General features: G+C 73.4%; 98 protein-coding genes, 4 tRNA genes, 1 other RNA gene and 2 pseudogenes (2 of these 105 only partly in view). 58 read left to right on the top strand and 47 right to left on the bottom strand.

Annotated features, from left to right (window positions below):
* Positions 1 to 159, bottom strand: partial view of a hypothetical protein gene (locus tag BJ999_RS42485; RefSeq protein ID WP_229810136.1) — the 5' portion only. The gene continues 18 nt to the left of window position 1, outside the view; only the first 159 of its 177 coding nucleotides appear in the window; the start codon lies at positions 157 to 159; the stop codon falls past the left edge of the window.
* Between the two features lie 111 nt (positions 160 to 270).
* Between BJ999_RS42485 and BJ999_RS42480 the strand changes: the two genes are divergently transcribed.
* Positions 271 to 450, top strand: a complete 180-nt coding sequence (locus BJ999_RS42480) for a hypothetical protein (protein WP_229810135.1) — start codon at positions 271 to 273, stop codon at positions 448 to 450.
* A 599-nt stretch (positions 451 to 1,049) separates the two neighbouring features.
* Here BJ999_RS42480 and BJ999_RS44115 read toward each other — a convergent pair.
* The 3 genes and pseudogenes from BJ999_RS44115 to BJ999_RS30340 all read right to left on the bottom strand — a co-directional run.
* Positions 1,050 to 1,430, bottom strand: a pseudogene (locus BJ999_RS44115) (DUF1877 family protein); the annotation flags it as partial.
* A 74-nt stretch (positions 1,431 to 1,504) separates the two neighbouring features.
* The gene (locus tag BJ999_RS30345) at positions 1,505 to 2,200 is read right to left on the bottom strand and encodes a DUF899 domain-containing protein (protein ID WP_179836428.1); all 696 of its coding nucleotides are present in this window, start codon (positions 2,198 to 2,200) and stop codon (positions 1,505 to 1,507) included.
* Positions 2,201 to 2,296: 96 nt separating this feature from the next.
* Positions 2,297 to 3,676: an alpha/beta hydrolase family protein gene (locus BJ999_RS30340; RefSeq protein WP_179836427.1), complete on the bottom strand. Its 1,380-nt coding sequence runs from the start codon at positions 3,674 to 3,676 to the stop codon at positions 2,297 to 2,299.
* 76 nt (positions 3,677 to 3,752) lie between these two features.
* On the opposite strand from BJ999_RS30340, the gene BJ999_RS30335 reads away from it, so the two are divergent.
* A complete protein-coding gene (locus BJ999_RS30335) occupies positions 3,753 to 4,709 on the top strand; it encodes an ArsR/SmtB family transcription factor (protein WP_179836426.1) in 957 nt (318 codons plus the stop codon).
* 45 nt (positions 4,710 to 4,754) lie between these two features.
* Here BJ999_RS30335 and BJ999_RS30330 read toward each other — a convergent pair whose 3' ends face one another.
* Positions 4,755 to 5,807, bottom strand: coding sequence for a right-handed parallel beta-helix repeat-containing protein (locus BJ999_RS30330; protein ID WP_179836425.1), 1,053 nt, complete (start codon positions 5,805 to 5,807; stop codon positions 4,755 to 4,757).
* Positions 5,808 to 6,156: 349 nt separating this feature from the next.
* On the opposite strand from BJ999_RS30330, the gene glnII reads away from it, so the two are divergent.
* Positions 6,157 to 7,170 carry a glutamine synthetase GlnII gene (gene glnII / locus BJ999_RS30325; RefSeq protein WP_179836424.1) on the top strand — a complete coding sequence of 338 codons (1,014 nt, stop codon included), beginning with the start codon at positions 6,157 to 6,159 and terminating at the stop codon, positions 7,168 to 7,170.
* A 279-nt stretch (positions 7,171 to 7,449) separates the two neighbouring features.
* Positions 7,450 to 7,965 carry a hypothetical protein gene (locus tag BJ999_RS30320; protein WP_179836423.1) on the top strand — a complete coding sequence of 172 codons (516 nt, stop codon included), beginning with the start codon at positions 7,450 to 7,452 and terminating at the stop codon, positions 7,963 to 7,965.
* Here BJ999_RS30320 and BJ999_RS30315 read toward each other — a convergent pair.
* From BJ999_RS30315 to BJ999_RS30305, 3 genes are all read right to left on the bottom strand, one after another.
* Complete coding sequence (locus BJ999_RS30315) at positions 7,946 to 8,773, bottom strand: hypothetical protein (protein ID WP_179836422.1); 828 nt, start codon at positions 8,771 to 8,773, stop codon at positions 7,946 to 7,948. The two genes, BJ999_RS30320 and BJ999_RS30315, sit on opposite strands and share 20 nt — an antisense overlap.
* 69 nt (positions 8,774 to 8,842) lie before the next feature.
* On the bottom strand, positions 8,843 to 9,286 hold the full coding sequence (locus BJ999_RS30310; RefSeq protein ID WP_179836421.1) for a universal stress protein: 444 nt from the start codon (positions 9,284 to 9,286) through the stop codon (positions 8,843 to 8,845).
* A 32-nt stretch (positions 9,287 to 9,318) separates the two neighbouring features.
* Positions 9,319 to 11,049 (bottom strand): RelA/SpoT family protein, encoded by a 1,731-nt coding sequence (locus BJ999_RS30305; protein WP_179836420.1) that lies wholly within the window; start codon positions 11,047 to 11,049, stop codon positions 9,319 to 9,321.
* Positions 11,050 to 11,325: 276 nt separating this feature from the next.
* Here BJ999_RS30305 and BJ999_RS30300 point away from each other — a divergent pair, with 276 nt between their 5' ends.
* The 4 genes from BJ999_RS30300 (at position 11,326) to BJ999_RS30285 (ending at position 23,815) form a co-directional block, all read left to right on the top strand.
* Positions 11,326 to 17,832, top strand: coding sequence for a type I polyketide synthase (locus BJ999_RS30300; RefSeq protein WP_179836419.1), 6,507 nt, complete (start codon positions 11,326 to 11,328; stop codon positions 17,830 to 17,832).
* Positions 17,829 to 22,088 (top strand): beta-ketoacyl synthase N-terminal-like domain-containing protein, encoded by a 4,260-nt coding sequence (locus tag BJ999_RS43770; RefSeq protein ID WP_179836418.1) that lies wholly within the window; start codon positions 17,829 to 17,831, stop codon positions 22,086 to 22,088. Before BJ999_RS30300 ends, BJ999_RS43770 begins: the two co-directional genes overlap by 4 nt.
* Before the next feature lie 46 nt (positions 22,089 to 22,134).
* On the top strand, positions 22,135 to 23,343 hold the full coding sequence (locus BJ999_RS30290) for a glycosyltransferase (protein ID WP_229810134.1): 1,209 nt from the start codon (positions 22,135 to 22,137) through the stop codon (positions 23,341 to 23,343).
* A 73-nt stretch (positions 23,344 to 23,416) separates the two neighbouring features.
* Positions 23,417 to 23,815 carry a RidA family protein gene (locus tag BJ999_RS30285; RefSeq protein ID WP_179836417.1) on the top strand — a complete coding sequence of 133 codons (399 nt, stop codon included), beginning with the start codon at positions 23,417 to 23,419 and terminating at the stop codon, positions 23,813 to 23,815.
* Here BJ999_RS30285 and BJ999_RS30280 read toward each other — a convergent pair.
* Entirely contained in the window at positions 23,812 to 26,523 is a 2,712-nt protein-coding gene (locus tag BJ999_RS30280; protein WP_218935297.1) for an ATP-binding protein, read from the bottom strand. The genes BJ999_RS30285 and BJ999_RS30280 overlap by 4 nt on opposite strands.
* Before the next feature lie 239 nt (positions 26,524 to 26,762).
* On the opposite strand from BJ999_RS30280, the gene BJ999_RS30275 reads away from it, so the two are divergent.
* Positions 26,763 to 28,928, top strand: a complete 2,166-nt coding sequence (locus BJ999_RS30275; RefSeq protein ID WP_179836415.1) for a hypothetical protein — start codon at positions 26,763 to 26,765, stop codon at positions 28,926 to 28,928.
* On the opposite strand, the gene BJ999_RS42475 is transcribed toward BJ999_RS30275, so the two are convergent.
* From BJ999_RS42475 to BJ999_RS30255, 5 genes and pseudogenes are all read right to left on the bottom strand, one after another.
* On the bottom strand, positions 28,892 to 29,773 hold the full coding sequence (locus tag BJ999_RS42475; protein WP_229810133.1) for a M48 family metalloprotease: 882 nt from the start codon (positions 29,771 to 29,773) through the stop codon (positions 28,892 to 28,894). The genes BJ999_RS30275 and BJ999_RS42475 overlap by 37 nt on opposite strands.
* A 657-nt stretch (positions 29,774 to 30,430) precedes the next feature.
* Positions 30,431 to 30,520, bottom strand: a pseudogene (locus BJ999_RS44110) (DUF2510 domain-containing protein); the annotation flags it as partial.
* A 69-nt stretch (positions 30,521 to 30,589) separates the two neighbouring features.
* On the bottom strand, positions 30,590 to 30,988 hold the full coding sequence (locus BJ999_RS30265) for a hypothetical protein (RefSeq protein ID WP_179836413.1): 399 nt from the start codon (positions 30,986 to 30,988) through the stop codon (positions 30,590 to 30,592).
* 52 nt (positions 30,989 to 31,040) lie between these two features.
* The gene (locus BJ999_RS30260) at positions 31,041 to 31,385 is read right to left on the bottom strand and encodes a DUF6191 domain-containing protein (protein ID WP_179836412.1); all 345 of its coding nucleotides are present in this window, start codon (positions 31,383 to 31,385) and stop codon (positions 31,041 to 31,043) included.
* 45 nt (positions 31,386 to 31,430) lie between these two features.
* Positions 31,431 to 31,982, bottom strand: coding sequence for a pyridoxamine 5'-phosphate oxidase family protein (locus tag BJ999_RS30255; RefSeq protein ID WP_179836411.1), 552 nt, complete (start codon positions 31,980 to 31,982; stop codon positions 31,431 to 31,433).
* A 114-nt stretch (positions 31,983 to 32,096) separates the two neighbouring features.
* Here BJ999_RS30255 and BJ999_RS30250 point away from each other — a divergent pair, with 114 nt between their 5' ends.
* From BJ999_RS30250 to rnpB, 5 genes are all read left to right on the top strand, one after another.
* Positions 32,097 to 32,918: a Nif3-like dinuclear metal center hexameric protein gene (locus BJ999_RS30250; protein WP_179836410.1), complete on the top strand. Its 822-nt coding sequence runs from the start codon at positions 32,097 to 32,099 to the stop codon at positions 32,916 to 32,918.
* Entirely contained in the window at positions 32,915 to 33,658 is a 744-nt protein-coding gene (locus BJ999_RS30245; RefSeq protein WP_179836409.1) for a zinc ribbon domain-containing protein, read from the top strand. Before BJ999_RS30250 ends, BJ999_RS30245 begins: the two co-directional genes overlap by 4 nt.
* Positions 33,655 to 34,755, top strand: coding sequence for a bifunctional RNase H/acid phosphatase (locus BJ999_RS30240; protein WP_179836408.1), 1,101 nt, complete (start codon positions 33,655 to 33,657; stop codon positions 34,753 to 34,755). Before BJ999_RS30245 ends, BJ999_RS30240 begins: the two co-directional genes overlap by 4 nt.
* Positions 34,756 to 34,804: 49 nt before the next feature.
* Entirely contained in the window at positions 34,805 to 36,148 is a 1,344-nt protein-coding gene (locus BJ999_RS30235) for a TrpB-like pyridoxal phosphate-dependent enzyme (RefSeq protein ID WP_229810132.1), read from the top strand.
* A 49-nt stretch (positions 36,149 to 36,197) separates the two neighbouring features.
* Positions 36,198 to 36,594, top strand: an RNA gene (gene rnpB, locus BJ999_RS30230) — RNase P RNA component class A.
* Positions 36,595 to 36,950: 356 nt separating this feature from the next.
* On the opposite strand, the gene BJ999_RS30225 is transcribed toward rnpB, so the two are convergent.
* Complete coding sequence (locus tag BJ999_RS30225) at positions 36,951 to 37,202, bottom strand: hypothetical protein (RefSeq protein ID WP_179836407.1); 252 nt, start codon at positions 37,200 to 37,202, stop codon at positions 36,951 to 36,953.
* Positions 37,203 to 37,472: 270 nt separating this feature from the next.
* Between BJ999_RS30225 and BJ999_RS30220 the strand changes: the two genes are divergently transcribed.
* Positions 37,473 to 37,676 carry a hypothetical protein gene (locus BJ999_RS30220; RefSeq protein WP_179836406.1) on the top strand — a complete coding sequence of 68 codons (204 nt, stop codon included), beginning with the start codon at positions 37,473 to 37,475 and terminating at the stop codon, positions 37,674 to 37,676.
* A 43-nt stretch (positions 37,677 to 37,719) separates the two neighbouring features.
* On the opposite strand, the gene BJ999_RS30215 is transcribed toward BJ999_RS30220, so the two are convergent.
* The 3 genes from BJ999_RS30215 to BJ999_RS30205 all read right to left on the bottom strand — a co-directional run bounded on the left by BJ999_RS30215 (position 37,720) and on the right by BJ999_RS30205 (position 42,804).
* The gene (locus BJ999_RS30215; protein ID WP_179836405.1) at positions 37,720 to 39,972 is read right to left on the bottom strand and encodes a SulP family inorganic anion transporter; all 2,253 of its coding nucleotides are present in this window, start codon (positions 39,970 to 39,972) and stop codon (positions 37,720 to 37,722) included.
* 92 nt (positions 39,973 to 40,064) lie between these two features.
* Positions 40,065 to 41,951 (bottom strand): hypothetical protein, encoded by a 1,887-nt coding sequence (locus BJ999_RS30210; RefSeq protein ID WP_179836404.1) that lies wholly within the window; start codon positions 41,949 to 41,951, stop codon positions 40,065 to 40,067.
* Between the two features lie 268 nt (positions 41,952 to 42,219).
* Positions 42,220 to 42,804 carry a YbhB/YbcL family Raf kinase inhibitor-like protein gene (locus BJ999_RS30205; protein ID WP_179836403.1) on the bottom strand — a complete coding sequence of 195 codons (585 nt, stop codon included), beginning with the start codon at positions 42,802 to 42,804 and terminating at the stop codon, positions 42,220 to 42,222.
* Between the two features lie 393 nt (positions 42,805 to 43,197).
* On the opposite strand from BJ999_RS30205, the gene BJ999_RS30200 reads away from it, so the two are divergent.
* Positions 43,198 to 44,571 (top strand): NAD(P)/FAD-dependent oxidoreductase, encoded by a 1,374-nt coding sequence (locus BJ999_RS30200; protein ID WP_179836402.1) that lies wholly within the window; start codon positions 43,198 to 43,200, stop codon positions 44,569 to 44,571.
* Between the two features lie 68 nt (positions 44,572 to 44,639).
* Here BJ999_RS30200 and BJ999_RS30195 read toward each other — a convergent pair whose 3' ends face one another.
* Together BJ999_RS30195 and BJ999_RS30190 are read right to left on the bottom strand one after the other, a co-directional pair.
* A complete protein-coding gene (locus tag BJ999_RS30195; protein WP_179836401.1) occupies positions 44,640 to 45,449 on the bottom strand; it encodes an ABC transporter permease in 810 nt (269 codons plus the stop codon).
* Positions 45,446 to 46,438, bottom strand: coding sequence for an ATP-binding cassette domain-containing protein (locus tag BJ999_RS30190; protein ID WP_179836400.1), 993 nt, complete (start codon positions 46,436 to 46,438; stop codon positions 45,446 to 45,448). The genes BJ999_RS30195 and BJ999_RS30190 overlap by 4 nt, the downstream gene beginning before the upstream one ends.
* Positions 46,439 to 46,743: 305 nt before the next feature.
* Here BJ999_RS30190 and BJ999_RS30185 point away from each other — a divergent pair, with 305 nt between their 5' ends.
* Complete coding sequence (locus BJ999_RS30185; protein WP_229810131.1) at positions 46,744 to 47,304, top strand: PH domain-containing protein; 561 nt, start codon at positions 46,744 to 46,746, stop codon at positions 47,302 to 47,304.
* The gene (locus BJ999_RS30180) at positions 47,301 to 48,743 is read left to right on the top strand and encodes a PH domain-containing protein (RefSeq protein ID WP_179836399.1); all 1,443 of its coding nucleotides are present in this window, start codon (positions 47,301 to 47,303) and stop codon (positions 48,741 to 48,743) included. The genes BJ999_RS30185 and BJ999_RS30180 overlap by 4 nt, the downstream gene beginning before the upstream one ends.
* On the opposite strand, the gene sepH is transcribed toward BJ999_RS30180, so the two are convergent.
* On the bottom strand, positions 48,715 to 50,484 hold the full coding sequence (gene sepH / locus BJ999_RS30175) for a septation protein SepH (protein ID WP_179836398.1): 1,770 nt from the start codon (positions 50,482 to 50,484) through the stop codon (positions 48,715 to 48,717). The two genes, BJ999_RS30180 and sepH, sit on opposite strands and share 29 nt — an antisense overlap.
* Before the next feature lie 445 nt (positions 50,485 to 50,929).
* On the opposite strand from sepH, the gene BJ999_RS30170 reads away from it, so the two are divergent.
* Positions 50,930 to 51,847: a hypothetical protein gene (locus BJ999_RS30170; protein WP_179836397.1), complete on the top strand. Its 918-nt coding sequence runs from the start codon at positions 50,930 to 50,932 to the stop codon at positions 51,845 to 51,847.
* Positions 51,848 to 51,874: 27 nt separating this feature from the next.
* Here the strand turns inward: BJ999_RS30170 and BJ999_RS30165 are convergent, their stop codons facing one another.
* On the bottom strand, positions 51,875 to 53,185 hold the full coding sequence (locus tag BJ999_RS30165) for a D-arabinono-1,4-lactone oxidase (protein WP_179836396.1): 1,311 nt from the start codon (positions 53,183 to 53,185) through the stop codon (positions 51,875 to 51,877).
* A gap of 172 nt (positions 53,186 to 53,357) precedes the next feature.
* Here BJ999_RS30165 and BJ999_RS43205 point away from each other — a divergent pair, with 172 nt between their 5' ends.
* From BJ999_RS43205 to BJ999_RS30150, 3 genes are read left to right on the top strand one after another with little or no spacing between them, the layout of a single operon-like run.
* Positions 53,358 to 54,584 carry a lytic transglycosylase domain-containing protein gene (locus BJ999_RS43205; protein ID WP_276530291.1) on the top strand — a complete coding sequence of 409 codons (1,227 nt, stop codon included), beginning with the start codon at positions 53,358 to 53,360 and terminating at the stop codon, positions 54,582 to 54,584.
* 47 nt (positions 54,585 to 54,631) lie between these two features.
* Complete coding sequence (locus tag BJ999_RS30155) at positions 54,632 to 55,540, top strand: ferrochelatase (RefSeq protein WP_179836395.1); 909 nt, start codon at positions 54,632 to 54,634, stop codon at positions 55,538 to 55,540.
* Positions 55,537 to 56,346 carry an inositol monophosphatase family protein gene (locus tag BJ999_RS30150; RefSeq protein ID WP_179836394.1) on the top strand — a complete coding sequence of 270 codons (810 nt, stop codon included), beginning with the start codon at positions 55,537 to 55,539 and terminating at the stop codon, positions 56,344 to 56,346. The genes BJ999_RS30155 and BJ999_RS30150 overlap by 4 nt, the downstream gene beginning before the upstream one ends.
* An 82-nt stretch (positions 56,347 to 56,428) precedes the next feature.
* On the opposite strand, the gene BJ999_RS30145 is transcribed toward BJ999_RS30150, so the two are convergent.
* A complete protein-coding gene (locus BJ999_RS30145) occupies positions 56,429 to 56,605 on the bottom strand; it encodes a hypothetical protein (RefSeq protein ID WP_179836393.1) in 177 nt (58 codons plus the stop codon).
* Positions 56,606 to 56,826: 221 nt separating this feature from the next.
* On the opposite strand from BJ999_RS30145, the gene BJ999_RS30140 reads away from it, so the two are divergent.
* Both BJ999_RS30140 and BJ999_RS30135 read left to right on the top strand, forming a co-directional pair.
* Positions 56,827 to 57,480 (top strand): response regulator transcription factor, encoded by a 654-nt coding sequence (locus BJ999_RS30140; RefSeq protein ID WP_179836392.1) that lies wholly within the window; start codon positions 56,827 to 56,829, stop codon positions 57,478 to 57,480.
* Positions 57,477 to 58,841, top strand: coding sequence for a sensor histidine kinase (locus BJ999_RS30135; protein WP_229810130.1), 1,365 nt, complete (start codon positions 57,477 to 57,479; stop codon positions 58,839 to 58,841). The genes BJ999_RS30140 and BJ999_RS30135 overlap by 4 nt, the downstream gene beginning before the upstream one ends.
* 44 nt (positions 58,842 to 58,885) lie before the next feature.
* Here the strand turns inward: BJ999_RS30135 and BJ999_RS30130 are convergent, their stop codons facing one another.
* Positions 58,886 to 61,645, bottom strand: coding sequence for an ABC transporter substrate-binding protein (locus tag BJ999_RS30130; protein ID WP_179836391.1), 2,760 nt, complete (start codon positions 61,643 to 61,645; stop codon positions 58,886 to 58,888).
* Complete coding sequence (locus BJ999_RS30125) at positions 61,642 to 63,309, bottom strand: serine/threonine protein kinase (protein ID WP_179836390.1); 1,668 nt, start codon at positions 63,307 to 63,309, stop codon at positions 61,642 to 61,644. The genes BJ999_RS30130 and BJ999_RS30125 overlap by 4 nt, the downstream gene beginning before the upstream one ends.
* A gap of 505 nt (positions 63,310 to 63,814) precedes the next feature.
* On the opposite strand from BJ999_RS30125, the gene BJ999_RS30120 reads away from it, so the two are divergent.
* Both BJ999_RS30120 and BJ999_RS30115 read left to right on the top strand, forming a co-directional pair.
* The gene (locus tag BJ999_RS30120) at positions 63,815 to 64,111 is read left to right on the top strand and encodes a DUF4193 domain-containing protein (RefSeq protein WP_089313703.1); all 297 of its coding nucleotides are present in this window, start codon (positions 63,815 to 63,817) and stop codon (positions 64,109 to 64,111) included.
* A 52-nt stretch (positions 64,112 to 64,163) separates the two neighbouring features.
* Positions 64,164 to 64,982, top strand: a complete 819-nt coding sequence (locus BJ999_RS30115) for a hypothetical protein (protein WP_229810129.1) — start codon at positions 64,164 to 64,166, stop codon at positions 64,980 to 64,982.
* Between the two features lie 185 nt (positions 64,983 to 65,167).
* Here the strand turns inward: BJ999_RS30115 and BJ999_RS30110 are convergent, their stop codons facing one another.
* Entirely contained in the window at positions 65,168 to 65,455 is a 288-nt protein-coding gene (locus BJ999_RS30110) for a DUF4235 domain-containing protein (RefSeq protein WP_179836389.1), read from the bottom strand.
* 128 nt (positions 65,456 to 65,583) lie between these two features.
* On the opposite strand from BJ999_RS30110, the gene valS reads away from it, so the two are divergent.
* Entirely contained in the window at positions 65,584 to 68,109 is a 2,526-nt protein-coding gene (valS, locus tag BJ999_RS30105) for a valine--tRNA ligase (protein WP_179836388.1), read from the top strand.
* Positions 68,110 to 68,224: 115 nt separating this feature from the next.
* Positions 68,225 to 69,112, top strand: coding sequence for a metal-dependent hydrolase (locus tag BJ999_RS30100; RefSeq protein ID WP_179836387.1), 888 nt, complete (start codon positions 68,225 to 68,227; stop codon positions 69,110 to 69,112).
* A gap of 10 nt (positions 69,113 to 69,122) precedes the next feature.
* Here BJ999_RS30100 and BJ999_RS30095 read toward each other — a convergent pair whose 3' ends face one another.
* From BJ999_RS30095 to BJ999_RS30065, 7 genes are all read right to left on the bottom strand, one after another.
* The gene (locus tag BJ999_RS30095; RefSeq protein ID WP_179836386.1) at positions 69,123 to 70,406 is read right to left on the bottom strand and encodes a cytochrome P450; all 1,284 of its coding nucleotides are present in this window, start codon (positions 70,404 to 70,406) and stop codon (positions 69,123 to 69,125) included.
* Between the two features lie 86 nt (positions 70,407 to 70,492).
* On the bottom strand, positions 70,493 to 71,047 hold the full coding sequence (locus BJ999_RS30090; RefSeq protein ID WP_179836385.1) for a hypothetical protein: 555 nt from the start codon (positions 71,045 to 71,047) through the stop codon (positions 70,493 to 70,495).
* Positions 71,048 to 71,065: 18 nt separating this feature from the next.
* The gene (locus tag BJ999_RS30085; protein ID WP_179836384.1) at positions 71,066 to 71,233 is read right to left on the bottom strand and encodes a hypothetical protein; all 168 of its coding nucleotides are present in this window, start codon (positions 71,231 to 71,233) and stop codon (positions 71,066 to 71,068) included.
* Positions 71,221 to 71,775: a hypothetical protein gene (locus BJ999_RS30080; RefSeq protein ID WP_179836383.1), complete on the bottom strand. Its 555-nt coding sequence runs from the start codon at positions 71,773 to 71,775 to the stop codon at positions 71,221 to 71,223. Before BJ999_RS30080 ends, BJ999_RS30085 begins: the two co-directional genes overlap by 13 nt.
* Positions 71,772 to 72,233: a hypothetical protein gene (locus BJ999_RS30075; protein WP_179836382.1), complete on the bottom strand. Its 462-nt coding sequence runs from the start codon at positions 72,231 to 72,233 to the stop codon at positions 71,772 to 71,774. Before BJ999_RS30075 ends, BJ999_RS30080 begins: the two co-directional genes overlap by 4 nt.
* Positions 72,230 to 72,760: a MauE/DoxX family redox-associated membrane protein gene (locus BJ999_RS30070; protein ID WP_179836381.1), complete on the bottom strand. Its 531-nt coding sequence runs from the start codon at positions 72,758 to 72,760 to the stop codon at positions 72,230 to 72,232. Before BJ999_RS30070 ends, BJ999_RS30075 begins: the two co-directional genes overlap by 4 nt.
* Positions 72,757 to 73,455 carry a hypothetical protein gene (locus BJ999_RS30065; RefSeq protein ID WP_179836380.1) on the bottom strand — a complete coding sequence of 233 codons (699 nt, stop codon included), beginning with the start codon at positions 73,453 to 73,455 and terminating at the stop codon, positions 72,757 to 72,759. The genes BJ999_RS30070 and BJ999_RS30065 overlap by 4 nt, the downstream gene beginning before the upstream one ends.
* Positions 73,456 to 73,686: 231 nt before the next feature.
* Here BJ999_RS30065 and dut point away from each other — a divergent pair, with 231 nt between their 5' ends.
* The 3 genes from dut to BJ999_RS44190 all read left to right on the top strand — a co-directional run bounded on the left by dut (position 73,687) and on the right by BJ999_RS44190 (position 75,211).
* Positions 73,687 to 74,178 (top strand): dUTP diphosphatase, encoded by a 492-nt coding sequence (gene dut / locus BJ999_RS30060; RefSeq protein WP_179836379.1) that lies wholly within the window; start codon positions 73,687 to 73,689, stop codon positions 74,176 to 74,178.
* A 3-nt stretch (positions 74,179 to 74,181) separates the two neighbouring features.
* A complete protein-coding gene (locus tag BJ999_RS30055; protein ID WP_179836378.1) occupies positions 74,182 to 75,009 on the top strand; it encodes a DUF3710 domain-containing protein in 828 nt (275 codons plus the stop codon).
* Between the two features lie 121 nt (positions 75,010 to 75,130).
* Positions 75,131 to 75,211: a 50S ribosomal protein bL37 gene (locus BJ999_RS44190; RefSeq protein WP_476692282.1), complete on the top strand. Its 81-nt coding sequence runs from the start codon at positions 75,131 to 75,133 to the stop codon at positions 75,209 to 75,211.
* On the opposite strand, the gene BJ999_RS30050 is transcribed toward BJ999_RS44190, so the two are convergent.
* Positions 75,208 to 75,867, bottom strand: coding sequence for a PIG-L deacetylase family protein (locus BJ999_RS30050; RefSeq protein ID WP_373292703.1), 660 nt, complete (start codon positions 75,865 to 75,867; stop codon positions 75,208 to 75,210). The two genes, BJ999_RS44190 and BJ999_RS30050, sit on opposite strands and share 4 nt — an antisense overlap.
* A gap of 73 nt (positions 75,868 to 75,940) precedes the next feature.
* Positions 75,941 to 77,221, bottom strand: coding sequence for an ArsB/NhaD family transporter (locus BJ999_RS30045; protein WP_179836376.1), 1,281 nt, complete (start codon positions 77,219 to 77,221; stop codon positions 75,941 to 75,943).
* Positions 77,222 to 77,451: 230 nt separating this feature from the next.
* On the opposite strand from BJ999_RS30045, the gene BJ999_RS30040 reads away from it, so the two are divergent.
* The 3 genes from BJ999_RS30040 to BJ999_RS30030 all read left to right on the top strand — a co-directional run bounded on the left by BJ999_RS30040 (position 77,452) and on the right by BJ999_RS30030 (position 80,501).
* The gene (locus BJ999_RS30040; protein WP_179836375.1) at positions 77,452 to 78,249 is read left to right on the top strand and encodes an ABC transporter ATP-binding protein; all 798 of its coding nucleotides are present in this window, start codon (positions 77,452 to 77,454) and stop codon (positions 78,247 to 78,249) included.
* Between the two features lies 1 nt (position 78,250).
* A complete protein-coding gene (locus tag BJ999_RS30035; protein WP_179836374.1) occupies positions 78,251 to 79,606 on the top strand; it encodes an FtsX-like permease family protein in 1,356 nt (451 codons plus the stop codon).
* A gap of 70 nt (positions 79,607 to 79,676) precedes the next feature.
* Complete coding sequence (locus BJ999_RS30030) at positions 79,677 to 80,501, top strand: hypothetical protein (protein WP_218935296.1); 825 nt, start codon at positions 79,677 to 79,679, stop codon at positions 80,499 to 80,501.
* 146 nt (positions 80,502 to 80,647) lie between these two features.
* Here the strand turns inward: BJ999_RS30030 and BJ999_RS30025 are convergent, their stop codons facing one another.
* Complete coding sequence (locus BJ999_RS30025; RefSeq protein WP_179836373.1) at positions 80,648 to 82,123, bottom strand: MFS transporter; 1,476 nt, start codon at positions 82,121 to 82,123, stop codon at positions 80,648 to 80,650.
* Positions 82,124 to 82,263: 140 nt separating this feature from the next.
* Here BJ999_RS30025 and BJ999_RS30020 point away from each other — a divergent pair, with 140 nt between their 5' ends.
* Positions 82,264 to 82,686 carry an OB-fold nucleic acid binding domain-containing protein gene (locus BJ999_RS30020; protein ID WP_179836372.1) on the top strand — a complete coding sequence of 141 codons (423 nt, stop codon included), beginning with the start codon at positions 82,264 to 82,266 and terminating at the stop codon, positions 82,684 to 82,686.
* Positions 82,687 to 82,714: 28 nt separating this feature from the next.
* Positions 82,715 to 83,410, top strand: a complete 696-nt coding sequence (locus BJ999_RS30015) for a DUF3159 domain-containing protein (RefSeq protein WP_179836371.1) — start codon at positions 82,715 to 82,717, stop codon at positions 83,408 to 83,410.
* Between the two features lie 2 nt (positions 83,411 to 83,412).
* Here BJ999_RS30015 and BJ999_RS30010 read toward each other — a convergent pair whose 3' ends face one another.
* Positions 83,413 to 84,072: a potassium channel family protein gene (locus tag BJ999_RS30010; RefSeq protein WP_179836370.1), complete on the bottom strand. Its 660-nt coding sequence runs from the start codon at positions 84,070 to 84,072 to the stop codon at positions 83,413 to 83,415.
* Positions 84,072 to 84,737: a potassium channel family protein gene (locus BJ999_RS30005; RefSeq protein WP_179836369.1), complete on the bottom strand. Its 666-nt coding sequence runs from the start codon at positions 84,735 to 84,737 to the stop codon at positions 84,072 to 84,074. The genes BJ999_RS30010 and BJ999_RS30005 overlap by 1 nt, the downstream gene beginning before the upstream one ends.
* 259 nt (positions 84,738 to 84,996) lie before the next feature.
* Between BJ999_RS30005 and BJ999_RS30000 the strand changes: the two genes are divergently transcribed.
* The 3 genes from BJ999_RS30000 to BJ999_RS29990 all read left to right on the top strand — a co-directional run bounded on the left by BJ999_RS30000 (position 84,997) and on the right by BJ999_RS29990 (position 89,069).
* Positions 84,997 to 87,030 carry an APC family permease gene (locus tag BJ999_RS30000; protein WP_179836368.1) on the top strand — a complete coding sequence of 678 codons (2,034 nt, stop codon included), beginning with the start codon at positions 84,997 to 84,999 and terminating at the stop codon, positions 87,028 to 87,030.
* Entirely contained in the window at positions 87,023 to 88,360 is a 1,338-nt protein-coding gene (locus BJ999_RS29995) for a class I SAM-dependent RNA methyltransferase (protein ID WP_179836367.1), read from the top strand. Before BJ999_RS30000 ends, BJ999_RS29995 begins: the two co-directional genes overlap by 8 nt.
* A 307-nt stretch (positions 88,361 to 88,667) precedes the next feature.
* Complete coding sequence (locus BJ999_RS29990) at positions 88,668 to 89,069, top strand: PASTA domain-containing protein (RefSeq protein ID WP_179836366.1); 402 nt, start codon at positions 88,668 to 88,670, stop codon at positions 89,067 to 89,069.
* A gap of 45 nt (positions 89,070 to 89,114) precedes the next feature.
* Here BJ999_RS29990 and BJ999_RS29985 read toward each other — a convergent pair whose 3' ends face one another.
* A complete protein-coding gene (locus BJ999_RS29985; protein WP_179836365.1) occupies positions 89,115 to 89,861 on the bottom strand; it encodes a GntR family transcriptional regulator in 747 nt (248 codons plus the stop codon).
* 123 nt (positions 89,862 to 89,984) lie between these two features.
* On the opposite strand from BJ999_RS29985, the gene BJ999_RS29980 reads away from it, so the two are divergent.
* From BJ999_RS29980 to BJ999_RS29965, 4 genes are all read left to right on the top strand, one after another.
* On the top strand, positions 89,985 to 90,371 hold the full coding sequence (locus BJ999_RS29980) for an ATP-binding protein (protein ID WP_179836364.1): 387 nt from the start codon (positions 89,985 to 89,987) through the stop codon (positions 90,369 to 90,371).
* Positions 90,368 to 90,949, top strand: a complete 582-nt coding sequence (locus BJ999_RS29975) for a hypothetical protein (protein WP_179836363.1) — start codon at positions 90,368 to 90,370, stop codon at positions 90,947 to 90,949. Before BJ999_RS29980 ends, BJ999_RS29975 begins: the two co-directional genes overlap by 4 nt.
* A gap of 83 nt (positions 90,950 to 91,032) precedes the next feature.
* On the top strand, positions 91,033 to 91,545 hold the full coding sequence (locus tag BJ999_RS29970) for a GNAT family N-acetyltransferase (protein WP_179836362.1): 513 nt from the start codon (positions 91,033 to 91,035) through the stop codon (positions 91,543 to 91,545).
* Between the two features lie 332 nt (positions 91,546 to 91,877).
* Positions 91,878 to 93,059 (top strand): GNAT family N-acetyltransferase, encoded by a 1,182-nt coding sequence (locus BJ999_RS29965; protein ID WP_179836361.1) that lies wholly within the window; start codon positions 91,878 to 91,880, stop codon positions 93,057 to 93,059.
* A gap of 1 nt (position 93,060) precedes the next feature.
* Here the strand turns inward: BJ999_RS29965 and BJ999_RS29960 are convergent, their stop codons facing one another.
* Complete coding sequence (locus BJ999_RS29960) at positions 93,061 to 94,092, bottom strand: glycoside hydrolase domain-containing protein (RefSeq protein ID WP_179836360.1); 1,032 nt, start codon at positions 94,090 to 94,092, stop codon at positions 93,061 to 93,063.
* A 218-nt stretch (positions 94,093 to 94,310) separates the two neighbouring features.
* Here BJ999_RS29960 and BJ999_RS29955 point away from each other — a divergent pair, with 218 nt between their 5' ends.
* Both BJ999_RS29955 and BJ999_RS29950 read left to right on the top strand, forming a co-directional pair.
* Positions 94,311 to 94,907 carry a DUF11 domain-containing protein gene (locus BJ999_RS29955; protein WP_179836359.1) on the top strand — a complete coding sequence of 199 codons (597 nt, stop codon included), beginning with the start codon at positions 94,311 to 94,313 and terminating at the stop codon, positions 94,905 to 94,907.
* A 58-nt stretch (positions 94,908 to 94,965) separates the two neighbouring features.
* Complete coding sequence (locus BJ999_RS29950; RefSeq protein ID WP_179836358.1) at positions 94,966 to 95,892, top strand: LLM class F420-dependent oxidoreductase; 927 nt, start codon at positions 94,966 to 94,968, stop codon at positions 95,890 to 95,892.
* Between the two features lie 57 nt (positions 95,893 to 95,949).
* On the opposite strand, the gene BJ999_RS29945 is transcribed toward BJ999_RS29950, so the two are convergent.
* Complete coding sequence (locus BJ999_RS29945; protein WP_179836357.1) at positions 95,950 to 97,656, bottom strand: MFS transporter; 1,707 nt, start codon at positions 97,654 to 97,656, stop codon at positions 95,950 to 95,952.
* A 168-nt stretch (positions 97,657 to 97,824) separates the two neighbouring features.
* Between BJ999_RS29945 and BJ999_RS29940 the strand changes: the two genes are divergently transcribed.
* Positions 97,825 to 98,589 carry a TetR/AcrR family transcriptional regulator C-terminal domain-containing protein gene (locus BJ999_RS29940; protein ID WP_229810127.1) on the top strand — a complete coding sequence of 255 codons (765 nt, stop codon included), beginning with the start codon at positions 97,825 to 97,827 and terminating at the stop codon, positions 98,587 to 98,589.
* Here the strand turns inward: BJ999_RS29940 and BJ999_RS29935 are convergent.
* On the bottom strand, positions 98,586 to 99,416 hold the full coding sequence (locus BJ999_RS29935) for a TIGR02452 family protein (RefSeq protein ID WP_179836356.1): 831 nt from the start codon (positions 99,414 to 99,416) through the stop codon (positions 98,586 to 98,588). The two genes, BJ999_RS29940 and BJ999_RS29935, sit on opposite strands and share 4 nt — an antisense overlap.
* Positions 99,417 to 99,523: 107 nt before the next feature.
* Here BJ999_RS29935 and BJ999_RS29930 point away from each other — a divergent pair, with 107 nt between their 5' ends.
* Positions 99,524 to 100,954 carry a 3' terminal RNA ribose 2'-O-methyltransferase Hen1 gene (locus tag BJ999_RS29930; protein WP_179836355.1) on the top strand — a complete coding sequence of 477 codons (1,431 nt, stop codon included), beginning with the start codon at positions 99,524 to 99,526 and terminating at the stop codon, positions 100,952 to 100,954.
* A complete protein-coding gene (locus BJ999_RS29925) occupies positions 100,951 to 103,506 on the top strand; it encodes a polynucleotide kinase-phosphatase (protein ID WP_179836354.1) in 2,556 nt (851 codons plus the stop codon). Before BJ999_RS29930 ends, BJ999_RS29925 begins: the two co-directional genes overlap by 4 nt.
* Before the next feature lie 54 nt (positions 103,507 to 103,560).
* Here BJ999_RS29925 and BJ999_RS29920 read toward each other — a convergent pair whose 3' ends face one another.
* From BJ999_RS29920 to BJ999_RS29905, 4 genes are all read right to left on the bottom strand, one after another.
* Positions 103,561 to 103,827, bottom strand: a complete 267-nt coding sequence (locus BJ999_RS29920; RefSeq protein WP_179836353.1) for a TFIIB-type zinc ribbon-containing protein — start codon at positions 103,825 to 103,827, stop codon at positions 103,561 to 103,563.
* Between the two features lie 67 nt (positions 103,828 to 103,894).
* Positions 103,895 to 104,794, bottom strand: a complete 900-nt coding sequence (locus BJ999_RS29915) for a phosphotransferase family protein (RefSeq protein WP_179836352.1) — start codon at positions 104,792 to 104,794, stop codon at positions 103,895 to 103,897.
* Positions 104,795 to 104,802: 8 nt separating this feature from the next.
* A complete protein-coding gene (locus BJ999_RS29910) occupies positions 104,803 to 106,536 on the bottom strand; it encodes an AMP-binding protein (RefSeq protein WP_179836351.1) in 1,734 nt (577 codons plus the stop codon).
* Between the two features lie 81 nt (positions 106,537 to 106,617).
* The gene (locus BJ999_RS29905; RefSeq protein ID WP_179836350.1) at positions 106,618 to 107,097 is read right to left on the bottom strand and encodes an Lrp/AsnC family transcriptional regulator; all 480 of its coding nucleotides are present in this window, start codon (positions 107,095 to 107,097) and stop codon (positions 106,618 to 106,620) included.
* Positions 107,098 to 107,202: 105 nt separating this feature from the next.
* Between BJ999_RS29905 and BJ999_RS29900 the strand changes: the two genes are divergently transcribed.
* From BJ999_RS29900 to BJ999_RS29885, 4 genes are all read left to right on the top strand, one after another.
* Positions 107,203 to 108,399: an MFS transporter gene (locus BJ999_RS29900; RefSeq protein WP_179836349.1), complete on the top strand. Its 1,197-nt coding sequence runs from the start codon at positions 107,203 to 107,205 to the stop codon at positions 108,397 to 108,399.
* A gap of 388 nt (positions 108,400 to 108,787) precedes the next feature.
* A complete protein-coding gene (gene manA / locus BJ999_RS29895; RefSeq protein ID WP_229810125.1) occupies positions 108,788 to 109,915 on the top strand; it encodes a mannose-6-phosphate isomerase, class I in 1,128 nt (375 codons plus the stop codon).
* Positions 109,912 to 110,829: an ROK family protein gene (locus tag BJ999_RS29890; RefSeq protein WP_179836347.1), complete on the top strand. Its 918-nt coding sequence runs from the start codon at positions 109,912 to 109,914 to the stop codon at positions 110,827 to 110,829. Before manA ends, BJ999_RS29890 begins: the two co-directional genes overlap by 4 nt.
* Positions 110,830 to 110,904: 75 nt before the next feature.
* Positions 110,905 to 111,168 carry a sigma factor-like helix-turn-helix DNA-binding protein gene (locus BJ999_RS29885; RefSeq protein WP_229810124.1) on the top strand — a complete coding sequence of 88 codons (264 nt, stop codon included), beginning with the start codon at positions 110,905 to 110,907 and terminating at the stop codon, positions 111,166 to 111,168.
* Here the strand turns inward: BJ999_RS29885 and BJ999_RS29880 are convergent.
* Entirely contained in the window at positions 111,131 to 112,039 is a 909-nt protein-coding gene (locus BJ999_RS29880; RefSeq protein ID WP_179836346.1) for a LysR family transcriptional regulator, read from the bottom strand. The genes BJ999_RS29885 and BJ999_RS29880 overlap by 38 nt on opposite strands.
* A gap of 82 nt (positions 112,040 to 112,121) precedes the next feature.
* Here BJ999_RS29880 and BJ999_RS29875 point away from each other — a divergent pair, with 82 nt between their 5' ends.
* From BJ999_RS29875 to BJ999_RS29850, 6 genes are all read left to right on the top strand, one after another.
* Positions 112,122 to 112,970, top strand: a complete 849-nt coding sequence (locus BJ999_RS29875) for an oxidoreductase (RefSeq protein WP_179836345.1) — start codon at positions 112,122 to 112,124, stop codon at positions 112,968 to 112,970.
* Between the two features lie 210 nt (positions 112,971 to 113,180).
* Positions 113,181 to 113,265 (top strand) — tRNA-Ser (locus BJ999_RS29870).
* 1 nt (position 113,266) lies between these two features.
* Positions 113,267 to 113,339: transfer RNA gene (locus BJ999_RS29865), tRNA-Met, on the top strand.
* 11 nt (positions 113,340 to 113,350) lie between these two features.
* A tRNA-Arg gene (locus BJ999_RS29860) sits at positions 113,351 to 113,423 on the top strand.
* A 2-nt stretch (positions 113,424 to 113,425) separates the two neighbouring features.
* Positions 113,426 to 113,497, top strand: a tRNA-His gene (locus tag BJ999_RS29855).
* A gap of 93 nt (positions 113,498 to 113,590) precedes the next feature.
* Positions 113,591 to 113,814: the 5' portion of a glycoside hydrolase family 3 protein gene (locus BJ999_RS29850; protein ID WP_179836344.1), read on the top strand. It continues 1,624 nt past the right edge of the window; only the first 224 of its 1,848 coding nucleotides appear in the window; the start codon lies at positions 113,591 to 113,593; its stop codon lies off the right edge, out of view.

Below are 113,814 nucleotides of genomic sequence, written 5' to 3'. Positions count from 1 at the left end.
GCCGGTGAGGTTGCCGGGATGCCGCCGCAGGTCCGGGATGATCGCCTGGGGGAGTGTCACCGTCCGTGACTTGGGCGGCCCGGTGACCAGCTCACCCGTGTCCAACTCCACTTGCGCTTGCCGGACGGTGACCGTCCCGGCGATGACGTCGAGGTCCATACGAGGCAGATCTTGCGCCCCCAGAGGCACGTCGGACGGTCTTCTGTGGTTCCGGTCAGGCCGGAACCACCCGCTCCTGTGCGGGTCACGCGATGAGAAGGTGAGACTGAAATGCGCGGTGAAAGCAGCATCCCCACCCACGTCGGCGGGTCTTCCGTGGTCTTCGACCGTCCTGACGGCGAGTACATCGAAGATGCCGACCTGCCCAGCGCCGGCGACGGTGCTGGTGAAGGCACAGAGACGCTCATAGGACTGCAAGGTGAGGCGCAGCGCCTCATCGACAGCCAGTAGCGACCAACTCCGTGTCCCTCACAAGGGACGCGAGATCGGCTGATCTGCACGGCACCGCCCCAGTCAGCCGATGGTCCACTTGTTGGCCCCCGCAGAGCGCGGGGGTCAACTTCCCATTTCAGAGGGCGACGCCGGCGGACGAACGGCTCCGGGCGGTCGCGTGCCTGATGAGGGACTGTTGTCCGGCATGGAGGATCGCGCTGGCCTACAAGCGAGTGGCCGCAGGTTCGCAACCTGCCGCGCCCACCAGCGAGAGACCCTGTTTCCAAGCCCACGAGCACGTGCGTTGCGGCCGCCCCGTCGTCTTCGTCCGAACGGCGTTGTTGATCTTGTTGTCCATCGCTCGGACGGTCGCACCGGTCACCGCACGGCGTCCGGTGATGGTAGATCGTCAGCATTTGGTGTCGCTCAGACGATCTCCTTGATGACGGCGTTGCCTGCGGCGGCGGCGCGGGTGTAGAAGTCGCGGACGGTGTCGAGGGTCTTTCTGAGGACGCCGTGTTCCACCATGTCCCCGCCTCGCCGCTTTGCAGCCGTCCCCAGCCCTCGAACGAGTAGGGCTGGACCTCCTTCAGGTAAGCGTGGCGCTCGCGGATCAGTGCGTCGGGGTCGAGGGCGCGGAGGAAGGCGTCCACGGCGCGGACCTGGGCGGGACGCAGGAGGCGCGGGACGTGCAGGAGGGATCCTTCCCCGGTCTCGTTCATGACGATGCCGCCCATCACCGCGTCGCAGGCGGGCGGATCTCCGGAGACGCGGTCGTAGTCCTCGTTCGGCAGGCCGGTCAGCAGGACGTGCAGGGCGTCCCAGGCCCGGTGGGTGTCCACCTCCTCCAGTTTGCGCAGGGAGCCGGACGGGTCGTATCCGAGCTCGATGGGCAGGTCGGCCCAGGTCTCCCGCAGCCGCCCGAGGCCCGCGTGCAGGCCGTGGGGGTGATCGAGCAAGGCCGCGACCTCGGCGTCGTCGTACCTGGTCAGCCACATCCAGTAACCCATGGTCCTCCGGCTTCCGCCTGCCGTCGGCCAGTCTCACACGTCAGGACACCGGAGATTCGGGTTCATCCCCTGCCGTCGTCCGGGCCGTAGTGGGCGGCTATGTCCTTGGAGTCGGGCCAGCGGGTGTAGGTGGGGGACTGGGGCCAGCCTTCGGGGACGTCCTGCCACTCTTCCTGGCGGCCGTAGGGGAGCAGGTCGACCAGGGGGAAGGTGTGGGTGAGCTGTTCGGTGCCCCGGCCGGTGGTGTGCCAGGTGCGGTAGACGGTGTCGCCGTCGCGGAGGAAGACGTTGACTGCGAAGCCGCCGCCGAGAGGGGCTCCCACGTCGGCGCCGAAGGGGCTGTTCGCGGTGGAGTACCAGGTCATCTTGTTGCCGACCCGCTTCTTGTAGGCCAGGGCCTCGTCGATCGGGCCCTGGGTGACGATGACGAACCTGGCGTCGTAGGCGTCCAGGAACTCCAGCCGGGTGAACTGGGATGTGAAGCCCGTGCAGCCCGGGCACTGCCACTCTTCGCCGGGGAACCACATGTGGTTGTAGACGATCAGCTGGGACCGGCCGTCGAAGACCTCGGCCAGGCTGACCGGGCCGTCCTCGCCTTCGAGGGTGTAGTCGGGCATCTCGACCATCGGCAGGCGGCGGCGCTGGGCGGCGATCGCGTCGAGTTCGCGGGTCGCGGCCTTCTCGCGTGCGCGCAGCTCGTCGAGGTGGCGTTGCCAGGTGTCGATGTCCACGACGGGCGGTACAGCCTTGGTGTCCATGGCTCCTCCAGAGTTCGTTTTACGTGTGGACTCTGCTCGGCCGCCAAACTCATCGCACAGAGGCCATGGTCCGTGCGCGGACCATGGCCTCTGTGGTCAGGGGCGCAGGTACTGGCCCGGGTGGTAGGGGGTGAAGGACGGGGTCGAGGGCTGCAGGCCGGGCTCGGGGTCTGTGTCGAACACCGTCTGGTAGCCGGGGGTGAGGGTGGCGGCGGAACGGTTGAGTGCCGCCGGTCGCGTGTCCGGCCAGCGGTGGGTGTTCATGCGGGTGAGGAGGGTCTGGAGGGTCGCGATCTCTTCGGATGCGGTGAAGGAGCAGTGGTAGCCGCGGTCGACGTAGAGCTGCCTCAGGTTCGCCGGGTTGCGTACTTGGGCGGTGTACCAGCGCTGGTTCTCCGGCGGGACGTTGCCGTCGCCCGTGGAATGCAGGGTGACGACCGGCCAGGGTGTCCGGCCGGTGGGGGTGCCGTAGCGGTTGAGGTGGCGCACGGCGCCCGGGTCCGCCTGGATGCGCGGTGCCGCGTTCAAGCGCCTGAGGTCGTCGCGGAGGCTCAGACCGGCCTCACGGTAGGCGCGCTTCACCAGGGCCTTCTGGCTGGAGCGGGCGAAAAGGGTCCGATAGTCGACACCGGTGTTCCAGGACGGGTTCCCGCCTGCGAGCTTCTCGATGTCGGTGCGGTTGGCGCCCCAGAAGGCCCCTCGGTCGTAGGCGGCGTAGTACACCTGCTGTTCCACCTGGCCGGCGACCGTGTCCGGTGCGGGGGCCCGTGACGTGTAGCGGCCGGGGACGTCCGCGAGGGCGGCGGCGAGGGCGAGGCGGGCGCGTCCGGCGGGGTCGTCCAGGGCGGCTCCGAGGGCGCGGCGGGCGCTGGTGGTGTTGGCCTGGGGGTCCTTGATGCGCACCAGTTCCAGGTCGGGTGCCAGGAGCGTCTTGACCGCGTAGTTGGTGTCGAGGGCGCTGTTGAAGTGGCCCGTCGTGCCGCCGAGCACTCCGCAGAGGGAGGCCACGCCGGAGAAGCGGCCGGGGGCGCGTTCCGCCAGGAGCACCGAGGTCAGTCCGCCGGCGGACGAGCCGGCCGAGACGGTGCGCTCGGGCTTTCCGACGTTCGCGGTGAACCAGTCGAGCAGGTCCATCTGGTCTTTCAGCCCGGATTCGACCACCCCCCAGCCGCGCGACACGCGGAACTGCGAGGCCGCCAGCGCGTACCCGTGGTCGAGCAGCCACTGCCGGGTGGCCGGGTGGTTCGTCAGCGAGATCTCCGAAGGAGCCGGATACTCCAGGCTGTACGCGCCGTGGCTCCACAGCAGCAGTGTCCCGTTCCAGCGGGCGGGGACCTCGACGCGGTAGGGGACTCCGTCGATGTCGCCCTCGCGGACGCCCGTGCCGTCGTCGGCGCGGACGGGAAGGGCGACCGCGGTCAACGCGGCGAGCACCATCAGCGGAACGGTGCGGCAGAACAGGCGGAGTCGATTCATGACCCGCACCTTCCACGACGTTCCACGCCGGGTGCAATCATTTCAGAAATAGGTTAAATGTCGTATTCTCCGATCCATGCTCCGGCTCTGGCTCGACTATGAGGACCTGACCCGGATTCGCATCACCCCCGGCCTCTCGCCGCTCGCCCAGACCGTTCTCGGCGCCCAGTCCCTGCGCGGCGTGGGGCCGGAGCCGCTTCCCGGCGCCTGGCGGTCGCGGACGCGCGCCGGGCTCACCGGCCCGTCCCGCCTGCTGCTCGATCTGGTGCCGCCCGGGCGCTGGGTCCCCGACTTCCTGACGCCGTACACGCTCGTGCCGGGGTTCGAACCGGAGGTGGACGCCGTCGCGTCGACGCCCGTCCGGCGGATCCGCGACGAACTGGAGCGCTCGTACGGCCCGCGGCCGGTCCCGTGGCTGCGCCGCCTCGCCGGCGGCGATGGGGAGACCATGCGGACGCTGGTCCGCGGGCTTCGCGACTTCCACCGGGTCGCGCTGGCGGACTCCTGGTCCGGCCTCGGCGACCACCTGTGCGCCGAGGCGTCCCGTCATGCCCGGACGATGGCGCGCGACGGGATCGGCGGCCTGCTGGGGAGTCTGCACCCCGCGATCCGGTGGACGTCCCCGGTCCTGGAGATCGAGACGTTGCGCGACGGCGACGTCCATCTCGACGGGCGCGGGCTCCTGCTGATGCCCTCGGTGTTCGTCGCCGGACCGCGCGTCCTGGTCGCGGGCGAGGGCCCGGCGACCGTGGTGGTCCCCTCGTCCCGGCCGATCGGCGGGACGGGCGACACCCTGCCGCAGGTGTTCGGCCGGACCCGTGCCGCAGTGATCCGGCTGGTCGGCGCGGACGGGGAACTCACGACGGGGACGCTGGCGGCCCGGCTCGGGGTCAGTGCGGCGTCCGCCTCCCAGCACGCCACCGCTCTGCGCGGCGCGGGCCTGCTCACGAGCGAGCGCCGGGGCAAGACGGTGCACCACGCGCTGACGCCGCTCGGGGAACGGTTCCTGCGCGGCGGAGAGTCGCCGGAGTGAGCGGACCCCGCTCCCGGATCCGGGAGCGGGGTCTTCGCGGTGTCGTCAGCAGAGACCGCGCGGGTAGGAGGTGCGGCACTTGTTGTCGCGGAAGCGGTTGGTGTTGCTGCCGCTCCTGTCGACCAGGTCGAACGGCGCGTTGTCCTTGGCGAGGTTGAACTTGATCAGGTTGTGGCGGGCGGGCTCACCCTTCGGGCTCGGGAACAGGACGATGCCGCCGGAGTAGGGCAGCGTGCCCCGGTTCCAGAGCACGGCGTTCTTCTCGATCGTGTTGTGGTCGCCGCCGAAGACGAGGATGCCGGTGCCGCCGAGGGCCGGGACCTCCTCGTGCTGCGGGCAGGAGCGGTTGTTCTTCCAGACCTTGTTCTTCCAGAGCTTGGTGTCGCCCTGGCCGCCCCTCTGGTCGTCGTTGACGAGCGCGGCCCCCACGCAGTTGCCGACGAGCTCGTTCTCCCAGGCGTAGACGTGGCGTGCGTGCCGGACCAGCAGGCCGAGCGTGTTGCCCGAAGCGTGGTTGTAGGCGACGACGGTGCCGCGCGCGTTCCTGATGTCGCCGACGTAGAGCCCCGCATCGGCGGAATTGTCGACGGCCCGGTTCTTGACGAAGCGGCCGCGGGTCGAGTTGAACTCCGCGATGCCGTACTCGCCGTTCTGCTTCGCCAGGACGTGTTCGACGGTCAGGCGGTCGGTGTACCTGCCGTACACGCCGGTCTCCTTGAAGCCCCGGACGGTCAGGCTCAGGATCGACACGCCTCTGACCGGGTGCTTCCGGTGGCCGATCACGCAGATGCCCATGCCCGCCGCCCCGGCCTTGGCGCAGTGGTCCTTGCGGCCCGGGTGGAGGACGGTCCTGTCGCCCTCCCCCTTGATGGTCAGGCGCTTGCGGACGAGGACGCCGCCGTCGTAGGCCCCGGCCTTGAGCCGGATGACGTCGCCGGGCCGCGCCCGGTCGACGGCTTTCTGGATCGAGTGACCCGGCCACACGATGTGGATCCGCTTGCCCTTGCCACCGTCGGCCGCGTGCCCGGCCGGCGCGAAGGATGCCAGCCCCGCCAGCGCGACGGCCGTACCGAGCGAGGCCGCGAGAGTCCGCCTCATCCTTTTCCCCCGTTCTGTGTTCCATGGAGGACGCGCCGAAGTGGCGCGTCCCTCGCTCATCTTGAACAGAAGAGAGGGCGCGGCCGGGTGTGGCAGGAGTAAAGAAACATCCGAGGTTTTCGGATGGTGGGGGTAATGCGTCTGATAAATAATGGCACGGGCTTTTATTGGCTGTTAAATATTGATTTGGGGCGGTTGGAGGTGAGTCGGCGCGGTGTGAGCAACGTCTCAGCAGCTCATCTCGCGTGTTACACGGCGTTCACAAACGGGCAACAGATGCGAAATGCCCGGTTGGCACGTTCTGTGAGGCCGAACCCGCAAGGCCCGGCAGCGAACGAAGGGACCGACGTTGAGCTACAAGGCCGAGTACATCTGGATCGACGGCACCGAGCCGACCGCGCGGCTGCGGTCGAAGACGAGGATCCTCGCCGACGGGGCCGACCTGCCGGACTGGGGCTTCGACGGGTCCAGCACGAACCAGGCGCCCGGCGACCACTCGGACTGCGTGCTGAAGCCGGTCTTCTCCTGTCCGGACCCGATCCGGGGCGGCGAGAACAAGCTGGTGCTGTGCGAGGTCTACCTCGTGGACGGTACGCCCCACGAGACCAACACCCGGGCCAAGCTGCGGCCCGTGGCCGAGCAGTACGAGGCGCAGGACTCCTGGTACGGCATCGAGCAGGAGTACACCTTCTACAAGGACGGTCGCCCGCTCGGCTTCCCGGAGCGCGGCTACCCGGCGCCGCAGGGCTTCTACTACTGCGGCGTGGGCTCGGACGAGGTGTTCGGCCGTGACATCGTCGAGCAGCACCTGGACGCCTGCCTGGAGGCGGGGCTGAAGATCTCCGGCATCAACGCCGAGGTCATGCCCGGCCAGTGGGAGTTCCAGATCGGCCCGGCGGGGACGATCGAGGTGGGCGACCACCTGTGGATCGCCCGGTGGCTGCTCTACCGCATCGCCGAGGAGCACGACGTGTCCGCCACCCTCGACCCGAAGCCGGTCGAGGGCGACTGGAACGGCGCCGGCGCGCACACCAACTTCTCGACCAAGGCCATGCGCGAGGGCTACGACGCGATCATCGCGGCGTGCGAGGCGCTGGCCGAGAAGGCGCAGGAGCACGTCACCGGGTACGGCGCCGACATCGAGCGGCGGCTGACCGGCATGCACGAGACCGCCCCGTGGAGCGAGTTCAGCTACGGCGTGTCGAACCGCGGCGCGTCGGTGCGGATCCCGTGGCAGGTCGAGGTGGAGAAGAAGGGCTACATCGAGGACCGCCGCCCGAACGCCAACGTCGACCCGTACGTGGTGACCCGCCTGATCACGGGTACCTGCTGCGCGGCGCTGGAGAAGGCCGGCCTGGTCTGACAAAGCGTGACCGATCCCCGGGGAGCACCGCTCCCCGGGGATTCGTCGTGTTCTGCCATACAGGGGAACACGGCCAAACATCTGCAAAATGGTGAGGTTGGGCGAGTTCCTCCCTTCGGCGCCGGGTAGCACACCTACGTTCGCACCGGGGGAGGGAACATGCCCGACTCATCCTTTGGGCGGAACTCCGGTGGCCTGCCGGGCAGGCACGCCGGCCGCCCGGCGCCGAGGCCGTGGGAACGTTCGTTCCGCTGCCCTTCCACGGCGCGACGGCGGCCGATGGAGGCACCGCCCAGACGCTACGAGGACTTCGTCGCGTTGCACGAGGAGATCTCCAGGGAGGGCTCCGGCGCGCCGCTGCGCCCGCTGTGGTGGACGGGGGTCTCCGCCGCGCTGGTCGGCGGCGGGCTCGCGTTCGCGGTGACGATCGGCCTGCGGTCGGCGTTCGGCGTCGAGGTGCCGGTGTTCGCGGGCGGGCACACCGCAGCGGCGCCCGCCGCGACGAGCTACGCGCTGTGCGCCTCGGCCGCGACGATCCAGGCCACCGCGCTGATGCACCTGCTGCTGTCGTCGGCGGCGCGCCCGGTCCGGGCGTTCGCCTGGATCGGCGGGATCGCGGTCGCGCTGCTGGCGATCCTGCCGCTCACCCTGCACGCCCGGCTCGACGCGGCGCTCGCCACGTCGGCGATCAACCTGGCCGGCGGGTCGGCCGTGGTGGCGCTGCTGTGCGCGGTGGTCGCCGCGACGTCCCGGCAGTCCCCGTGGGACGGCTCGTTCAGACGCGGCCGACCGTGATCGTCAGCGGGCCGGGCGCCGCCGAGGAGACGACCCGGACGTGCCGCAGCCGCCGCCACACCTGAACGTCCACCGGCTCGTCCGGCGCCAGCAGCAGCAGCTCGCGGTGCATCCCGGAGAAGCCGAGGCACAGCGAGACGTCCCAGGTCCCGCGCGGCAGCGGATTGTCGATGAACGCCCGCGTCGCGGGCACCACGGCCCGGTAGCCGAGCCGGTACGGACGCTCCTCCAGCATCGCGATGACCTCGTAGACGTGCCGCGAGCCGCGCTCGGTCATGAGCAGCGTCCCGGAGATCGGCCTGCCGTTACGCCGCAGGTCGAGATGCCCGGTGACGACGACCTCCTCGCGCTCCTCGTTCCAGCTCAGCGTGTCCGCGGCGACGGATCCGGCGACGTGCGGGCGGCCGCCGACGTCGATCACGAGGGCGCCGCCGGCGCCGAAGTAGGTGATCACCGTGCAGGAGTCGGGCAGGAACCGCCGCAGGGGCGAGGCGTCCAGGCCGGGCGCGCGTCCCGGGCCGAGCGGGACGACCGAGATCTCCATCGGCGCGCCGACCGACAGGCTCACGTCCCAGAGCCCGCCGGGCAGCGGCTGCCCGCCGGCGAGGGTCGCGACGTCGACCTCGGCCTCGAACGCGACGCGCCCTCCCCGCTTCGAGGCCGAGGCGGGCACGCGAACCAGGCCGTCGCCGTCGCGCTCGCGCAGGAGCAGTTCGATCTCGCAGACGGCCCCGTCGGGTTCGAGGGTGCCGGCCAGCCGGAGCGCGGACCCCGCCCAGCTGATCTCCGTCAGAAGGGGAACTGGCATCGGCGCCTCCGCCTCGTCCGTCGCCGTCCTCCCACGCCCTTCCCTGCGAGCGGGCGCCGAACCAGGGGGTCAGGGCACGACGGTCACCGGCCACCGCCCCGCTTTCACCAGCCGGACGGCGACGGACCCGATCAGCCGGTGCCCGGCCTGCGCCGAGGCGCCGACGACCACGGCGTCCGCGCGGGACTCGTCGGCGACCCGGGCGAGGACGGTGTAGGCGTCGCCCAGCTCGGTGACGAGGTCGTAGCGGACCTGCTCGCGCCCGGCGGCGGCCTCCAGCTCGCGGCGGATCTGCGCGGAGATCTCCTCGGCGGTCTCGCGCAGCGCGGCGGCGCCGCCCGGGGTGAGGCTGCCCATCGAGGCGACCGGCGCGACGTGCACGACGACGAGGCGGGCGCCCGCGCGGCGCGCGAGCCCCCACGCGTAGGCGCCGGCGCGCAGCGACGTCTCGGAGCCGTCCACCCCCGCCACGATCACCTTCGGCCCGTCGACGCCGTACTCGAACGGTCTCATGCGATCACCACGGGACCAGCGTAATCGGCGGTTCAGGGCCGGACGAACCGGGCCAGAAGGTCGTCGAGGCCGAGGGCGCCGGTGGCGAGCGCCGCGTACATCGCGTCGACGTCGCCGTAGCCGAGGTCGCGGGCGACGGCCAGGGAGTCGCCGCGCGCCTCGGCGGCGAGCAGGTCGACCTCGCGCGCCGCCAGCGCCTGGACGAGGCGGCGCCGGCCGGCCTCGGCGTCCTCCTCGGCGCGGCGCAGCGCGAGCCGCTGCTGGATGTGGACGCGGGCGGGCACCGACACGACGAAGCCGAGCCAGTCCTCGGACGGGGATCCGGCCGGGTCGGTGAGGATCTGCACGACGTTGCCGCTGCGGATCTGCACCGACATGGGCGCGAGCCGGCCGTTGACGACGGCGCCGATGCAGCGGTCGCCGGTGCCGGCGCCGAGCGCGTAGGCGAAGTCGAGCGCGGTCGCGCCCGCGGGCAGCGGGACGATGTCGCCGCGGGTGGTGAACGCGGCGACGTTGCCGGCGGCGAGGTCCGCGCGCAGCCGGTCCAGGAACACGGCGGACGGCGAGTCGGACTGCCAGGCCAGCAGCCGGCTCAGCCACACCAGGTCGCGGCGCTCGGCGACGGTGGGGCCGGTGTCGCGGCCCGCGTCCCTGATGTGCGCGACGATGCCGTACTCGGCGACCGGGTGCATCGCCTCGCTGCGGATGATCACCTCGAACGGATCGCCGTCCGGGCTGATCACCCGGGTGTGCAGCGACCGGTACAGGTTGTCCTTCGGCGTCGCGATGAAGTCGCGGACCCGCCCGGCCACCGGGTGCAGCGCGGCGTGCACGGCCCCGAGCGCGATGTAGCAGTCGCTCTCGGCGCCGTCCACCACCAGCAGGAGCCGCGCCGCCTCGCACGGCCGGAGCCCGGCCAGGCCGCCGCCGAACGACTGGTGCACCGCGTACAGGTGCGACGGCCTGACCTCCACCCGCGCCCTGACCCGGTGCTCGGCGAGCGAGGGGCGCAGCAGCGCCGTCGCGGGCCCGAACGTCCGCCCCGCCCCGCTCAGCGCCGCCCGGACGGCGCGCCGCGTCGCCTCGTGCGCCCGCGGGTCGCTGGCGGCGAAGGCGAGATCGTCCATCTCCCGCTTCAGGACGTGGATGCCGAGCCGCTCGGCGAACGGGACCAGCAGCTCGTGGGACGCCTGGGCGTAGGGGGCGCGCTTGTGCTCGGGCTGGTGGCGCAGCGTCCGCAGGTTGTGCAGCCGGTCCGCCAGCTTGATCACCAGGACGCGCAGGTCGGCCGCCGCGGCCAGCACGATCTTGCGGAACGTCTCGGCCTCGGCGCGGTCGCCCCAGCGGCTGCCGTCCAGCTTGGTGACGCCGTCCACCAGCACCGCGATCTCGTCGCCGAAGTCGGCGCGGACCTCCCCGAGCGTGTACGGGGTGTCCTCGACGGTGTCGTGCAGGAGCGCGGCGACCAGGGTCGTGGTGTCCAGCCCCATGCCGGCGAGGATCAGCGCGACGGCCAGCGGATGGGTGATGTACGGGGCGCCGGACTTGCGGAGCTGCCCGCGGTGCATGCGCTCGGCCACCGCGTACCCGCGCAGCAGTTCGGCCTCGGCGGCCCCCGGGAGGGGGCCGCCCGGGTGGGCGGCGCGATGGGCGGCGAGCAGGGGGGCGAGGGCGGCCCGCACGGGGTCCGGGCCGCCTCCCGCCTCCTCCCGCCGCCGCGCCGGGAGGCGGAACCGTCCCGTCGCCGGATTCAGCGTCGCCATCGCGCCCCCGCCTGGCCCGTCCGCGGCACACCGCCACGGACTGTGATCGCCATTATGCGCGATGTGGCCGCGCCGGGGCGAGACCCGGGCCGGGGCCACCTCCGGACCCCGCCGCGCGTCAAGGGACGTTCCAATCTCCTTAGCCGTGCCGCCATCAACGCGTTCCCGGGTGTGTCGCCTCCGTGATCCCGGCGTCGCCGACCGTAGTGTTGCGCACCGTTGCTGCGAGCCGCGCCGGTCACGCGCCGGGCCGCGCGGGACGTCGGGGGGCTGTGCATGGCGGTCAGGAGCGGGCGGGACGGAGGCCGGTTCGAGCGGCCCCCGATCGAGATCATCGGGGTCGCCCCGTTCGGCCGGCCGGCGCCCCATCTCGCCGTCGCCGTCGCCCGCGCGGGCGGCACCGGCGTGCTCGACCTCGGCGCCGACCGGGCGCCCGCGCTCGCCGCCCTCGCCGACGTCGGCCGCTGGTGGGCGGGCCCGTTCGGCGTCCGCGTGCCCGCCGGATGCCGGATCCGGCCGGACGAGCTCCCCGGTGCCGCCGCGACCGTCCTGGTCGACGCGCCCGTCCTGGGAACCGGCGTCGCCGGGTTCGCCCGCGGGCGCCGCCTGCTGGTGGAGGTCGTGGGCCCGGACGAGGCCGCCGCCGCGATCGCCGCCGCCCGGGAGATCACCGACGACGTGGGGCTCGTCGCACGGGGCCGCGAGGCGGGCGGGCGCGTCGGCGAGCTGACCACGTTCGTGCTGCTGCAGCACCTCCTTGGGGACATGGATCTCCTGGCGGACAGGGCCGTCCCGGTGTACGCGGCGGGCGGGATCGGGCCGCACTCCGCCGCGGCGGCGGTGGCCGGGGGCGCGGCCGGGGTCGTCCTGGACGTCCAGCTCGCGCTGGTCCGGGAGACGGAGACGCCGGCCGACATCGCGGCCAGGCTGGCGGCGATGGACGGCACCGAGACGGCGGTCGTCGACGGGCACCGCGTCCACCAGGGGCCCGGCGCACCGGAGGACGGGCGGCCTCCGCTGCCCGTCGGGCAGGACGCGCCGCTCGCCGCCGCGCTCGCCGGGCGGTACAAGACCGCCGGGGGAGTGGTGCGGGCCGTCCGGGAGCAGATCGACCTGCACCTGCGGGCCGCCGTGCGGTCCGAGCCGCTCGCGCCGCGTTCCGAACCGGCCGTCGTGCAGGGCCCCATGACGCAGGTCAGCGACACCTCCGCGTTCGCCGGCGCGGTCGCGCAGGACGGCGGCCTGCCGTTCCTCGCGCTCGCCCTGACCGACCCCGGCCGGGTGCGGGAGATGCTGCGCGAGACGGCCGACCGGCTCGGCGGGCGCCCCTGGGGCGTCGGCGTCCTCGGGATCGCCCCGCCCGAGCTGCGCGAGGCCCAGCTCGCCGCGATCCGCGAGGCCGCCCCGCCCTACGCGATCGTCGCGGGCGGCGGCCCGGCGCAGGCCGAGCCGCTGGAGGCCGCCGGGATCAGTACGTACCTGCACGTCCGGTCCCCGGAGCTGCTGGACCGGTTCCTGGCCGAGGGCGCCCGCAGGTTCGTGTTCGAGGGCGGGGAGTGCGGCGGACATGTCGGGCCGCGCGCGAGCTTCCCCCTCTGGGACGCGCAGGTCGAGCGGCTGGCGGCGTTCGGCGGCGACCCGCGCGAGCTGTCGGTGATGTTCGCGGGCGGCGTGCACGACGCGCGGTCCGCCGCGATGGTCGCCGCGCTCGCCGGGCCGCTGGCCGAGCGCGGCGCAGACGTCCGCGTGCTGATGGGCACCGCGTACCTGTTCACCGCCGAGGCGGTCGCGGCCGGGGCGATCCTGCCGGGCTTCCAGGACGTCGCGCTCGGCTGCGCCGGGACGGCCCTGCTGGAGACCGCGCCCGGCCTCGCGACCCGCTGCGCCCGCACCCCCTACGTCCGGACGTTCGAGGAGACCCGCCGCGAGCTGGAGCAGGTCGGCACGCCGCGGCGGGAGGTGTGGCGCCGCCTGGAGAAGCTGAACCTCGGGCGCCTGCGCGTCGCGAGCAAGGGCCTGCGCCGCGGCGCCCCGGTGGACGCCGACGTCCAGCGCGCCGACGGCCTCTTCATGATCGGGCAGGTCGCCGCGCTGCGGTCGGCCACGACCCGCATCGCCGACCTGCACGAGCAGGTCACCTCCGGCGCGACCGCCTTCCTGGCCGCCCGCGCGGCCGAGCTGGGCGCGGCCGGATCCGCGGCGGCCGCGGGCGGTGCCCGCCCGGCCGACATCGCGGTCGTCGGCATGGGCTGCGTCTTCCCGGGGGCCCGCGACGCCGGGCGGTACTGGGCGAACATCATCGGCGGCGTCGACGCGGTCACCGAGGTCACCCGCTGGGACGCGGAGATCCACTACTCGCCGTCCGGGGAGGGCGCGACGCCGTCGAAGTGGGGCGGCTTCATCCCCGACGTCCCGTTCGACGCGCTCGCCCACGGCATCCCGCCCGGCGCGCTCGGCGGCGTCGACCCCGTCCAGCTGCTGTCACTGGAGGTCGCGTCCCGTGCGCTGGCGGACGCCGGGTACGCCGACCGCCCGTTCGACCGCTCACGGACGTCGGTGGTCTTCGGCGCGGCCGGTGGCGGCGATCTCGGCGCCGCCTACGCGATGCGCGCGACGCTCCCGTCCTACTACGGCGAGGTGCCCCCGGGGCTGGACGAACGGCTGCCGCGCCCGGCCGGGGGCTCCCTTCCCGGCGTCCTCACCAACGTCATCGCCGGCCGGATCGCGGACCGGCTCGACCTCGGCGGCGCGCACCACACGGTGGACGCCGCGGGCGCCTCGTCGCTGGCCGCGCTCGACGCCGCCTGCAAGGAGCTCGCCGCCGGGACCAGCGACATGGTGCTGTGCGGCGGCGCCGACCTGCGCGCCGGCGTCCAGGACCACCTGCTGCTCGCCTCGGCGGGGGCGCTGTCCCCGTCCGGGCGCTGCGCGGCGTTCGACTCGTCCGCCGACGGCGTCGCGCTCGGCGAGGGCGTCGGATGCGTGGTCCTCAAGCGCCTCGCGGACGCCGAACGCGACGGCGACCGGATCTACGCGGTGGTCAAGTCGGTCGCCGGGGCCGGCGACGGCCGCACCCCCGACCTCGCCTCGCCCCGTTCCGAAGGGCAGCGCCGCGCCCTGGAACGCGCCTACGAGCGCGCGGGCGTGTCACCCGCCTCCGTGGGGCTCGTCGAGGCGCACGGCGCCGGAGCCGAGGCGGACGACAGGACGGAGCTGGCGACCCTCGCGTCGGTGTTCGCCGGGGCCGCGCCGGGGAGCGTCGCGCTCGGGTCGGTGAAGTCGCAGATCGGGCACACCAGGTGCGCCGCGGGCGTCGCCGGCCTCATCAAGACCGCGTACGCGCTGCACACGGGCGTGCTCCCGGGGACGCTGCACCTCGCCCGGCCGAACGCGGAGTGGACGCCGGACGGCCCGTTCGCGTTCGGCGGCGGCGCCCGGCCGTGGGCCGCCGAACCGGGCGAACGGTATGCGGGGCTGAGCGGCTTCGGCGTCGGCGGCGCGAACTTCCACGCCGTCCTGTCCGGCTACGACGGCGCTCCCGAGCCGGTGTCCGGGCTCGACGAATGGCCGGCCGAGCTGTTCCTGGTCCGCGGAGCCGACCGTTCCGCCGCCCGCGCCGGGATCGACCGGCTTTCGGCGCTGCTGCCCGGCGAGCCCCGGTTGCGTGACCTCGCCAGGACCGCCGCCTCGTTCGAAGGCCCGGTGCAGGTGGCACTGGTGGCCTCGGACCTGGACGACCTCAGGGGCAAACTCGCGCAGGCGGCCGCGTTCCGCCCGGCGCCGGGCGTCTTCCCGGCCTCCGGCGAGCCGGGGCAGGTCGCGTTCCTCTTCCCGGGCCAGGGCAGTCAGCGACCGGGCATGCTCGCGGACCTCTTCGTCGCCTTCCCCCGCCTCCAGCGCCTGCTGCGGCACGCCGGCGGACGGTACGCGGGCGCGATGTTCCCGCCCGCGGCGTTCACCCGGTCGGAGTCCCGCCGCCACCGGGCGGAGATCGCCGACACGCGGGCCGCGCAGCCCGCCCTCGGCATCGCCGGGCTGGCCGTCCACCGGCTGCTGACCGCGGTCGGCGTGCACCCGGACCTCGCCGCCGGGCACGGCTGCGGCGAGCTCGTCGCGCTCTGCGCCGCCGGCGTGTTCGACGACGCCGACATGATCGGCCTGAGCGCCGCGCGCGCAGAGGCGATCCTGTCGGCGGCCGGGGCCGACCCGGGCGCGATGGCGGCGGTGGGCGCGACGCCGGACCGGGTGCGCGCCGCGCTGGCCGAGATCGGCGACGTCACCGTGACCCACCACGACGCGCCCCGCCACGTCATGATCGCCGGGACCTCCGCGGGCGTGGACCGCGCGCTGGGCGTCCTGGCGGAGGCGGGCCTGCGCGCCGAGCGGATCCCGGCCGCGTGCGCGTTCCACAGCCCGCTCGTCGCCGCCGCGTCGGCGGGCCTGCGCGCGGAACTGCTCGGCCGCGACCTGCGCTCGCCCGCGTTCCCCGTCTGGTCGAACGCGACGGCGGCGCCCTACGACACCGACCCGTCCGAGCTGGCCGCCACCCTCGCGGGGCAGCTCGCCGCGCCCGTCCGGTTCGTCGAGCAGATCGAGGCGATGTACGCGGCGGGTGCCCGAACCTTCGTCGAGGCGGGCCCGGGACGGGTCCTCGCCGGCCACGTCGCGGCGATCCTCGGAGACCGCCCGCACACCGCCGTGAGTTGCGACGCGCCCGGCGGCAACGCCCTGGCGGGGCTGCTGCGCGCCCTCGCCGAACTGGCCGCCGCGGGCGTCCCGGTCGACCCGCTGCCCCTGTTCGCCGGGCGCGACGCGCGCCTGCTCCCAGGCGAGCCCGCCCCGGCGCCCGGGTGGATCGTCAACGGCCATCGCGTCCGCACCGCCGACGGCGGGTATCCGGCGGGCGCGCTCCGGCCCGCCGAGCGCATCGAGGGCCCCGGCCCGGGCGGCTCGGAGGCCGCCGTCCTGGAGTACCTGCGCGCGAGCCGCGAGGTGATCGCCGCGCAGCGCGAGGTGGTGCTGCGGCACCTCGCGGCCCCGGCCCCGGCGGGACGGGACGCGGCGGCGCGGTCCGTCCCCGCGCCCCGTCCCGTCCTGCCGGGCGAGACTCTGCGGAGCGGCGAGCCGCCGGTGGAGCGGCCGGCCGGCGACGACCCGCGGGACGCGCACGCCGCCCACGCCGTGATCCGCGCCCGCACCGGCGACCGCCGCGAGGACGTCCCCGCGGAGCCGCCGCGCCCCACCGTCCCCGAGCCCGCCGTCCCGGAACCCGCCGTCCCGGAGCCCGCCGTTCCCGAACCCGCCGTGCCGCGGGCCACCGCCCACGTCGGGGCCGCGGAGCTGTCCGGCGGCCGTCCCGCACCGCGGGTGGCACGGCAGGTCCCGAGGATCGTGGAGCTGGACGCGCTGCCCGTGCCGCCGGAGTCCGGGGCGGCGTTCGCGGGCAGGCGGTTCCTGATCGTGGACGACGCGTGCGGCGTCGCGCTCGAACTGGCCGACCTGCTGGAGCGGCACGGCGCGCAGGTGCGCGTCCCGCCGGACGTCGACGGGCCCTGCGACGGGCTCGTCCATCTGGCGGCGCTGCGGCCGGGAGCCGTGCGGGTGCTGCCGGAGGCGTTCGGGGGCGTCCGGCAGGCGCTGGCCGGCGGGTTGCGGTGGCTGGTCTTCGCGAGCGGCGCCGGCGGGACGTTCGGGCGCCGGTTCGACGGGGGCGCCGTCGGGGACCCGGGACCGGGAGCGGGCCTCGGAGGGCTGGCCCGGACCATCGCGCGGGAGTACCCGGAGGCGCTCGTCCGGGCGCTGGACGTCGACACCAAGGACACCCCGCGCGCGATCGCGCAGCGGATCCTGGCCGAGCTGCTGACCGCCGAGGCGCCGGTCGTGGTCGGGCACGAGGGCGGCCGGCGCAACGCCCTGGACCTGATCCCCGCCGGACCGCCCGGCGGGGACGCGGCGAGCGTCCCGGACCTCGGACCCGACGGCGTCGTCCTGCTGACCGGTGGCGCGCGGGGCATCACCGCGCGGGTCGCGTTGGAGTTCGCCCGGACGAGCGGCTGCCACATCGAGCTGGTGGGCCGCACCCCCGAGCCGGTGGGGGAGCCGGAGTTCCCCGACGCCGATGACGAGGCCGGGCTGCGCCGGGCGCTCGTGGCGCACGGCGAGGAGCAGCCCGCCGAGATCGAGGCGACGGTCCGCAGGCTGCTCGCCGAGCGCGAGATCCGCCGGACCCTCGCGGCCCTGGGCGGGCACGCCGCCTCCGTGCGGTACCACGCGGCGGACGTGCGGAAGCCGGGCTCCGTGCGGGCCGTGGTGGACGACGTCTACCGGAGGCACCGGCGGCTGGACGGCGTCGTCCACGGCGCCGGTCTCGCCGAGGACCGCCTCATCCGCGACACCTCGCCCGAGTCGTTCGCGCGGGCGTACCGGACGAAGGTGGACGGCGCCGCCGCGCTCGTCCAGGCGGTCCGCCCCGGCCTCGGGTTCTTCGTCGTCTTCGGCGGCATCGCCGGCCTGCACGGTGACCGCGGGCAGGCCGGCGGCGCGGCGGCCGGCGACGCGTGCGGCACGCTCGCGCACGTGTGGCGGAGGCGGCTGCGCGGGCGGGTGCTCGTCGCGGAGTGGGGCCCCTGGGCGGGCGGCGGCGCGGTGCCGTCCGAGCAGGCGCGCGAGTACGCGCGGCGCGGCGCCCTGCCGATCGACCCGGACGCCGGGGCGGCCGCCCTGCTCAGGGAGATCGCGCACGGGGACGAGACACGGCTCGTGCTGACCGGGGCCGTCCGGTGAGCGGGGCGGCGGAGCCGATCGCGATCGTCGGGGCCGGAGCGGTGTTCCCCGGCGCGGGCTCGGCGGCCGAGCTGTGGCGCAACGTCCTCGACGGGGTCGACGCGATCGGCGACGTGCCGCCCGGCCGCTGGGATCCGGCGCTCTACTACGACCCCGGCGCGTACGGGCGGGAGCCGGAGAGCGACCGGTTCTACTGCCGGCGCGGCGGATTCGTCGACGAGCTGGCCACCATCGACCCGGCCAGGTTCGGGATCGTGCCGGCGGCGGTGCGGGGCATGGAGCCCGACCACCTGCTGGCACTGCGCGCGGCCGGGGACGCGATCGCGGACGGGGGCGGCGCCGAGCGGCTGCCCGACCGGTCCCGGATCGGCGTCGTCATCGGGCGCGGCGGTTACCTCACCTCGGGCGTGGCGCGGTTCGACCAGCGGGTCAGGACCTCCCACCAGGTCGCCGGGATCATCGGCGAGCTGGTGCCCGAGCTCGGGCCGCGGCGCCTGGCGGAGATCCGCCGGGCGTTCTGCGACCGGCTGGGCCCGGACGAGCCGGACGCCTCGGCCGGGCTGCTGCCGAGCTTCGCCGCGGCCCGCATCGCCGACCGGTTCGACCTGCGCGGCCCCGCCTACACGCTGGACGCGGCGTGCGCGTCGTCGCTGCTCGCGGTCGAGCACGCCGTGCGGGCGCTGCGCGGCGGGCAGGCCGACGCGATGCTGGCGGGCGGCGTCCACCACGCGCACCACGCCACCGTGTGGAGCGTCTTCAACCGGCTCCGCGCGCTGAGCCCGACCGAGACGATCCGGCCGTTCGACCGGGAGGCCGACGGGACGCTCCTGTCGGAGGGGACGGGCGTCGTCCTGCTCAAGCGGCTGTCGGATGCCCGGCGGGCCGGGGACCGCGTCCACGCGGTGATCCTGGGCGCCGGATCGTCCAGCGACGGCCGCGCCGCGAGCATCATGAGCCCGCTGGTGGACGGGCAGATCCTCGCGGTCGAGCGGGCATGGCGGGACGCGGGCCTGGACCCGGCCGCGCCCGGCGCGGTGGGGCTGATCGAGGCGCACGGCACCGGTGCTCCGGCGGGCGACGAGGCGGAGCTGGCGACGCTGCGCCGGGTCTTCGGCACGGCCGGCCCGCCGATCGGCCTCGGCACGGTCAAGTCGATGATCGGGCACGCGATGCCGGCCGCCGGGATCGCCGGGCTGCTCAAGGCCGCGTTCGCGCTGCGCGACGGCGTCCTGCCGCCGACGCTGCACGTCGACGACCCGCATCCGGCCCTGGACGGCGGGAGGCTGAGGCTCGTCCGGGAGGCCGCGGAGTGGGCCCGGGAAGGCGGCCCCCGCAGGGCGGCGGTCAACGCGTTCGGGTTCGGCGGCGCCAACGCGCACGTGGTCATGGAGGAGCCGCCCGCCGCCCGCAGGCCCCGGCGGCGCAGGCTCGACGCGCCGCCGTCGGACGAGGGCGTCCTGCGGCTGGCCGCACGCACGACCGAGGAACTGTCCGAGGCCCTGGCCGCCTCCGACGAGGAGCTTCTCGCCAGGGTCCGCGACGACGTCCCCGACCTTCCGTGCCGTCTCGCCATCGTCGGCCCCACGCCGCGCAGGCTCGACCTGGCGCGCGCCCTCGTCCAGCGCGGAACCGCCTGGCGGGGCCGCAGCGACGTGTGGTTCTCGCCCCGCCCCCTCCTCGCGGACGGCGGGCGGCTGGCGTTCCTGTACCCCGGGTTCGAGGCCGCCTTCGACCCGCACGTGGACGACGTCGCCGCGCACTTCGGCATGCCGGCGCCCGAGCTGACCGGCCGCACGGACCTGGTCGGGCACGCCGCCGACGTGCTCCGCGCCGGGCGGCTGCTGACCGCGGCCCTCGGCCGGCTCGGCGTCGAGCCCGACGTCGCGGCGGGACACAGCCTCGGCGAGTGGACGGCGATGACCGCCGCCGGGGTCTGCGACCCGGACGCGGTCGAGGCGCTCCTCGGCGCCCTCGACGGCGAGGCGCTGGACGTCCCCGACGTCGCGTACGCGGCGCTCGGCTGCGGCGCGGCCCGGGCGCGGGAGGCGTTGGGCGCGCGGTCCGGCGTCGTCGTCAGCCACGACAACTGCCCGCACCAGTCGGTGGTCTGCGGTCCGGCCGGGGAGGTCCGCGAGGTCCTGGGCCGGCTCGCCTCCGAAGGGGTGCTCGGCCGGGAACTGCCGTTCCGGTCGGGGTTCCACACCCCGCTCGCCGAGGCGTACGAGAAGCAGGTGCGGCGCTCGTTCGAGGCGCTGGAGATCCGCGAGCCGCGCGTCCCGCTGTGGTCGGCGACGACGGTCGCGCCGTTCCCGCGCGGCCCCGCCGAGGTGCGCGAGCTGGTCGCGCGCCACCTGCTCGAACCCGTCCGGTTCAGCGAGCTGGTCGAGGAGCTGTACGGCGCGGCGCACGTGCGGGCGTTCGTGCAGGTCGGGCCGGGGGGCCTCACCGAGTTCGTCGCCGACCGCCTCGGCGGCCGCGAGCATCTCGCGATGGCCGTCAACGTGCCGAAGCGCGACGGGATGGCCCAGCTCCGCCGTGTCGTCGCCGCGCTGTGGACCGAGGGCTACGGCGCGTCCTCGCCGTCCCCGCCCTCCGCGGCGGGCATGCGCCTGGACCTCGGGACGCCGCTGGTCCGGCTGGACGGGGCCGTGGAGCCCCTCCGGCTCGGCCGGGGACTGCCGCCGCTGCCGACGGACGACCCCGTGCTGGCCGAGCTGGAGGCCCTGCTCGACGACGCGACGAGCGGGGCGCAGTCGGTCCTGGAGGCGCTCGGCGGCGGATCCCCGCTCCCGCCCGTCCCGGGCGAGGACGTCTCGCCGGTGGCCGCCGAGCTGAACGTCTCCCGCGTCTTCTCGGTCGAGTCGATGCCGTGGCTCCGCGACCACTGCCTCGTCCCGCAGCCACCCGACTGGCCGGACATGTCGGACAGATTCCCGATCGTTCCGCTGGCGGGGCTGCTGGAGGTCATGGCCGACACGGCGCGCGAGCTGCTGCCCGACATGGTGGTCGTCGGGTTCGAGAACGTCCGCGCGGTCCGCTGGCTCGTCGCGGCTCCGGCGACCGGCGCCGACATCCGCGCCTACCTCATCGAGTCGGCCGGACGGCCGCGCAAGGTGAAGGTCGTCGTCAACGGCCACGCCGACGGGACGGTCCTGCTCGCCGAGCGCTACCCGGCGCCGCCCCTGCCGGACCGCACGCCGCTGAGCATCGAGGGGCCGCCCATCGTCACCGCAGAACGGCTCTACGAGGAACGCTGGATGCACCACGGCCCGCTCTTCCGCGGCGTCACTGGGATCACTGCGCTCGCGGAGGACGGCGTGCGAGCCGTCCTGACCTCGCTGCCCACGCCGGGCGCGCTCATGGACGGCGCGGGGCAGCTCTGCGCCCACTGGATCCAGGTGTACGGCGACACCAACCAGACCGTCTTCCCCGTAGGGATCGAACGGGTCGCGCTCTACGGGCCCACGCCGTCTCCTGGGGAAGACCTGGACACGACGATCTGGAACCAGTCCCTCACCGACACCACCATGCGCTGCTCAGCGGAGATGGTGACGGAGAACGGAACGGTGTGGGGGCGCGTCGACGGATGGACGACCCACCGCTTCTACACCGACGAGGCGCTCTGGCGGATGAAGTTCACCCCCGAGGTGTCCGGAACGGGGGAGCCGCAACCCGGCGGCTGGTGCCTGGCCCGCAAACGGTGGGACGGAACGGCGTCCCGCGACCTGCTGATGCGCCAGTACCTCTGCGCCGCCGAGCGCGCCGAGTACGAGGCCCTGCCGCCGTTCGCGCAGGGGCCGTGGCTGCTCGGACGGATCGCGGCCAAGGACGCCGTCCGCGACCACCTGTGGCGCGAAGGGCAGGGGCCGCTGTTCCCCGCCGAACTCGCCGTCCGGGACGGGCCGGTCGTGACGGGGCCGTTCGAGGAGCCGCTCACCCTCTCGATCGCCTCGGACGCCGACCTGGGCGTGGCCCTGGTCAGACCCGGCCGCGAACCGGCCGGCATCGGGCTCGCCCCGAACGGGGAGGGCGCGCGGATCCGCGCGGCCAAGCAGGCGGTGTTGCAGGCGGTGCTGCGGGGAAAGGGCACCGGATCCGCCCGCCTCGAACTGGTCGTGACCGTCGCCGACGCCGAACGGCTCCTGATCGCGGCGGACGGCACGGTCACCACGGTGGAGACCCGCGAACTCGAAGGACACGTCGTGGCCTGGACGGCCGCGTCCGGTACGGCGGACATGGAGGAGGCCCGAGCATGAACGACGTCGCTCACACCGGCGCCCTGCGGCCGGCGGGAGCCGCCCGGTGAGCGCCCGCCGCGTCCGGGTCCCGTCCCTGCTGGGCGACCCCGGGGTCGCGCGGGCGTGCACCCCGTCGCGCCGCTTCCTGTTCGCGGTCCCGCCGCTCGCCGGGCACGTCGCCGCGGTCGCCGCGGTCGCCGCCGAGCTCGCCCGCCGCGACCACAAGGTCGCCTGGACGGGCCACCGCGCGTCCCTCGAACCCCTGCTGCGCCCCCGCTCGCGGATCTTCAGCGCCCTGGCCGACGAGGACGCGGCGCGCCTGCGCGACGACCGCCTCCGGACGCGCGGCCCCGCCGACCCCACCTTCTGGGAGGAGTTCCTCGTCCCGCTCGGCCACGCCATGCTGCCCGGCGTCGAGACGGCGGTCGACCGGTTCCGCCCGGACGTGGTGGTCGGCGACCAGTTCGTCCTCGCCGCGCCCGTCGCGGCCCGCCGCCGCGAGATCCCCTGGGCCACGTCCGCGGCGACGCCGGCCGAGTTCACCCGCCCCCTCGCCGACCGGCCGGACGACGAGCGGCGGGTGCGCGAGCGGATCGGCGGGTTCCAGCTCGACCACGGCATCGACGACCTGCTCGACCTGCGCTTCTCCGACCACCTCGTGCTGGTCTTCTCCACCGGGGCGCTGCTCGGCGACGTCTCGTTCTTCCCCGACCACTTCGCCTTCGTGGGGCCCGTCCTCGGCCGTCCGGCGCCGAGCGCGTTCCCGTGGGACCGGCTGGACGGCCGTCCCGCCGTGCTCGTCTCGCTCGGCACCGCCGACCCTTCCCACGAGCGGTTCTTCCGGGTCGCCGCCGAGGCCGTCCGCGAGCTGGACGTCCAGGCGGTCTTCGCGGCCCCGCCCGGGACGGTGGGGGACGTGCCGCCGAACGTCCTCGTCCGCCGGCAGGTCCCTCGCCCGAAGCTCCTCGAACGGATGTCGGCGGTCGTCTGCGACGGCGGCTACGGCGCCGTGTGCGAGTCGCTGGCCCACGGCCTCCCGCTGGTGGCCGCGCCGATCCGGGACGACCAGCCGATCATCGCGAGGCTGGTGGAGAGGGCGGGCGCGGGGACCGCCGTTCCGTTCGACGGCGTCCGGCCGGACGAGCTGCGGACCGCCCTCGCGACCGTCCTGGCCGACGGCCCGCACCGCGCCGCCGCCGGGCGCGTCCGGGACTCCTTCGCCGCGGCGGGAGGCGCCGCCGAGGCCGCCGACCGCCTGGAGAAACTGGCGTGACCCGCGGCGCGGTGGCGTGCGCCGCCCGACCCCGCGAACGGTCGGGAGACCGGGGCGCTCCATACTCTCGACCATGACGGAACGACGCGCGATCCTCAGCGGTTCGACGTTCGAGGAACAGATCGGCTACGCCCGCGCCGTGGTGGACGGCGACCGGGTGCACGTCTCGGGCACGACCGGGTTCGACTACGCCACCATGACGATCTCCGACGACGTGGTGGAGCAGGCCGAGCAGTGCCTGCGCAACATCGAGGCCGCGCTCGCGGAGGCGGACTGCACGTTCGCCGACGTGGTGCGCGTCCGGTACCTGCTGCCCGACCGCGCCGACTTCGAGCCCTGCTGGCCCGTGCTGCGGCGCCGCTTCGGCGAGGTGCGGCCGGCCGCGACGATGCAGGTGTGCGGGCTCGCCGACCCCCGCATGAAGATCGAGATCGAGGTCGACGCGCGGAGGACGCGGAACGGGCGCGGCTAGCCGGCGGTGGTGAAGGAGCCGAGGAGGCCGCCGAGGTCGCCGAGGCCGGACGTCGCCTCGCGGAGGCGGTCGGGCCAGTCGGGATCGGTGCGCAGGGCGCCCACCGCGGTCTCCAGCGCCTGCGAGGACCCCCACACCGCGAAGTCGCGGGCGGCGAGGTCGCGCTGGTCGCGGTCCCACCAGGCGTTGACGGTGCGGAGCTGCTCGGCGAGCGTTTCGCCGGGAACCGCGCGCCCGTAGCGGCTCTCCCACTCCCCGCTCAGTGGATGGCGTCCGCCGCCGGAGGTCGTCCGCTGCGCCTCGCCGAGCTCCTCCAGGACGAGGCACCAGCGGTACGGGGCGGCCAAGAACTCCATCTCGTCGGCGGAGCACGCGTCGCCGCGCAGGATCGTGACCAGATGGGCCGCCAGACCGGCGGGGGCGGCGCGGGACGCGACCGCCGCGTCCACCGCGTGCGAGACGGTGCAGTCGCGGATCCGTTGCGGCAGCCCGTCCAGGACGGAGGGGGCCGGGCGCGGGGAGCCCCAGCCGGTCAGGTGGGCGGCGGCGGCGAGCTCCGCCCACACCACCAGGTCGGGACGGTCGGACAGGGCGCGCTGGGCGGTGCGCATGTCCCGCAGCGTGCAGGGGGAGTCGTGGCAGTCCGCGCCGCACGTCCCGCTGCGGGGGGTCACCAGCACGCGGGCCGAGGCCGTCGGCGGCGCGGCCTCCTCCAGGTGCGAGCCGTCCGGCATCCGGACCAGGTGCGGGTAGTCCATGCCGTCGGTGAACACCGCGCCCTCGCCCGGCGTGAGCGTGACGAGGAACTGCGACTGGGCCTCGGTGATGTTCATCGTGGCGCCGACCGCGTCCCGGTCGTCCTTCGCTGGCAGCCGGTGGACGATCTTGACGGCGGTGTTCTTGATGACGTCCGGGACGAGCTTGGACGGGATCTGCTCCGCCACGATCAGCCCCTCGCCGTACGCGCGGATCTCCGCCAGCAGGCTCGCGAACGTCTCCACGGCGTGGGAGGCGGGCCCGGCCTGCTCGCTGCGGCGCAGCAGCCGGTGCGCCTCCTCGAACACGCTGAGGTGGCGCAGCCCGGACGGGGCGCCCCGCCGCTGCCGCAGCCGCAGGTGCTCGACCAGCCGGACCAGGACGGTGCCCATCAGGAACGCCTTGTCGCGGTCGTCCCCCACGTCCTCGATCTCCAGGACGACGTTGCGGGCGAGCAGCGCGTCGAAGTCGATGGGGTGGCCGCCCTCGAAGAACCGCCCGGTGGTGCCGAGCCGCAGGCTGGACAGCCGGACCCGGATGAAGCCGCGCACGTTGTCGGTGATCTCCTGGCCGTAGCCGATCTCCTCGACGACCTGCTCGGCGGTGGCCTGCAGGTCGGCCAGCGTCGGGTAGCGCGGCGCGGTGCCCGGCGCGGTCGGCTCCCCGAGCGCGAGGTCCCAGCCGAGCCGCTCGTAGCAGCGGGTCAGCGCCGCCGCGAGCACCTGCGGGAACGGCTCGTCGGCCTCGAACGCCGCGAGGAACAGGGCGCGGACGAGGTCGGCGTGCGTCTGCAGCGGGAACGGCCGCCCGTCCGGTCCGGTCGCCGGTTCGAGCGGGTTGATCCCGGCCGCGATCGCCTCCGCGTCCCCCGGGCGGATCGTGACGACCTCCGCGTCGGGGAGCCGCGCCGCCATCAGCCGGTACTCCGCCTTCGCGGGCTCGACCACCAGCCACGGCAGCCCCGCCGCGGACGCGGCCGCCAGCAGCGACCGGACGGTCTGCGACTTGCCGGAACCGGTCGCGCCGCACACGAACGTGTGCCGGTTCAGGCTGGACAGCGGCAGCGAGATCGGGCCCACGTCGCGGCGGTTGCGGTCCAGGACCCGTCCCAGCCCGACCCCGGTGTCCGGCGACTCGGGCGTGACGTCGAACTCCGGCCGCATCACGAACCGGACCCCGGCGATCTCCCGGACGGGCGGCCGGGCCAGCGCCGCGACGAGCTGCGTGCTCGCCTCGAACGGCCCCGCCGCGCCCGGGACCAGCGCGTACGGCAGGCGGCCGAGGTCCGCCGACGCGCACACGAGCGCCGCGACCCGCGCGGCGGCCCGGGGCGTCGCCGCCCCGGCCGCCAGGTGCACCCGCCAGAGGCCGGACGTGGCCGCCTGGCGCAGCTCGCGGTGCCGCCTGTCCATCCGGACGGCCGTGACGGAGTCCTCCGGCGACAGCTCCGCCATCGACCGGGCGCGCTGCTGCCGGTCGGCCAGGTCGTCGGCGAGACGCCGCGCCTCGTCCGGGGCGACGGGCTCGGCGACCAGCATCCAGGCGAACGGCTGCATCCACACCGAGAGCAGGCCGTCCTCCAGGGACGGCCGCGCGGGCTCCTCCGGCGGGGGATCCTCCACGAGCAGGCCGTCGGCGATGCCGCCGATGCTTACCCAGTGGGCCATCGAGTCCTCGCCGACGCCCTGGGGCAGCAGGGTGCCGCGCCCGCCCGCGGGGAGGCTGAGGGTCGCGGCGGGCCCGTCGCGGTCGGCGACGAGCCCGTCCCCGCCGACGAACACCTCCGTCGGGCCGAACGCCTCCGCGCGCCGCCAGCCGACGAGCACCGGGTCCCTGCCCGCGTGGTACGCCGACACCAGCGCCGCGAGCCGCTGGTCGCGCCACTCGTCCCGTCCGTCCGTCTCGTCCGGGCGGGGGACCTCCGTCAGCCGGCACACCGGAAGACCGCGCACGACGTCCCACATGGTCAGCCGCGCCGGCGGGCCGGGCCGGAAATTTTCGCGATCTCGCCTCGGTCCAAGGTCATGAGCAGTCAGGCTATTGAGCAAGGACCCCTTTGGGAAGGCCGATTCCTTACGGAGGGCCTGACAAGTCACATGTCAATCTGCTTGGGTTATTTGCGGCATACCGAGCGGGACGGGACGGGCGTGGCGATAACGCCGGCACCCGGACGGGGACGGGGGTTCAGATCGTGAGGGCCGGTCCGGTCGACCATGGGGGGCTGCTGTCACGCCGGGAACGGCTCTTCACCCCCGATCCCCGTCTCGGCTGGGTGTTCCGCGACCGCTGGTGGTTCCTGCACCCCTTCCCGGACGCGCCGCCCCGGCAGCAGGCGCTGCCCGACTACCTGGCGCGCCGGGTCGTGCAGACCGAGCAGCTCGCGCAGCGCAGGCTGAGCCGGACGCTCCCGGTCAGCGCGGCGATCGCGACGATCCTCGTGCTCTTCGCCGCCTGCTCGGCCGGCGGCTCCCAGGACGTCTCGATCGGCTCGCTCCTGCTGGCCGCCGTCGCCCTGGCCCCCGGCGCGGCGCTGACATGGTGGGCCGTGCGGCAGCGGCAGAGCGCCCGGCAGGCCCACGAGCTGGCCCAGCAACAGATCATCGGCGGCTACCAGGACCAGGCGCGGCAGTGGCACGCGCGCAAGCAGGCTCACGACGCCGCGGAGCGCGCGCGGCTGGACGGCCTGCCCGAGTGGGGCGCCGCCCAGCGCCCCGGCCGCCGCCTGGACGTGTTCGGCGGGACGCTGTGGGCGTGGGAGGCGCTGCTCACCACCTACGGGACGTCCACCCTCGCCGTCCAGCCGCTGCTCGTGCTCGATCTGTCCCGCGAGGTCGTCAGCCGCGAACTGGTCGAGCTGGCGCAGGCGGCGTGGATGGGCGTGGACGCGCAACTGCTGCCCAGCCGCCAGGCCTCGTCCAGCCTGCTGGCCGACATGTCGCCCCGCGACCTCGTGGACGCGATCGTCGAGTCCATGCACGGCGGCACGCCCGACGCCGCGCGCGCCGACCGCAGCATGGACGACCGGATCCTGAGCAAGGTCTGCGACGCGCTCGGCGGCGACGTCACGCTCGGCCGGATCGCCGCGGCCCTGCGCGCCCTGATGGGCGAGCCCGACGACGGCGACGCGCTGACCCGCGAGGAGCGGAGGCGCATCGCCGGCGAGCTGTTCACCGTGGAGTACCGGCGGCAGGCCCACGCGAACCTGTCGCGGATCGAGTCCTACGTCCATCCGCTGGAGGACCTCGGGACGGCGCCCGCCGAGAAGGAGGGCGCCGGCTACCTGACCTGCGTCGCGCTCGACAGCCAGGCCCGCAACGTCCGCTCCGAGCTGCTGACCGACCTCATCGTCCAGTGGGTGACGCACCGCATCACCGCGTCGCGGGCCTCCACGCCCGCCCTCGTCGTCGCCGGCGCGGACGAGCTGGCCCGCCGCCACCTGGAGCGGCTCTCGGACGCCTGCGAGCGGCGCGGCGTCCCGCTGACCCTGCTGTTCCGGCGGCTGCGGGAGACGTCCGCGGAGATGATCGGCGGCGGCGCCGTCGCGTTCATGCGGCTCGGCAACCACGAGGACGCGGCCCGCGCGGCCGACTTCATCGGTCGCGACCACCGGTTCGTCCTGTCGCAGATCACCAAGAACGTCGGCGGGAACGAGTCCCACACCACCACCGACACCGAGGGCACGGGCGACTCGGAGACCTACAGCACCAGCCGCACGACCGGGACGTCCAGCAGCTGGGGGACGAACCGCTCGTCCGGCACCAGCTACTCGGGCGGCGAGATGTTCGGCCTGTTCCCCGACCGCTCGACGTCCTACCAGCGCGGCAGCAACCGGGGCGGCTCCACCAGCCTCAGCGACACCGAGGGCACCTCCACCTCCACGTCCCGGAACTGGTCGGCCGCCTACTCCTTCGCCGAGGGGACCAACTGGAGCGACGCCGACACCACGCAGCGCGTGTACGAGTACGTCGTCGAACCCGTCACCCTCCAGCACCTGCCCGACCACGCCCTGCTGCTGGTCGAGTCGGCGCCCGGCGGCGGCCGCACGATCACGCCCGTCGAATGCGACCCGGCCATCATCACACTGGACCGCGTCACCACCGGCCCCCTCCCGGACCCGCCGCCCCCGCAGCCGGCGCTCCCCGCCCCTGGCGCGGCGCTGACCTCGCCCGGACCGGCGCCGCAGCCCCAGCAGTGGGGCGCGCCGTCCGCCCCGCAATGGGCCGGCCCGACCACGCCGCCCCCGCCGCGGGCGCCCCTGTCGACCCGGCCGGGCCCGCCGCCCGGCCAGCAGACCGGCCCGCGGCCACCCGACGATCCCGGTCAGGGGCCGCCGCCGCTGTTCGGCGGGAGGACCTGAGGGGCTCGGCCGAGCCGTCGGCGGAGCGCCTGCGCCCGCCGCACGAGGGGCAGCGGAAGCCCGTCGGGCTGGTGCTCGATGCGGTGCTCCACGGCCGCGACCAGGTCCGCGCCGAACCCCATGCGCACCGCCGCCGCGTCCGCCCGCGCCTCGCCGCCGGCGCTCAGCAGCCGCGCGCCCAGCGACGCGGCGTAGGCGAGCGCGGCGGGCACCGCCACCAGCACCGTCACCACCGCGGCGACGACGGCCAGCAGCAACACCCCCAGGAAGCCGATCGGCCGGTGCCACTCGACGGCCCGCTTCCACATCGGGCCGATCGGGGACCACGCCGTGCGCAGCGCCCACTGCAGGGTCCGGTTCGGCAGCGTCACCTGCGCGTGGACGAACGCCGGCACCGCCCGCCACCCCTGGAGATGCCCCAGCTCATGGGCGAGGACGGCGGCGAGGTGTTCGGGCGTCAACGAGCGGGCCGAACGCGACGTGACCGCCACCGTGCGCGCCGACGGCCTGCACGCGTTCAGCCCCTCCGACTCGACGATCACGAGCCGGTAGCCGCTGACACCGGCGTGCTGCTGCACGTAGCGCCACACGTGCTCCAGCCGCGCGCGCTCGTCGGCCTCCGGTTCCCGGTACCCGTACGAGCGCGGGGCGCTGAGGGGCGCCAGCAGCAGGAGCGTCCACACGGCGAGCACCGGGACAGCGCCCCAGAAGGGCCAGACGGACCCCGCCCCGAACGCGACGGCGGCGACCACACCCCCTTCGGCCGCCACGACCAGCCCGATCGCGAAACCGGCCCGCCCGGCCGGCGTGCCCTGCGGCCGCCCCGGCGGAAGATGACGCGGCACCGGAACGTCCGCCTGGCGCGGCACCTCCGCCGCCCGTCGCTCCGGCACCGGCGGCCGACGCACCGGCCGGGCGGGCCGCGGCGCCGGAGGCCGCGGAGCATGGGGCTTCCGTAGACCCGGCGTAGGGGGCGCCGACGTCTCCATCCGGGCCTCCTGCAAGGACGGCGGCCGGCCGGCCAGCGGCGGCGCCCCAGGCCGCGGCGGCGATGCGGGCGGCCGCGGTGCCCGAGACCCGCCGAGCCCCCGCGGCGGCGGAGGCGCGGGCGATTCGAGCCGAGCCTCCTCCCGAGGCGGCGTCTGCGCGGGCCGTGGTGGCGGAGGCGCAGCAGGTCGCGCCGGTTCCGGACGCGGCGGTTCCGGGTGTTGGGACGGTGCGGGTGGGTGCGGCGGGCGCGGGGCGCCGAGGCTCGGCGGGGGAGGCGTGGGTGGTTCGGGGCGAGCCTCTTGCAAGGGCGGCTGCGACGCGGGCGGCGTCTCCACCACAGAGGGCGGGGCGGGCTGGGGCGCGGGGTGAGGCGGCTCGGGCTCTGGCGGCGATGGTGAGGCCGGTGTCGGTGGTGCTTGTGGTGAGGGCCCGGGCCGTTGTGGACGTGGGGCGGGGGCCGGCGGGGGGTCGGCGCTCAGGGAGGCGCGGCGGCGGGCGCGGGAGTCGTAGCGGCGCGACTGGTCGGTCCAGGTCTGGCCGTCCCAGTAGCGCTCGCGTCCCATCCGCTCTGGATCTGGGTACCACCCAGGTGGTGCGCTCACCGGAACCCCGCCTCCCGTAAAGAACAGATCAAGGCTTGCGCACGCCGCGACACAGCGTCAACACGGTGGTCACAGCTTGGGGGTGAAGGGGCGGCGATGGGCGGGATCGTCCGGCTCGGCGAGGCCGCGCAGGGCCGTCTCGACGAGTTCGATCCCCTGGAGGAGGGAGACGAGGCGGGCGCCCTCGCGGCGGTAGGCGTCCAGGACCGACTCGACGCCGTGCGGGGGGACGACGTCCCCGAGATCGACGCGAGCGGTCCGGAAGCCCTCCCGGGCCGCCTCCACGGACGCGTGGACGTGGTGGCGGGCCATGCGGGCGAGGGCGATGGGGTAGCGGCGCAGGACGCCGTAGCGCCGGTACTCGGGCGGGACGAGTTCCAGCAGCCAGGCGAGCGCCGTCTCCACGAAGCGTTCGGTGCCCGGTGGATGCACCTGCGAGGGCCAGCCGGGCGGAACGTAGGTGCTCACGAGGGCAGGATAACCCGGACTCGAACTTATGTTCGAGAGTGCGCCGGCGCGGTCATTCGGACGGCGGGGTGCGGCGGATCCGGATCTTGCCGGATTCCAGGTCGTCGCGGGCGTTGCCGGATCCGGTCTGCTCGTGGTCGTCCTGGCGCAGCACCTTCTGCCGCTCCTGCTCCTCCTGCTTGACCTTCTTGGAGCCCTCGAAGGCGGAGGCGAGGTCCTCGAACATGCCGCCGCCGAAGCCGGCGCCGGTCTCGCCATCGCCCCGGATGGCCCCCATCAGGGACGACTTGCCCGTCCCCTCGCGGGGCCACTCGATGGTCTCCGGCTCGGCCGCCTCCGGGCGGTTGCCCATCGGGCGGCCCTTGACGCGCTTGCGGCGGCGAAAGGGTGGCTTCACACACTCTCCAACGCGATGAGTCTCCAGAATGATCCCAGCGGACCTTCAGGTTACGAACGACCACCGGGTGGGAGAACCGGTGAAATCTCCCTGGCGGAGCCCGAACACCGACTGTGGCCGCACCGCGACGGTGGCGTTCACCTCCGGATCCAGGAAATCGACACGATAGCGCGTGGCGTACTTGGAGTTGACCAGGTCGATGAACCGCTGTAGTTCCCGCTGTTCGGTGACGATCTCGGCTCGCCCCTCGATGACCACCGGGTTCTCGGCCTCCTCGGTGGTGACCACGACCTGCGGGTTCCCCCGCAGGTTCACCATCTTGCGGGACGGCACCGCGCTGCTGAACAGCAGTGCCTCCCCTGACCAGGCGCCCCAGACCGGCATGGCGTGCGGTCGTCCGTCCGGCCGCACCGTGCACACCCAGAAGTTCCGGGCGGCCCGGAGCCGCTCCACGGCCCAGGACCACGGGAGCAGGCCGCTCCCCTCGTGCGGTCCCTGGATGCCGTAACCCGGCATGTACGGACGTTCCGCCTTAGGTTCGACGGGCTGGACGGGCTGGATGGGCTCCGGTTCCGCAGCGGCGCCGGCGGCCGACATGGCGTTCCTCCCTCGGTCGTGCACTGTCCCGTCCCATATCGTTACAGACCTTGGCGTCTCGGGGTGACGCTCGGTGGCTCGTTGGGAGCGCCCAGGCGCGGTAGCCTGCGGGACGTGCGCCTATCCCATGTCATCTCCGCTTTGGAGGAGCTCTATCCACCCGCGTGGGCGGAGTCCTGGGACGCCGTCGGCCTCGTCTGCGGCGACCCGGGCCAGGACGTGGGACGGGTGCTGTTCGCGGTCGACCCCGTCGCCGCCGTGGTCGACGAGGCGCTGGAGTGGGAGGCCGACCTCGTGGTCACCCACCATCCGCTGCTGTTGCGCGGGGTGCATTCGGTCGCCGCCACCACGCCCAAGGGCCGCCTCGTCCACCGCATGATCACGAACGGGATCGCGCTGCACACCGCGCACACCAACGCCGACCGGGCCGTCCCGGGCGTGTCGGACGCGCTGGCGCGGGCCGTCGGCCTCACCGGCGGGCTGCGCCCGATGGTCCCCGCCGACGACGACCCACGCCGCGGCCTAGGCCGGATCGGCGAACTGGACGAGCCGGTCGCGCTGCGGGAGTTCACCCGGCGCGCCGCCGCCGGGCTGCCGTCCACCGCGTGGGGCGTGCGGGCGGCCGGCGACCCGGACCGTCCCGTCCGCACCGTCGCCGTCTGCGGCGGCGCCGGCGACTCCCTGCTCGGCACCGCCCAGGCGGCCGGTGTCGACGTCTACCTCACCGCCGACCTGCGGCACCACCCCGCGTCGGAGTTCGCCGAACAGGGCGGCCCGGCCCTGGTGGACGCGGCGCACTGGGCGACCGAATGGCCCTGGCTCGCCGACGCCGAGCGGCGCCTGGCCGGGTCGTCCCCGGAAGCGGGCAAGTTGGAGACCCGGGTGTCCACGCTCGTCACCGACGCGTGGACACTCCACGACGAAGGAGCACAGTGAAAGCCGCACCGCAAGCCCAGCTTCGCCTGATCGACCTGCAGGACCTCGACAGCTCCCTCGACCGGTTGGCGCACCGCCGCCGCACGCTGCCCGAGCTGGCGGAGATCGAGCGGCTGGAGGGCCGGCTGACCGAGCTGCGCGACGCGATCGTGGCGGCCGAGACGGAGGTCGGCGACCTGCGGCGGGAGCAGAAGAAGGCCGAGCAGGACGTCGACCAGGTCCGCACCCGCGCCGACCGCGACCAGAAGCGGCTCGACTCGGGGCAGGTGACCTCGGCCAAGGACCTCAGCAGCCTGCAGACCGAGATCGAGTCGCTGCACCGCCGCCAGTCCGACCTGGAGGAGGTCGTACTGGAGATCATGGAGCGGACCGAGGAGGCCGAGGGCCGGGTCGCCGCGCTGAACGCGGAGCGGTCCGGCGCGCAGGACGAGCTGGCCGGGCTCACCGAGCGCCGCGACGCCGCCCAGCGCGAGATCGACGACGAGGCCGGGACGTCGAGCGCCGCGCGCACCGCCGTCGCCAAGGACGTCCCGGACGACCTGCTCGCCCTCTACGAGAAGCTGCGCGGCCAGTTCGGCGGCGTCGGCGCGGCCAAGCTGTACCGCGGCGCCTGCCAGGGCTGCCACCTCGCGCTGAACACGGTCGACCTGAACCGCATCCGGGCCGCCGCCGAGGACGAGGTCATCCGCTGCGAGGAGTGCCGCCGCGTCCTCGTCCGGACGCCCGAGTCGGGTCTGTGAGCGCCGGCAGGAAGCTGGTCGTCGAGGCGGACGGCGGTTCGCGCGGGAACCCCGGTCCCGCCGGGTACGGCGCGCTCGTCCGCGACGCGCTGACCGGCGAGGTGCTCGCGGAGGTCGCCGAGTCGATCGGGCACGCCACCAACAACGTCGCCGAGTACCGGGGACTGATCGCCGGGCTCGCGGCGGCCGCCGGGGTCGACCCGTCCGCCCGCGTCGAGGTCCGGATGGACTCCAAGCTCGTCGTGGAGCAGATGTCGGGCCGCTGGAAGATCAAGCATCCGGACATGGTGCCGCTGGCGCTGGAGGCCCGCGAGCTGGCGACCGCGCTGGGCTCGGTGTCCTACAGCTGGATCCCGCGCAACCGCAACGCGCACGCCGACCGGCTCGCCAACGAGGCCATGGACGCCGCCGCCCGCGGGGAGCACTGGACGCGCAAGGTCGAGGAGGCGACGGAGGAGCCCGAGCCGCCCCGGCCCGCCTCGTCCACCCCGACGACCACGCTCCTGCTACGGCACGGCGAGACGCCCCTGTCGATCGAGAAGCGCTTCGCCGGGATCGGCGACGCCCCCCTGACGCCGCACGGCCTCGCCCAGGCCCGCGCCGCCGCCCTCGCCCTCAAGGACCGGGGGATCGACGCGATCGTCACCTCCCCCCTGTCCCGCTGCCGCGACACCGCCGCCGAGGTCGCCGCCGTCACCGGCCTGGAGGTCCGGGTCGAGGACGGCTTCCGGGAGACCGACTTCGGCGACTGGGAAGGGCTCACGTTCGCCGAGGCGGGCAAGGGCTGGCCCGCCGAGCTGAAGGCGTGGCTGGCCGACCCGGACGCCGCCCCGCCCGGCGGGGAGAGCTTCGCCCAGGTGTCCCGCCGCGTCCGCACGGCGCTGGACAAGCTGAAGGTCCGCTACCGCGAGCAGACGGTCCTGGTCGTCTCGCACGTCACCCCGATCAAGCTCCTCGTCAAGGACGCCCTGGGCGCCCCCATGCCGTCCCTGTACCGGATGCACCTCGACGTGGCGGCGCTGACGTCCATCGACTGGTACGCCGACGGCCCGGCGACCCTGCGTGCCTTCAACGACACCCACCACCTACCCGCCTGACCCTGGTCTCCTCGATCCCGGCCACCTACCCTGCGACCAGGGAGGGACCGTGGCCACGAAGATCATGCTGGACGAGTCGAGGCTTCCGCGCCGCTGGTACAACGTCGTTCCCGACCTGCCCGCGCCGCCGCCCCCGCCGCTGCACCCGGGGACGCGCGAGCCGGTCGGGCCGGACGACCTGGCGCCGCTGTTCCCCTCGGACCTCATCGCCCAGGAGGTCACCGGGGAGCGGTTCGTCGACATACCCGAGGACGTCCGCGACGTCTACCGGCTCTGGCGGCCGACACCGCTCATCCGGGCGCACCGCCTCGAACGCGCTCTCGGCACCCCGGCCCGCATCTACGTCAAGTACGAGGGCGTCTCGCCCGTGGGCTCGCACAAGCCGAACGCGGCCGTCCCGCAGGCGTACTACAACGCGCGCCAGGGCGTCCGCCGGCTGACGAGCGAGACCGGCGCGGGCCAGTGGGGGAGCGCCCTCGCCTTCGCCTGCGCCCAGTTCTCCCTGGACTGCGAGATCTGGATGGTGCGCGCCTCCTATGACCAGAAGCCCTACCGCCGCTCGATGATGGAGCTGTACGGCGCCCGCGTGCACGCCAGCCCGTCGCCGCTCACCTCTACCGGCGCGAAGACCCTCGCGGACGACCCGGAATCGCCCGGCTCCCTCGGCATCGCGATCAGCGAGGCCGTCGAGTCCGCCGCGCCCGAGGACACCCGCTACGCCCTCGGCAGCGTCCTCAACCACGTCCTCATGCACCAGACCGTCATCGGCGAGGAGGCGCTCGAACAGCTGGCCCTCGCCGGCGACACCCCCGACCTGATCGTCGGCTGCACCGGCGGCGGCTCCAACTTCGCCGGCCTGTTCCTCCCCTTCCTCCGCGAGAAGCTCCAGGGCCGCATGGACCCCGCCATCCGAGCGGTGGAGCCCGCCGCGTGCCCGTCCTTCACCCGCGGCCGCTACGCCTACGACTTCGGCGACACCGCCGGCCTCACGCCCCTCCTCAAGATGCACACCCTCGGGCACGACTTCGTCCCCGACCCCATCCACGCGGGCGGCCTCCGCTACCACGGCATGGCGCCGCTGCTCTCCCACATGTACGACCTGGGCGTCTTCGAGGCCACCGCCAAACCCCAGCGGGAATGCTTCGAGGCCGGCGTCCTGTTCGCCCGCACGGAGGGCATCGTCCCGGCCCCCGAACCCACCCACGCCCTGGCCGCCGCCGTCGAGGAGGCCCGCCGCTGCGCCGAGACCGGCGAACCCAAGGTCATCCTGACCGCCCTGTGCGGTCACGGCCACCTCGACATGGCCGCCTACGACCGCTATCTCTCCGGCCGGATGCAGGACCACGCCCTCCCCGAAACCCGCCTCGACGAAGCCCTGAACGCCCTCCCTTAGCCTCGTGCGCAAGCCGCCTTCGCACCCGCTAACCTTGTTGGACGGCGGACGAGCCGGCCGGACGGCCGCGTCGGGGAGCGATCCCCGTCGAGGAAAGTCCGGGCTCCGCAGGGCAGGGTGGTCGGTAACGCCGACCCGGGGTGACCCGCGGGACAGTGCCACAGAAAGCAGACCGCCACCGGTCCGCCGGTGGTAAGGGTGAAACGGTGAGGTAAGAGCTCACCAGCGCCCACGGTGACGTGGGCGGCTAGGTAAACCCCACCCGGAGCAAGGTCAAGAAGGGGCCCCGCAAGAGGCCCCGCGCAGGTGCCTGAGGGCGGCCCGCCCGAGCCTGCGGGTAGACCGCTGGAGGCCGCCGGCAACGGCGGCCCGAGATGGATGGCCGTCACCCGCCGCCCCGCAAGGGACGGCGGACACAGAACCCGGCTTACAGGCCGACTCGTCCGCCCCCAACGCCAGAGAGATGTCTCTCGGTCAGTTGGTCTGCTGCGGTGGTCAGGGTCACCGGATGGCCGCTGATACGAATCCGTCGGCGTGACGTCGGCCGACGACCCGAACTCTGCGCGGGCTTTCCGAAGGCGATCGGGCACCGTCGTACGCGCCGCCGGATCTGCGTCCGGCTCTCCCATTCTGCTGGAGCCTCGGGCAAGAAGGCCGAGAGACTCCGCGCGGGAACGTGCCATGCCGGCGGTCGGAGGTGGGGCCCGGTGATGGCCGGGCCCCTGATGGTGCTGGAGTGGGACGCTGTTTCGGACTCGCCTTTCGACGTGACCCGCGCGGTGTCCCCTGGTCGATTCGCTCCCTACGGCCGGATGGTCTTCGATCCGTCGAGGTGCGTGATCGTCTTGCCGTCGGTGCTGACGTGGACCCGCTCGCCGTCGGGGCTGTTGCTGTAGCTGACGGCGTTCGGCTTCACGGGGGCGGGCGACGCGCCGTCCTGCGGCCGGACGTGCTTCGTTCCGTCCTGGTACGTGGTCGTCTTGCCGTCCTCGCTGAGGGTGACCTCCTCGCCGCCGGCGGTGCGCCGGAAGCTGATCGCCTTCCTCGCGGTCATGACAGGACCTCCTTCGTTGTGATCGGGCCACGGACCTTGACCGCGGCCGTTTCTTGATCGCAACCGTCCGGGGTCGCCGGTCTTCGGCAACCGCCGGACGGTGCCGGCCGCCAGGCGGCGGGAGGGTTTGGGGATAGAGACTCTCTCGAAACAGGTCATGGGACACAGAGGGCTTCATACGGGACGTTTACCGTCCTTGTATGAGCTGATCGCCCTGATCGGTGACGGCGGCGGGACCGGGGTGCTGGAGTCCCGTGGAGAGGAGCGACGATGATCGTCATCGTGTTCGTGGCCCTTGTGCTCGCCGGGGTGCTGGGGAGCCTCGTGTACCTGTGGGACTTCTCGCGGGCCAGCCGGCGCGACGCGCTGTTCCTGCCGGCGACGGATCGGCGCTCGCGCCGGGCGCGCAAGGTCACGGGGATGTACGTACGCGGCTCCACGCGCGGCGAGGACGAGCTCGTCGGGCGCTGGTAGACCGGGAGCGCGGGCCGTCCCGCCGGGGGACGACCCGCGCCTTTCAGGTGAGGGCCTGCGGCGCCGCGTCCGGGACGGGGACGAAAACGCCGCCGGACTGGTCGAAGACCTCGACGGTGGCGGTCCCGAGGTCCAGGTAGAGGCCCACGAGTTCGATGTCGCCGGACTCGACCCGCTCCCGGAGCCACGGGTAGGTCAGCAGGTTGTCGAGCTGCTGCATCACGTTGATCTTGCAGAGGCGGGCGAGGGGCGGCTCGTCGCCGGACGGGTCCTCGCCGAGGAAGCGGGCGAGGCTGTGGTTGCCGTGCTTCAGCCAGCGCGACAGGCCCTCCAGGTGCTCGACCTCGGTGCCGCCGGCGAGCAGCGCGGCCATCGCGCCGCAGTTGGAGTGGCCGCAGACAGTGATCGTCTTGATGTCCAGGACGTTGACGGCGTACTCGACGGTGGCCGCCACGGAGTCGTCGGGCGTCCGGGAGCCGTGCCGGGGGACGAGGGCGCCGACGTTGCGGTTGATGAACAGGTCGCCGGGGCCGCTCGCGGTGATGATGTTGGGCACGATGCGCGAGTCGACACAGGTGATGAACAGGTGCTGGGGTTTCTGCTCCATCGCCAGTTCGGCCATGATCGGGCGGACGAGCGGGGCCGTGCGCCCGTGGTACTCGCGGACGCCGTTCAACAGGACGTCCGCGGGGGACATCTCGGGTGCGTCCAGCTCGGCCTCGGACCGCCGCCGCCGGTTGGACCAGGGGGCCCACCAGCGAGCCGGGGGCGGAGTCTTGGCCGGTTGGGACATATCGCCTGTCACAGCTCTTTCATACCAAGCCTCATGAACCTCGTCGATGTCGACCCTCCCCCCTTGGCGTTCGTGGGCGAGTCGCCACCGGTGGACGGCGTCGAACGCGGCGTGGTCCATGAAGTCGACGTTGAGGTCAAGGTCGACGCTGCCGTCCGCCGGGATCCGCTGCAGAGCGCGCGACACGCGGGGGACGCCGAGGAAGGTGAACGTGCCCTCGACGACCACGTGCCAGCGGTCCGGGGCGGGGGCGTCATCGGGGGCCGGCACGAGTCGCTCCGTCCGGACCGTGAGCCGGGTGAGCCGCCGTAGGGCCAGCACCGCCATGAGCCCGATGCCGAGCAGGACGCCCTCGCCGAGCCCGAACAGCACGACGCCGCCGAGGGTGACGAAGTAGGCGGACGCCTCCCGGTGGTGGCGCAGGGCGCGGACCCGGGACAGGTCGGCCAGCCGGACGCCGAGCACGACCAGCAGCGCGGCGAGCGCCGCCAGCGGGACCTGTTCGATGAGCGGTCCGCAGGCCAGGGCGAGGATGAGGACCCAGATGCCGTGCAGGACGGGGGACAGCCGCGTGCGGCCGCCCGCCTCGATGTTGGCGGTGCTGCGGACGATCACGCCGGTGATCGGCAGCCCGCCCAGCACGCCGGAGACGGCGTTCGCGGCGCCCTGCCCGAGCAGGTCCCGGTCGAGGTCGGCGGACGGGACGCCGGCCGGGCGGGAGCGGTCGACCGCGACGCTGCACAGCAGGGACTCGACCGCGGCCACGAGCGCCACGGAGATGACCGCTCCGGTGATACCGAACAGTGTCCCCTGCGGCATGACGGGGAGGCTCCAGCCGTCCAGCAGCGAGGACGGCAGGTCGACGCGCGGCACCCGCCAGTCGAGGGCCCAGGCGAGGGCGGTGGCCAGGGCGACGGCGGGCAGCGGGCCCGGAACGAGGCGGAGCGCCCCGCTCTTGGGCAGCCGGGACCAGCCCAGCACGACGAGTACGGTCAGCCCCGCCACCAGCGCGGAATGCGTGTGCGGCTGCGCGAGCTGGCCCGGCAGTTCCCGCAGGTTCGCGACGGCCGACTGCTGGGGGCTGCCGCCCAGGACCACGTGGACCTGGGCGAGGACGATGACGACGCCGACCCCCGCGAGCATGCCGTGCACGACGGCGGGGGAGACGGCGAGGGCGGCGCGCGCGACCCGGCTCGCGCCCAGCACGATCTGCACGAGTCCGGCGAGCAGGGTGATCGTGCAGGTGGCGCGCCAGCCGTAGGTCTGCACGAGGCCGGCGACGAGGACGGTGAGCCCGGCGGCGGGCCCGCTGACCTGGAGCGGCGAGCCGCCGATCAGGCCCGCGACGACGCCGCCGACGACGGCGGCGATCAGCCCGGCCGCGATGGGTGCGCCGGAGGCGACGGCGATGCCCAGCGAGAGCGGGATCGCGACGAGGAACACGACGAACGAGGCGAGCAGGTCGCGCCGGAGCGTGGATACGTTCGGTGGCTTAAAAGTCACGCAACGTATTCAATCACGTACGTGGTGCCTCCCTTCGGACACGACGAGGGCCGCCGGACGAATCCGGCGGCCCTCGGCCGAGTGCGCGCTGGTCAGCGGCGGTAGTTCTCCCAGTCGTCGGTGGGCTGGTTGGAGCCGTACGGGGGGTTGTTGTCGTTCTGCTGGCCGCCCTGCGGATAGCCGCCCTGCTGCTGTTGCTGCGGCGCGCCGCCGTAGTAGCCGGACCCGTAAGCCTGCGTGGCGTTCGGGTCGGCGTAGCCGCCGGTGCCCTGGTCGTGCGGCGCGGCCAGGGGGTCGCCGCCGCCGTTGTAGCTGCTGCCGCTGAAGTCGCCGTAGCCCCCGGGGCCTCCGGGGCCGCCCTCGGCTCCGCCGCCGCCGAATCCGCCGAGCGGGTCGTCGTAGCGCTGGGAGTCGCCGTAGGCGGGGGCGGACGGGTAGCCGTCGTTCTGCTGGCCCTGCCCGTACCCGGGCGGCCCGCCGATCCCGGAGTCGTAGCCCTGGCCCGAGCCGGCGCCCGTGTCGTAGCCGCCGCCCTGCTGTCCGCCGGACGGCCACGGGCCGGTGTTGCCGGTGTTCGGCGCGCCGGACGAGGTCGTCCCGTACGAGCCGGTGCCGAGAGGGTCGTTCAGCGGGTCGTTCAGGGAGCCGCCGTAGGACCCGCCCGTGTCGGACGGCGAGGGCGGGCCCGACGACCGCTGCCGGTCGGACTGGATGCGCTGGAGCAGCTCGTCCACGGTCGGGAGCTTGTGGCCGTCGGTGTCGGAGCCGCCGCCGTGCGCCGCCGGGGCAGCGGGCGCGGCGGGAGCGGGCGGCGCGGGCGGCTCCTCGGGGCGGCCGAGGGGCAGCCCGAGCGGGTCGCTGCCGAGGACTCCGCCGGGGCCGGACGAGCCGAGCGGCATGTCGTAGTCCTGGCGGCCTCCGGGAGGCGGTCCGGCGGCCGGACGGCTGCCGAGCGGGTCGGAGGTGTAGTCGCCGTAGGACGGCTCCTGGGAGCCGTACTGGGGTTGATCGGGGATGCCGTACTGGGGCTGTTCGGGGATGCCGTACTGCGGCTGGTCGCTGCCGTACTGGTCTTGACCCCCGCCGTACTGGTCCTGGCCTCCCCCGTACGGGTCATGGCCTCCGCCGTACTGGTCCTGGCCCCCGTAGGACGGGTCGCCGGAGCCGTAGTCGGCGGCGCCGTACGCGGGCTGCGGCTCCTGGCCGCCGTACACCGGCTGGTCGGGCGCGCCGGGGCCGCCGTAGGGGCTCTGCGAGCCGGGGCCGCCGGGGGCGCCCGGTCCGGCGAGGTCGGCCGGGATGGGGTCGAGCGACGTCGCGCCCGGGTCGTTGCCCGCGAACGGGGAGCCGCCCTGGAACCCGCCGGGGCCCTGGGGGGGCTGCTGCGGACCGGTCCCGGCGCCGAGGCCGTTGAGGACGGTGCCGTCGGCGCCGAGGGAGACGGGCTGGGTCAGGCCGGGCGGCTCGATGGACGGCTGCTCGGGCGGGGGCGGCTGCGCGTTGAGCGGATCGGCGGCCGGGTCGGAGTCGGGCCGCGCGCCGCCCTCGTGCTGCCAGGGGAACTTGGGCTTGTCGAAGGTGATCGTCGCCCAGTAGTCGTCGTCCTCCATCTCGTCCGACGCCTGGCCCGGAGGCGGGGGCGGCGGGGCGGACGGGCCCGGGGCGGAGGTGGGAGCGGCGAGCGGGCCACCGCCACCGCCGGTGCCGGCGACGCGGCGGTCGGGAGCGGGATCGGGGGCGCGGTCGTAGCCGCCGTCGTAGCCCTCGTCGTAGCCGGGGCCGTAGTCCTCCGGGCCGCTCATCTGCTCCTGCGGTGGAGGGATTCCCCGGCGGCCGCGCGGCTGCTTCTGCGGCTCGTCGTCCATCCAGTCGTCGTCGTCATCGCCTCCCGCCCTGCTGGCCCGCAGGCCGAGGGCCACGAGGACGACCACGAGGACGACGACCACAATGAGGCCGAAGACCACGATGTAAGAAGTCATGCCACCACCCAATGCCTTGGCCCGGCGAGAGTCGCCAGCGCGGACCGCGGGTCCGTCCCGATTGTCGCCAGCGTCCGGATAGTCACGGGTTTCCGCCGCCTTGGCTTAACCCGATTCTCTCCGACCGCTATGACCGTTGTCACACCCTTCGCGCACATTTACCCTCACACGGCGCGTGCCGATCGGCCAACTCCGCCGATCCGCACACCCCTGACAGCTCCGGCCCCCACGGGGGTCCGCCCTGACCGTGTGCTCTCAGGCTCCACGGTCAACGCGCCTGCTCGCCGCCGAAGTTCCCGGTGATCCGGCCGCGTCCCACCGTGTGCTCGGCGATCGCGGGGAGCGAGTCCTTCAAGGCCGCGCCGTTCTGGAACGGTGCCGGATCGTCCAGTGCGTAGATGGTGAACCGGTACCGATGCTTGTCTCCCTTGGGCGGGCACGGGGGCGCGTAACCCGCCTTCTTGCCTGTGGTCAACCCTTCGACGGTCCGGTCCAGCCGGGCGCCTTCGACCAGCTCGTTCACGGTTCCGTCGATGCCCGCGATCACCCAGTGGACCTTGGCGCCGCCGGAGGCGTCCGGGTCGTCCATCACGATCGCGAACGACCGGGTGCCGGCCGGCGTGCCCGACCACCGGAGCGGCGGGGTCTTGCCCTGACCGCCAGGGTACGTCGTGCAGCCGTATCTCGGGGGCAACTCGCGCCCATCGCGGAAGACCGGGCTGGTCACGGTGAACCACTCCGACAGTTCCGCGCTCTTGTTCTGGGGCTGGCCGATCAGCCCGCAGCCGCTCAGCGCCCCGGCGAGCGCGAGCGCGCCCGCCGCGGCCATGACCGGACGCCGCTCTCTGCTCATCATCGATACGCTCCCGGGCGAGATCGTACGCCGTGCGCCGCCGGATCGCCGTCATCTCGGGATCCGCTTCTCGGCCGCGTGCGTCCCGCCGTCGGCGCCCCCTTCCTCGTCCGCCCCAACCTTAGGGGTTTTCCGAGGGTGGGACGGGCGGTTCGCGTCCCCTGCGGGGGGCGCCGCCCGGCGTGGCGTCCTGTGATGTTGGTCATGCGTGCATTGCCGCGATCCATCCCGCTTTGAGGAAGGAGTGGCGGGTTTCACACCCTTATCCGGGCCATCCTTTGCCGTAACGGGAAGTTCGTCGGTTCTTTCCTGGTTCCTGATTGGTGAACGGCACGTTCCATCCGCTAGTTTGTGAATGTCTTCACAAGCCGACCGTGACATTGGAGGGCCGCAATGGCCAGGACCGCCCAGGGGACCCCCGGCGCTCCCCACATCCTCATCGTGGGTGGCGGCTATGTGGGCATGTACACCGCTCTTCGCCTGCAGAAGAAGCTGAAGCGGGAGCTGAGGAGGGGCGAGGTCAGGGTCACCGTCGTCGACCCCAACTCGTACATGACGTACCAGCCGTTCCTGCCCGAGGCCGCCGCCGGGAACATCTCCCCGCGGCACGTCGTCGTCCCGCTGCGCCGGGTGCTGCCGAAGTGCACCGTCCGCAAGGCGCGCGTGACCGAGCTGAACCACGACGAGCGATGGGCGATCGTCCAGCCGCTGGCCGGGCCGCCGGAGCGGATCACCTACGACTACCTGGTCATGGCGGCCGGCGCGGTGCCGCGGCTGCTGCCCATCCCCGGGCTGGCCGAGAACGGCATCAGCCTCAAGACCGTCGGCGAGGCCATCCACCTGCGCAACCACGTCCTGGAGCAGCTGGAGATCGCCGAGTCGACCGACGACGTGGAGCTGCGCCGCAAGGCGCTGACCTTCGTGTTCGTCGGCGGCGGGTTCGCCGGCGTCGAGGCGGTCGCCGAGCTTGAGGACATGACCCGCGACGCCACCAAGTACATGCGCAAGGTCACGCCGCAGGACCTGCGCTTCGTCCTGGTCGAGGCGACCGACCGCATCCTGCCGGAGGTCGGCCCCGACATGGGCAAGTGGACCGCCGAGCAGCTGCGCGGCCGCGGCATCGCGGTGAAGATGAGCACCTTCCTGCAGTCGGCGGTGGACGGCCAGATCGAGCTGTCGGACGGCAGCAGCTTCCCGGCCGGCACCCTCGTGTGGAACGCGGGCGTCAAGCCGTCGCCGGTCGTGCGCAACGGCGATCTGCCGGTGGACGAGCGCGGCCGCGTGAAGGGCACCGAGTACCTCACCATCGAGGGCCTCGTCCGCGCGTTCACCGCGGGCGACAACGCCGCGATCCCGGACCTCACCGAGGACGGCATGTTCTGCCCGCCCAACGCCCAGCACGCCGTCCGCCAGGCCAAGCTGCTCGGCGACAACATCGTCAGGTCGATGCGCGGCAAGACGCTCAAGCCCTACGTGCACGGCAACCTCGGCGCCGTCGCGGGCCTCGGCCTGCACAAGGGCGTGGCCAACCCCCTCGGCATCAAGCTCAAGGGCTGGCCCGCGTGGTTCTTCCACCGCAGCTACCACGGCGCGATGGTCCCGACCTTCAACCGCAAGATCCGCGTCATCGCGGACTGGACGCTCGCGCTGTTCCTCAAGCGCGAGACCGTCTCGCTCGCGACCATCGAGCAGCCGCGCGCCGACTTCGAGCTCGCGGCCCTCGACGACGGCAAGGCGAAGGCCAAGGCCGACCAGAACGCGGCCTGACCCGTTCCGCGCGAAACGCCCCGGCGGTCACCCGACCGCCGGGGCGTTCCCCTTCCCGGGCGCGGTTCTCAGGCGCGCTGCTTGAAGGCGCGGAGCGACAGGGGCGCGAAGACCAGCGAGATGCCGACGCCCCACGCGAGCGCGATCCAGGCGTGCTCCAGGACGGGACCGCCGACCAGCAGGCCGCGCATCGCCTCCACCAGCTGCGTGACCGGGCTGTTGTCCATGCAGAACGCCAGCCAGCCGGGGATGCCCTTCGTGGACGGGATGAACGCGGTGCTGAGGAAGCTCAGCGGGAAGATCACCACGAAGCCGAAGATCTGCACCTTCTCCGGCTCGTTGACCTTCATCGCGATGAAGACCGACGTCCAGGAGAACAGGACCGCGAAGGCCAGCAGCAGCAGGAACGCGCCGATCACGGCCAGCACGTTCGTCTCCACCCGGAAGCCGATCGCGAACCCGACCAGCAGCAGGATCGCCATCGACCACGCCTGCTTGACGGTGTCGGCGATGATCCGCCCGGCGAGCGGGGCGCTGCGCGCGATCGGCAGGCTCCGGAACCGGTCGAACACGCCCTTGGTGATGTCGGTGTTCAGCCCGAACCCGGTGCTCATCCCGGCGAACAGGGCGTTCTGGGCGATGATGCCGGGGATCACGATCGGCAGGTACGCCTCGACGCTGCCCGCCATCGGCGGGCCGAACACGTAGGCGAACAGCAGTACGAACATGATGGGCTGGATCGACAGGTCGAGCAGTTCCATCGGGTTGTGCTTGATCTGGACCAGGTTGCGCCAGGCCAGCGTGACCGTGTTGCGCAGGGCCGTGCCCGGCGCGACCCGCTTCGACAGGTCCTGCGGCGCGAGCGTCGCGGTGGTCATGCGGAGGCACCTTCCTTGTCGGCCTGCTTCTGCAGCTCGCCGGCCTCGGCGTCGATGTCGTCGGTGTGGTGGCCGGTGAGGGCGAAGAACACCTCGTCCAGGCTGGACTTGCGCAGTGACAGCTCGCCGACGGCGACGCCCGCCTCGTCGAGGCGGCGGACCACGGCCGGCATCAGCTGCGGGTCGGTGATCGGCGCGCTGACCATGTCGTCGCGGACCTCCGGGACGGCCTCGGCCAGCTCGCCGACGATGCGCTCCACCGCCGCCACGTCGGCCGCGTCGACCGGCCTGACCTCCAGCACCTGCCCGCCGACCTGGGCCTTCAGCATGTCGGACGTGCCGTGCGCGATGGCCTGGCCGCGGTCGATGACGATGATGTCGTCGGCCAGCTGGTCGGCCTCCTCCAGGTACTGCGTGGTGAGCAGCACGGTGACGCCGTCGTCGGTGAGGCCGCGGACGATGTCCCAGAGGCCGTTCCGGCTGCGCGGGTCGAGGCCCGTGGTCGGCTCGTCCAGGAACAGGATCTGCGGGCGCCCCACGAGGCTCGCGGCCAGGTCGAGGCGGCGGCGCATCCCGCCCGAGTAGGTCTTGGCGGCGCGCTCGGCGGCGTCGGTCAGCTGGAAGCGCTCCAGCAGTTCGGCGGCGCGCGCCCTGGACTCACGGCGCGGCAGCCCGAGCAGCCGCCCGATCAGGACGAGGTTCTCGGTGCCGGTCAGCATCTCGTCGACCCCGGCGTACTGGCCGGTGAGCCCGATCAGCTGCCGCACCTTGTGCGCGTCCTTCACCACGTCGAACCCGCCGACCCGGGCGGTGCCGCCGGTCGGCTCGATCAGCGTGGCGAGGATCCGGGTCATGGTCGTCTTGCCGGCGCCGTTCGGCCCCAGCACGCCGAGCACCGTTCCGGCCTCGGCGGTGAGGGAGACGCCGTCCAGCGCCCGGGTCTCACCGAACCGCTTCTCCAGGCCGTCCGCCTGGATCGCGTGGGTCATGGGATCTCCTAGGACTCGGTTGCCGGACGCCGGGGCCCCGACCAGGGGGGACCAGCCAAAATAGGCGGAGTCCGGGTCAAGTGCATCCAAATTTTCTGCCGCCGCCCCAGGCAGGGCGCCGTCGGTGGCGTGAACCACGCCACAACCTCGCACGCGCCACCGACAATCTCGCATGCGCCAACGGCAAATCTCGCACGCACCACTGACAGAAACGAGGAAGCGCCCGCGATCGTGCCGCCGGTTCCCAGGCCGTTCCCGCCGCGCGGGGCGGCGGGAGGGCGCCTCCGGCGCTCTAGACTCGCGGTGTGACGTCGGTGCGGCGCGGTCGCCGGAGGGACGGCGGGCGGCCGCACCCGCCGCGTCTGCGGCCGCCCGAACACCGGGTCTCGCCCCGCGCGATCGCGCAGTGGGCCATCGAGTACCTGCTGCTGTGGGGCCTGGCGTTCGGCCTCGCCCTCGGCGTGGCCGCCTGGGTCGGAGACGCCGGCCTGGACGCGCTGCCCGCCTGGCTGACCGGCCGGATCGGCTGGCTCCCCTACATCGTCGGCGCCGCGGGGCTGCTCATGGTCACGGTCGCGCCCGTGTGGCGGTACCGCGTCCACCGCTGGGAGGTCAGCTCCGACGTCGTCTACACGCGGACGGGCTGGTTCAGCCGCGAATGGCTGCTGGTGCCCGTCGGGCGGATCCAGACGGTCGACAGCAAGCAGGGCCTGATCGAACGGATGCTCGGCCTCGCCACCATCGAGGTGAACACCGCCTCCCACACCGGTTCCTCGGAGCTCTCGGGCCTGCCCGTCTCCGCGGCGACGCGCCTCGCCGAAGACCTCGCGCACCGCGCGCACGACCTCCGCGACGACGCCACGTGACCGCACGCCTGCATCCGCTCACCTTCGTGGTCGGCGCCGTCCGCGAGCTCCTAGCGCTCCTCGCCGCCGGCGCGACGGGCCTGCTCGTGGGCGGGCTTTCCACCGCGTTCTACTTCACGCTCGTGGGGTTGGCCTTCGGGCTGCTCTTCCACGCCGCGAACTGGGTGACGTTCACCTACGTCCTGCACGAGGACCGCATCGAGTTCCGGCGCGCGCTCATCGGGCGGTCGGTCAAGAGCATCCCGCGCGACCGGATCCGGGGCGTGGACATCAGCGCGTCCCTCCCGCACCGCCTGCTCGGGCTGGCGATCGTGCACATCGACGCCGGAGCGGACGGCGGCGAGGGGGAGCTGAACGCGGTCTCCCGCACCGAGGCCGAACGGCTGCGCGGCGTCCTGCTCGCCCGGGACGCCCCGGCTCCGCCCCGGCGCGCCCTCGGCCGCATGCGGCGCCGCTGGTACCTGTACGCCCCGCTCAGCGGCGCCTACCTGCTGACGCCGTTCGCGCTGGCGGGCAGCCTCCTCGGCACCGTCTACAACCTCGGCGACGACCTCGGGCTCATCACGCGGGAGCGCGTGGAGAGCCTCGGCCACGACGTGGTGGGCCTGCCCACCGTCGTGGTCCTGGCGCTGGCCATCCTCACCCTGATCGCCATGCCCGTCATGTCAGTGATCGCCTTCACCCTCTTCAACTGGGACTTCACCGTGCACGAGCGGGACGGGTCCGTCGTCGCCGAGCGCGGGCTGCTCACCCGCCGCAGCGTCTCCCTCGAACGCCGCCGGCTGCGGGGCGTCGAGCTCGCCGACAACCCGTTCGAGCGCGCGGCGGGCGTGACGCGCCTCGGCGCCCTCATCACCGGGCTGGGGGACGCCGCCCAGCGGGGACGGCTGCTGCCCGCCGCGCCCCGGGCGGCGGCCGAGGCCCTCGCCGCGCGCGTCGTCGGGAACGTCCCCGGGCCGCTGACCGCGCACCCGCCGGCCGCGCGGAGCCGCCGCGTCGTCCGCGCGGTGGCGCCCCCGGCGGGCGTCGCCGTCCTGGCGGTCCTCGCGGGGCAGCCCTGGGTGGCGGTGGCGTGCGCCGTGATCGCCGTCCTCGCGGTGCCGCTGGGGCTGGACCGCTACCGCCAGCTGGGCCACGCCAGCGACGGGGAGCGCCTCACCGTCCGGTCGGGCTCCCTGCGCCGCCGCCAGGTCGTCGTCGAGCACTCGGCCGTCATCGGCTGGCGGGTCCGCCAGACGCTCTTCCAGCGCAGGCTGGGCCTCGCCAGCCTCTTCGCGGCGGTGGGCGCGGGCGACGGGGGCTGCTCGGCGACGGACATGTCCGAGGAGGACGCCGTGGCCCTCGCCGCCGCCATCACCCCCGCGTGGCTGGCCCCGTTCCTGGACGGGCCGCCCGGTGCGGGCGCCGAGCCTATTCAGGCCGGCGGGCACCGAACATGATCTCGTCCCAGGACGGGACGGAGGCGCGCTTGCCCTTGGCCTTGCGGCGCCGGGCCGGACGCTGCGCGCCCGCGGGCTCTCCGGCCGCCGCGGCGGCGGCGGGAGAGCCGGTGGCCGGCTTGTCCTGAGCGGCGGCGGGCATGGTGGGCCGGGCCGCCGGCTTCTTCTTGGCGGGCGGCCGCGCGGGCTGCCGCGGCGGAGCCACGGGCTTGCCCTCCGCTGCGGCCTCACGGGACGCGGCGGGCGCGCGGGACGGGGCGGGCGCGCGGACGGGTGCGGTGTCCTGCTCGGCCTCCGGGACGCGGGGCGCGTCGGCCTCGACCCGCGGCCGGGCGGCGGCCGGGGCCTGCGGCGTCTCGGCGGGCTCGGCCGGCTCCTCCGGCTCCGCCGCGGGGGCGGCCTGGACAGGTTCGGGCGCCTTCGCGACCTCCGGTGCCTCGCCGACCGCTTCGCGCGCTTCGTCGACCTCGTGCGCTTCGTCCGCCTCGTGGTCGGCGCCCGCCTGCTCTGGGAGAGCCGGCTCGGCCGGTTCGGCGGCCGCGTGCTCCTCCTCCCGGAGCGCTTCCGGGTCGTCGGCGTCGAGCGCTTCGATCTCCTCGGGAGCCGGAGCCTCGTCCTCCGGCTCCTCGGCGGCCTCGGCAGGCCGCGCTTCGTCCGTGACAGCGGCCGTGTCGTCGTTCCCGGCGGCCGTCTCGCTCGCCAGGTCGCCCACGTCCTCGCCGGAGGAGTCGGCGGGTTCCGCCGGCTCGGGCCCGGCCGCAGCGCCGTGCGGCTCCTCGCTCTGGACGGGCAGGGCGGCCTCGTCGGCGCGCGGCTCGGCGAAGGGCGCCTCCGGAGCCGCCTCCTCGACCGGCGGGCCGGGACGGGGCGGCTCGGGGGCGTGCGCGGCCGGACGGGGCGGGGCGGCCTCGCGCAGGGAAGGCGGCTCGGACGCCTCCCGGAAGGCGGGCCGCGGGTCGACCATGCGGCCGCGTTCGACGATGTAGGCGCGGGGCTCCGCGGCGCGCAGCGGCTCGGGGGCGCCCTGCTCGGGCTCGGCGGGCAGGCCGCGCGCGGGCAGCCCGCGGCCGCCGGGAAGGGCGTCGCGGTCGCTGGAGACGACCTTCATGGCGGGACGGCGCGGGACGAGCGGCGTGACGGTGTCGGAGAGCGCGTCGTCGTCGTCCCACTCGACGGAGGTGAGCCGGGCGGCGACCTCGTCCAGCGGGGAGACGTGCCGGCGGCGCGGGTCGAACGTCCACTCGGCCGCGTGCGGGCGGCCGCCCTCGAAGAAGGACAGCCGGACGCGCCAGGTGTTGTCCTCGCACTTCCAGGAGTCCCACTCGACCTCTTCCAGGTCGACGCCGCCGCGGCCGAGGCGCTCCTCGACGGTCTCGCCGAGCGGCGGGCCGGGCGTGGACTCGCCTGGGCGGCGGACGGTGACGCGCTGCGCCTGCTGGGCCATGTATTCGCGTTCCTGCAGGACCGGACCCTCGAACCAGCGGACCCGTTCGACCGGGATGCCCGCCGACTCGGCGATCTCCTCCGCGGTCTCCCCGGACCGGATGCGGGTCTGGATCTCCTTGGGGCGCAAGGGACTCTCCACTTCGATCTCGAACTGGCCGAGGCGGGAGAAGTGCCCACGGACCGCGGCGCGGAGCCGGTCGTCGACGGGCAGGGTGAACCGGGTGCCTCGGCCCGCGGTGGCCAGGACGAGGTACGTACCGTCCTCGCTGACCGCGACGAGGCGCAGCTCCTGCATGCGTGTCCTTCCTGCCCTGTCCAGACGGCACGGAGGACGCCGGACCGCGCGACCGTGCTCTTCACCGGTCGGCCGTCCGATGCCCACCGAGGGCGCATGCGTGCCCTTCCCCCGGGTTCCCGAGTCTCTCTTTCGGACACACCTGCTGCCAGCACCGTACCCGGCATGTCCGAACATCGCCGCTCTCGAAGCCCTCTTCACGAGGTCGAAGAGGGCACCTGACCAAGCTTGCCGGTGCCGCGACCGGCGGGGGGCCGCTCTGCTCGATTCTTGTCCATCCTTTTCCACACCGTTCCTGACGAGGCCGCGAACGTCCCGCCGCTTCGACGTTGCGAGTGTCACGTCTTGGGCAGGAACACCCGCGTCCTCCCGATCAGTTCACTTTCGGGGGTGTTCGTGGCGACAGACAGGGGTGAATCAGGCGATGCCGCGCAAGCTGCCGGACGTGAGCACGACGCAGCTGATCGCGAGTGCGGTGGCGACGGCGGTCGCCGCCCTGGGCGCGTCCTTCCTGGGCGTGTACGGGACGATCATCGGCGCGGCGCTGATGAGCGTGATCTCGACGGCGGGGTCGGCGGTCGGCAAGCACTACCTCGACCAGGGCCGTGAGCAGATCAAGGAGCTGACGCACCTGCAGTCGGCGGTCCGGCGGCGGGACATGGCCGAGGGCGCGGCCGACGAGGCGACGAGCGCCGACCCGACCCGGACCGTCGTGTGGTCCGGCGACCCCGGCGCCACGCGCCTGGACCCCGTCTTCGGCGGGGGCGACCCGAACGCCACGCGGCTCGACCCCGGCGGGGATCCCGGCGCCACGCGCCTGGACCCGGCGCAGGCGGTCGCCGCCGCGTTCGCCGAGGAGGCCGGCGAGGACGCGGTGCGCCAGGTCGTCCGCCGCTCGGCGTGGCGGAGCACGGTCGAGTGGGCCAAGGCGCACTGGGTGACGCTGGTGGTCTCCTCGGCGGCGGTGTTCGCGGTCGTCATCGGCGGGATCACCATCTACGAGGCGAGCACCGGCAAGCCGGTCGGCGGCGGGGGCGGCAAGGGTCTGACGGTCACCAAGGTCCTCGACGGCGGGGGCGGCGGGCGGCCGGCCGACACGCCTTCGCAGAACCCCTCCGGAGGCACCGGCGAGGAGCCCGGCTCCTCGCCGAGCGGCACGCCGACGGGCGAGGCGCCCACCGGTGGAACGGGCTCGCCGGCACCGCAGCCGTCGTCGGAGCCGGCCGAGCGGCCGACGCAGGAGCCCACGACCGCGCCGCCGACGACGGCGCCGACGACGCCGGAGCCGCCGGCGACCACCGGGGGCCCGCAGGACGGCGGCCAGGACGTCCCCGACCCGCGGGGGGCCACCCCCGGCGGCTGAGCACGGCCGCCGACGAGTCGGGCACGGCTAGTCGCCGAAGACCTGCCTCGTGTAGGGGTTGGCGAAGCGGCGGTCGGGGTCCAGTTCGTCCCGCAGGGCGCGGAAGTCGCCGAACCGGGGGTACACCTTCTCCAGGTAGGCGGCGTCGCGGGTGTGGAGCTTGCCCCAGTGCGGGCGGCCGTCGAGCCCGGTCAGAAGGTCCTCGACGCCGCGGAAGTAGTCCTCGTGCGGATCGCGGTGGTAGACGTGCACGGCGATGAACGCGCTCTGCCGCCCGTGCGCCATCGACAGCCAGGCGTCCTCGGAGGGAAGCAGCCGGACCTCGATGGGGAAGCTGATCCGCCAGTCCCGCCTGGCGAACAGGGCACGGAGTTCGCGCAGCGCGGGGACGAGCGCCTCGCGCGGGATCGCGTACTCCTGCTCCTTGAAGCGGACCGTGCGCGGGCTGGTGAAGATCTTGTACGAGGTGTCGCTGTAGGTGCGGGCCCCGAGCGCCTTGGCGGAGACGCCGTTCACGAAGGGCGACGCGGCGGGCGCCCGGTGGGTGACCCTGTTGACGGCCCCGAAGACCGTGTTCGACAGGAACCGGTCGTCCAGCCAGTGCCTGAACTTCGACAGCGGCTGCGCGGGGCCCTCGACGCGGTTGTTGCGCTTGGTCAGGCAGCCCTCGGTGTGCGGGAACCAGTAGAACTCGAAGTGCTCGTTGGCGGCGTCGAACTCGTCCACGCGCGCGAGGACCTCGTCCCACTTCATGGGCGCCTCCTGCGCGCGCAGCAGGAACGCCGGGACGGTCCGCCAGGTGATGGCGGTGACGACGCCGAGCGCGCCGAGCCCGGCGAGGGCCGCGGCGAACAGGTCGGGACGCTCCTCGCGTGAGCAGCTCGCCACGGTGCCGTCGGCGAGGACGAGCTCCAGGGCGGCGACCTGGGAGGCGAGCCCGGCGGCGTCGCGGCCCGTTCCGTGCGTGGCGGTCTGCAACGCGCCCGCGACGGTCTGCTCCTGGATGTCGCCCATGTTGGCCAGCGCGAGGCCGTGGTCTTCCAGAAGGCGGTTGAGCGCGTGCAGCGGCAGGCCCGCCTCGACGGTGACGAGCCCCGTCGCGGTGTCGACGGAGCGGACCGCGGTGAGCGCGGTGGGGCGGAGCAGGACGCCCTCGGCGACGGCGGCGCCGGTGAAGGAGTGCCCTGTGCCGGTCATGCGGATCGTGAGGCCGTCGCCGGCGGCCGACCGGACCGCGGCGGCCACCTCGTCTGCGGTGCGCGGCGTGGCGACGCGGTGCGGCGTGGCCTGCTGGTTTCCCGCCCAGTTCTGCCACGTCCGGTTGGTCACTGGGGACATGCGGTGACTCTACTCAGGATTCGATCGTGAGGAAAGTTCACATTTTTGGACGGCCCGAACGGGGGCACAGAGTCGGCGATACCGTACGATCCGGTAACCACGGCAGGCTAACCGTCCGTAGCGAGACTCGTGGGGAAATGTTGTGGCTCCTCCTTCAACTCCGCGCACCGGCGTGATCGGCGGTGATGAGTCGCCCGCCACCCGTCCGCACCGGTCGCGACCCGAGAAGAAGCAGCGGAATCCGCGGGGGAGGAACGCGGGACCGCGGCGGGGCGGCCGGGCGCTGCCGTTCCTCATCGGCGGTATCGCCGTCCTGGCCGTCGCCAGCACCTCCGGTGGCGTCTACGCGGCGCTGACCACGGAGAAGGCGGATCCGGCCGGGGCCGACTCGCCGCAGGAGGCGGCCCCTCCGAGCGTGCGGCCCGGCGACCCCGTCAACGTGGCCACCGGCGGCCAGGTCGCGCCGCTGCGCCGCGTCGTGCCGCCGGACGTGCTCGCCGTCGGCACCGCCTCGATCCCCGCCGCCAAGATCGACCGGATCGCGAAACTCGGCAGGGTCGGGGACGTGGCGGCCGTCGCGGGCGGCGCGGTCCAGCTCCAGGGCCGCCAGGTGAACGCGCTCGCCGTGGACCCGTCGGCGTTCCGCTCCTGGACACCGCCCGCGACGGCGAAGAAGACCGACCTGTGGGCCGCCCTGGCCGGGAACCAGTTCGTGGTGTCGCCCGCCGCCGCCCAGCAGCTCCAGCTCAACCGCGGCTACCAGTACCCCGTGGTGGCGCGGACGATGCCGAAGCTGACCATGGGCGGCTCCGGGCCGCTCGGCCTGCCCGGGATCGACATGCTCGTCAGCAGGAAGTCCGGGGAGGAGATGGGGCTCGTCCCCAACGTGGCCGTCCTCGTCAACGCCCCCGGGGTGGACCCCGACAAGGTCGTCAAGGCCGTCGGCAAGGTCCTCGGCCCCGGCACGAGCGTGCTGAACCTGCACGAGGGCAAGTACCAGACGCCGGCGGACGGCGGCCGCCCGGGCAGCTACCTGGACCTCTACAATCAGGCGGCCAGGAGCTGCCGCGGCCTGTCCTGGACGGTCCTCGCCGCGATCGGCCAGGTCGAGAGCGACCACGGGCGCAACGCCGGCCGCTCCAGCGCGGGCGCCCTCGGCCCGATGCAGTTCCTGCCCTCGACGTGGAAGGCGTACGGGGTGGACGGCGACGGCGACGGCGAGGCCGACATCATGAACCCCTACGACGCCATCCCGGGAGCGGCCAAGTACCTGTGCGCGAACGGAGCCGGCCGGGGCGGGCAGCAGCTCTACCGGGCCGTCTGGCAGTACAACCACGCCGACTGGTACGTGCAGAAAGTCCTTAACCTGGCGAAGGCCTACTCGGCGCGCTACGAGTGAGCGCACCCCTGGCCGGGAGTCGGGCCCCGGGCTGATTGGATGGACGCATGACGTCGTATGACGCGTTGCTTCTGCTGTCCTTCGGAGGGCCGGAAGGGCCCGAAGAGGTGATCCCGTTCCTGGAGAACGTCACCAGGGGCCGCAACATCCCCAAGGAGCGCCTGGAGGAGGTGGGGGAGCACTACTTCCTGTTCGGCGGGGTCAGCCCGATCAACCAGCAGTGCCGGGACCTCAAGGCCGCGATCGAGGCGGACTTCGCCGCCAACGGCGTGGACCTGCCCGTGTACTGGGGCAACCGGAACTGGGACCCCTATCTCGCCGACACCCTCCGGCAGATGGAGGAGGACGGGATCCGGCGCGCGGCCGCGTTCGTCACGTCCGCCTACAGCGGCTACTCGACGAACGACCAGTACCTCGAGGACATCGCGCGCGCCCGCGAGGAGGTGCCGGGCGCCCCCGAGATCGACAAGCTCCCGGTCTACGCGGACCGCCCCGGTTTCGTCGAGCCGTTCGTGGACGCGACCAAGGACGCGCTGAGCCGCCTCCCCGAGGGCGCGCGGCTGGTCTTCACCGCCCACAGCGTGCCGCTGTCCCAGCCCAACCAGGAGCTGTACGCCGCGGAGCTGCACACCGCCGCGCAGACGGTCGCGCGGCGGGCCGCCCCGGGGGCGCCCTGGGACCTGGTGTACCAGAGCCGGAGCGGGCCGCCGAGCCAGCCGTGGCTGGATCCGCAGATCACCGATCACCTGGAGGAGCTGCACGGCCGGGGCGTCCGCGCCGTGGCGGTCGTGCCGATCGGGTTCGTCTCCGACCACATGGAGGTCAGGTACGACCTCGACGTCGAGGCCGCGGACCTGGCCGCCGAGCTCGGACTCGCCTTCGAGCGCGCCGCCACGCCCGCGACCGACCCGCGCTTCGCCGCCCTGCCCCGCCACCTCCTGGAAGGGGCCTCATGAGCCTGGCCGAGGAGCTGCTGGAGCTGGCCGTGGCGACCGCCCGCGAGGCCGGCCGGATGCTGGTCGACCAGCGCCCCGCGGGCGGCCCGGACGTCGTCCAGACCAAGTCGTCCCCGACCGACGTCGTCACCCAGATGGACCGCGCCGCCGAAAAGCTGATCATCGAGCGGATCAGGGCGGTGCGCCCCGGCGACGGGTTCCTCGGCGAGGAGGGCGGCACCCAGGCCGGCGCCAGCGGCGTGCGCTGGGTGGTCGACCCCATCGACGGGACCGTCAACTACCTCTACGACCTGCCCGACTGGGCGGTCAGCATCGCCGCCGAGGTGGACGGCGAGGCCGTCGTCGGGGTGGTGGAGATCCCGCGCCGCGGCGAGACCTGCACTGCGGTGCTCGGCGGCGGCGCCGTCCAGCACACGGCGGCGGGCACCCGCGAGCTCCGCGTGAACGCGCACGTACCGCTCGGCCGCGCGCTGGTGTCCACCGGGTTCGGCTACGAGGCGGGACGGCGGGCGAGGCAGGCGGAGGTCCTCACCGGGGTGCTGCCGAACATCCGCGACATCCGCCGGGGCGGGTCGTGCTGCGTCGACCTGTGCTCCCTCGCGGCCGGGCGCGCGGACGCCTACTACGAGCGCGGCGTCCAGGCGTGGGACATCGCCGCCGGCGGGCTGATCGTCCGGGAGGCGGGCGGGCGCGTCGAGGGGCTGCACGGCGCGGCCCCCGGCCCGGAGCTGACCATCGCCGCCGGCCCGGGCACGTTCGAGGCCCTGCACGACCTGCTGGCCCCGCTCGACCCGGCCAGGGACTGACGCGAGCGGGGGAAACCGGAACGGGGAGCCCGGGACCAGGTCCCGGGCTCCCCGTCACGGACAGCGCCTTGCGACGGCGGGGTCAGTCGCAGCGGGGCGGTTCGACGCCGATGTCGTTGTTCGCTGCGATCCGGCGCAGGTCGTCGATCTCCTCCTGGCGGATGTCCGCCAGGTAGGTGTCCCCATCCTGGTGGGCGCTCCGCAGCGACGCGTACGCGTCGTCGAGCCGCTGCTGGATCATGCGTGTCAACTCGCCCATGGGCCTCCTCCCGGATCGTGCCCATGCCTACCCAGGCCTAGGCTGAAGGTAAACCTGACTTGCGATGCAATTTTCGCAGATCCTTGCGTCCGCGAGATCGCGATCTGGCGTACCGGGAGAGGAACAGCTGCTTACGGGCGTCTTACGGCCTCCATGGCATATGTGAAGCGGGCAATGTTCCGGGTGCGGGGCCGGCCGCGCCCGACGAGAAGGGGGACCCTTTGCGTGTTCTAGTCGTCGAGGACGAGCGCGTGCTCGCCGACGCGATCGCCACCGGTCTGCGCAGGGAGACGCTGGCCGTGGACGTGGCCTACGACGGCGCGGGCGCGCTGGAGCGGGCGAGCGTCAACGAGTACGACGTGATCGTGCTGGACCGGGACCTGCCCAAGGTGCACGGCGACGACGTCTGCAAGCAGCTCGTGGCGCAGCGCTACCCGGCGCGGATCATCATGCTGACGGCGGCGGGGGAGCTGGACGACCGGGTCGAGGGCCTGTCCATCGGGGCCGACGACTACCTGGCCAAGCCGTTCGCGTTCGCCGAGCTGATCGCCCGGGTGCGCGCCCTCGGCCGGCGCGCCGCCGCGCCGCTGCCGCCCGTCCTGGAGCGCGCCGGGATCACCCTCGATCCGGCCCGCCGCGAGGTCGCGCGCGACGGCCGCCCGGTGGAGCTGACCCGCAAGGAGTTCGCGGTGCTGGAGGTGCTGCTCAGCGCCGACGGCGCCGTCGTCAGCTCCGAGCACCTGCTGGAGAAGGCGTGGGACGAGCACATCGACCCCTTCACCAACGTGGTCCGGGTCACGATGATGACGCTGCGCAAGAAGCTCGGCGACCCCCCGGTGATCGAGACCGTGCCCGGCGTGGGATACCGCCTGTGACCGAGGAGACCGCACCCCAGGACCGCCCGGACGGGCCGGACGGCGAGGCCGCCCGCTCGAACCCGCCCCAGGAGGGCGGCCCGCAGGCCACGCAACCGACCGCGCTTCCCGGCGACCCCGGCGACGCCGGGGGCCGGCGCGGCGGGCGGTGGCGCCGCCCCGGCCCGCAGCAGGTCCCCCAGCCGCACCCGGCCGCGAAGGGCATGTGGCGCGGCGAGGGCGGCGGGCCGTTCGCCCAGATGACCGTGATGCCGGGCCGGATGAGCGTGCGGCTGCGCCTCACCCTGCTGTACGGGCTGCTGTTCTTCATGGCGGGCGCGCTGCTGCTGTTCGTGATGTCGGTCCTGATGGCCAACATCCTCGGCAACGTCAAGGTGATCGGCTTCGGCATCTCCGACGCGGAGGCGGCCGAGCTGCAGCGCCAGTTCGTCGAGCAGACGATGCGCCAGCTCGTCGGCCGGTCGCTGCTCGCGCTCGGCGGAGTGGGCGTCATCACGCTGGTGCTCGGCTGGTTCGTCGCCGACCGGGCGCTCAGCCCCCTGCAGCGGGTCACCACCACCGCGCGCCGGCTGTCGGAGAGCACGCTGCACGAGCGGATCGCGCTGGAGGGCCCGGACGACGAGATCAAGGAGCTGGCCGACACGTTCGACGCGATGCTGGAGCGGCTCGGGCAGGCGTTCGACACCCAGCGCCGGTTCGTCGCGAACGCCTCGCACGAGCTGCGCACCCCGCTCGCGATCAACCGGACGCTGCTGGAGGTCGCGCTCGGCGACCCGGAGGTCTCCGACGACCTGCGCGCCGTCGGCCGGACGCTGCTGGCGACCAACGCCCGGCACGAGCGGCTCATCGAGGGGCTGCTGCTGCTCGCCCGCAGCGAGCGGGAGCTGACCGCCCGCACGCCGGTCGACCTGGCGGAGGTGGCGGCGACGGTGCTGGAGCAGTCGGCCCGCCGCGACCACGACCACGACGTCGCCGTCCACCCGGAGCTGACCTCCGGGACGGCGCTCGGCGACCCGGTCCTGCTGGAGCACCTGGTGTCCAACCTCGTCGAGAACGCGATCAAGCACAACGTCGAGGACGGCGGCGAGCTGTGGATCCGCACCGGCATGCTGGAGGGCTACGCCACCGTCCAGGTCGAGAACACCGGGCCCGTCGTGCCCGCCTACGAGGTGGAGCGGCTGTTCGAGCCGTTCCGGCGGCTGAACGCCGACCGCGTCGAGTCCGCCAAGGGCGCGGGGCTCGGCCTGTCGATCGTCCGCTCGGTGGTGCTGGCGCACCGCGGCGCCGTCTACGCGGCGCCGCGGCCGGGCGGCGGGCTGATCGTCACCGTCCGCCTCCCCCCGGGCCTGCCGGCCGCGTGAGCCCGGCGGCCGCCGCGGCTACTTGAGCGCGGCGGTCGCCACCGCTACTTGAGCGCGGCGGTCGCCACGGTGGGGTCGCCGTCGTAGTCGGGCTCCAGCCCGACGTACCTGCCGGGCCGGACCATGGCGACGCGAGTGTCGTTGAGCAGCGGGATGAGGGCCATGTCGTCCAGCGCCACCTTCTCCGCCTGCCTGAACAGGCCGGTCCGGTCGTCCGGCGCCGTCGTCCTGAGCGCCCTGGAGACCGTTTGGTCGAAGGTGTCGTTCCTCCACTTGCCCAGGTTGTAGAAGCCCGTGTCGCTCGCCTCGCCGCCGCCCAGCAGGGGCCACAGCATCGTGTAGGCGCCCGGGTAGTCCGGACCGTAGGGGAGGAAGGCCAGCCCGGACGAGTCCTTGGACATGACGTCGTCGCGGTACTTCGTGAACTCGGAGACGGGGTAGGACTTCATCTCGACCTCCAGGCCCAGCGCCGACTTCAGCTGCGAACTGACGACCGTGGCGAGGCTCTGGTCGACGGGCGACTGGCGGTAGTACAGCCGGACGGGCGTGTCCGTCCCCAACCCGGCCTGCGTGGCCAGCATCTTGGCCTTCTCGGGGTCCGTCGCGTCGCAGGACGGGCAGACACCGCGCCCGCCGAACCCGGGAACCGGAACCGGGACGATGCCGTGTGCGGGCTCGTGGAACCCGCCGAGAGCCAGGCTGAGCTTGCTCCGGTCGAGGGCGTAGGAGACGGCCTGCCGGGCCTCCTTCGACTTCATCGGGCCCCGGGCGGTGATCGGGACGAGCATCCGGGTGAACGGCGCGGGATGGGAGACCAGGCCCGTCCTCGGAGTCGAGGCCAGATTCTCGGTGCCCACCGCGTACCAGTCGGTCTGCCCGGCCGTGTAGGCGGCGCGCCCCTTGGCGGAATCGTCGGTCAGCGTCACGGTGACGCCGTCCAGCCTGGTCTTGCCGAACGCCCAGCGGTCGTTGCGGACGAGCGAGACCGACGCACCCTTGCGGTAGTCCTGCAGCTTGAACGGGCCGTTGCCGATGGGACGGGTGTTGAACGCCGCGTTGTCGACCTTGCCCGCCTCCTCCGGGACGGGCATGAACGCCGGTTCGGACAGCCGGGCCGCGAAGTCGCAGTTGGGGGAGGTGAGCTCGACTTCGAGCGCGGTGCCCGAGACCACCGTGACCCCGGACAGCAGCCCGGTCCCGCTTCCCGACACCGAGGAGTACCCCTCGATGTCGGTCATCAGGTAGGACGCGGGGCCGGTCTTGTCCGCCGCGCTGCGCGCCCAGCCGCGGGCGAACGCGTGCGCGTCGACGGCCTCGCCGTTGGTGAAGGTCGTCCCGTACTTGAGCGAGATGGTCCACGTGCGGCATTCGGCGTCCGGCGTGATCGCCGTCGCGAGCCGGGGGCGGGCGGTGCCGTCGGCGCCGACCTCGGTGAGGCCGGTGAACAGCTGCTTGCTGAGGAACCGCTCGGTGCCGCCGAGGGCGCGGGAGGGGTCGAAGCCGCCGTCGGTGGCGGTCGGCGTCGACATCGCGATGGGCAGCGTCCCGCCGACCCGTCCGCGCGTGGCCGTCGAGCCATGGTCGCCGTCCCCGCGGAGCTGGACCCAGGCCACGCCGGAGGCGAGAACCAGCACGGCCAGCGCGGCGCCCCCCACGCTGGCGAGAACGCCGATGCGGGGCCCCTTTCCGCCTCCGGACGGCTTGGTGAAGTCGACCCCCGGAGCGGAGACGGACGGCCACGTCGCGGGTGTGTCGCCGTTGGGCGGCGGGGCCGGTGAGGGCCACCCCGCGCCGGGCATGGGCGGCGGCGCGTGCGGAGGCGTGTGCGGTGAGGTGTGCGGGGGCGTGTACGGCGGCGTCTGCGGCACCGGAGGGCCGGCCTGGAAGGGCTGCGGTGTCTGCGTCCGCAGCCGTGCGGACTCGGTGGCCGCCGTCTGGGCGCCCTGGGTGAGCATCAGGGCGTCGTTCTGCTGGGCGCCCGGCTGGGGGAGGCTGCCCGCCAGCGCCAGCAGGTGCGCCAGGACCATCTGGGAGGCGGGACGCAGCGCCGGGTCCTTGCTGAGGCAGTTCGCCACGATGCCGCGCAGCGGCTCGGGAAGGTCGCCGAGCTCGGGCGGCAGGTTCAGGATGCGGTGCATCACCGCGGGGATGGAGTCCTGCCCGAACGCCGGCCGCCCGCTCGCCGCGTACGCCATCGTGGCGCCCCACGCGAACACGTCGGCGGGCGGCCCGACCCGCGCCCCGGAGATCTGCTCGGGCGCCATGTAGGCGGGGGTGCCGACCGCCGTGCTCGACATGGTCCCGGTGGCGTCCAGCGCCCGCGCGATACCGAAGTCGATCACCCGCGGGCCGTCCGGCGCGAGCAGGACGTTGGCGGGCTTGAAGTCGCGGTGCACGACCCCCGCCTGGTGGATCGCGGCGAGCGCCGTCATCGTCCCGATCGCCAGCCGGTCCAGGTCGGCGCCGCGCCGCGGACCGTCCTGCGCCAGGACCCGCGACAGCGCCGGCCCGTCGATGTACTCGCTGACGATGTAGGGGCGGTCGCCCTCGACGTCGGAGTCCAGGACGCGGGCCGTGCAGAACGCCGACACCCGCTTGGCGACCGCGACCTCGGCCGCGAACCGCGAGCGGGCCTTCGGGTCGCCGCTGAAGCGCGCGTGCAGCAGCTTCACGGCGACCCGGTGGCCCGGTTCGTCCTCCCCGAGGTAGACGGCGCCCTGCCCGCCCTCGCCGAGGAGGCCGGTCAGCCGGTACGCGCCGAGCCGGGAGGGGTCGCCCTTGCGGAGGGGGGCGACCTCGGTCATGCCTTGGACACGGTCCCGTAGGCGGTCGCGCTCGTCTCGGACTGGCTCTGGCGCCACTCCCACCGCATCGAGGTGCCGCCGGAGGACGGGATGAACGTGACGTACCCGGACGCGCACTCCTTCGGGTCCATCCCCGCCATCGGCGTCTCCCGGTACTCGACCTTCGAGCTGTTCTCGTCGCCGGACAGCAGCGACAGCCGGGTGTAGCAGTTGTCCTGGGCACCGGACGGATAGGTGTACGTCGCGACGCCGCTGGAGTACAGCAGGGAGAACTTGACGCTGAAGGAGGTGTGGCCGGATCCGGCGCCCGGCTGGTACCCGTTGCCGGTGAAGTTGCCGAGCAGCCCGCCCGTGGTGCTGCTGGTCGGCGTCTCGCTCGGCGTGTAGGTGTTCGGCGGCGAGTAGACCGGCGGCGTCGGCGGGTCGTCGTCGCTGTTGGCGCCGATGATGGCGAGCACCACGACCACCAGGATCACGATCAGCGCGAGCGCGCCGCACCCGATCGCGATGATCGGCCCGGCGGAGCTCGACTGCTTCGGCGGCGGCCCGTACTGCGGACCGGGCGGTCCGGGGGGCATCGGCATCCGCGGCTGCGTCTGCGGCGGCATCCCCCCGCCCTGGTACATCGGCATGGGCGGCGGCGTGATCGGCTGCGGCGGCGGCGTGGCCGGGCCGGGCATCCCGCCCTGGTGCAGCGGCATCGGCGGCGGGGTGATCGGCTGGTGCTGCGGCCGGGGCCGCGGCGCCGGCGGCACCGGGGGCGGCGGCGGAAGCTGCGAGGCGATCCGGGTGCCCTGGTTGAGCAGGTCCTCCTGCCCGGCGCCCTGGTTCGCGGGCGCGGCGCCGACGTGGCCGAGCAGGTTCAGCAGCAGTTGCGCCGCCGGGGGCCGCAGACCCGCGTCCTTGGACAGGCAGCGTCCGATCAGGTCGCGCAGCGGACCCGCGGGCAGCGCCGACAGGTCGGGCTCCTCGTTGAGGATCCGGTTGATGATGACCGGCAGCGTGTCGGCCTCGAACGGCGACTGCCCGGTGGCGGCGAACACCATGGTCGCCGCCCAGGCGAAGATGTCCACCGCCGGGGTGAGCGGCGCGCCGGTCAGCTGCTCGGGCGCCAGGTAGCCGGGCGTGCCCACCACCATGCCGGTCGCGGTGACGGCGCTCTCCTGCGAGTTCACCGTCCGCGCGATGCCGAAGTCGACGACGCGCGGGCCGTCGGAGGCCAGCATGACGTTGTTCGGCTTGAAGTCGCGGTGCACGATCCCGGCCTCGTGGATGGCCGCGAGCGCGGTCACCGTGCCGATCGCGAGCCGCTCCAGCTCCGCCGCGCTCCGCGGGCCGTCGTGCGCGACCACGTCGTGCAGGGACGGACCGTCGATGAACTCGCTGACGACGTAGGGCTGGTCGCCCTGGACGTCGGCCTCCAGCACCCGGGCCGTGCAGAAGGGCTCGACCTTCTGCGCCGCCGCGACCTCGCGGGTGAACCGGGCGCGTGCGGCCGGATCGTTGGCCATCTGCGCGTGCAGCAGTTTGACGGCGACGTACCCGCCGCCCGGCGCCCTGCCCAAAAAGACGGCGCCCTGGCCCCCGGCGCCCAACCGTCCGATGACCTCGTACCGTCCGAGTGCCCTAGGATCGCCCGGCTCCAGCGGAGCGGCATCCGGCATCTGACCCTCCAGTGACCCGCAGTGATGTCCGCGACATTGTGCGCCGGACCCGCTCGCGGGGCCCCGTGCCGGCGATCGCCGGGCTGACCCCCGCAGGGGATCCGCCCCCAACCTCAGGCGGGCACGATATCGCGTTAGTTCTGACGTTTCACCGATGTATCCGGTTCGGTGTTCCAGCTGCCGGATCGGGCCATCCCGCCGCGCCGGGGCGATCGGTGCGCACAACGCCTCCGGGACCGATATGATCCCCGCCGCCGCGGGAACCCCGGCAGGCGCCACGGTCCCCGGAACGGGGCGGTGTCGTTCGCCGGGTATGTGATGGATGGCACAGTGCGAGGAAAGAGTCGGGTGATGGGTGTCACTCGTGGGAACGGTCGCGCCTCGTGTGTCGCAGGTCACCAACCGTGACAGAATTTCCCGCCCGGATCGGGCACAAGAACGGTCCCCCGAGCGTTAGATCCGCGCGACGGGGCGCATAAAGCACTGAGGGGGATGGAGATAGAAGATGGCGACCGACTACGACAGCCCACGCAAGACAGACGACGACCTGAGCGAGGACAGCCTCCAGGAGCTCCAGGCCCGGCGCGCCGACAAGGCGGCCAGCATCATCGACGAGGACCTGGACGCCGGCGAGGTCGCCGAGCTGCCGGGCGCCGACCTGTCGAACGAGGAGCTCACCTTCCGGGTGGTGCCTCGGCAGGCCGACGAGTTCACCTGCACGCGCTGCTTCCTGGTGCACCATCGCAGCCAGCTGGCCACCGAGAAGAACGGCCGGCCGGTCTGCCGCGAGTGCGCCGCCTGACCGGCGGCGGACACCGGGTGACGGGAAGAGGGCGCGTGACGGGAGAGGCGGGGTGACGGAAGAGATCGAACCGCGTCATGGCGAGGTGGGGCCGGCGCGCGGCGACGGCTCCGCGGAGCTGGGCGAGCTGATCGGCCGGCTCGCCTCCGACGAGGACATGGACCGCGAGACCCGCGGCCGCCTGCTCGGGCGACTGGCCAGACTGCTCGGCCAGAGCGCCCGCAAGGTGGGGGCCGCGGGCTTCGCGCGCGGCAGGTGGCTCGCCGACCTGCTCCTCGCGACCGCGCCGCACATCCCGATCCGCGATCTGGAGACCCTGCAGGCCCACCACCACGGGCTGATGGGCGAGGAGCTCGCCGACCGGATCGTCAAGGCGGCGGGCAACGCCACGACCGCCGTCGGCGCCGCGGGAGGCGCGCTGGCCGCGGTGGAGTTCGCCGCCCCGCCGCTGCTGCTGACGGCGCCCGCCCAGCTCGCCGCCGAGACGCTCGTCGTCGCGGCCATCGAGGTGAAGATGATCGCCGAGCTGCACGAGGTGTACGGCGTCAGCGTCCAGGGCACCGGCACCGCGCGCGGTGCCGCGTTCGTCACGTCCTGGGCCCGGCAGCGCGGCATCAACCCCCTGGAGGGCGGCACCCTCACCAGCGCTCTCGGCACGGCCGCCAAGAGCGCGCTGCGCAGGCGCATGCTCCGCGTCTTCGGCCGGAGCATGTCCACGATGGGCCCCCTGCTCACCGGCGCCGCGGCCGGCGCCGCCCTCAACCGCTCCGCGACCAAGGGGCTGGCCCTGAAGGTCCGGGCCGACCTGCGGGAGATCGCCGGCTCCCTGCCCCCGCTCCCCGGCGACCAGCCCCGTCGCCTGGACCCGTAGCGGGCCGCCCACCCCCTGGCGGCACACGCGGGTGTCGAGGAGGCGGCGCGTCCCACGAGGCGAAGCCGTTTCCGGGCCCCCGGCTCGACGAGAACGCGTCGCGGCCGGTCCCTCCGATCATCGGAGGGACCGGCCGCGACGCGCATGGGCGCAGACCGGGGGTCAGGCCCCCGGCGCGGGACGTCTCAGACGTCGGCCTTGAGGTTCTGCGGGAGCTGGCCGGTGCCCTTGGCCCACTGGTGGGCGGCGGCGCGGGTGGCGAGCAGCCGCGCGACCTCCATGCCGACGCCCATCACCACGGCCCATCCGATCGCCTCGGCCAGCGCCACGTCGGGGGACTCGGGGTTGGTCGGGGGCTCCTTGCCGGTGCTCTTCTTCCAGGCCAGCGTGATGACTTTCTTCGCGACGAAGCCGCCCGCGAATGCGGCCGCGCCGGCCATCACCCGCCAGCCGATGTCGCCCTTGTCCGCCATGTTGGTCCTCTCTCGTCCTGTCGTCTCCGACGCTACCGGAACGGCCCGCCCCCGGCGGGGAAGGTGATCGCCGCGTCGGCGCCGGCAATCGGCATGCGACCCGGGCCGGTATCAATACGATTGGCCTCATGACAGAGCAGCCGCGTACTTCGAACGTCCCTCCGAAGCCCTCCCTGGACGGCCTGGAGGACAGATGGGTACGCGTCTGGGAGGACGAGGGCGTCCACCGCTTCGACCGCACCCGGCCGCGCGGCGAGGTCTACTCGATCGACACCCCGCCGCCCACCGTGAGCGGCTCCCTCCACGTCGGCCACGTCTTCTCCTACACCCACACCGACACCGTCGCCCGGTATCACCGCATGCGCGGTCGGGCGGTCTTCTACCCGATGGGGTGGGACGATAACGGCCTGCCGACCGAGCGCCGCGTGCAGAACCACTTCGGCGTCCGGTGCGACCCGTCCCTTCCCTACGATCCGGACTTCGAGCCCCCGGCCAAGCCCGACCCGAAACGCCAGCAGCCGGTGTCGCGGCGCAATTTCATCGAGCTGTGCGAGCGGCTCACCGAGGTCGACGAGAAGGCCTTCGAGGAGATGTGGCGGCGCGTCGGCCTGTCGGTCGACTGGAGCCACCTCTACACCACCATCGGCGACACCGCCCGGACGGCGTCCCAGCGCGCGTTCCTGCGCAACCTGGCCCGCGGTGAGGCCTACGTTTCCGAGGCGCCGACGCTGTGGGACGTCACGTTCCGCACCGCCGTCGCGCAGGCCGAGCTGGAGGACCGCGAGCACCCCGGCGCGTTCTACCGGATCCGGTTCCACGGCGACCAGCGCCCCGTCTACATCGAGACGACGCGGCCGGAGCTGCTGCCCGCCTGCGTCGCGCTGGTCGCGCACCCCGACGACGAGCGGTACCAGGAGCTGTTCGGCACGACCGTGCGCACGCCGCTGTTCGGCGTGGACGTCCCGGTCGTCGCGCACCGGCTGGCCGAGCCCGACAAGGGCTCCGGCATCGCGATGATCTGCACGTTCGGCGACGTCACGGACGTCACCTGGTGGCGCGAGCTGGACCTGCCCACCCGCGCGGTCATCGACTGGGACGGGCGTCTCGCCGCCGACCCGCCGCCGGGCGTCCCCGCGCGACCGTACGGTGAGCTGGCGGGCAAGACGGTGTTCTCGGCCAAGGAGCGCGTCGTCGAGCTGCTGCGCGAGTCCGGCGACCTGGACGGCGAGCCCCGGAAGATCAGCCGGCCGGTGAAGTTCTACGAGAAGGGCAGCAAGCCCCTGGAGATCGTCACGACCCGGCAGTGGTACATCCGCAACGGCGGCCGCGACGAGGGCGTCCGCGCGGAGCTGCTCGCCCGCGGGCGGGAGCTGGAATGGCATCCCGGCTACATGCGGGCCCGCTACGAGAACTGGGTCGAGGGCCTGAACGGCGACTGGCTGATCTCGCGGCAGCGGTTCTTCGGGGTGCCGATCCCCGTGTGGTACCGGCTGGACGACTCCGGCGAGCCCGTGTACGCCGACCCGATCGTGCCGGCCGAGGACGCCCTGCCGGTCGACCCGTCGTCCGACGTCCCGCCGGGCTTCACCGAGGACCAGCGCGGCCGGCCGGGCGGTTTCGCGGGCGACCCCGACGTGATGGACACCTGGGCGACCTCGTCGCTGACCCCGCAGATCGCGGGCGGCTGGGAGCGCGACGCCGACCTGTTCGCCCGGGTCTTCCCCTTCGACCTCCGGCCGCAGGCGCACGACATCATCCGCACGTGGCTGTTCTCCACGGTCGTGCGCTCGCATCTGGAGCACGGCTCGCTGCCGTGGAAGGGCACCGCCCTGTCCGGGTGGATCCTCGACCCGGACCGCAAGAAGATGTCGAAGTCCAAGGGGAACGTCGTCACGCCGATCGACCTGCTGCGCGAGTACGGCTCCGACGCCGTCCGGTACTGGGCGGCCGGCGGGCGCCCCGGCACCGACACCGCGTTCGACACCGGCCAGATCAAGGTCGGCCGCCGCCTGGCCATCAAGATCCTCAACGCGTCGAAGTTCGTGCTCGGGCTCGGTGCGGCGGCCCCGGACGCTCCGGTCACCGAGCCGCTGGACAAGGCGATGCTGGCGGCGTTGGCCGGGGTCGTCGAGGAGGCGACGGAGGCGTTCGAGGGCTACGACTACGCGCGCGCTCTGGAGCGCACCGAGCGGTTCTTCTGGGAGTTCTGCGACGACTACCTGGAGCTGGTCAAGGCCCGCGCCTACGGGGACGGGCCGCAGGCGCTGTCCGCGCGTGCGGCGCTGCGCGCCGCGCTGTCGGTGCTGCTGCGCCTGTTCGCGCCCGTCCTGCCGTTCGTGACCGAGGAGGTCTGGTCGTGGTGGCGGCACGGGTCGGTGCACACGGCCTCGTGGCCGTCGGCCGCCGAACTGCCGCCGGGCGGCGACCCTGCCGTTCTCGCGGCGACGGGCGAGGCGCTCCGGCAGGTCCGCAAGGCCAAGTCGGAGGCCAGGGCGTCGATGCGCGCCGACGTGACCAGCGCGGTCGTGCGCGGCTCGCAGGTGACGCGGATCGCGCGCCCGGACCTGGCCGCGGCCGGGCGGATCGCCGACCTGACCCTGGAGGACGCCCCCGCCGCGCTCACCGTCGACGTCGTCCTGGCCCCCGCGACGTAGATCACCCCGGCCGGGCCTTGACGGGGGTCCGGCGCACTCCACATATTAGATTTCCAGTCTAATTAGCTGTCGCCGCGGGACGCGTCCGGTCCGGCGCGGCGCGGGAGGAGACGGGTTGAGCGACATCGACGAGCGGCACCCCGTGATCGCCCCCCGCCGGGTGCGGTTCGACTGGGCGGACACGCCGCTGCACTGGATCCCGGACGAGCCGGTCGCCACGCACTTCATCAACGTCCTGCACCTGCTGCTGCCCGCGGGCGAACGGTGGTTCGTGCACGTCTACAAGGAGGCGCTCCCGCTCGTGCGGGACGACGAGCGCCTCTACCACGAGGTCAAGGGCTTCATGGGTCAGGAGGCCGTGCACGCCTACTCCCACCAGGGCGTCCTGGACCGGCAGATGCGGGAGCAGGGCCTCGACCCGGGCCCCCTCACCGACCGGATCGAGTGGGTGTTCCGGCGGATCCTCGGCGACCGGTGCCCGGTGCCGCTCCTGCCGCGCAAGCGCTGGCTGTTCGTCCGGATCGGCGTCATCGCGGGCATCGAGCACTACACGGCGGTGCTCGGGCAGTGGATCCTGGACGCCCGTGAGCTGGACGAGGCCGGCGCCGATCCGACGATGATGGACCTGCTGCGCTGGCACGGCGCCGAGGAGGTCGAGCACCGGTCCGTCGCGTTCGACGTCTACCAGCACGTGGCCGGGCGGTACTGGATGCGGTTCATCGCGTTCTTCATCGGCGTCCTCGCGCTGCCGCTGATGGTGTACGCCGGGGCCGTGTTCCTGTGCCGGGCCGACCCGACGCTGAGGGGCGTCCGCCCGCGGATCCGCGACTACCGGCGGGCCGTGCGGCGCGGGCTGTTCCCCGGCAACCGGTTCATGATCTCCGCCGGCCGCGCGTACCTGCGGCGCGACTACCACCCGTCCCGCGCATGCTCGACGCAGCGGGCGCTCGACTACCTCGCGGTGTCGCCCGCGGCGCGGGACGCCGGCCGCCGGGCGTCCTGAACCGCGCCGCTCACAGCGTGCAGGGCAGGTGCTTGATGCCGTTGATGAAGTTGGAGTAGAGCATCTTCGGCTCGCCGCTCGCCCGGATGTCCGGGACGCGGGTGAACAGCTCCCGGAACATCACCGTGATCTCCTGCCGGGCCAGGTTCGCGCCCAGGCAGAAGTGCGGGCCGGGGCCGCCGAAGCCGACGTGCGGGTTGGGGGAGCGGGTGATGTCGAAGACGTCCGGGTCCGTGAACACCTCCGCGTCGCGGTTCGCGGAGTTGTAGAACAGCAGGACCTTGTCACCGGCCTTGTACCGCTGACCGTGCATCTCGTGGTCGCGGGTCACGGTCCGGCGGAACTGGATGACCGGTGTCGCCATCCGGACGATCTCCTCGACCGCCCCCGGGACGCGCGCGTCGAAGTCCTCCATCAGCAGCGCCCGCTGCTCGGGGTTGTCGGTGAACAGCTTCAGCCCGTGCGTCATGGCGTTGCGGGTCGTCTCGTTGCCGGCCACGACGAGCAGGATGAAGAACGAGCCGATCTCCTGGTCGGTCAGGGACTCGCCGTCGACGTTGGCCGAGACCAGCCGCGACACGAGGTCGTCGCCGGGGTGCCGGCGGCGCCTGCGGGCGAGCTTCATCGCCAGGTGGTTGAGCTCGTACCCCGCGGACATCGCCATGAGCAGCCCGTACAGGACGCCGATCCGGGTGATGCCCTCGCGGGTCACGTCCTTGCCGCCGGTGTACTCGGGGTCGCCGAGCCCCAGGATGGTGTTCGTCCGGTCGTACACCATCGGGCGCACCCGCTCGGGGATGCCCATCATGTCGCAGATGACCTGCACGGGCAGCCGCGCCGCGACGTCGGTGACGAAGTCGGCCGACCCCTTGCGCTCCAGGTCGTCGACGATCCGCGTCGCGGTCGCCTGCAGGTCGGTCTCCAGCTTGGCGAGGACGCGCGGGGTGAACGCCCGCGAGACGATCCGGCGGATCTTGGCGTGCCGCGGGTCGTCCATGTTGATCATCGAGCCGAAGTAGCGGGCCATGTACCGGGGCAGGTCGGCGATGCTGTTCGAGCACGGCTCGCTGCTGAACACCTCCGGCGTCCGGCTGGCCTCCACCACGTCCGCGTGCCGGGTGAGCGCGTAGTAGCCGGGCCCGGTCCGGATGAACGGCAGCTTGAGCTCCGGGAAGAACGCCGGATGCTCGCGCTCGCGCAGCCGCGCGAACGCCGCCAGCCGCCGGTCCGGGGGCAGCGACCAGAAGGCCAGATCGGACAGGTCGTCCTGGGTCGCCCGTGCCGTCGTCGTCACCGCACACCGTCCTCAGAAGTCAGAACGCCGTTCGGTTCCATCGAACCGAGCCTTCCGGACATCCGTCAAGCCCGAGCGCCCTCCGGTCACAGCAGCAGGAGGGCGAGGGCGGCGAGGGACGCGAGGGCGGTGGCGTTCTTCACGGGCGGCATGCGGGCGGCCATCGCGGCGTCCCGTCGATCGTCGCGGGCCAGGTAGGTGAGGAGGGCGCTCAGCGCGCGCCCGGCGCCGAAGGCCGTGCCCGTCAGGACGGTGGTGAGCGGGTCCTCGTGGACGAGGAGCAGGCCCAGCGCCAGGACATAGGGGGCCGTGGCGGAGACGTAGGTGCGGACGCCGGTTCCGAGTTCGAAGCCGAACTGGAGGGCGCCCTTGCGGAGGCGGGTTTGCAGGACGTCCTGGGGGATCTGGCGGGCGTTCTGGGGGAGCGGGACGCGGACCAGCCCGGCCTCCCTCGCGGCTCCCAGCCCGGCGACGGCGAGGACCGCGGCGGTCCGGACGGACGCCGGGAGCGGCGCGGAGAGGCCGGACGACAGCCAGATCACCGTCGCGGTGAGCGTGCCTCCGAGCAGGAGCCCGAGGGTGAAGACGGCCAGGACCTCGCCCTGCCGTACGGGGGCCCGCCAACCTGGCGAGAACAGCACGGATTCGCTGTTGCGCGTTCAGACACTGCCCGACAGGGAGAACCCGGCGAGCGCGCCGATCGACGCCCAGCACAGGACGGCGGCGTCCAGGGCGGCGGCCGACACCGCCAGGAGCGCGAGGGCGGCGACGGGCAGGAGCGGGTCGGTCGTGCCCCGCCGCAGCCGCCCGGCGGTCAGTTCTTGCACGCCATCGCCTTGCGGCAGATGGTCTTGTACCAGTTGCCCTTCTTGGATTTCTTCCAGCCGTCATGACAGCGCCAGGTGACGCCCTTCTTGCAGCTGCCGCAGCTCTTGGCGTAGGCCCAGAGCCACCCGTCGTAGCCGCCGCCGTAGCACTGGCTGGGGCGCAGCTTGTAGCGGCCCGGGTCCGACACGCCGGACTTGTGGAAGCCCTTGTACTTCCCGCTCGTGCGGCAGCACACGCTGCACACCAGGCTGGGCCCGCAGCCGGGGGAGCAGTTGTGGTTGGCCGCGTACGAGGGGCAGCGCGGATAGATGTCGTAGTAGCCGACCAGCTGGAAGCCCGATGCGAGCGCCTCCCGCGCGGGAGGGAAGACGCCGAGGGCCTTCAGGCCGGCGGTGGCGCCCGCGGCGGCGAGCCCGGTGAGGACGCTGCGCCGCACCGGGCGGAACCGCCGCTCGTCCGCGGGCACCGGGCGCCGCCGGACGCGCTGCGCCCCGGCCGGGCGGGGGCCGCGCAGCGGCGGGACGTCTTCCAGTTCGATCATCGTGCCGCCTCCAGGGTGAGGGCGCGGAGGGCTTCGGGAGAGCCGACGGGCTCGGCGGCCCGCACGCGCCCGTCGGCGCCGACCAGCACGGCGAACGGGGTCGCGGGGACGCGGTAGTCGGCGAACAGGCCGTCCTGCTCGCCGGCCAGCACGGTCACACCGGGACGCGGCGCCTCGTCGGGCGGCGGCCCCGCGAAGATCGCGTGCAGCGGCCGTCCGATCGGGACGGCGGCGAGGACGTCCGCGCACACGCCGCACTCGCGGTCCAGGAAGAGCAGCAGGCCGGGCCCGAGGCGGTCGAAGGCGGGCGCGGGCGCGCCCGCGGCGGGGCCGAGCCCGGCGGGCCGTGAGGCCCCCCGGCCGAGCGCGTGGACCTGCCGGACGAGTCCGGCGACCACCAGGGCGAGCAGCAGGATCGCCGCCCATGACAGCAGGAGCGCGCTGTTCTGGAAGCTCATCCGGCCGTCCTCCTCTCCTCGGTCATGGCGTGCGGGAGCGTCCAGAGGAGCACGGCGAACCCCAGCCCCGCCGCGACCTCCACGGACGACTCGTACAAGGTGGAGCCGGCCGGAAGCCCGTGCAGGGCGCCGGTGAGGGCGAGCGCGCAGAGCGCGGCGGCCCGTCCCGCGACCCAGCCGTTCATCGGCGTGCCGCCGCCGCCGCATCCGCAGGGGACACCGTGCCGGGTACGGGCCACGTGCGCCGCGTAGGCCGCGTACAGGGCCAGCAGGACGGCCGCCGCCCCGCCGGCCGCGCGCACCGGACCGTCCAGCCGGAGCAGCAGCGCCGCCGCTCCGGTGACGCCGATCAGCGCCTCCGCGGCGATCACGGCCGCCGCGGTCGCGCCGGCGAGGGCGGCCGGGAGCACCCGGTGCGCCCGCAGCGCGGCGGCCAGCGCCGCCGGGCGCCTGACCTGCCCGGCCAGCGACGCCAGCAGGACGAGCGGGACCGTGACGGCGGCGATCCCGGCGAGCAGCCCGGTCACCGGACCGCCTCGACCGCCAGCCCCGCGAGCCGCCGCGGGACGTCGCGGACCCGGTCCTCCTCGGGCAGCACGGTCACCAGCAGCGACGTCAGCGCCAGCAGGAAGTAGGGGCCCTGGCCCTCCACGGTGTCCCGGAACAGCTCGCCGCCCGCGACCGAGGCGCCGCGCCACGGCGGGAGCCGCCGGCGCGTGACCGTGGTCAGCGCGGTGATCTCCAGCAGGCCGATCCCCGGCACCTCCTTGACCATCTCCGCCGGCTCGGGGCGCCTGGCCCGGCCGCGCGGGACGGCGGTGACCCCGTCCTCGTGCTCGGTCAGGCGCACGGTGTCGAAGAAGGCCACCGCGTCCGCGGGGCGCCCGTGGTAGAGGTGCGTGAACACCGCGTGACGGCGTCCCTCCCACACGGCCGCCAGGACGGGGTCGCTGAGGCCCGTCTCGGCGTCGCGGGTCGCCGTCCCGCCGACCCGCAGCCGCCCGCCCTGGGTGCGGAATTCCTGCTCGAAGCGATCGACCCCGATGTCGGCGGCCCAGGCCAGCGCGTCCTCGCGGGTGCCGCTGGAGATCTCGTGGAGCCGCCCGCCCTCGGCGATCCGCGCCACCGACGTGCACGGCCGCCGCAGGTCGTGGTCGCCGGCGAGCCGGACCCGCACGCCGTCCAGCGACCGGTGGGTGACGTGGTGCCCGCGCGTGCCCATGCCGTCCCCTTCCTGTGGGAACGAATCCCACAGAAGTGCCGCGGGTAACAATTGCGACGCTACGCGTGATACTTCATTTCTGGGTCAAACCTTCCGGAAGTGGTCACGCCTGGGACCGGGTAGGGTCAACTGCCGGACTCGCGCGGCGGCGGCGTTTCAGCGGCGGCCGTCCCCGGCGCCCTGGGTAGGGTCGTGTGGTTCTCCGGCAGGTAGGCGCGTGAGGTGGAGCCCGTGAGCAAGGTCGATGTGCTGATCCAGCGGCTGGATCCGGAGCTGCCCCTGCCGCAGTACGCCCACGCGGGCGACGCGGGCGCCGATCTGGTCGCCGCCGCCGACGTGGAACTGCCGCCGGGGGAGCGCGCCGTCGTTCCCACCGGGATGGCGATCGCGCTGCCGGACGGCTACGCCGCTTTCATTCACCCGCGGTCCGGATTGAGCGCTAAGTTGGGGGTGACCATCGTTAATGCACCCGGTACGGTCGACGCCGGCTATCGGGGTGAGATCAAGGTGACCCTGCTGAACACCGACCCCCGCGCCACGGTGAGACTGCGGCGCGGAGACCGCATCGCGCAGATGGTCGTCCAGCGGGTCGAGCACGCGGTGTTCCACGAGGTCACCGAGCTTCCCGGATCGGCGCGCGGAGACGGCGGGTTCGGCTCCACCGGCGGATTCGGCCCGGCCCCGCGATCCGGGGACAATGAGCACAGTCGAGAAGGAGCGTGAGTCGTGGCTTTTGGACGTCGCCGGCAGGCCGAGGAGCCCGCGGAGGGTCCCGAGGTGACCGAGGAGCCGGCGGAGACCGCCGAGGAGGCTCCCGCCGAGGCGGGGGCGGCCAAGGCAGAATCGGCGGCGGGCGGCCCGTGGGATTCCGAGGAGTCCTTCCCCGAGTTGCAGCGGCTGGATTTCGGTGCCCTCCAGGTTCCGGTCGCGCCGGGGCTGGGCTTCCAGGTGAACTTCGAGGCGACCCAGGTCGACGAGGAGGGCAACCCGCTCGACGGGCGCCCCGTCGCCGTGCTGGTGCAGTACGAGGAGAGCGCCATGCAGCTCCAGGTGTTCGCCGCGCCGAAGCGCAGCGGCATCTGGGACGACGTGCGCCGTGAGACCGCCAAGGACATCCAGGAGGAGGCGCAGGGCCAGACCCAGGAGGGCGAGGGCCCGTTCGGCTCCGAGCTGCTGGCGATGGTCCCGGCTGCGCTGACCGAGGAGGTCCTCGCCGAGATGCCGCCGGAGGTCCGCGAGCAGATCCCGGCGGAGTTCGTCGAGCAGGGCTGGGCGCCGCAGATCATTCGTTTCCTCGGTGTGGACGGCCCCCGCTGGTTCCTGCAGGCCGTGGTCCAGGGCGCCGCGATCGAGGACGAGGAGCAGTGGCAGGTCCTGGAGGACGTGCTGCGCGGCGTGGTCGTGCACCGCGGCGACGCCCCGATGCCGCCCCGCGAGCTGCTGGAACTGCAGATCCCGCAGGAGTTCAGCGAGGCCGGCGAGGACGGGCAGGAGGAGGGCGTGGAGACCTTCGACCCGTTCGAGCGCGGCCCGGAGATCACCGAGGTCCGCTGACCGCACGAGCACCGGACCCGTCCGGCCGCACGCTTTTCGGGCGTGCGCCCGGGCGGGTTCGTGCCGTCTGCGCCCGGCCGATCGCTTGCCTTGGACCGGTCCGCGGGCGGTCAATCGGGGCATGTCCAAGAAGACGCGCAAACGCCGGGCCCGCAAGCGGAGCAAGCACAACAAGGGCAAGCGGCCCAACGCCCGCCACTAGCCCTCGATCATCTCGAACGTCATCGCGTGCTCGACGCCCGCCTGCCTCCCGCCCGTCTCGGCCATGCCGGTGAGGAACGCCTCGGCGTCGAACCCGGCGCCCAGTTCGGCGAAGTAGACGCGGTGCGCGAGCAGCGAGTCGATGCCGGCCCGCAGATGGCCGGTGACGTCCACGTAGTGGGTGGGCTGCGGCGATCCGCCGAACAGCGCGAACCGGACGCCCTGCCACGGCTCCAGGCCGAGGTCGCGGAACACCCACCGGTTCGCCGCGTCCCGGACCGCGTCCGCGACCGCGAGGCCGAGCACCCGGTGGTCGGCCATGTTGAAGCCGCCGCCGGGGAAGGTCTCGCGGAAGTTCACCGACAGCACCACCTCGGGCCGGTGCCGCCGGATCGCCGCGGCGAGCATCCGGCGCAGCGGCAGGCCGTACTCCAGCGTGCCGTCCGGCAGGTCGAGGAACTCGACGGCGCGGGCGCCGACGATCCGCGCCGCCTCGACCTGCTCGGCGCTGCGGATCCGCCGGACCTCACCGGGGTCCATCGAGTCGATCCCGGCCTCCCCGCGGGTGGCCAGCACCTCCGTCACGGTCTTCCCCTGGCCCGTCCACTTGGCCACCGCCGCCGACGTCCCGTACTCCAGGTCGTCGGGGTGCGCCACGATCGCGAGCGCGCGTTCCCAGTCCTCAGGCACCTCGTCCATCCCCCCATCCTCCCGGATGCGGGGAAGATCGTCACAGGTAGCGGAGCCAGAGGTACGGGGTCGCCAGGGCGACCGTCACGAGCGTGACGACGATGCCGTAGCGGGTGAAGCGCCAGAAGCTGATGGGCGTGCCGTTGCGGGCGGCGATGCCGAGCACGACCACGTTGGCGCTGGCCCCGATGGCGGTGGCGTTGCCGCCGAGGTCGGCGCCGAGGGCGAGGGCCCACCACAGCACGTGCCCGTCGGTGCCGGGGTGCTGCCGGACGAGGTCGGAGACGATCGGGCTCATCGTCGCCACGTAGGGGATGTTGTCCACGATCGCCGACAGCCCGGCGGACGCCCACAGCAGCAGCATCGCGGCGGCGCCGAGGCGGCCCTCGGTGGCGTCCGCCGCGGCCCTGGAGACGTCGCCGATGACGCCGGTCTCGACGAGGCCGCCGACCATCACGAACAGGCCGGCGAAGAACACCAGCGTGGGCCACTCGACCTCGCTGAGAGCCTCCTCGATGGTCACCCTGGTCGCGGCGACGAGCAGCCCGGCGCCGAGCAGCGCCACCACGGACGGCTCGTAGTGCAGGACGGGGTGCAGCACGAACGCCGCGATCACGACGGCGAGGACGGCGAGCCCCTGCGCGAGCAGGCGGCGGTCGGTGACGGCCTCCCGCTCCTCCAGTTCCATGACCTCGGCGGCGAGGTCCGGGTCGTAGCGGAACGCGGAGCGGAACAGCCACCGGCACAGCAGGCAGAACACGATCATCAGCACCACGACCAGGGGGGCCAGGTGGGCCAGGAAGTCGTTGAACGTCAGGCCGCCCCGGCTGGCGATGATGATGTTGGGCGGGTCGCCGACCAGGGTCGCGGTGCCGCCGATGTTGGACGCCATGACCTCGGCGATGAGGTACGGCTCGGGCGCGAGGGCGAGCCGCTCGCAGACGAGGAACGTGACGGGCACGACCAGCAGGACGGTGGTGACGTTGTCCAGCAGCGCGGACGCTCCCGCCGTGAGCACGACCAGCATCACCATGAGCCGGTAGGGGCGCCCCCGCGCGCGTTTGGCGGCCCAGATCGCCACGTACTCGAACACGCCCGTCCGGCGCAGCACCGAGACGATGACCATCATGCCGAGCAGCAGGAAGATGACGTTCCAGTCGATCCCGGACTCGGAGGAGAAGAACGCGCCCCGGGCGTCGGTGATGTGCAGCAGGAGCATCAGCCCCGCGCCGCCGAGCGCCACCGCCGTCCGGTGCACCTTCTCCGACGCGATCAGCACGTACGCGCCGACGAAGATGACGATCGCGGCGGTGGCCTGCACAGGACCTCCCGGACGGCATGCGGATGCTGGGACCTGCCGACCAGACTTCCCGGCGCACCTCGGGCGACTCTAACCGGCCCGGCACGCCGCGGGGGAGACCGGGCCCGGGCGATGGTGGGGTTTTGCCTACCCCGATCGGCGTGCTGGACCCATCCTCGGCGGCCCCGCGCGTCCGTAGCTTCGTGTTCCGGAGGCGCCCCGCGAGGGGGCGCCGGGCGGAGGTGAGGACGATGTTCGGACGCAGGGGACCGGAGCCCGAGCGCCAGGCGCCGGGTGAGGCGCTCCGGCTGGAGAACGTGCGCCGGGTGTTCGGCCCTGAGGGCAACCAGGTCGTCGCGCTCGACGGGGTGTCGCTGTCGCTGCCGACCGGGTCGTTCACGGCGGTCATGGGCCCGTCCGGGTCCGGCAAGAGCACGCTGCTCCAGTGCGCCGCGGGCCTGGACCGTCCCACCGGGGGCCGCGTCTTCGTCGACGGCGCGGAGCTGACGGGCGACGGGGAGGCGGAGCTGACGAAGTTCCGGCGGGAGCGGATCGGTTTCGTCTTCCAGCAGTTCAACCTGCTGCCGACGCTGTCGGTCATGCAGAACGTGGTGCTCCCCCTCAGGCTCGCCGGCCGCAGGGCGGACAAGGGCCGGGCGAGGGCCGTCCTGGAGCGGGTGGGCCTCGGCGAGCGGCTCGGCCACCTGCCTTCGGAGCTGTCAGGCGGGCAGCAGCAGCGGGTGGCGATCGCGCGGGCGCTGCTCACCCGGCCGCGGGTGCTGTTCGCGGACGAGCCGACCGGTGCGCTCGACACCCGCAGTGCCCGGGACGTGCTCGGCCTGCTGCGCGAGTCGGTGGGGGCGTTCGGGCAGACCGTGGTGATGGTGACCCACGACCCGGTCGCCGCGTCCTTCGCCGACGCCGTGCTGTACCTGGCGGACGGGCGGATCGTCGGCCACCAGTCCGCGCCGACCGCCGAGGCGGTCGCGGAGCGGATGACGCACCTGGCCGACGAGGTCGAGCGCCAGCGCACGACGGCGGGGGCGTGAGATGTTCGCACTGGCGATCCGCTCCCTGCGCCGGCGCGCGGGCGCGTTCACGGCGAGCTTCCTCGCACTGTTCCTCGGCTCCACGATCATCATGGCGTTCGCCTCGATGCTGGACACCGCCGCGGCGAGCGGCGCGACCGGGGAGGCCCGGGACACGCTGGTCATCATGGCCAACGTCGTCGGCGGATGGGGCCTGCTGCTCGTGGTGTTCGCGGTCACCTCGACGCTCACCCTGTCGGTGCGCCAGCGCGCGTCGGAGATCGCGCTGCTCAAGAGCGTCGGCGCGACCCCGGCGCAGCTCGCCCGGATGATCGTCGGCGAGGCGGCCGGGCTGGCCGTGGCCGCGGCGCTGCTCGCCGTCGTCCCCGGGATGCTGGCGGGCCGGGGTGTGCTCGGCCTGCTGCACGGCACGGGCCAGGTGCCCGCGGAGATCGGCCATCACTTCGGCCCGGTCGCGCTGTCGATGGGGATCGGCATCACGACCGTCTCCGCGACCGTCGCCGCGCTGATCACCGCCCGGCGCGCCACCCGCGCCGGGGTCGCCGACTCGATGCGGTCCGCGGCGGTGGACACCGGGAGGCCGAGCAGGAGGCGCATCGTCTTCGCGGTGCTGTTCCTGCTGCTGGCGCTGGACGAGGCGGTCATCACCGTCACGCTGATGGACGGCAAGGGCAGCGACGTGATGGCGACGTCCGGGCAGGCCGACATCCTCGCCGCGATCGGGCTGGCGCTGCTGGCTCCGACGATCATGCGGCGGGCGACCTCCCTGCTGTCCCGGCCGCTGCGCGCGTTCGGCGCGGCCGGCGAACTGGCGGCCGCCACCATGCGCCGCCGGACGGGCGCGCTGGCGTCCGCGGTCTCCCCGGTCATCCTGTTCGTCGGCACCGCCGTCGGGACGCTGTACCTCCAGGCCACCGAGAACGCGGCGACGGAGGCCGCCGGGCTGGCCAAGACGGCCGAGCAGAAGAGCATCGAGACGCTCAACTTCGTCGTCATCGGCATGGTGGTGCTGTTCACGGCGATCATGCTGGTCAACACGCTGGTCGCGGCGACCGCGCACCGGCGCCGCGAGTTCGGGCAGACCCGGCTCGCCGGCGCGACCCCGCGCCAGGTGCTCGCCGGGGTCGCGCTGGAGTCGGCGGTGCTGACGGTCACCGGCGTGGCCTGCGGAACGGTCGCCTCGGTCTTCACGATCGTCCCCTTCGGGCTGGCCCGCCGCGACTCCGCCGTCCCGGCCGGGGACGCGTGGACCTACCTCGCGGTCGTCGCCCTCGCCGCCGCCCTGACCGGCGCCACGACCTGGGCCGCCACCCGCCGCGCGATCCGCGTCCCCGCCGTGGAGGCCGCCCTCCGCTGACCGCCCGGCTTGTCTTCGCGTGGGTGCTCATCCATACTGGGTGAGCACTCACTCATTTCAGGGAGCGGACATGGCGGGATCGATGCGGGCCTCGCGCGGAGGGTTTCCGGTGGCGGCCGCCGTCCAGGGCCTCGGGGCGTCCTGGACGAGCGGTCGCCGGGTCGAGCGCGCCTCCTACGCCGTCGGCGCGGCGCTCATGGCCTCGGGGCTGCTGCACCTGGTCGTGTTCGCGGTGGACGGCGGCCCGTGGACGGGACCGGTGTCGTGGCGCAAGCCGGTCACCTTCGGGATCTCGTTCGGCCTGACCCTCCTCACGATCGCGTGGGTCAGCGCGTTCGTCCGGCTCGGCGACCGCGCGCGGACCGCGGTCCTCGGCGTGTTCGCGGCCGACTGCGTCGCGGAGGTCTCCCTCATCACCCTGCAGGCGTGGCGCAGGGCGCCGTCCCACTTCAACGAGGAGACGGCGTTCGACACGGTCGTCACCCGGATGCTCGCGGCGGGCGGCGGCGTCCTGGTCGTCACGCTGGTCGCGCTCGCGGTCGCCTCCTTCCGCCGTAACGAGGAGGTCGCGCCGAGCATGCGGCTGGCCGTCCGGTCCGGCTTCGCCGCGCTGATGCTCGCGCTGGCCTCCGGCGCGGCGATGATCGCCCGCGGCGTCGCGACGGTGGAGTCCGGCGACCAGCAGGCCGCCTACCACGTCGTCGCCGCGCTGAAGCCGGCGCACTTCGTGACCATGCACGCGATCCTCGTCCTGCCGCTGCTGGCCTGGCTGCTCACCTTCACCGGCCTGCCCGAGACCCGCCGCGTCCGGGCCGTCGCCCTCGCCTCCGGCGCCTACTGGGCGGTGGCGGCGGTGGTCATCGCGGTCTCCGCCGTCCGCTTCGCGACCGCCTGAACCGGTCCGCCCGCGGCCTTCGCCCCGACCTCGTCGGCCGTCACCTCGATCAGCGGTTCCGGCCGGAGGGCGGAGCCCACCGGTCCCGCATACGCCGGCGCGCCGTCCGTGACGGACGGCGCGCCGGGTTCGGCACCGGACGGGGGTCAGTGCGCGCGGGCGCGGCGGGGGAGGAGGAAGGCGACGAGGAACGCGGCGGCGGTGAGGGCGGCGGTCAGGGCGGTGACCTGCTTCGCGGCCTCCAGCGCGGCCGGCGCGGCGAACCGTCCGGCCACCGGGGCGCCGATCGCCCCGAAGAAGACCGTGCCGAGGACCGCGACGCCGAGCGACGCGCCGAGCTGCTGGACCGACTCCAGCGCGGCCGAGCCGGAGCCCACCTCGTGGTCGGCGATGCCCGCGACGATGACGTCGAACAGCGGGACGAAGATCATGCCCATGCCGGCGCCGAACAGCAGCAGCGGCGCGGCCAGGTGCCAGCCGCCGACGCCCGTCCCGGCCGCCTCGAACACCGCGTACAGGGCGGCCAGCCCGGCGATCATGAGAACCAGGCCGAGGTGCAGGATCCTGCGGCCCAGCCGGGTCATCGTCATGCCGCTGAACGCCGACCCGGCGAACGCCCCGATCGCCCAGGACGACATCGCCAGGCTCGCGGCCAGCGGCGTGTAGCCGAGACCGAGCTGGAGGAACAGGCCGGTGGCCAGGGAGAACCCGGCGATCGCTCCGAAGAAGACGACGACGAACAGGACACCGGAGCCGTAGGCGCGGTTGGCGAACACGCTCAGCCTGACCAGCGGCGTCCGGCCCCGGCGGGTGCGGCGCAGCTGGTGCAGGGCGAACAGGGCGAGGACGGGGACCGAGCCCGCGAGCAGCGCGAGCGACCAGGCGGGCCAGCCGAGCTCGCGGCCCTGGACGAGGGGGTAGACCAGCATGCTCATGCCGAGGCCGCCGAGCAGCATCCCGGCGACGTCCAGGCCGCCCGAGCGGTCGGCGGCCGTCGGCGCGGGCAGCGCCCGGGCGCCCACGACCAGCGCGTAGACGCCGACCGGCACGTTCACCAGGAAGATCGCGCGCCAGCCGGTGCCGAGCGGGTCGGCGTCGATCAGCAGGCCCGCGACCACCGGGCCGAGGATCGTGGCCAGCCCGATCACCGGCCCGAACAGCGCGAACGCCTTGCCGGTGTGCCGGCCGAACAGGTCGCGGATCAGTCCGAAGCCCTGCGGGATCATCACGGCGGCGCACAGGCCCTGCGCGACCCGGGCGGCGATCAGGCTCTCCGGCGACCAGGCGAACGCGCACGCCACCGACATCGCCGTGAACGCGGCCGCGCCCGCCAGCAGGACGGGCCGCCGTCCGAACATGTCGCCGAGCCGCCCGCCGGTCAGCAGCGCCACCGCGAGGGCGAGCGTGTAGCCGGCGGCCGTCCACTGCAGCGCGGAGTACGAGCCGCCGAGGTCCGCGCGGATCGCGGGCGCGGCCACGTTCACCACGGTGGAGTCGAGCAGGTTCAGCAGCGTGGCGGCCAGGATCGCCGACAGGCCGAGCCAGCGGCGCGGGGCGGGCGCGGCGCCGTCGGCCGGGCGCGTCCCGGTCGCGGGGACCGGGGTTTCGAGGGTGGCGGTCATGATCCGTCCTTCCAGGGTGGAGCGGAATGCTCTGTTCCGATAATAGCAGAACGGAATGCTTCATTCCACACATGTCCCGGCTTCGTTCCGGCGGTGGGCAAGGGGTCCGCTTCGTCCCGGGATGCCATACGCTTCGAGGTATGGACGAGGTTTCGGCCAGCACCGCGCCGGGGGCGGAGCCCCGCGGGCGCGAGCGCGGCAAGGGCGGGCTGCGGCGCTTCCTGCGGCGCATGGCGTCCACCAAGGCCGAGCTGGAGGCCGAGGAGCTCCAGAAGACCACCGGCGACGAGGGCGCGACACCGATCACCGACTGCGGCGCGCGCAAGCGGCACTGCGTGGCGGGTACGCTACGTACCGTGACGCTCCGTCCCCGGGGCGGCGCCCCCGCCCTGGAGGCCGAGCTCTACGACGGCACCGACGTGATCAACCTGGTCTGGCTCGGCCGCCGCAGGATCGCCGGGATCGACCCCGGGCGCCGGCTGCGCGCCGAGGGACTCGTGAGCGAGCAGGACGGGCGCAAGGTCATGTTCAATCCGCGATACGAGTTGCGCGGCGGCGTGTGAGGCCGCGGCGATCCGCCGGGAGAGCGACGTGAGCGAAACGGAAACGGGCACCGCGCGGGAGACCGCCGCGCACGACACCGTGGAGGCGGCCGTCCGCGCCCAGCTCACCAAGGCGCTCGGCGGCGTGCGCGGCATGGTCGAGGCGGCGGTGCCGACGATCGCCTTCACCGCCACCTACGTCGCCGCGAAGGACGTCAAGCTCGCCGTCGGCGCCGGTGTCGGCGCCGCGGTGGTGCTGCTCCTGGTCCGGATCGCGCAGCGCTCCAGCCCGCAGTTCGTCCTCAACAGCCTGTTCGGCATCGCCATCGCCGCGTTCTTCGCGCTGCGCTCGGGCAAGGCCGAGAACGCCTTCCTGCCCGGCATCATGCTGAACGCCGGCTACGCCGCCGCGATGATCTTCTCGATCGCGGTGCGCTGGCCGGTCGTCGGCTTCATCATCGGATCGGTCACCGGCGACCCGACCGCCTGGCGGGCCGACCCCGGGATCGTCCGGCTGTGCTCCCGCCTCACCTGGCTGCTCGTGCTGCCCTGCATCCTGCGCGTCGGCGTCCAGTACCCGATCTACCTCGCGGACGGCGACCAGAGCGGCCTGCTCGGCCCCGCCAAGATCGTGATGGGCTGGCCCCTGCAGGTCGCCGCGCTGGCCGCCATGGTCTGGCTCCTCGCCCGCGGCCGCACCCCCATCCAGCGCGGAGATCCGGCCGAGAGCGAGAAACCCGCCTAGCGCTACCGGCCGCCGAGGAGTTCGGCGAGTTCGTCCTCCACGTCCTGGCTGGCCACGAACATCAGCTCGTCGCCCGGCTCCAGGGTGTCGTCGGACGTCGGGACCAGCACCCGGCCCTCGCGCAGGATCGCCACCAGGGCGGTGTCGCGCGGCCAGGCCACCGAGCCGACGCGCTCGCCGCCGAGGGGGGCGTCGTCGGGCAGCGTCAGCTCCACCAGGTTGGCCTCGCCCTGCCGGAACGTCATCAGCCGGACGAGGTCGCCGACGCTGACGGCCTCCTCGACCAGCGCCGACAGCAGCCGCGGCGTGGAGACCGCCACGTCCACGCCCCACGACTCGTTGAACAGCCACTCGTTGTTCGGGTGGTTGATCCGCGCCACCACGCGCGGGACCCCGTACTCGGTCTTGGCCAGCAGCGAGACCACCAGGTTGACCTTGTCGTCGCCGGAGGAGGCGACCACCACCTGGCAGCGCTCCAGCGCCGCGTCGTCCAGGGCGGCGATCTCGCACGCGTCGGCCAGCAGCCACTCCGCGCGCGGCACCAGCTCCACCTTGATGGCCTTCGGGCTCTTGTCGATCAGGAGCACCTCGTGGCCGTTCTCCAGCAGTTCCTGGGCGATGGACCGGCCCACCGCGCCGGCCCCCGCGATCGCGACCCGCATCAAGCGTCCTCTCCGTTCCGCGCCGCGACCGCGGCGTTGACGCGCTCCAGGTCGTCGGCCCCCGCCATGATGTGCACGATGTCGCCGTCCTGGATCACGGTGTCCCGCTCGGGGACGAGCGCCTCGCCCATCCGGGACAGGAACGCCACCCGGGTCCCCGCGTGCTCCTCCAGCTCGCCGACCTTCTCGCCCACCCACAGGTGGCCGGAGTCCAGCTCGGCGAGGACGACCGCGCCGGTCGGGTCGCGCCACAGCGGCTCGGCGCCCTCGGGGAGCAGCCGGCGCAGGATCTGGTCGGCCGTCCACCGGACGGTCGCGACCGTGGGAATGCCGAGGCGCTGGTAGACCTCCGCCCGGCGCGGGTCGTAGATCCGGGCCACCACGTTGTCGACCCCGAACGTCTCGCGCGCCACCCGCGCGGAGATGATGTTGGAGTTGTCGCCGCTGCTGACGGCCACGAACGCCGACGCGCGCTCGATGCCCGCCTCGGCGATGACCTCGCGGTCGAACCCGAACCCGGTGATGCGGCGGCCCCGGAACCCGCTGCGCAGCCGGCGGAACGCCTCCGGGCTCTGGTCAATGATGGCCACCGAGTGACCCTTGTCCTCCAGGATGTGGGCGAGCGTCGAGCCGACCCGCCCGCATCCCATGATCACGATATGCACGGCCGTTCCCTCTTCCGTCCAGGGGGATGCTCCCCCTGTACCCCCCGCGCCGGGCACGGCATTCGCCGCCGACACCGCGCCGCACCCGAGGACCGTTTCCTGTGAATGATCCCTGCCGGGCTGCAAACCTACACATCCGCCCAGGCGAGTACTACTCAACCAGCAATCCGTCGGGGCGGCGAGGCGGTCGCGCGGCGCCCGCGGGACAGGGGCGGCCGGGCGCCAGGGCGGCGGTCCGCAGGGGCTAGAGTCTCGTTGCGTGTCAAAGGTTCCGGACCTCGCGAAGCGGCTCCTCCTCGGCCGCGCGCTGAGCAGCGCCCAGCAGCACGAGCAGCTGCTGAAGAAGCGCATCGCGCTGCCCGTCTTCGCGAGCGACGCGCTGTCGTCGGTCGCCTACGCCCCCCAGGAGATCCTCCTCGCGCTCGGCGCGGGCGGCCTCGTGATGTACCACTACACCCCGTGGATCGCCGCGGCCGTCGTGATCATCCTGCTGACCGTGGTCGCCTCCTACCGGCAGAACGTCCGGGCCTACCAGAGCGGCGGCGGCGACTTCGAGGTCGCCACCACCAACCTCGGCGACAACTGGGGCGTCGTGGTGGCCAGCGCGCTGCTGGTCGACTACGTCCTCACCGTGGCGGTGTCGGTGTCGTCGGGGGTGGAGAACCTCGGCGCCCTGCTGAAGTTCATGCAGCCGCACGAGGTCGCCGTCGCGATCGTCATCGTCGTGCTGCTCACCCTCGGCAACCTGCGGGGCCTCAAGGAGGCCGGGGCCGCCTTCGCGATCCCCACCTACCTGTTCATGTTTGCGGTCTTCAGCATGCTGGCGTGGGGCCTGGTCCGGATGGTCTCGGGCACCGAACTGCAGGCCGAGACGGCGCACTACGAGGTCCGCGGCGACGAGACGGGCATCGCCGGGTTCGCGCTGGTGTTCCTGCTGCTGCGGGCCTTCTCCTCCGGCTGCGCCGCGCTGACCGGGGTCGAGGCGATCAGCAACGGCGTGCCCGCGTTCCGCAAGCCCAAGGGCGAGAACGCCGCCACCACCCTGCTGATGCTCGGGCTCGTCGCGATGACGATGTTCGGCGGCGTGAGCGCGTTCGCCTACATCACCGACGCCAAGTTCGCCGAGCCCGACCAGGGCAGCCAGCTGATCGACCCGTCCACCGGCAAGCCCGTGACCGACGCCGACCCGGTGATCGCGCAGGTGGCGCACACGGTGTTCAGCAACTTCACCCCCGGGTTCGCGCTGGTCACCGCGATGACCGCGCTGATCCTCTTCCTCGCCGCCAACACCGCGTTCAACGGGTTCCCGGTGCTCGGCTCCGTTCTCGCGCAGAACCGCTACCTGCCGCGCCAGCTGCACACCCGCGGAGACCGGCTCGCCTACAGCAACGGCATCATCATCCTGGCCACCATGGCCGGGCTGCTGATCTACGCCTACGACGCGTCCGTCAGCCGGCTGATCCCGCTCTACACCGTCGGCGTCTTCGTGTCGTTCACCGTCAGCCAGGTCGGCATGGTCCGGCACTGGAACCGGCTCCTGTCCACCGAGTCGGACCCGGCGCAGCGCCGCCGGATGCGCACCTCCCGCGGCATCAACGCCTTCGGCGCCACCCTCACCGGCATCGTCCTGGTCGTCGTGCTGATCACCAAGTTCGCGCTCGGCGCCTACATCGTCTGCATCGCGATGCCGCTGCTGTTCCTGCTGATGAAGGGGATCAGGCGGCACTACGACCGGGTCGCCGCGGAGCTGGTGCCCTCCGGCGAGGACGTCGTGCTGCCCGCCCGCAACCACGGCATCGTGCTCGTCTCCAAGATCCACAAGCCGACGCTGCGGGCCCTGGCCTACGCCCGCGCCACCCGCCCGTCCACGCTGGAGGCGGTGACCGTGGCGGTGGACGCCGAGGAGTCGCAGCGGCTCCAGCAGGAGTGGGACGCCCTCGACATCCCCGTCCCGCTGAAGATCCTCGACTCGCCGTACCGGGAGATCACGCGCCCGGTCCTGTCCTACGTCAAGAGCGTCCGCCGCAAGAGCCCCCGCGATGTCGTCACCGTGTTCATCCCCGAGTACGTCGTCGGCCACTGGTGGGAGCAGCTCCTGCACAACCAGAGCGCGCTGCGGCTGAAGGGCCGGCTGCTGTTCCAGCCGGGCGTGATGGTGACGAGCGTCGCGTGGCAGCTGCAGTCCTCCGACCGGCTCAAGGGGCGGACCGAGCCGCCCGGGCCCGGCTCGTCCCGGCGCCCGCCGCGGACCGGGGCACACCCCGGTGCCGGTAGTGTTTCGGACCGTGACTGAACTCGAACCCGACGTCCTCGAACTGGAGGTCGGCAACGTCGCCAACGGCGGTTTCTGCGTCGCCCGGCACGAGGGGCGCGTGGTCTTCGTCCGGCACGCCCTGCCCGGCGAACGGGTGAGGGCCCGCGTCACCGACCGAACCAAGAACTTCCTCCGCGCCGACGCCGTGGAGATCATCGAGGCGTCCCCCGACCGGGTGCAGCCGCCGTGCCCGTTCGCCGGTCCCGGGCGGTGCGGCGGCTGCGACTGGCAGCACGCCTCCCTGCCCGCCCAGCGGGCGCTCAAGGCCGCGGTCGTGCAGGAGCAGCTGGAGCGGCTCGCCGGGATCACCCGCACGGTCGTCGTGGAGGAGGTCCCGTACCCGGTCGACGGCGAGGTGACGCCGCCGCCGGGGCTCGGCTGGCGCACCCGCGTCCAGTTCTCGGTCTCCTCCGGCGCCGTCGGCCTGCGCAAGCACCGGTCGCACGACATCGAGCCCGTGGACGAGTGCCTGATCGCCCACCCCGGCGTGGAGCTGATGGGCATCGAGCGCAAGCGCTGGCCGGGCGCGACCGGCGTCGAGGGCGTGGTGTCGGCGAGCACCGGCGACCGCCTGGTGGTGCTGCGCGGCCGCGACCGCCGCAAGATCCGGGTCCCGCGGCTGGACGTGCCGGTCCGGCTCGTGCGCGGCAAGCCCGAACCGGGCGCCGGGCTCCCGTACGTGCGCGAGGAGGTCTCCGGGCGGCTCTACCAGGTCAGCGGCAGCGGCTTCTGGCAGGTGCACCCGGGGGCCGCGCAGCTGCTCGCCGACGCCGTCCTGGACGCCCTCGAACCGAAGCCCGGCGACATCGCCCTCGACCTGTACTGCGGCGTCGGCCTGTTCGCCGGCGTCCTCGCCGACCGCGTCGGCGACGAGGGCCTCGTCGTCGGCATCGAGTCGGACGGCCAGGCCGTCCGCGACGCCCGCTTCAACCTGCGCGACCTGCCGAACGTCTCGATCGAGCGCGGCTCCGTCGAGGAGGTCATCACCGACCTGGAGTTCGGCCGCGCGTCCTCGGGGTCCCGGACGCAGAACAAGCGCGGCACCGGCCACCACGGCGGCTCCCGGGTCCGGAAGGCCGACCTCGTCGTCCTCGACCCGCCCCGCACCGGCGCGGGCCGCGAGGTCGTCGACCACATCACCCGCATCGCCGGCCGCAAGATCGCCTACGTCTCCTGCGACCCGGCGACCCTGGCCCGCGACCTCGCCTACTTCAGCGAACGCGGCTGGACCCTGGAGTCCCTCCGCGCCTTCGACGCCTTCCCCATGACCCACCACGTAGAGTGCCTCGCCACCCTCGTCAGAGGTTGATCAGCGCCCTGAGCAGCCAGATTGTCGGTCTGTGAGGGATTGGACGGGACGCCGAGGGACGTAGATTCCCACCCCTCATGACGCACCAACGACGCATGCGCGAGGTGCGTGAACGTCGCGCACGATCATGACCGCATGCGTCAGCGCCGCGCCAATTTCGCGGCCCCAATCCCAGCGAAACGGGCTGCGCCGACAGGAAGAGCGCGGCCGGATAGTGACAGAGGGCTACCCTGCGTGAACCGTTCACGGAAGGTGAAGCGTCCAACACGCGTCCCTCCGCCGTCGGCAGATCACGACAGGACCGTCCATGCGCAGACTCACCATCCATGCCGCACTTCTCGCGGCCGCCCTGGCCCTCACCGCGTGCGGAGGCACCGCGGAGAATGCCGCCCCCGCCAAGACCGTGACCGTCGCACCGCCCAGCGCCACCGCGCCCGTGAGTACGCCGACCGTCTCCCCGAGCAGCACGAAAGTCCCGGCCGCGAAGAAGGTCCGCGTCCCGAACGTGGTCGGGAAGAACCACCAGACCGCTCAAAACATCATGCAGGCAGCCGGACTCTGGATGCTGCAGGAGGAGGACGCGACCGGACAGGGGCGAATGCTCATCCTGGACCGCAACTGGCAGGTGGTCCGCCAGAAGCCGAAGGCTGGGACGAGCGTGGCGCCGGAGGCGACGATCACCCTGTACTCGAAGAAGATCGGGGAGTAGCCCGGCACATCACCGCCCGTCGGCCAGCCGGTCGACGGGCGGTCGTCATTCCACCGGGAGGACGTACTCCGCCTCGTACCGGTCCGTGGGGACGATGATGTCGGCCGTCTCCACCGGACGCTCCGCCGTGCGATAGGTACGCCGGATCACCAGCACGACCGACCCGAGTGCCTCGCCGAGCAGCTCCGCCTCCGACTGCAGCACGGGCCGCGCCGTCACGACCTCCTGCACCGACTCGATGTGCTGCCCGATCGCCCGCATCCGCGCGACCACTCCGGCGCCGGCGTGCGGGCCTTCCTCCGGAAACATGATGGGTGTGCCGCCGGTGAGGGCGAGCGGCTCCCAGCTCGTGGACAGCATCACGGGTCGCTCGTCGGCCAGGAAGGTGTATCGGCTCGTCATGACCGGGTCACCCGCCGCGATGTCGAGCCGCTCGGCGATCTGTGGGGTGGCGGAGCCGGTCTCGGACGAGACGCGCCACGTGCCTTCGCGGCCCTGCCTGGCCATCTCTGACCGGAACGGCGAGCCGTCCCGGTCCGACGTGCCGTACCAGTAGCGGGCAAGGCGCTTCAGCTCCGGCTTGCGTCGCACGTACGTACCCGAGCCGGAGCGCGCTTCGAGGAAGCCCTCGGAGGTCAGCAGACGGACGGCGCCGATGGCGACCTGATCGGACACTTCGTACTGCTCACGGATCTGGGTTCGCGACAGAACCCGCTCACCCGGCGCGAGTCGACCGTCGATGATCTGCTGCCGTAGATCGTCGGCTATGCGCTGGTATGCGGGCTGGGTCACGGCGTCTCCGATTGCCGGGTGCGAGTGCTCGGACACAGCTTGACAACCTGTGCGCACTGCTTGCAAGCTGTGCGCACAGGTTGTTCCTGTGACGACACGATCACAGACCGTAGGAGGTTTTCCGTGGAGTGGAGCCAGACCTACCCCGGCTGCACGTCCATGGTGCCGGCCGCCCGGGCCTTCGTACGTGGGATGCTCGGCGACTCCCCGCGCCGGCACGACGCCGAACTCGTCACCGCCGAGCTCGTCGCCAACTCGCTGCGCCACACGCCGAGCGGCGACGGCGGCGAGGTCACCGTCACCGTGGCGGTGGCGCCCGGCCACGCCCGCATCGCCGTCCGCGACTCCGGCGACGGGACGCGCTGGCAGCCTCTCTCCGGCCTCCCGGTGGACGAGGACGACCACGGCCGCGGCCTGTTCATCGTCTTCGCCCACGCCGACAAGGTCGGCCACGACGCCGATGCCGACGGGCAAACCATGTGGGCCGAGCTGACCTGGAGCGAGCAATGAGCAACGTTCACGATCTCATGGCCGCGACGGCGGACGACATCGTCGACCAGCTTGCCGAGATGAGCAAGGAGTTCCCGAACTGGACGATCAAGCTGGTCGATTCCTTCGCCCCGTATCAGGCGGTCCGGGACGATACGGAGCCGATGATGCTGGGTGCGCGCTCCTGCGCGGGCTTGCGCGCCCTGCTGGAGAAGACCGACGTGGCCGGCCTCGCCGCATTGCGCGAGCACATGGCGGTCCGTGGGTTCGAGGCGGGGTTCGACGGCTCCAGCCTCACCGTGAAGGCGGCGCTCGACGGCGCCGGCGTGCCTCGCGCCGTGAAGATCACGTGCAAGGCGCGGGGAGACGACGGCGGACGGCTCTGGTTCTGGACGCACTGGGGAGACGCGCTGGCCGAGGCGGGCGACATCACCGGCGCGGAGGTCGCCCTCGTCGGCTGCTGGCAGCCCGACCATGAGCCGGGCCCACCCGCGCCACGGCCGGTCGAGCGGAAGTCGGCACAGTCCGGCCCGGCACATGCCCGCCAAGGCGAATCGGGCGGGCTGTTCGCACGGAGATCACCGGCATTTCTGGTATGACGAAACGCCCCCGCTTTCGGGAGGCCGGAAGGCGGGGGCGTTCGCACGGTCTTGCGGGTCGACGTCCGGAAAGGGCTTGGCAGATGGTCAGTATCCGAGAGTGCAGGGAGGAAGACCTTGAGCTGCTGGAGTCCCGGATCCCCTCGCCCGGCCGGACCAGGAGGCACGCGGCACGGTTCGAGCAGCAGCAGCGCGGTCTCACCACGTTCCTGATCGCCTGGGCCGAGACCGTTCCCGTCGGAACGGCGCAGATCCTGTGGCACGGCTGCGCCGCTCCCGAAGTGAGGCAGCGGCATCCGGATTGCCCCGAGCTCAACGGTCTGGGCGTCTGGCCGCCCGAACTGAGGTCCCAGGGCATCGGGCGCGCCATCATCGACGCGGCAGAAGCCCTCGTCCGCCAATGCGGCCACGACCGGATCGGGCTGGGTGTGGACGACGACAACCAGCGCGCAGCCGCTCTCTACCTGCGACTCGGCTACCAGGAAACCGGCTGCCGCTACTTCGACCGTTACCACTACATCGACGACCATGGGACCCGTCATGAAGTGGTCGATCCCGCGCGATTCCTGGTCAAGCGACTTGGCGGAGTCACGTGACATCCCACATCCGTGAAGTGCCGCGACGCTCGTACGCTGTCGGGCGGCCTCTCAGGCTGGTCGTAGGCAGAAGCGGTGTCCGGCTGGGCCTGCGTAGATCTGGCTGCTGTTGTGGGTCTCCGGCTGGACGTCGTCTGGGGGGCGCAGCCTGGTGCATCGGCTTCGGTCGCCATGCGGTCGGCGGTCGCGAGGTCGTCGACGGTGAAGTCGAGGTGCATCTGCTGGGAGGTGCCGTCCGGCCAGTTCGGGCCGGGGTCGGGTGTCCTGTCCGACTCCCGCGGTGCGCGGCTGACCTCGGATAATCGGTTGCGCCCACGGGTTAGCGTGGTTGTGTGATCGAGATCAGGGACGTGCCGGAGGCCGATGCCGGGCTGATGGTCGACTTCGCCGGGATGGTGTTCCACGTTCCCGTGGAGGAGATCGACCGCGAGCGGGACGGGTGGCCGGCCGTGCGTGCCGAGCGGATCGGCGCCTTCGACGGGGAGACCAAGGTCGGGCAGTTGGCGGCCCTGCCGATGCGGCTCGCGGTGCCGGGTGCGCTGCTCGACTGCTCGGCGGTCACGTTCGTCGGGGTGCTGCCCACGCACCGCCGCCGGGGGATCCTGACGTCCATGATGGACCGGATGGTCGCCGACGCGATCGCCGCGGGGCGTCCGGTGGCCGCGCTCTGGGCCTCCCAAGGCGCGATCTACGGCCGGTACGGGTTCGGTCTTGCCACGCGGGCGATCGGGCTGGAGGTCGACACGTCGCGGCCGCTGGAACTGCGCACGGCTCCGGATGACCGGCCGTTGCGGCTCGTCGAGGCCGGCTCCGCGTTCGAGGTGGTCGATCCGATCCACCGGCGGGCCCTGTCGGTGCGGCCGGGCGGGCTCGTCCGCGACCCCGAGTGGTGGGCCAAGGGGATCCTGCGGCCGGTCGACCGGGACGCCCCCGGGTACACCGCGCCGCGCATCGTCGTGCATCCTGCCGGATACGCGGTCTACCGTGTTCGGCCGGGGACCGTGAGGGTCGTCGACCTCGTCGCCGACACCCCGTCGGTCGAGGCGGCGCTCTGGGGGTTCCTGGCTTCGATCGACCTGACGTCCCGCGTCGAGGCGCCGGGCCGTCCGGTGGACGATCTTCTGCCGCACATGGTCGCCGACCCCGACAGGGTCACGATCAAGAGCGACTACGGCGCGCTCTGGCTCCGTCTGATCGACCTGCCGGCCGCTCTCCGGGCCCGGTCCTGGGCAGCGGAGGACGCCTTCGTCCTGGAGGTCGACGACCCTCGCATCCCGGCGAACGCGGGCCGCTGGCTGCTCAAGACCGGCGGGGCGCCTGTCTGCGACCCGGCCTCCGGGCCGCCGGACCTGAGTCTGAGCGCGGCCGACCTCGCGGCCGTCTACCTGGGCGGCCAGAGTCCGGTCACGCTGGTCCGGATCGGCGCCGTCGCCGAGCACACGCCCGGCGCGGCGGCCCGTCTGGAGGCCGCCTTGTCCGTCCCTCTGTCGCCCTACATCAACGACGACTTCTGAGTCAGCGCCAGAAGAAGACCTTGGCGCTGGCCTTGGCGATGGTCGCGGCGGCGGCGCCCTGGTGGAGCAGCTGGAAGCGCACGCGCTTGCCCGCCTCGACGGTGTCGGCGGCGAGGCCGTAGACGAGGTTGGTGGTGTCGCCGACGGAGATGAAGTCCTGGACGGGGCCGACCTGGTAGTCGGAGGCGTTGCCGTCCGTCACCTCGATCACCCGGGCCTGGATGAGCGTGCCCGCGGGGACGCCGCTCAGCGCCGCGCTCACCGACAGGCTGTAGCGGGCCGATCCGGTCAGCAGGCTGGGGCCGCCCGGGTCGTTGTGCTGGTGCTCCTTGTCGGAGTACTCCTTGCTCCAGGTGACCTCGGTCCACTTGCCGGGAGGAAGCTCCTGGTGGTCGCCACCGGTGCCGACGGACACGTAGTCGGGCATGTCGTCCTCTCCCTGGGGCGAGACGCCGACGCGCCACTGCCCGTAGTCGCTCTTGACGCCGCGGTCGTAGTCGACGCCGACGCCGTTGATCGTGTGGTCGTTGGAGTACTGCTGGAGCTGGGCGCGGGCGTCCCACCTGCCGCCCGACCAGGCGTACGTCTGCCAGCCGAAGGTGATCTTCTTGGCGTCGAAGGCGCGCTTGACCGGGCCGTACCCGCCGTAGAGGCCGACCCGGCCGCGGCCGAGGACGCTCGCCGCGCCGTCCAGGTAGGCGTTGATCTCGTCCTGCTGCCCGGAGGTGGCGTCCCAGTCGGCGGCGAAGTAGACGGGCCGGTCGTCCGGCATGCCGCACGCCTCGGCCTGGGCGGCGGCGTCGCGGGCGTCGGCCGCGCCGGCGGACCGCCCGTCGAGAGGGCGCTTGGCGGTCGACTCCCACACGACGACCAGCCAGATGCCCGCGGCCGACAGCTCGTCGGCCTCCTTGCGGGTCAGGTTCTTGCCGGTCGTGTCGTGCGACAGGTAGCGGCACGCGAACTCGGCCCCGGCGCGTTCCAGCGCGGGCGCACCGGGGCGGCCCCACGCGTAGTCGACGCCGAAGACAGCCATGTCAGCTCCATGTGTCGGGGATTGTCACGGTCTTGGCGATTTAACAGGCTTTGTGCTTTGGGGCGCAGGAGATTGCGGAGGTTGACCGTCCTGAAGGGGTGGGCGGTCAAGAGTCGCCGTGTGTGACGACACGCCGACGCCGCGTTGGCGAGCGCGCCTCCTGATCACTAGAACGGACGGTGACCGGTAAGAAAACCGCAGGCCACGGGGGGTTCGTAGTGATCCGGACGTTGAGGGTGCAGGGCATGGTGCTGGCGCTCGCCGCACCGCTGCTGGGGGGCGTGCTCGCGCCGGCCGCGGCGCGGGCCGACGGTCCCGGCCCGAGGGCGAGACCCAAGCCGCACGGCGTGCACGCCGCGGGCGTGGCGCTTCGCACGAGCAGCCCCGCGAGCGCCGTGGTCCCGGGGCGCACCTACGAGTGGACGTTCAAGCTGACCGCCAGGGGGCCGCGGAAGTCCGGCAAGGCGGTGTTCAGGGCGAGGCTGCCGAGATCGCTGGCGTTCGTCTCGGGGAACAGGGACTGCGCGGCCGCGGGGTGGACGGTCGAATGCGACCTCGGCGCCGTGCGGAAGGGGCAGACGGTGACCGGCGCCCTCAAGGCCAAGGTGTCCAGGGGCGCCAGGCCCGGCCAGAAGATCCACCTGCGCGGGACGGTGAGGTGGGGGAGGGCGCACGCGTCCCGCACGTTCCCGGCCGTCCGCGTCGCCGGGGCCGCCCACCTCGGCCACTCCAAGGCGGCACCCAAGAAGCCGGCCGCGAAGAAGCCGGCCGCGAAGAAGCCGGCGGCGGTGCGGAGGATCTCTTCTGCGCGATGACACCGGCGGGCGTCGACCCGCCGCGCGACGGCCGCCGGGTTCGTACGAGGATGGGGACATGCGACTTCGAATCTTCACCGAGCCCCAGCAGGGGGCGACGTATGAGACACAGCTCGCCGTGGCCAGGGCGGCCGAGGACCTCGGCTTCGACGCGTTCTTCCGGTCCGACCACTTTCTCAAGATGGGGGACATGACGGGCGAGCCGGGCCCGACCGATTCCTGGATCACCCTGGGCGCGCTGGCCCGGGAGACGAGCCGGATCAGGCTCGGCACGCTGGTGACCGCCGGGACGTTCCGCTACCCGGGGCCGCTGGCGATCTCCGTCGCGCAGGTCGACCAGATGAGCGGCGGGCGCGTCGACCTGGGGCTCGGGACGGGGTGGTATGAGGAGGAGCACGCCGCCTACGGCATCCCGTTCCCGAGCCTGGGCGAGCGGTTCGAGCGGCTTGAGGAGCAGTTGCAGATCCTCACCGGGCTGTGGGGGACGCCGTCCGGCGAGACCTTCTCCTTCAGCGGGGAGCACTACACCCTGAGCGGGTCGCCCGCGCTGCCCAAGCCCGTGCGGCCGGGCGGTCCGCCGATCATCATCGGCGGGGCCGGGGCGAAGCGGACGCCGCGGCTCGCCGCGCGCTACGCCGACGAGTACAACGTGCCGTTCCACCAGCTCAAGGACACCGGCGGCGCGTTCGACCGGGTCCGCGCGGCGTGCGCGGAGGCGGGCCGGACCAGGCCGCTGGTGTACTCGGCCGCGCAGGTCGTCTGCTGCGGGCGGGACGAGGCGGAGGTGAAGCGGCGCGCCGACGCCATCGGGCGGAAGGTGCCCGAGCTGCGCGAGAACGGTCTGGCCGGGACTCCGCAGGAGCTGGTCGACAAGCTCGGCCGGTTCGGTGAGCTGGGCGCGGAGTGCCTCTACCTCCAGGTCCTCGACATGAGCGACCTGGATCACCTGGAGCTGCTGGCCTCCGAGGTGATGGGCAAGGTCTGACGACGAGACAGGGCCCGCGCCCGGGGAGCTCCCCTGGCGCGGGCCCTTTGCGTTACGTCAGGCGGCTTCCTCTTCCGGGCGCGCGTGCATCGGCAGCAGGAACGTCGCGAGGAAAGTCAGGCCGAGGAGCCCAACCTCGACCCACAGCGTGATCTTCATGGCGTCGCCGAACCCGACCTTGGCCGCGTGCTCCCCGGCCTCGGCGACCGCCTTCTGGACGGCCGGCGCCGACTGCGGCGCCGCGGTGACGGCGGCGACGGTGGCCTCTTCAAGCCGGTGGCAGGACGCGGGCACGGCGGCGGCGTCCTTTGCGGTGGCGCGGTCGCGGCCGCAGCCGCGCAGACCGTCCACGACGCGGTCGCGCTGCGGGGCCGGGACGGACGCGGCGGCGAGGTCGCGGCGCAGGGCGGCGGCGCCGTCGTCGGCGGCGGTCGCGACGTGCCCGCCGAGCAGCCCGAAGAAGACCGTGCCGAGGACGGCGGCGCCGAGCGCGCTGCCGAGCTGCTGGACGGCGGTGAGCGTGCCGCCCGCCGAGCCGGTCTCCTCGGGCTCGACGCCCGCGAGCACGGTGTCGAAGAAGGGCCCCATCAGCAGGCCCATGCCGATCCCGGTGACGGTCAGCGCGGGGACGAGCTGCCAGGGGGTGACGTCGATCCCGGCGTACCGGAGGGTGAAGTACAGCCCGGCGATCCCGGCGGCCATGATGACGGCGCCCGCGTGGATCACCTTGCGGCCGAGGCTCTGCACGGCCTGCATGACGCCGAACCCGATGACGATGCCGACCGACCACGGGATCTGCGCGAGGCCCGCCTTGAGCGGGGAGTAGCCCAGCCCGAGCTGGAAGAACAGCGCCAGCACCAGGCCGAGGCCGGCGACGCCGGAGAAGAACACCAGGCCGACGACGAGGCCGCCGGTGAAGCCCCGCTTGCGGAACAGGCTCGGCACGATCAGCGGGTCACCGCCGCGGCGCTGCTTGCGGGTCTCGTACCAGGCGAACGCGCCCCACACGACGAGGGAGGCGGCCATCATGGCGAACGTCCAGGCGGGCCAGTCGTGCTCGCGGCCCTGGACGAGGGGGTAGACCAGCAGCCCGGCGCCGAGGGAGGCCAGGGCGGCGCCGGTGAGGTCGAGGCGGGAGGCGTGCTCGGCGCGCCCTTCGGGCAGGAACTTCAGCCCGGCCAGCACGGCGGCGGCGCCCAGCGGCAGGTTGATCAGGAAGATCATCCGCCAGCCGGTGCCGAACAGGTCGGCGTCGATCAGCCAGCCGGCCAGCACCGGGCCGCCGACCGACGACAGCCCCATGACGGGCCCGAACATGGCGAACGCCGCGCCCATCTCCTTCGCCGAGAACATCTGCTTGATCATTCCGATGCCCTGCGGCAGCATCAGCGCGCCGAACAGGCCCTGCATGCCGCGGGCGCCGACCAGCATCCCGGGGGAGCCGGCGATGCCGCACAGCAGCGAGCCGACCGTGAAGCCGGCCGCGCCGATGAGGAACATCCGCTTGCGTCCGTAGAGGTCGCCGAGGCGGCCGCCGGTGATGAGCCCGACGGCCATGGCGAGGGTGTAGGCGGCGGCGAGCCACTGGATGGTGGCCGCCGACCCACCGAGCTCGGCGCGGATCGTGGGGGCCGCGATGGCCGTGATCAGGGCGTCCAGCATGTCCATGACCTCGCCGGCGAGGATCACGAACAGGGCGACCCAGCGCCAGCGGTAGCCGCCGTCAGCGGTGCCCCGGGCAGGGGAGGTCAGTGTGTCGGTCATGGTCACTCCGGGGGGAACAGTGTTCGTTGGTTACGAACAACGTTCTAAGGGCGAACGCTGTTCGTGTCAAGTACGATGTTCGTGTTTCGAAGAATTCTCTCCGCAGTAGAGAAGATATATCGCGATTCGCGATAGTCAAGATGTATCGCGAGATTGGGAGGTCCCGACGTGGCCGAAGCCGACCGAGGCGCACGCCCGGACATGCCGACGCCGCCCGGCCGCAGGCCGCGCAAGGCCGCGCCCGCCCGGCAGCCGCTCACGCAGGAGCTGGTCGTCGACACGGCGATCCGCGTCCTGGACGCCGAGGGGCTGGAGGCCGTCACCATGCGCCGCGTCGCCCAGGAGCTCGGCACGGGCCCGGCGTCCCTCTACGCCCACGTCTCGGGCAAGGAGGAACTGCGCGAGCTGATGCTCGACCGGGTGGCCGCCGAGATCCGGCTCCCCGTCCCGGACCCGGCGCGCTGGCAGGAGCAGCTGAAGGAGCTGGCGCGCGAGATCCGCCGCGTCTACACCTCGCACCGCGACATCGCGGTGGTGTCGATGGCGCTCATCCCCACCGGACCCCATCTGCTGGACGTCGCAGAGGCGCAGCTCGCCCTCATGCACGCCGGCGGCGTCCCGAAGCGGATCGCCGGGCTCGCCGTCAGCACCCTCGGCATGTTCCTCGACGCCGACGCCATCGAGGACACGCTTCACCACGCCAAGACGCCCGCTGGGGCGGGGGACCCGTGGACGTACTTCCAGGAGTACCTCAACCAGATCCGCGAGTACTTCGCCGCCCTGCCCAAGGACCGCTACCCGACGGTCTCCGGCATGGTGGACGAGCTCACCGCGGAGGACGGCGACGGGCGCTTCGAGTTCGGCCTCGACATGCTCGTCCGGGGGATCGCCTCGTACGCCGCGGAGGCGTCCCGCCCCGCGGGGGACGGCTAGGCGAAGGCGCGCTCGAAGGCCGCGTGCCTGGGAGCGCCTGCGGCGGTGTCCCAGACGGCGAAGACCACGTGCTCGAACCGGTCCGCGAACCCTCCGCCCGGACGCAGCGCTTCGGCGAACACTTCGGCGACCTCGGCCGGGTCGTTGCGGAACACTCCGCAGCCCCAGGCGCCGAGCACGAGCCGGGTGTGGCCGTTGGCCAGCGCCACGGCGAGGACCTTGCGCGCACGCAGCCGCAGCACCTCGGGAACCTGCCCGGCCTTGCCCGCGTCCCGGATCGCGCCGCGGTTCGGGGCGGGCGACGTCAGGAACGTGACGCCGTACGGTTCCTCCAGGAGCCGTCCGGAGTCCTCCCGGAACACCGGCACGTCCGGTGAGTAGATCATGTGGTCGCTGTAGAGGAGATCTCCCTGCGCGCGGTGGAAGTCGTAGTACTCCCTGGCCGAGAGCAGCGACTTGTACAGGCCCGACGAGCGCGCCAGCCCTTCCTCCTGGGCGTGGGCGCCGTTCAGGAAACCGCCGCCCGGGTTCTTCGCGGAGGCGAAGTTGAGCGCGAACGGGGTCGTCCCGGGGGCGCACAGCCGTCGCGCGGCGGCGAGCGTGGTCTCGCCGGTCACCTCGATCCGCGTCCGCGTGTCAGGGTCGGCCGGTGGGAGCCGCTTCAGCATCGTGTCCAGCTCGCCCGGCCGGTAGAGGACGGTGCGCCGGACGGCCTCGGCCAGGCCGTCCGCGATCGAGACGGCGCGGCCGGACGGCGCCGTGTAGTCGCCGCGTTCGAGGATGGCCACGGTCTCCTGCGCGGTCATGCGGCGGGGGTGTCTGCTCATGTCCCCCCGGATTCTGCTGGCCTGCCGACCCTGGGCGCAAACCGTTTAAGACCGGCGTTCCGGAAAAATGGATGGGGGCGTTCGGCGCGTTCGGCCACACTTGGGGCGTGCTTCTGACGATCACCACGACGATGAGCCAGGCGACCGACCTGGGGTTCCTCCTGCACAAGCATCCCGACCGGGTGCAGCGCTTCGAGCAGTCCTACGGCACGGCGCACGTCTTCTACCCGGACGCGGAGGAGCAGCGCTGCACGGCGGCCCTGCTGCTGGACGTCGACCCGGTCCAGCTCGTGCGCACGCGCGGCAGAGGCACGCCCGACTTCTCTCTCGGCCAGTACGTGAACGACCGTCCGTACGCGGCGTCGTCGCTCCTGGCGTCGGCCATGGCGAACGTGTTCCGCACCGCCATGCGCGGACGCTGCGACCTGCGTCCCGAGCTGGTGGAGACGCCCGTCCCGCTGGAAATCGTCCTTCCCGCGCTCCCGTGCCGGGGCGGGCCCGGCCAGGCCGAGCGCTTCTTCGCGCCGCTCGGCTGGGACGTGTCGGCCGCGCCCGTGCCGCTCGACCCGGACTTCCCCGAGTGGGGCGACTCCCGGTACGTGACGCTCACGCTGACCGGGACGCTGCGGCTCGCGGACGCCCTCAACCAGCTGTACGTGCTGCTGCCCGTCCTGGACGACGCCAAGCACTACTGGATGGCGCCCGACGAGGTCGACAAGCTGATCCGGGCGGGGGAGGGCTGGCTCGCCGCACACCCCGACCGCGGCGCCATCACGCGCCGGTACCTGGCCAACCGGCGCAGCCTCGTGCAGTCCGCGCTGGGCCGCCTCGCCGACGCCGAGGACGCGCCCGACGAGGAGCTCGACCCGGTGGAGGTCGAGGAGGAGGGGCCCGCCGCCGAGGAAGGCCAGGAGGCGGCGCCCGAAGAGGCGTCCGTCTCGCTCGCGGAACTGCGTCTCCGGTCGGTGGTGCAGGCGCTGCACGACGAGGACGCCCGCCGGGTCATCGACCTCGGCTGCGGCTCGGGGAAGCTGCTGGCGCGGCTGGCCAAGGACGAGTTCTTCAGCGAGATCTCCGGGTCGGACGTGTCGTACCGGGCCCTCGGCCACGCTTCGCGGCGCCTGCGCCTGGACAAGCAGCCGCGCCGCGAGAACGACCGCGTCCAGGACGTCTTCCAGGGCGCGCTGACCTATGCCGACGAACGGTTCCGCGGGTACGAGGCGGCCGTGCTGATGGAGGTCATCGAGCACGTCGACCCGCCGCGCCTCGGCGCCGTCGAGCGGGTCGTGTTCGGCCACGCCTCGCCCCGCGTGGTGGTCGTCACGACCCCGAACGCCGAGCACAACGTCCGCTACGAGGGGCTGGCCCCCGGGGCGATGCGCCACCCCGACCACCGTTTCGAATGGACGCGGCCGGAGTTCCGCGCCTGGGCGGACCGGGTCGCCGCCGAGCACGGCTACCGCGTCCGCCACGTGCCCGTGGGCGACGACGACCCCGAGGTCGGCGCGCCGACGCAGATGGGAGTGTTCACCCGATGACCGAGATCAGGGTTCCCGAGATGGGCCTTGTCGTGCTCGTCGGCGTGTCCGGATCGGGCAAGTCGCATTTCGCGCGCAAGCATTTCAAGGCGACGCAGGTGGTGTCGTCGGACTTCTGCCGCGGGGTCGTGTCGGACGACGAGAACGACCAGGCGGCCACCGGCGACGCGTTCGACCTGCTGCACTACATCGTGGGCAAGCGCCTGCGGCGCGGCCTGCTGACCGTGGTGGACGCGACCAACGTGCAGAGCAAGGCGCGGGAGTCGCTGCGCCGGCTGGCCAAGGAGCACGACGTCCTGTCGGTCGCGATCGTGCTGGACGTCACCGAGGGCCTCGCCGCCGAGCGCAACGCCGGTCGTCCGGACCGGGACCTCGCCCCGCACGTCATCCCGCGCCAGCGTCGCGAGCTGAGGCGCAGCATGAAGTCGCTGGGCCGCGAGTTCCGGCGCGTCCACGTCCTGACCGGTCCCGACGAGATCGACGCCGCGACGATCCGGTACGAGAAGGCGTGGAACGACAGGCGCGAGCTGACCGGCCCGTTCGACGTCATCGGCGACGTGCACGGCTGCCGCGCGGAGCTGGAGGACCTCCTCGCCGACCTCGGCTACGAGATCCTCCGGGACGCGCGGGGACGCGCAGTCGGCGCGAACCACCCCGGCGGGCGGTCCGCCGTCTTCGTCGGCGACCTGGTCGACCGCGGGCCCGACTCGCCGGGCGTGCTGCGCCTGGTGATGGGCATGGTGGCCGCCGGCGACGCCCTGTGCGTCTCGGGCAACCACGAGGCCAAGCTCGTCCGCGCCCTGCGCGGGCGCAAGGTGCGCCTGGCGCACGGGCTCGCCGAGTCGATGGAGCAGCTCGCCGCCGAGGACGAGGGCTTCCGCGACGGCGCGCTGCGGTTCATGGACGGCCTCATCAGCCACTACGTCCTGGACGGCGGACGCCTGGTCGTGGCCCACGCCGGACTCAAGGAGGACTACCACGGCCGCGCGTCCGGACGGGTCCGCTCGTTCGCGCTCTACGGCGACACGACCGGGGAGACCGACGAGTACGGCCTGCCGGTGCGTTACCCGTGGGCGCGCGACTACCGGGGCAAGGCGATGGTCGTGTACGGCCACACGCCCGTCCCGGAGGCGGAATGGGTGAACAACACCATCTGCCTGGACACCGGCGCGGTGTTCGGCGGGAAGCTGACCGCGCTGCGGTATCCGGAGCGCGAGCTGGTGTCGGTTCCGGCGCGGCAGGTCTGGTACGAGCCGACGCGTCCGCTGGAGGCGCCGGCCGGGGGGAGCGCGGGCGGCCACCGGGAGAACGACGTCCTCAACATCGGGGACGTCCTCGGGAACCAGGGCGTCGAGACCCGCCTGATGGGCCGCGTCTCGGTCCGGGAGGAGAACGCGCTGGCCGCGCTGGAGGTGATGAGCCGGTTCGCCGTGGACCCGCGCTGGCTCGTCTACCTGCCGCCCACCATGGCCCCCGCCGAGACGTCGTCCCTGCCGGGGTACCTGGAGCATCCGGCCGAGGCCCTCGCCGCGTACCGGGGCAAGGGCGTCCTGCGCGCGGTGTGCGAGGAGAAGCACATGGGCTCGCGCGCCGTGGCGGTCGTGTGCCGCGACGCCTCGGTGGCCGTGGAGCGCTTCGGCGTGGACGACGGGACGACCGGCGCCGTCTACACGCGCACCGGGCGCTCCTTCTTCCGCGACCCGTCCCGCACGGCCGAGGTCCTGGACCGGCTGCGCGCCGCCATCGGCGCGGCGGGACTCTGGGACGAACTGGACACCGGCTGGCTCGTCCTCGACGGCGAGCTGCTGCCGTGGTCGGCGAAGGCGATGGACCTCATCCGCACCCAGTACGCGGCGACCGGCGCGGCGGCCCGCGCGGCCCTGCCCGTGGCGGCCGACGTGCTCGCGCGGGCGGACGGGCGGGGGCTCGACCTCGGCGGCCTGCGCGAGCGCATCGACCGGCGGGCCGCGAACGCGTTCCGCTTCCGCGACGCGTACGCGCGCTACTGCTGGACGGTGGACGGGCTGGCCGGCGTGCGCTTCGCGCCGTTCCAGGTCCTCGCCGGGGAAGGCCGCTCCTGGGCGGTCCTGCGCGACCACGAGTGGCACATGTCCGTGGCCGAGCGGCTCGCGGAGGGCGACGCGAGCGGGCTCGTCCAGCGGACGGGGTCGATGACCGTCGACCTGGGGTCGCCGGAGTCGGAGGCCGCGGCCACCGAGTGGTGGGAGAAGCTCACCGCGGCGGGCGGCGAAGGCATGGTCGTCAAGCCGCTGGGGTCGCTTCCGGAGGACGCCAAGGTCCAGCCCGGGATCAAGTGCCGCGGACCGGAATACCTGCGCATCATCTACGGGCCCGACTACCGCGAGCCGGAGCACCTCGACCGGCTGCGCCGCAGGTCGCTCGGGCGCAAGCGGTCCCTGGCGATGCGGGAGCACGCGCTCGGCGCCGAGGCCCTCGACCGGCTCGCGGGCCGGGAGCCGCTGTGGCGCGTCCACCAGGCGGTCTTCGCCGTCCTGGCGCTGGAGTCCGAGCCGGTGGACCCGCGCCTCTGACCGGCCGCGCGCGCCACGGCCCGCCTCTCTCGGGGGCGGGCCGTGACCGCTCGGTCAGGTTGAGAAGAGCATGTGGAACACGCCGCCGCCGTGGTGCGGGCGGTGGTGACCGTGGTGATGGTGGTGGACCGACGCCCCCGGTGCTCCCCAGCCGGGCGCCGCGGCGGGCGGGGGCGCCGCCCGGTACTGCGACTCCATCTGGCCCAGGGCCTCAAGCTCGCCGTAGTCGAGGAAGATGCCCCGGCAGCTGTCACATTGCTCGATGTGGACGCCGCTGCGGGTGTAGGTCCGCATCACGCCACGACACTTAGGGCAGTGCATCGCCTTGTCGTCCTTCCGGTATGGATCCCCAGATAGAGGCTAAATGTAGGACAGGTTCGGCGCCACGTCATGCCGCGTCCCCCGCCGCGGATATTCTCACGCAGGCGTCGACCATCGCCTGCTCCGCACCGTCGAGTGGCCGATCCTTCCTCCCGGCGGATATGACGCACGTGGCCGCGATCTGGATCGCAAGACTTCGGGCGGGAACGTCCAGGGCCGTCCAAGGGTCGTCCTGCGCGGGCACGGCCGGGCCGCCGGCCTCCCTGTACGCGCCCAGGAAACGCTCCCAGTCCCGCGGTGGGAGGACCCCGGCGGAGTAGAGCGCCGCAGGCCGCGCGAGGTCCCATGCGGGGTCGCCCCTGCCGAGGTCCTCGATGTCGATGAGCCGCCATCGCCCGCCCGGCGCGCGGACCATCTGCCCCAGATGCCAGTCGCCGTGGATGAGGCGGCGGCTTCGTCCCGCGGGTTCCTCCTCCTCGCCGCGAATCCAGGCCGGGAGAGTGGTGAACGCGCGCCGCACCGCGTCCTCGGCGGGGCCGTCCTCCAAGCGGGAGACCAGGCGCGCCACCCGTGCCGGACGTCCCCACGACGGTGCGTCGGCCGGGACGGGTGCCGAGTGCAGGGCGGCCAGAAGCCGGGCGCCTTCCTCCCAGGGGAGTTCCTGGGCCGGATCCACGGGCTCACCGAACGTCGCGAGCGTGACCGTGCGGCCGTCCACGGTGAGCGGGGGCCCCAGGGCGCCGATGACCAGATCGGGCAGCGCGCCCGCCAGCCGTATCCGTTCGAGGAAGGGGGCTCCGTGCTCCCGGTCGGCCTGGTGTGCCTTCACGACCACGTCGCCGACGCGGACGACGAGCACGCCGTGCCGGTCGTACAGGGTCTCAGGCGGTCCGTCCTGCGTGGCCCTCTGACGCCCGATCTGCGCGAGCCGCGTGAAGAGCCCTGGCTGGACGGTCTCGGTGTGCACCCGACCAGTCAACCACTCCGTGCCGGGCCCATCCGCTCCGCGGCCGAGGCGGCGAACTCGTCACGCAGCCGCTGCCGGACGACTTTGCCCAGCATGTTCCGGGGCAGCTCCGTCCGGGGCAGGAACTCGGAGGGCACCTTGTAGTGCGACAGATAGCGTTCGCAGTGCCGGCGCAGCTCTTCCGCCGAGAACGGGTAGGCGGGATGTTCCACCACGTGGGCGATGATGCGCTCGCCGCGCCGGGCGTCGGGCACGCCGACCACGGCGCAGTCGTGCACGGCGGAATGGCGGCGCAGCACCTTCTCCACCTCGGACGGGGACACGGTGAAGCCGCTCACTTTGATCATGTCTCGCTGGCGGTCCACGATGGTGATGAAACCCTTCTCGTCCATCACCCCTATGTCCCCGGTGCGAAGCCATCCCTTCGACAGGGTCTGCGCGGTGGCGAGCGGCGCGTTCCAGTAGCCCGCGAACACCTGTGGCCCGCGCACGACGACCTCCCCCGTCCCGCCCGGCGGCAGGACCTTCGTCGGCTCGTCCTGGTCGACGATGACGGCGTCGGTCATGGGCAGCGGCAGCCCGACCGTCAGGTTCCGCGCCCCGCCGCCCAGCGGGTTCGCGGTGACGGCCGGGGACGCCTCGGTCAGCCCGTAGCAGTTGATCAGCCCCCTGGCCCCGACCTTGGCGAGCCGGTCGATCGTGCTCTGCGACAACCCCATCGCCCCGGAGATGAAGATGCGCAGCGAGCGCAGGTCGTCCGGCCGGAAGCGCGGGCTGTCGAGCACCTGTTCGTACAGCGTCGACACCCCGGGGAAGATGGTCGGCCGGTACTTGCGGATCGCGCGGACCACGCGGTCGCCGTCGTAGCGGGGGAGCAGGACCACCGCCCCGGCCGTCAGCACGGGCGCGACCAGGCAGCTCATCAGGCCGAACGAGTGGAACAGCGGCAGGACCGCCAGCGTCACCTCTTCGCCGGGGCGCCCGTCGAGGTCCCACGCCTGCTGCTGGTAGGCGTTCGCGACGAGATTGCGGTGCGTCAGCATCGCGCCCTTGGGACGTCCCTCCGTCCCGCCGGTGTACACGATGGCCGCCAGATGCCTCGACGGGTCCAGGGGCAGTTGGCTCACGCGCTGCCTGGGCGCCTTCTGCAACTCCTTGAACGGGACGACGCCGGGGTCGTGCGGCACGTCCGCGGTGATGGCGGCGCGCCGCCGCTGCATCTGCACGAGCGGGAGCCGCAGGGCGATCCGCCTGGTGGCCGGGAGGAAGTCGGCCAGGGACGTCACGATGACGTGCTCCAGCCCCAGCCGGGCCCGCAGGGCCTTCACCGTCTTGTAGGAACGATCCAGCACGACGGCCACGCGCGCGCCGCAGTCCGCGAGCTGCCGGTGCATCTCCTCCTCGGTGTAGAGGGGGTTGTGCTGGACCGCGATCGCGCCCCTGCGCAGCACGCCGAAGAACGCGATGACCTGCTGCGGGCAGTTCGGGAGGATCAGCGCCACCCGGTCGCCGGGCTGCACTCCCAGCCGGTGCAGGCCGTCGGCGAACCGGTCCACGGCCTCGCGCAGGTCGCGGTAGCAGATCCGCCGGCCGAAGAAGATCAGCGCATGGTTGCGCGGGTACCGGTCCGCGGCGTCGTCGAGCAGGCGCGTGACGGGGACGTCCGGGATGTCGAGCTCCCGGGGAACGCCCGGCTGATACCACTGCCGCCCGGACGAGGAGCGCAGTGACGAGTGCCACATAACGCCCGATTGAATCATCTCCGGCACCTTCGCGCGGCGCGAAGAAACGCGAATCCGCACGGGCGCCCGGGTCCGGGCGGCTCAGCGCGTCCAGCCCTCCGAGCGGGTGACCGTGCGGGTCCCGGGGGCGGGCGGCTCCACCGCGCGGCCCTCGTAGGCGGTCGACAGGACGATGTGCGAGTTCATCTCGCCGTGTTCCCCGAGGCGTTCCAGGAGCCCTTCCAGATGCGGCATCGAGGCGACCCGCACCTTCAGCATCGAGCACCAGTTGCCGCTCAGCTTGTGGACCTCGGTGACCTCGGGCAGGTCCTCGGCGGTGGACGTCTTGAGCAGGCAGCGGCCTAGGGCGCACCGCATCTGCACGAAGGCCGTCAGCGGCTGGCCGACCCTGGCCGGATCGACGCGCGCCTGGTAGCCGGTGATCACCCCGGACTCCTCAAGGCGCCGCACCCGCTCGGCGACCGCCGGGGGCGACAGGTTCACCAGGGCCGCGAGCCGGTTGAACGACAGGCGGCCGTCCCGCTGGAGCTCGGTGAGGATGCTCCAGTCCGTCTGATCCATCTGGAAAGTCCTTTCGCGATCCCGCTTTGCAAACTATAAGCGGAAAGGGGGAGATGCCAGGGATCATCCATTCCGATCGAGAATCGACGTTTCTAGCGTTAAGGCATGGAGAAACGATCCCGGCCGATGGCGGCCCTCTGCTCGGGCGTCGCCCTGATGAACGCGTCCATGGCGGTGGCGAGCGCGACCGCGACCCTCGTCGCCGCGGACCGGCTCGGCGCCGCGTGGGGAGGCGTGCCGAACACCGCCGGCATCGTCGGGACGGGCGCCGGCGCCCTGGCGCTGACCCGGTTCGTGCGGACGAGCCGGCGCCGCGCCTTCGCCCTCGGCTACACCGCCGCGGCGGCCGGCGCCTGTCTGGCCGCCGCGGCGGTCGCGAACGGCGACGTCGCCGGGCTGTGCCTCGGGATGCTGCTGCTCGGCCTCGGCAACGCGGGGGCCCAGCTCTCGCGGTACGCGGCGGCCGACCTGCACCCGGCGGGACGGCGCGGCTTCGCCATCGGCCTCGTGGTGTGGTGCGCGGCGGCCGGTGCGGTCGGCGGGCCGCTGCTGCTCGACCCGTCCGGCGCGGCGGCCGCGGACGCCGGCCTCCCCGTGTTCACCGGCCCGTTCCTGCTGGCCGTCCTGACCTGCGCGGTCGCCGCCGGCGCCGCGACCGGCGGGCCGGGCGGCCGGGCGGGGACGCAGGGCTCGCCGCCGCCGCTGCGCCGGCTGGCCCGGACCCAGGCCGCCCGCTCCGCGCTGGCGGTGATGGTCACGGCCCAGGTCGTGATGGTCGCCGTCATGACGGCGGCGCCGCTGGACATGCACCTGCACGGCCACGGCCTCGGGATGGTCGGCATGACGCTGTCCGCGCACACGCTCGGCATGTTCGCCCTCTCGCCGCTGACGGGCCGGATGACCGACCGGTACGGCGCGCACCCGGTGATCCTCGCGGGCCTGGCCACCCTCGCCCTGTCCACGGCGCTCGCGGCGGTCGCGACCGGGTCGCCCGGGCGCGTCGCGGCGCTCTTCCTGCTCGGCTACGGCTGGAACCTGTGCTTCGTCGGCGGCAGCGCCCGCCTCGCCCGCGACCTGCCCGAGGCGGAACGCCCGCACGTCGAGGGGGCCGTCGACGCGGCCGTCTGGACGGTCGCCGCGGCCGCGAGCCTGCTGTCCACGGCCGTCCTGTCGGCGGGCGGGTACGCCGTCCTGGCCTGGGCGTCGTGCGCCGGGGCCCTCGCCGTCGCGGCCGGCCAGGCCCGCCGCCGCGCGCCCGGAGCGCGTCTGGAGCCCGCCGAGCGGGGGAGCGGACGGCCGTGACCGGGCTCAGATGCGGCCGGTGCCTCGGCAGACGTTGCATCGCTCGTGGGTGGCGGTGCTGGTTCCGGTGCCGTTGCAACCGGGGCACGACCGCGTCGCCGGTTTGTTGTGCTTGCCCAAGTCCGCCACCCCCGGGGGTTCATCCTAAGGGCTCGGCGGTCGCATGCCGTGCCCGCTTATCAGTTCGCCGACAGGGCGCTCCGGGTTCACCGGCCCGCGTCACCGCCCGCGCGCCCGGGACGCGGGTCCGACCCGCCCGCCGGCCGGAGAACGCCGCGGCGCGGTCGGCCCGAGTCGCGTTCGCCTTCGGCTCCGGCGCTTGTACGCTGTCCCTCACGCGCGCCGTCGTCCGGTCACGGTGCCCCGAGCAAGGAGATCGCGCAGGTTGGTGCCATTGCCGCTGACCACCGCGATCCGTCCCTACGACTGGGGATCGCGGACCGCCCTGGCCGAGCTGCTCGGCGTCGAGCCGACCGGGCGCCCGCAGGCCGAGCTGTGGGCGGGCGCACACCCCGGCGCCCCCTCCCGCGTCCACGGGACGCCCCTCGGCGTCCTCATCGACCGCGACCCGATCGGGATGCTCGGCGCCCCGTGCGTGGACCGGTTCGGGCCGACGCTGCCCTACCTGCTCAAGGTGCTGGCCGTCGAGAAGCCGCTGTCGCTCCAGGTGCATCCGACCATGGCGCAGGCCGAGGCCGGGTTCGCCCGCGAGGAGGCGCAGGGCATCCCCGTCGACGACCCCGCCCGCACGTACAAGGACCCCTTCCACAAGCCCGAGATGGTCTGCGCCCTCACCGAGTTCCACGGCCTGTGCGGCTTCCGCGACCCCGCCGAGACCGCCGGCCTGCTCGAAAGCCTGAAGGTCCCCGAACTGGACCCGTGGATCGGGACGCTCCGCGCCGAGCCGCCCGCCGAGGCACTGCGGACCGTCCTCACCCAGATGCTGGACGAGGGCTCCCGGCCCCTCCAGGCCGCGGTCGAACCGGCCCTGACCGGCGTCTACGCCGACATCGCCCGCGCCCACCCCGGCGACCCCGGGGTCCTCGCCGCGCTCCTGCTCGACCACGTCGAGCTCAAGCCCGGCCAGGCTCTCTTCCTGGACGCCGGAGTGCCCCACTCCTACCTGGGCGGCCTCGCGATCGAGGTCATGGCGAACTCCGACAACGTCGTGCGCTGCGGGCTCACCGCCAAGCACATCGACGTCCCCGAGCTGATGCGCGTCGTCGAGTTCGCCCCGTCCAGGCCCCACCGCGTGGAGCCCACGGCGGACTGCCGGTACCGCACGGCCGCCGAGGAGTTCACCCTCGTCCGCCACGACCTCGCGGAGGTCCCCGAGGACCTGCCCGCCGGCCTTCCGCAGACGCTCCTCTGCCTGGAGGGCGAGGCCCGCCTCACCGCGGAGCCGCCCCTGACGCTCGCCCGAGGCGAAGCCGCCTTCGTCCCCGCCGGCGCCCCGGCCACCCGCCTCACCGGACACGGCACGCTCTACCGCGTGCTCCCGGGGATCGGGTCATGACCGTCCTCGCCCTCGACATCGGCGGCACCAAGTTCGCCGTCGCCCGCGTCGGCGCCGCCGGTGAGCTGCTCGACCGCGCCGAGCACCCCGTCGGCCAGGCGCCCACCGCCACCCTGCGCGGCCTCGTCGCCGACTTCGCCGGACCCGGCCTGACCGGCGTCGGCATCGGCTCGGCCGGCCCGATCGACGCGGCCGCCGGCACCGTCAGCCCGATCAACATCCCCCGCTGGCGCGGCTACCGCCTCGTCGCCGCCGTCCAGCGCCTCGTCCCCGGGCTTCCCGTCACCCTCGCGGGCGACGCCCAGTGCATGGCGCTCGGCGAGTGGTGGCGCGGCGGCCACGGCTGCGGGTCCCTGCTCGGCGTCGTGGTGTCGACCGGCGTCGGAGGCGGCCTCGTCATCGACGGCCGCCCCTGGACGGGACGCACCGGCAACGCGGGCCACATCGGCCACGTCATCGTCGACCTCGACGGCGAGGCCTGCGTCTGCGGCGCCCGCGGCTGCCTGGAGACGATCGCCGGCGGCCCCAGCATGGTCCGCTGGGCGCTCGCCCAGGGCTGGACGCTCGCCCCCGCGACGGGCCGCCCCGACGCCCGTGCCCTGGCCGCCGCCGCCCGCGCCGGCGCCCCCATCCCGCTGGCGGCCTTCCAGCGCGCCGCCGGCGCCCTCGCCACCGCGATCGTCAACACCGCCTCCGTCCTCGACGTCCGCGACGTCGTCATCGGCGGCGGTGTGGCGGCCGCGGGCGATCTGCTCCTCGACCCCCTGCGCGCCGCGATCGCCGCCCGCGCCGGCATGCCGCACCTGCGCGACCTGCGCGTGTCCTCCACGACCCTGGAACGCGACGCCGGCCTCTACGGTGCCGCCGCCCTCGCCCTCCTCGCCTCCGGCGCACCTCTGCGCCCCGCCCCCTGAATCAGAGCCTCAACGCTTCCTTAAAGACGCCATAAGGAGGGCGGCGGGGCGGGAGAAGGGTGCCAAATTCGTCGTGTGGCACTGCGAATGGGCAAAGACACCGGTTCGTTCGCCCCCGGTTCGCCGGGGGAGCGGATGCGCCCCGCGGTGGTCGCCCGGGCCTTCCAGGGGCTGCCGCCCGCGCACCGCGAGATCCTCACCGAGACGGTCTTCCGGGACCGATCGGTCAACGAGGCCGCCGCCTCGCTGGGGGTGCCGGTCGACGTGGTCAAGGTCCGCGTCTACCAGGCGCTCCGGGCGCTCAGCGCGGCCGTGGAGGCGCCGCGGACGTACGCCTGACGCCCGCGAGCGCGCGGACGACCGCGGCGAACGCCTCGACGAGCGGGCCTCCGTCCGCCCAGGCGAGCGCGACGCGCAGCGGCTCCACGTCCGTGAGCGGCACCCAGGACAGTCCGGGGCGCGCGTAGTACAGCGCCATGCTGGACGGCGCGAAGCAGATGGCCGTGCCCTCGGCGACCTGTTCGAGCATCTCCTCGACGTTGTCGTTGGTGGGGCCCCAGCGCGGGGCGGACCCGTCCGGCCTGGGGTTGACCGCCCACCAGTCCACCCACTCGCGGGGTGCGCGCTCGGTCCACATGAGGGGCTCGTCCTTGACGTCCATGATGGACACGCCCTCGGCGGAGGCGAGCGGATGGCCCGCCGGGAGGCCCACGACGCGCGGCTCGGTGTGGACGATCTCCGAGTGGAGGCCGCCGAGGTCGGCGGGCAGCCACACGAACGCCACGTCCACCTGCCCGGCGCGGAGCGCGGCGGTCTCGCCGCCCCAGTCGAAGCGCTTGGGCTCGACGCGGACGCCGGGGTGGGCGCCGGCGAACTCGGCGCGGGCCCGGGTCGTCAGCTCGCCCGCGCCGCTGGCCTCGAACCCGACGCGCAGGACGCCGGTCTGCCCGCGCCGGTGCCGCTCGGCCGCGGCGACGACGCGGTCGGCCTGCCGGACGGTGCGGCGCGCCTCGGCGATCACGTCGCGGCCGGCCGGGGTGGGGGTCACGCCGCCCGGGTGCCGGTCGAACAGCCGGACGCCGAGCTCGGCTTCGAGCCTGCGCAGCGCGTAGGAGAGCGCGGGCTGGCTGACGTAGAGGGCCTCGGCGGCCCGGCCGAGATTGCCCGCGTCCGCGATCGCGGCGAGGTAGCGCAACTGGCGCAGCTCCATACGGGGATCATAAACGCTCTTTATCGACCGGAAGGATCTCTGTCTTGGACGGCGCGGCCGGTGGTCTGCGATAACTACGGGCATGACGAACACCACTGAGCACGGACGGGTCTGGCTGATCACCGGGGCGAACTCGGGTTTCGGGAGGGCGATCGCGGAGGCGGCGCTGGCCGCCGGGGACACGGTCGTCGCGGCGGCGCGGCGCCCGGAGGCGCTGGACGATCTGGTGGCGCGCCACCCGGGCCGGGTCAGCGCGGTCGAGCTGGACGTCACCGACCAGTCGAGGGTCGCGGACGTGGTCGCGGACGCGGTGCTGTGGCACGGACGGATCGACGTGCTGGTCAACAACGCCGGGCGCGGTGTCGTCGGCGCCGTGGAGGAGACCACCGACCGCGAGTTGCGCGAGTTGATGGATCTGCACTTCTTCGGCCCGGCGGCGCTGACCCGGGCGGTGCTGCCGCACATGCGCCGCCAGCGGAGCGGCGCCGTCGTGCAGATGTCGAGCATGGGCGGCCGGTTCTCCTTCCCCGGCGTGGGCGCCTACTCGGCGACCAAGTTCGCCCTGGAGGGCCTGTCGGAGGCGCTGGCGCAGGAGGTCGCACCGTTCGGGATCAAGGTCCTGGTGGTCGAGCCGGGCGCGTTCCGGACGTCGTTCGCCGGCGGCGGACTGCACCAGACGGCCGCGATGCCGGAGTACGCCGGCAGCGTCGGGCCGGTCCGGGCGAACCTGCCGGGCAGCGACGGCAAGCAGCCGGGCGATCCGGCCAGGGCCGCCGCGGCGATCCTGAAGGCACTGGACGCCGACGACACGCCGCTCCGGCTGCCGCTGGGCAACGACGCCGCGGACGCCGTCGACGCCGCCCTCGCCGGAGCGCGGAAGGAGTTCGCGGCCTGGGAGCCGACCTCCCGGAGCACTGATTTCGACGAATGAGGCGATAAATGGGTTGCCCGGGGCGGAACCGCCCCGGCACCATGGACGTCGTAGGTGAGAACGCCGGAAAGACGGGATCGGAAAGGGGAGCGGCGATGCGACGTCATCGAATGCGCAGCAGCCATTCCGGTCTCGGGAGCCGCCGACGGACGTGACCCGCACGTCCTGAAGCCGACCGCCCGAAGACCACGGGCGGTCTTTTTCGTTTCCGGAGGGTTGGCCGAGCGGAAAGGCAGCGGCTTGCTAAGCCGTCGTCAGGGTCACCCCTGCGCGAGTTCGAGTCTCGCACCCTCCGCGCTGAGCAGGGACGCTGGTGCGTCCGGCGGTCTCATAAACCGCAGCAGGCAGGTTCGATTCCTGCGCTCAGCACGCAAGAACACGTCTCCGTGGCGCAGTGGAGAGCGCGCCGGGTTGCGGACCCGGAGGTCGCAGGTTCGATTCCTGCCGGAGATACGGCTTTCGTGGTGTAGTGGTCTGCACACCAGGTTGTGGTCCTGGTGGTGTCGGTTCGATCCCGACCGAGAGCCCTGTGAACTTTGTCCGGCCGTGACCGGCAGATATTGCTCAGGTGCTGGTATCCGGTTGCGTTGCGTTTGATCGAACCTGGAAAAACCTTCCGCATGTGCTGTTCCTCCCCGCGGGCGTTGCGGTTCCGCGCTGTCGGCCTGAGCCTGCTCGCCGCATTGGTGCTGACCGTCCACGGCGGTCTCGCCCGGGCCGCCTCGGGCCCCGCGCCCTACCTCGACCCGCAGCTGTCGGTGGAGGACCGCGTCGACGACCTGCTCGACCGGATGAGCCTCGCCGACAAGCTCGGCCAGATGACGCAGCCGGAGCGGCGGTACGT

Source organism: Actinomadura citrea (genome assembly GCF_013409045.1).
GTDB lineage: Bacteria > Actinomycetota > Actinomycetes > Streptosporangiales > Streptosporangiaceae > Spirillospora > Spirillospora citrea.
Note: the sequence above shows the minus strand (reverse complement) of the source record. Positions and strands in the feature narration are given on the sequence as shown.

Excerpts from the sequence above, each read along its gene's own strand:
- BJ999_RS42480 (WP_229810135.1), top strand. The coding sequence starts at position 271 with ATGCGCGGTGAAAGCAGCATCCCCACCCACGTCGGCGGGTCTTCCGTG.
- BJ999_RS30345 (WP_179836428.1), bottom strand. The coding sequence starts at position 2,200 with ATGGACACCAAGGCTGTACCGCCCGTCGTGGACATCGACACCTGGCAA.
- BJ999_RS30340 (WP_179836427.1), bottom strand. The coding sequence starts at position 3,676 with ATGAATCGACTCCGCCTGTTCTGCCGCACCGTTCCGCTGATGGTGCTC.
- BJ999_RS30335 (WP_179836426.1), top strand. The coding sequence starts at position 3,753 with ATGCTCCGGCTCTGGCTCGACTATGAGGACCTGACCCGGATTCGCATC.
- BJ999_RS30330 (WP_179836425.1), bottom strand. The coding sequence starts at position 5,807 with ATGAGGCGGACTCTCGCGGCCTCGCTCGGTACGGCCGTCGCGCTGGCG.
- BJ999_RS30320 (WP_179836423.1), top strand. The coding sequence starts at position 7,450 with ATGGAGGCACCGCCCAGACGCTACGAGGACTTCGTCGCGTTGCACGAG.
- BJ999_RS30315 (WP_179836422.1), bottom strand. The coding sequence starts at position 8,773 with ATGCCAGTTCCCCTTCTGACGGAGATCAGCTGGGCGGGGTCCGCGCTC.
- BJ999_RS30310 (WP_179836421.1), bottom strand. The coding sequence starts at position 9,286 with ATGAGACCGTTCGAGTACGGCGTCGACGGGCCGAAGGTGATCGTGGCG.
- BJ999_RS30305 (WP_179836420.1), bottom strand. The coding sequence starts at position 11,049 with ATGGCGACGCTGAATCCGGCGACGGGACGGTTCCGCCTCCCGGCGCGG.
- BJ999_RS30300 (WP_179836419.1), top strand. The coding sequence starts at position 11,326 with ATGGCGGTCAGGAGCGGGCGGGACGGAGGCCGGTTCGAGCGGCCCCCG.
- BJ999_RS30285 (WP_179836417.1), top strand. The coding sequence starts at position 23,417 with ATGACGGAACGACGCGCGATCCTCAGCGGTTCGACGTTCGAGGAACAG.
- BJ999_RS30255 (WP_179836411.1), bottom strand. The coding sequence starts at position 31,982 with ATGTCGGCCGCCGGCGCCGCTGCGGAACCGGAGCCCATCCAGCCCGTC.
- BJ999_RS30225 (WP_179836407.1), bottom strand. The coding sequence starts at position 37,202 with ATGACCGCGAGGAAGGCGATCAGCTTCCGGCGCACCGCCGGCGGCGAG.
- BJ999_RS30220 (WP_179836406.1), top strand. The coding sequence starts at position 37,473 with ATGATCGTCATCGTGTTCGTGGCCCTTGTGCTCGCCGGGGTGCTGGGG.
- BJ999_RS30210 (WP_179836404.1), bottom strand. The coding sequence starts at position 41,951 with ATGACTTCTTACATCGTGGTCTTCGGCCTCATTGTGGTCGTCGTCCTC.
- BJ999_RS30205 (WP_179836403.1), bottom strand. The coding sequence starts at position 42,804 with ATGAGCAGAGAGCGGCGTCCGGTCATGGCCGCGGCGGGCGCGCTCGCG.
- BJ999_RS30200 (WP_179836402.1), top strand. The coding sequence starts at position 43,198 with ATGGCCAGGACCGCCCAGGGGACCCCCGGCGCTCCCCACATCCTCATC.
- BJ999_RS30195 (WP_179836401.1), bottom strand. The coding sequence starts at position 45,449 with ATGACCACCGCGACGCTCGCGCCGCAGGACCTGTCGAAGCGGGTCGCG.
- BJ999_RS30190 (WP_179836400.1), bottom strand. The coding sequence starts at position 46,438 with ATGACCCACGCGATCCAGGCGGACGGCCTGGAGAAGCGGTTCGGTGAG.
- sepH (WP_179836398.1), bottom strand. The coding sequence starts at position 50,484 with ATGCAGGAGCTGCGCCTCGTCGCGGTCAGCGAGGACGGTACGTACCTC.
- BJ999_RS30165 (WP_179836396.1), bottom strand. The coding sequence starts at position 53,185 with ATGTCCCCAGTGACCAACCGGACGTGGCAGAACTGGGCGGGAAACCAG.
- BJ999_RS30155 (WP_179836395.1), top strand. The coding sequence starts at position 54,632 with ATGACGTCGTATGACGCGTTGCTTCTGCTGTCCTTCGGAGGGCCGGAA.
- BJ999_RS30150 (WP_179836394.1), top strand. The coding sequence starts at position 55,537 with ATGAGCCTGGCCGAGGAGCTGCTGGAGCTGGCCGTGGCGACCGCCCGC.
- BJ999_RS30145 (WP_179836393.1), bottom strand. The coding sequence starts at position 56,605 with ATGGGCGAGTTGACACGCATGATCCAGCAGCGGCTCGACGACGCGTAC.
- BJ999_RS30130 (WP_179836391.1), bottom strand. The coding sequence starts at position 61,645 with ATGACCGAGGTCGCCCCCCTCCGCAAGGGCGACCCCTCCCGGCTCGGC.
- BJ999_RS30125 (WP_179836390.1), bottom strand. The coding sequence starts at position 63,309 with ATGCCGGATGCCGCTCCGCTGGAGCCGGGCGATCCTAGGGCACTCGGA.
- BJ999_RS30120 (WP_089313703.1), top strand. The coding sequence starts at position 63,815 with ATGGCGACCGACTACGACAGCCCACGCAAGACAGACGACGACCTGAGC.
- BJ999_RS30110 (WP_179836389.1), bottom strand. The coding sequence starts at position 65,455 with ATGGCGGACAAGGGCGACATCGGCTGGCGGGTGATGGCCGGCGCGGCC.
- valS (WP_179836388.1), top strand. The coding sequence starts at position 65,584 with ATGACAGAGCAGCCGCGTACTTCGAACGTCCCTCCGAAGCCCTCCCTG.
- BJ999_RS30080 (WP_179836383.1), bottom strand. The coding sequence starts at position 71,775 with ATGATCGAACTGGAAGACGTCCCGCCGCTGCGCGGCCCCCGCCCGGCC.
- BJ999_RS30075 (WP_179836382.1), bottom strand. The coding sequence starts at position 72,233 with ATGAGCTTCCAGAACAGCGCGCTCCTGCTGTCATGGGCGGCGATCCTG.
- BJ999_RS30065 (WP_179836380.1), bottom strand. The coding sequence starts at position 73,455 with ATGGGCACGCGCGGGCACCACGTCACCCACCGGTCGCTGGACGGCGTG.
- BJ999_RS44190 (WP_476692282.1), top strand. The coding sequence starts at position 75,131 with ATGTCCAAGAAGACGCGCAAACGCCGGGCCCGCAAGCGGAGCAAGCAC.
- BJ999_RS30040 (WP_179836375.1), top strand. The coding sequence starts at position 77,452 with ATGTTCGGACGCAGGGGACCGGAGCCCGAGCGCCAGGCGCCGGGTGAG.
- BJ999_RS30035 (WP_179836374.1), top strand. The coding sequence starts at position 78,251 with ATGTTCGCACTGGCGATCCGCTCCCTGCGCCGGCGCGCGGGCGCGTTC.
- BJ999_RS30030 (WP_218935296.1), top strand. The coding sequence starts at position 79,677 with ATGGCGGGATCGATGCGGGCCTCGCGCGGAGGGTTTCCGGTGGCGGCC.
- BJ999_RS30025 (WP_179836373.1), bottom strand. The coding sequence starts at position 82,123 with ATGACCGCCACCCTCGAAACCCCGGTCCCCGCGACCGGGACGCGCCCG.
- BJ999_RS30020 (WP_179836372.1), top strand. The coding sequence starts at position 82,264 with ATGGACGAGGTTTCGGCCAGCACCGCGCCGGGGGCGGAGCCCCGCGGG.
- BJ999_RS30010 (WP_179836370.1), bottom strand. The coding sequence starts at position 84,072 with ATGCGGGTCGCGATCGCGGGGGCCGGCGCGGTGGGCCGGTCCATCGCC.
- BJ999_RS29990 (WP_179836366.1), top strand. The coding sequence starts at position 88,668 with ATGCGCAGACTCACCATCCATGCCGCACTTCTCGCGGCCGCCCTGGCC.
- BJ999_RS29975 (WP_179836363.1), top strand. The coding sequence starts at position 90,368 with ATGAGCAACGTTCACGATCTCATGGCCGCGACGGCGGACGACATCGTC.
- BJ999_RS29970 (WP_179836362.1), top strand. The coding sequence starts at position 91,033 with ATGGTCAGTATCCGAGAGTGCAGGGAGGAAGACCTTGAGCTGCTGGAG.
- BJ999_RS29960 (WP_179836360.1), bottom strand. The coding sequence starts at position 94,092 with ATGGCTGTCTTCGGCGTCGACTACGCGTGGGGCCGCCCCGGTGCGCCC.
- BJ999_RS29950 (WP_179836358.1), top strand. The coding sequence starts at position 94,966 with ATGCGACTTCGAATCTTCACCGAGCCCCAGCAGGGGGCGACGTATGAG.
- BJ999_RS29945 (WP_179836357.1), bottom strand. The coding sequence starts at position 97,656 with ATGACCGACACACTGACCTCCCCTGCCCGGGGCACCGCTGACGGCGGC.
- BJ999_RS29935 (WP_179836356.1), bottom strand. The coding sequence starts at position 99,416 with ATGAGCAGACACCCCCGCCGCATGACCGCGCAGGAGACCGTGGCCATC.
- BJ999_RS29925 (WP_179836354.1), top strand. The coding sequence starts at position 100,951 with ATGACCGAGATCAGGGTTCCCGAGATGGGCCTTGTCGTGCTCGTCGGC.
- BJ999_RS29920 (WP_179836353.1), bottom strand. The coding sequence starts at position 103,827 with ATGCACTGCCCTAAGTGTCGTGGCGTGATGCGGACCTACACCCGCAGC.
- BJ999_RS29910 (WP_179836351.1), bottom strand. The coding sequence starts at position 106,536 with ATGTGGCACTCGTCACTGCGCTCCTCGTCCGGGCGGCAGTGGTATCAG.
- BJ999_RS29905 (WP_179836350.1), bottom strand. The coding sequence starts at position 107,097 with ATGGATCAGACGGACTGGAGCATCCTCACCGAGCTCCAGCGGGACGGC.
- BJ999_RS29900 (WP_179836349.1), top strand. The coding sequence starts at position 107,203 with ATGGAGAAACGATCCCGGCCGATGGCGGCCCTCTGCTCGGGCGTCGCC.
- BJ999_RS29890 (WP_179836347.1), top strand. The coding sequence starts at position 109,912 with ATGACCGTCCTCGCCCTCGACATCGGCGGCACCAAGTTCGCCGTCGCC.
- BJ999_RS29880 (WP_179836346.1), bottom strand. The coding sequence starts at position 112,039 with ATGGAGCTGCGCCAGTTGCGCTACCTCGCCGCGATCGCGGACGCGGGC.
- BJ999_RS29875 (WP_179836345.1), top strand. The coding sequence starts at position 112,122 with ATGACGAACACCACTGAGCACGGACGGGTCTGGCTGATCACCGGGGCG.